The following is an 82,479-nucleotide window of genomic DNA, read 5'->3' on the forward strand; positions in this document are numbered from 1 at the left end:
CACTCCGGTGGCGTCCGCGGCGTTCGCGGGGTGCGCGGAGGCGGTGCCGGGGACGGCGTCGGAGGTGGTGCCGGCGCCGGCGCCGTCGGCCGGCCTGCCGGCGGTTCCTTCGGCGGGCGGCCGCGCCGGGGCAGCGGGGTCGGTGACGAGGGCATCCGCCCCGCCTCGGACAGGGCCCGGCGCAGCAGGAACTCGATCTGGGAGTTGGCGCTGCGCAACTCGTCCGAGGCCCAGCGCGCCAGCGCCTCGTACACCGCCGGGTCGAGGCGGAGCAGCACCTGCTTGCGCTCACGGCGGGCGGTCACTGGTAGAGCGTGCCCGTGTTGACGATCGGCTGGGCCGAGCGGTCACCGCACAGCACCACCATCAGGTTGGAGACCATGGCCGCCTTCCTCTCCGGGTCCAGCTCCACTATGTCGCGCTCCGCGATCCGGTCGAGCGCCAGCTCGACCATGCCGACCGCGCCCTCGACGATCTTCTGGCGCGCCGCCACCATCGCCCCGGCCTGCTGGCGCTGGAGCATCGCGGAGGCGATCTCCGGAGCGTACGCGAGGTGCGTGAACCGCGACTCGATGATGCGCACCCCCGCGGCGGCCACACGCGCGTGCAGCTCGACCGCCAGCTTCTCGGTGATCTCCTCGGCGTTGCCGCGCAGCGACAGGCCGTCCTCCTCGTGGGAGTCGTAGGGGTACTCGATGGCGATGTGCCGGACCGCCGCCTCCGTCTGCGTGGAGACGAACTGCTCGAAGTCGTCGACCTCGAACATGGCCTGCGCGGTGTCCTCGACCCGCCAGACGACGACCGCGGCCAGCTCGATGGGGTTGCCGTAGGCGTCGTTGACCTTCATGACGGCGGTCTCGTGGTTCCGCACGCGGGTCGAGATCGCCACCCGGGAGGTCAGGGGGTTCACCCAGCGCAGCCCGTCCTTGCGGACCGTCCCCCGGTAGCGGCCGAAGAGCTGGACGACCCGGGCCTCGCCGGGCGCGACCATGTTGAGCCCGCACATCGCGAACAGCGCCGCGAGGCCCACGAGCACGCCGAGCGCGACCAGCCCGGCCCGCGCGCCCGTCGACGCGTCCTCGGCGATCGAGGCGCCCGCGACGACCAGGCACACCCCCGCGGCCAGGCCCACCAGCCCGGCGAGGAGCGCGAGCCCGCCGCCGACGCTGTACGCCGCGAACTCCCGTATCCCTGGCTGCGCGACCTGCGCCGCCGCGCCCTGTCCGCCGCTCACGGCCCCGGTCGCGACGGCCGTCGTCCCGCCGGCCGGCCCGCCGGCCGCCCCGTCCGCCGTGCCGCTCGCGGTCCCGGACATCGGTGTGGTCATGGTTCCCCCCGGTTCTGTGCTCTCTCCGGTGAAGCAAAGTGATATCACTTTAGCGCCTGTCGCAACCTTGTCCACCCCTCGTGAGTCGGTTCCTTGGGGACGGGTGCTCATTGTCACGTCCGGAAAAGACAGATTCCGTTGGTCTATGTCGGTCGGTGCGGGTTAGCTTGCTGAGCTGATCCGGACGTAGGTGACCGAAAAGCGCGACGGACGAACATCGACAACGGGAGCGACGGAGCCATGGGCCGAGCGGAATCGCGTCGGACCCGGCAGCGCGGGGCGCGCCGGGACGAGAGAGGTGGCGGAGGCATACGCCGCTTCTTCACCTGGCGGAAGCTCCTGGGCACGTTGTTCGTGTTCTGCCTGCTCGCCATGGGCGGCTTCTACGCCGTCTACCTGCTCGTCCCCGTTCCCACCGCCAACGCCGAGGCGGAGCTCCAGAGCAACATCTACAAGTACTCCGACGGCACGATCCTCGCCCGCAGCGGCAAGGTCAACCGCTCCAACGTCGGCCTGGAGAAGATCCCCGACCCGGTCGAGAAGGCGTTCGTCGCCGCGGAGAACAAGACCTTCTACGAGGACTCCGGCGTCGACCTCAAGGGCACCGCCCGCGGCATGGTCAACACGGTGACCGGCCAGGGCAAGCAGGGCGGCTCGACCATCACCCAGCAGTACGTGAAGAACTACTACCTCGACCAGAGCCAGACCGTGACGCGCAAGCTCAAGGAACTGGTCATCTCGCTCAAGGTCGACCAGCGCAAGAGCAAGGACGAGATTCTCGAGGGCTACCTCAACACCAGCTACTACGGCCGCGGCGCCTACGGCATACAGGCCGCCGCGCAGGCGTACTACCGCGTCGACTCCGACAAGCTGACGGTCCCGCAGGGCGCCTACCTCGCCGCCCTGCTCCAGGCCCCCAGCCAGTACGACTGGACGTCCGCCTCGCCCGCCGCCCGCAAGCTCGTCCTGGAGCGCTGGAACTACGTCCTCGACAACATGGTCGAGGAGAACTGGCTGGACCCGGCCGCCCGCAAGTCGATGGTCTTCCCCGAGCCGCAGGCGCCCAAGGCCGCCCCCGGCATGGAGGGCCAGACCGGCTACCTGGTCGACGCCGCCAACCAGGAGCTGATGCGCCAGGGCGTCAAGGAGGAGGACATCCGCGCCGGCGGCTGGACGATCACCCTCACCGTCGACAAGAAGCGCCAGAAGGAGCTCGTCGAGGCGGTCGGCGAGCAGCTGGAGGACCGGCTCGACCGCAAGGGCGACGAGGTCGACGCGAACGTCCAGGCGGGCGCCACCTCCGTCGACCCGAAGACCGGCCACGTCGTCGCCCTGTACGGCGGCGTCGGCGCCACCGAGCACTGGCTGTCCAACGCCACCCGGCGCGACTACCAGCCCGCCTCCACCTTCAAGCCGCTGGTCTTCGCCTCCGCCCTGGAGAACTCCGCCAAGACGCAGGACGGCCGCCGGATAGGCGTCAACACGCGCTACGACGGCACGAGCAAGCGCCCCGTCAAGGGCGGGGACACCCCGTTCGCCCCCGAGAACCTGGGCGACGTCAGCTACGGCCCGGTCACCGTCCAGCGGGCCATGAACCTGTCGATCAACTCGGTCTTCGCCCAGATGATCGTCGACGTCGGCCCCGGCAAGGTGAAGAAGACCGCCCTCGACCTCGGCCTGAAGGACGGCGACGCCTTCGTCGAGTCGCCCTCGATGTCCCTCGGCACCATGGGCGCCTCCACCTGGGACATGGCCGGCGCGTACGCCACCCTCGACAACCACGGCAAGAAGGTCACGCCGACGATCGTCAAGGCCGCCGAGCACCAGGCCCGCACGGTGCGGCCGGCCGACCCGATCGGCGCGCAGGTCGTCAGCCGCGAGACCGCCGACACCGTCACCTCCGTGCTGACCGGCGTCGTCCGCGAGGGCTCCGGCCGAGCGGCGAGCAGCTACGCCTACCAGGCGGCCGGCAAGACCGGCACCTCCGAGAACAACAAGTCCGCGTGGTTCGCCGGGTACACGCCCGAACTGGCCACCGTGGTCGCCCTGTTCGGCGAGGACGAGAAGGGCGGCCAGGTCACGCTGACCGGCACGGCCAACTCCGGCCGCGCCAACGGCGGCGGCTTCCCCGCCCGCATCTGGGCCGACTACACCCTGGACGCCCTCGGCGGCTCCGGCGCCCGGTTCGACCTCGACGTCGTCGAGTACGGCGACGGGCAGCCGGAGGCCGGCACCGGAACGCCGTCCGCGAGCACCTCGCCGTCCCCGTCGCCCAGCGACACGCCGGACGACGAGCCGAGCTCCACGCCGTCCTCGTCGGCGCCGACCTCCCGCGCCCCGGTCACGTCCAGCCCGCCGGTCACGCCGCCGAGCCCGTCCACGGGCTCGCCGTCGCCCTCCCCGTCGACCAGCGCGTCGACGCCGGGCACCGACGGCGGGTCGGGCTTCGACCCCGAGACCGGGAGCAGCCCGCAGGACGGCGCCCGCATCCGGCCGTAGCACCGACGCGGCGCCGGCAGCCGCGGGCCGCACGGAGGCGGCCGGACCCCTGTCCAGGGGGCCGGCCGCCTCCGTCGTGCTCAGGAGCGCCCGCGCTCGGCGCTCACCCCGGTGTCGGCAGCTCGAACCACACCACCTTGCCCGTCGACAGGCGCGTGGCGCCCCAGCGGCGGGCCAGCCGGTTGACCAGGAACAGTCCCCGCCCGTTCTCGTCGGTGTCGCGCGCCCGGCGCTGCCGGGGCAGCTGCGGCGAGTCGTCGCCGACCTCGCAGCGCAGCACGTCGGTGCGCAGCAGCCGCAGGGTGACCGGCCGCGACGCGTACCGCACGGCGTTGGTCACCACCTCGCTGACCAGCAGCTCCACCGAGTCCGTCAGCTCCTCCAGACCCCAGCGGGCCAGCGCCCTGCGGGCCAGTCGGCGGGCCCTGCCCGGAGCTGCGTCCTCCGGCTCCAGGAACCAGTAGGCGACGTCGCTCGGCGTGATCCCGTCGAACCGGGCGGCGAGCAGCGCGATGTCGTCGTCCCGGTCGCCCGGCCCGAGCATGTCGAGCACGTCGTCGCAGAGGGCCTCCAGCGGCGGCGAGTGGTCCGGGCCCGTCAGCTGCGCGGTCGCCGCCAACCGCTCCCGCAGCTGCTCTATCCCGGTCCACACGTCCCGCAGCCGCGACTCGACCAGCCCGTCGGTGTACAGCAGCAGCGTCGCGCCCGCCGGGGCGTCCAGCTCGACGGCCTCGAAGTCGACGCCGCCCACCCCGATCGGCGCGCCCGGCGGGACGCGCAGCACCTCGGCCCGGCCGCCCAGGTGGAGCAGTATGGGCGGCGGGTGGCCGGCGTTGGCGATGGTGATGCGGTGCGCGACCGGGTCGTACACCGCGTACAGGCAGGTCGCCATGCGGTTCTCGCCCAGCCGCTGGGCCTGCTCGTCGAGGTGGTGCAGCACCTCCTGCGGCGGCAGGTCGAGCCCGGCGAGGGTCTGCGCCGTGGTCCGCAGCTGGCCCATGATCGCGGCGGAGGTCATGGAGTGGCCCATGACGTCGCCCACGACGAGGGCGACGCGGCTGCCGGGCAGCGGGATCGCGTCGTACCAGTCGCCGCCGACCCGGGCCGTCTCGGCGGCCGGGAGGTAGCGGGACGCCAGCCGCACGCCGGTCGGCTGCGGCAGGTTCTCCGGGAGCATGGTCCGCTGGAGCTCGTCCGCGATGTACGCCTCCCGGCCGTACAGCACCGCCTTGTCGATGCCGAGCGCCGTGTGCGTGGCCAGCTGCGCCGCCACGAGCAGGTCGTTCGCCTCGAAGGCCGCGCGGTCGGGGCGGCGCAGGAAGACGGCGGCGCCGATGACGCGCCGGCGGCCGCGCAGCGGCGCGAGGATCGCGCGGTGCCCGGACGGCAGGGAGCGGCCGTCGCCGACCAGCTCGGGCAGCGCGGACCGGGCCGCCGTGGAGTCGCCGAACACCGGCCTGACCCCGCGCAGCACCTCGGCGAGCGGTCCGCCGGGGCGGACCTCGCACAGCTCGGCGGCCGGGGTCTGCTCGGCGTCGGGCGCCACGACGGGGCCGGCCGGGAGCAGGCTCAGGTCGAGGGTGTCGTCACCGGTCAGCCGCAGCCGGTCGGCGCGGCGCAGCCGCAGGACGAAGGGGTCCACCGGCCGTTCGTCGCCCACGGGCAGCGGGTCGCGCAGGTAGACGAGGATCGCGTCGGCGAAGGTCGGCACGGTCGCCCGGCACAGCCCGAGCACGATCTCGTCCAGGTCGATGCCGCGGGCGATCCGCCGGGTCGCCGCGCCGACGAAGCGCAACCGGTCGCCCTCGCGCCGGGCGGTGCCGACCGGCTCCTGGGGCGCGCCGGCGCCGCCCTCCGGCCGGCCCGGGAGGGCGGTGTGCGCCGGGGTGCCGGCGCCGGGCACGCCCGAGGGGCGCGGCAGGGCGGCGGCGTCCGGCAGGTCGTGGGGGCCGCCGGCGCCGACCGGGCCGCCGCCGTGCGGGACCGTGCCCGCGGCGTCGGGTGTCCGGGCGTCGCCGGGGGCGGCCGCGGCGCGCTTGCCGGAGGGGGTCGCGGCCGCCTGCCGGGCAGCGGTGGCCGCCTCGCCCGACCGGGCCGCCGTCCGGGCCGCCTCCGCCTCCGCGCCGCCGTGCGAGGCCGGCGTGCGGCGGCCGGACTGCGGCGGTACCGGGGTGCCGCCCGGGTGGGGCCGCCCGTGCGCGGGCGCGGGGGAGGTGCCGCCCGGCTCGGGGGCCTCCTGCCGGGGCCGGGTGCGTTCCTGCGGCCGGGCAGCGAACGGCTGCCGGCCTTCGTGGGACGTGGGCTGCTCCGTCACGCGTGGGATTCCGTCCGTCCGGGCCGGTGAGGCGATGCACTCGCTCTGTCAGGCGCTATACCCGCTCTGGGGGCGGCGCCGACAAGGGGCGACGGATCCGTGCGCACCTCCGGCACGACTCCACCCCCTCGTAGGTGACTTACGGTCAGTTCGTATCCGGTACTCGGTGGTTGGCGCTGCGGGGCCGGGGTCGGCCGTCCGGCGGAGGACGATCCTACGGTTACTCCCCAGGGGCGCATCAAGGGTCTCATGGAGCCGTGCGCGCCGGGGTGCGATCCCAGTCGGCCGGGAGGGCGGGCACGCCCCACGCCGGGTCGGGCCGCCACTCCTCCCAGCCGTCCGCGAACGGGGAGCCCCAGGCCCGGATGGCCTCGACGGCCGCCGCGCCCGCCTCCCGTACGCGCCGGGCCTGCGCGGCGTCCATGAGGCCGGCGCGCTGGGCCTGGGCGAACTCGTCCTCGTCCCGCCACAGCCAGGTGCGGTCCGGGAAGACGGAGATGTCGAGGAAGTGGTCCTCCGAGTCGACGCCCCCCGACCACCGCACGAGCGGCGCCTCCAGGTTGACGTACCAGCTGCGGAAGGACCAGCCGTGGTCCCAGAACAGCCACACCGACCACGGGTCGCCCGGCCGGGCCAGCTTGAGGACGCCCGTCCCCACCCACCGCGCCCGCGTGGTGGTGCGCGGCGCGGTGTAGCGGGTGGCGAGCGGCTCGTCGTGGACGGCGGTGCCGTCGAGCAGCACGGGCTTGACGCACTCGGTGCCGGGCGCCATCCAGACGGCGAGCAGGTCCGGGGTGTCGCGGACGACGGTCACGGGACGGCAGATGTGGACGTGCCCGTCGCCGTTGTCGCGGTACCGCCACAGGATCCGGTCACCCGGCGCCCAGCGCGCACCACCGTCGTACGTTCCACCCGCTGCCCCCGGTACCGGGCCCGTCGTCTCCGCTGTCATGCGCAGATCTTAGGACCGTACGGGGGCCGCCGTCCGCGATCCACGTCACCGGCCGGCGGCGCCGGGGGCAACGGCACCGCAGGTCAGCGACGGTTTCGGCGGGACGGGGGCCCCGGACGGCGGACACGGCGGACCGGCGTGGACCCGGGTGCCCCGAGCGATGCTTTCCGGTCAGTGGCGCGTCACGGGCGGGTCATCCGCAGGACGTCCAGGGCCTCGTCGAGCTGTTCGAGCGTCAGGGCGCCGCGCTCCACGTACCCGCCCTCCAGGACGACCTCGCGGATCGTCTTCCGCTCGGCCAGCGACCGCTTGGCGACCTTCGCCGCCTCCTCGTAGCCGAGGTACTTGTTGAGCGGCGTCACCACGGACGGGGACGACTCGGCGTACTCGCGGGCGCGTTCGACGTCGGCGGTGACGCCGTCGACGGTCCGGTCGGCGAGCAGGCGGGAGGCGTTGGCGAGGAGCCGGATCGACTCCAGCAGGTTCCTCGCCATCACCGGCAGCATGACGTTGAGCTCGAAGTTGCCCGCGGCGCCGGCGGTCGCGACGGTGGCGTCGTTGCCGACGACCTGCGCGGCGACCATGAGGACCGCCTCGGGGACCACCGGGTTGACCTTCCCCGGCATGATGGACGACCCGGGCTGGAGGTCCGGCAGTCGGATCTCGGCCAGGCCGGTGCGGGGCCCCGACGCCATCCACCGCAGGTCGTTCGCGATCTTGGTGAGGGAGACGGCGATGGTGCGCAGCTGGCCCGACGTCTCGACCAGCCCGTCGCGCGCGCCCTGCGCCTCGAAGTGGTCGCGCGCCTCGGTCAGCGGCAGCCCCGTGTCCCGCGCCACCTCGGCGATGACGGCGGCGGAGAAGCCGGGCGGGGTGTTGATGCCCGTGCCGACCGCCGTGCCGCCCAGGGGCAGTTCCGCCAGGCGGGGGAGGGCCGCCCGCAGCCGCTCGACGCCGTAGCGCACCTGCGCCGCGTACCCGCCGAACTCCTGCCCGAGCGTGACGGGCGTGGCGTCCATCAGGTGCGTACGTCCGGACTTCACCACGTCCGCGAATTCGGCCGATTTCCGACCCAGCGCCTCGGCCAGGTGCTCCAGGGCGGGGATGAGGTCGCCGGTCACCGCGGCGGTCGCCGCGATGTGGATGGAGGAGGGGAAGACGTCGTTGGACGACTGGGAGGCGTTGACGTGGTCGTTGGGGTGCACCGACCGCCCCTCCCCGAGCCGCTCGCCCGCCAGGGTGGCCAGGACCTCGTTCATGTTCATGTTCGACGAGGTGCCGGAACCGGTCTGGAAGACGTCGACGGGGAAGTGCTCGTCCCAGCGTCCCTCCGCGACCTCCGCCGCGGCGGCCCGCACCGCCTCGGCGACCTCCGGGTCCAGGACGCCCAGTTCGGCGTTGACCTTCGCCGCGGCGGCCTTGATCCGGGCCAGCGCCGCGATGTGCGCCCGCTCCAGCCGCTGCCCCGAGACGGGGAAGTTCTCCACGGCCCGCTGCGTCTGGGCGCGCCACTTGGCGTGCGCGGGGACGCGCACCTCGCCCATCGAGTCGCGCTCGATCCGGTGGCCGCCGTCGGCGCCGCCCTGTTCCCTCGTACCGGTCATCGTCCCGTCCTCCCGCAAAAAGTGAGCGCCCGTCCGGCGCACGCTATTCCCAACTGCTGTACCGACCAGTAAAAACCGTGGGTAACCCCACATCCAGGAGGCGCAATGGCGCGCACCAGACGGAAACTCGGATGCACGGCCGCGGTCACGGTCGCCGCGCTCGCGGCCGCGCTGACCGGCCCCGCCGCCCAGGCGGCCGGGCCCACGGCCGCCCAGGACGCCGCGGCGCGGGCCGCCGCGGCCCCGGCCACCGCCGCACGGCCCGCCGCCCCGGTGCCCCTGCCGCCGGAGCTGGAGCGCGTCCGCGCGGCCGAGGCCACCGCCCTGTACGGCAGCCCCGCCGAACGGCCCCTCGCCGAACGCAAGACCGCCCTGATCTCGCTCGGCGACAGCGAGATCTCCGGCGAGGGCGTCGGCACGTACGAGCCCCCGACCAACGGCCCCGACAACTGGTGCCACCGCTCGCCCCAGGCCGCCGTCCACCGCACCGGCATCCCCGCCGACGTCACCTACAACGTCTCCTGTTCCGGCGCGTCCACCGGCAACATCCGCATCGGCGGCGCCAAGCAGTACGCCGACGAACTCGTCCAGAGCGACAACCTCGCCGTCAAGGCCCGCAACACCCGCCTCAAGATGGTGCTCCTGGTCGCCGGCGCCAACGACGACCTCCAGTTCGGCCCCGTGATGACCGACTGCGTCATCCGCTACCTCACCCTCCAGGGCCCCTGCGCGCCGAAGTACGCCCCCGGCTGGCAGGCCCGCGTCGACGCCCTCGTACCCAAGGTCGAGCAGACGATCCGCGACCTACGGACCGTCATGCGCGACGCCGGGTACGCCGACGGCGACTACAAGCTCGTCGTCATGGGTTACCCGAGCCCCATCGGCCCCGACTTCCCCGACAACCCCGACTTCCCCGGCAAGCTCGCCTGCGGCGGCCTCGGCTACGACTCCGACACCGTCTGGGGCCGCGACACCGCCGTCCCCGCCTTCGAACGCGGCATGCGGCGAGCGGCGGCCACCACCGGGGCCGTGTACCTCGACAACTCCCGGCTCTTCCACGGGCACGAGGTCTGCATGGACGACGCCTGGGCCCGCGGCCTCTACGTCGACCTGTCCAAGCCCGGACTGCCGGACGAGAACTCCGTGCGGCAGTCCTTCCACCCCAACGCCGCCGGCCACGCCGCCTTCGCCTCCTGCCTCACCCAGCTGTACGCCTCGGGCGCCCGCGAGGCCGGCTGCGCCGACCCGGCGTCCACCGGGAAGCCGGTCCTGCTGCCGGGGGCCTGGGACGACAAGTTCACCCCGCTCCGGGGCGAGGCCGCCGGCACCTGCGTGGACGTCACCGGGGCGGTCACCCGCAACGGCACCGCGGTCGGCGGCTGGGACTGCCACACCGGACGCAACCAGGACTGGTGGTACGACCCGGCGCGCGGGTCCATCCACACGGCCCTGACCCACGACCGCTGCCTGGACGTACCGGGCGCCGCGTACCAGCCGGGCAAGGCGCTCGTCCTGTGGAACTGCTCCGGCGCGACCAACCAGCGGTTCGTCCGCGACGGCGCGACCCTCCGCCCCACCGCCGCACCTTCCCTGTGCCTCACCCTCGCCGCCCCGAGGGACCCCCTGCGCCTCCAGCCCTGCGACGGCACCGCGAAGCAGCGCTTCGCGTAACCCGCTCCACCCGCACGGCCCCGCCCCGCCGAAGGCGACCGGGCCCGTACGGCCCCGTCCGTACGCCCCCCGTACCGGGGGCGTACGGACGGGCAAGGAGTGTCAGTCCTCCGGGGCCGGAACGACGAACCCCCGCGTGGGCCCGCCTCCCGTCCGCCGGGCAGCCGCCCCAGGGCCGGCCCGCCGGACCTTCGCGGCGAGCGCCGCCAGGGCTTGGGCGGTCGTTTCCCGCCGGACCGCGCGGTCGGCGTGGTCGTACACCCGCCACGGCCCCGACGGGCTGCCCGGCTCCTCCGGCGCCACCACGCCGGGGATGCCGTACTCCCGCAGGACGGCGTCGACGATCCGGGCCTCTTCCGCGTCCATCCCTCACCTCTCTGCCTCACGCTGCTCCTGCAACACGCGTCCGCCGCGCCCTCGGGCACGGGCTGGCGACGAGTGGCTGTACAACCGGACAGAGCACTGCTGCGTCACGCGCTCCGCCAGCCGACGACCCGGCGGAGCGCGCCGGACGGCGTTCGGGAAAACCTCGCGACAGCACCGCCCACGGCTGGCTCACTCGGCGGCCCCCTTCGTGTGGCATCGGGGGCACCGACACGGAGGGTAAGCGCTCGTCATCAGTGGCGCGAGCCGTTCGTCGTCATACGGGACGGCCAAGCGGCCGCGCTCCCGCACGACTTGGCCGGTCTTCCCGTCGACGTCATACACACGGATCGTCATGCGCACGGCACGCGTCCTTTCCGCCGCTGGGTACGGCTGTTGCATCAACGCGGCACCAGTGGACAACCTCGGACGGCGCTCCGGGCGGCGAGCGACCGGACGTTTGGGCGGACGTTTTCCCCCGCGCGGCGCCGAGTCACTACGGTGGGTGACACGAGACAGCCACACGGATGGCAGGCAAGGCGTGAGCAGACTGGCGCAGTTACGACGCGAGGCCGGATACACCCAAGAGTCGTTCGTCGAAGCCTTCGCCCGAGAGGCGGGGCGACTGGGTGTCGACGCGTCGGTCAGTGTGCGACAGGCCCGAAGATGGGAGAGCGAGGCGCCTCCACCGTTGCCCCACCCGAGTCAGCAGACCGTGTTGGAGGCGATGTTCGGTGTGCCCCTCGCAGAGCTGGGGCTCAAGGTCCCGCAACATCGCGTGACGGTCTCCGCGCCGATCAGCGACGCCGGAGAGGTGAAGCGAAGGACATTCGTCGCCGATGCCGGCGCACTCGCTGCGGGGGCACTGATCGCTGCTCGGTCGGGCCCTCGGATCGGTGCGGCCGATGTCACCCGGCTGCGCGCCAGGCTCGACGGCCTGTATCAGACGGACCACACCGCGGGCAGTGTGCCGGCGATGCACCAGGCGCGCCGGATCGAGGACGAGATCACAGGCACCCTCGGTGCTTCGTCGTACACCGCCCGCATCGGCAGGGAGCTGCAGACGATGCTGGCCGAGTTGCACGGCCACCGTGCCTGGTACGGCTACGACGGCGGGCGCACCGAGCAGGGCCGTGCCGCTTGCATGGAAGCCCTCGCAGCGGCGCAGCTCGTTGACGACCCGCTGCTCCAGGTCTCGGTGCTGGAGACGCTTGTGCTCCTCGCACTCAAGGCGGAGCGGGCTTGGGAGGCCGCGAGCGCGGTCGAGAACGCCCATCGGCTGGCGAACCGTGCGGGCGCTGGACACACCGTGCGCCTGCTGATCGCGCTGCGCGATGCCAACGTGGCGACCCACACCGGGGACCTTGCAGGGGCACGCCGTGCCCTGAGCCGGGCCGTCAGCCACCAGGGACGCGCGGACACCGACGCGGAAGTACCCGGCTGGGCGAGGTTCGTCGGGCCTTTCGAGGTCGACTACGCCACCGCCGACATGTACGTACGGGCCCATCAGCCCCGACGCGCCGTGCCGTTCCTGCGCGCCGCCGTGCGCGGCATCGGGGGCGACCTCGCCCGCAACAGTGCCTCGTACCGGGTGAAGCTCGCGGGTGTACTGCTCGACGCCGGGGAAGTCGATGAAGCATGCGCGGAGGTGAGCTCCGTACTGGAGGTGTGCGGAGCCATCTCCTCGCCACGGCTCGTGGGGAAGATCCGGTCCTTCGGGCGCGCCGTCGCAGCGGTGGACAGCATCGCAGCCCACGAGTGCGGCGAGCGCATCCGCCACACGATCCGAGGGGGAACCACATGACGACGCTGCGGGGAACCGTCACGGTCGAGTACCTGGACGGGGCGGCCGCCGAGCGAGCCGAAGACATGTTCAGGCTGGTCTACGCCGAGGCGTTCGCCGAGCCGCCCTACAACGAGAGCGAAGGGGACGTCTCGGTCGGCTTCCGCCGCTTTCGCTCACAGGCCCGCAAAGCCGCCTTCCGCGCCGCCCTGGCCCGCACCGAGGAAGGCGAACCGGTCGGGATCGCATACGGCTACCCGCTCAGTGCGAACACAGGATGGTGGGATCAGCTCGCCGAGCCGGTGCCCGACGACATGCGCCGCGAGGACGGACGTCGCACGTTCGGACTGATGGAGATCGCCGTACGGCGAGCGTGGCGCGGGCAGGGCATCGCGCGTCGGCTGCACGAGACCGTGCTCGACGGTGCCGGAGTGGAGCGCGTGCTGCTCAACGTCCACCCGGCGAGCACGGCGGCACAGGCGGCGTACCGAGCATGGGGCTACCGCAGGATCGGCGAGGCGCGGCCTTGGAAGGGCGCGGACGTCCATGACGTGATGCTGCTCGATCTGAAGTGAGCGCAACCGGCGGGGACGCCGCGACCGGCCGCGCCGGGTGTGCAGCCTCGGCCTCCGGTTCCCCTCCCCGGCGAACCCGGCGACCGCGTGCCTCGGGCACGGGGGCCTCCTCATGGCCGAGGTGGAGCAGTCGTGATCCGCGGTCGTCGGTGAAGAGGGGCAGCCCCCGGCCTCGGGCCGGGGGCTGCCGCGGTCGCGTCGGCCGTCAGCCGCCGTGGCGGACCGGGATGGACGTGAACGTCGGGGACGGGGCCGGGTCCTGGAAGAAGTCGTTGCCCTTGTCGTCCACCACGATGAACGCCGGGAAGTCCTCGACCTCGATCCTCCAGACCGCCTCCATGCCGAGCTCCTCGTACTCGACGACCTCGACCTTCTTGATGCAGTCCTGCGCCAGGCGCGCCGCCGGGCCGCCGATGGAGCCCAGGTAGAAGCCGCCGTGCGTGCCGCACGCGTCCGTGACCTGCTTCGAGCGGTTGCCCTTGGCCAGCATCACCTTGGAGCCGCCCGCCGCCTGGAACTGCTCCACGTACGAGTCCATGCGGCCGGCCGTCGTCGGGCCGAAGGAGCCGGAGGCGTACCCCTCGGGGGTCTTCGCCGGGCCGGCGTAGTACACCGGGTGGTCCTTCAGGTACTGCGGCATGTCCTCGCCCGCGTCCAGCCGCTCCTTGATCTTGGCGTGCGCGATGTCGCGCGCCACGACCAGCGGGCCGGTCAGCGACAGCCGGGTCTTGACCGGGTGCTTCGTCAGCTCGGCGAGGATGTCGTCCATGGGCTGGTTGAGGTCGATGCGCACCACGTCGCCGGCCTCGTCCAGCTGCTCGTCCGTCGTGTCGGGCAGGAAGCGCGCCGGGTCGGTCTCCAGCTGCTCCAGGAAGACGCCCTCGGCGGTGATCTTCGCGACGGCCTGGCGGTCCGCCGAGCACGAGACGGCGAGGGCGACGGGCAGCGAGGCGCCGTGCCGCGGCAGGCGCACCACGCGCACGTCGTGGCAGAAGTACTTGCCGCCGAACTGCGCGCCGATGCCGATCTTCTGCGTCAGTTCGAAGACCTTCTTCTCCAGCTCCTCGTCGCGGAAGCCGTGGCCCAGCTCGGAGCCCTCGGACGGCAGCGCGTCCAGGTAGTGCGCGGAGGCGTACTTCGCGGTCTTCAGCGCGAACTCGGCCGACGTGCCGCCGACGACGATCGCGAGGTGGTACGGCGGGCAGGCGGCCGTGCCGAGGGAGCGGATCTTCTCCTCCAGGAACTTCATCAGGGAGGTCTCGTTGAGGACCGCCTTGGTCTCCTGGTAGAGGAACGACTTGTTGGCGGAGCCGCCGCCCTTGGCCATGAAGAGGAACTTGTACGCGCCGCCGTCCGTCGCGTACAGCTCGATCTGCGCGGGGAGGTTCGACCCGGTGTTCTTCTCCTCCCACATGGTGAGGGGGGCCATCTGCGAGTACCGCAGGTTGAGGTTCTTGTACGCGTCGTGGATGCCGTGCGAGAGGGCCTTCTCGTCCTCGCCCTCGGTGAGCACGTTCTGGCCGCGCTTGCCCATGACGATCGCCGTGCCGGTGTCCTGGCACATGGGCAGCACGCCGGCGGCGGCGATGTTGGCGTTCTTCAGCAGGTCGAGCGCGACGAACTTGTCGTTGCCCGACGCCTCCGGGTCGTCGATGATCCGGCGCAGCTGCGCGAGGTGCGCGGGCCGCAGGTAGTGCTGGATGTCGTGGATGGCCTCCGCGGCCAGCTTCCGCAGCGCCTCCGGCTCCACCTTGAGGAACGTCCGCCCGCCGGCCTCGAAGGTGGAGACGCCCTCGGAGGTCACCAGGCGGTAGGGCGTGGTGTCCTCTCCCAGGGGGAGCAGATCGGAGTACGCAAACTCTGGCATGACGGCCATTCCTCACTCGGCAGACAGCGGCGCGGCCCCCATCGGCAACGCGTCCCCCAGCGTAAGACGCCGCGGCGCGCGGAGGTCTGTGAGGTAAGGCTCATCCCGCTCTGGTCGCGATCTATCGCGTTTCGCTAGGCTGGCTCGGTGGACCTCGAGAAGCAGCCCCAGAAGCGGCCCGAGCCGCACCCGCGCCCCGCGGCGCCCGCCCCGGTGACCGCCCCGGCGATGCGGGCCTCGGACGCCGACCGCGACCGGGTCGCCGACATCCTCGCGGAGGCGCTCGCCCAGGGGCGGCTGGACGCCGAGGAGCACGCCGAGCGGATCGACGCTACGTACCGGGCCAAGACGCTCGGCGAGCTGGAGCCGCTCGTCGGCGACCTCCCCGCCGCCCCCGGCGGGGCGAGCGCGCCGGACGCCGCGGCGGCCCGCGCCCTGTCCGACGCCTCCGGGCAGTACGGCGAGCCGGAGGACAGGCTCGTCGCGGTCTTCTCCAGCAACACCCGCCGCGGCCGCTGGCGCGTCGCCGCGCGCACCACCGCCTTCTCGGTCTTCGGCAACATCGAGATCGACCTCACCGAGGCGACCTTCAGCCAGCGCCTCACCACCGTCAACGCCGTGTCGATCTTCGGCAACGTCGAGGTGCGTGTCCCGGAGAACGTCTCCCTGCGCGGCAACGGCACGGGCGTCCTCGGCAACTTCGAGGTGGTCACGTCGGAGGCCGCCGACCCGGAGGCGCCGGTCGTGGTCGTCAACGGCTACGCGGTCCTCGGCAACGTGGAGGCCCGCCCCAAGCGCGGCAAGCTCATCGCCGACCTCCTCCACGCCAAGCTCCGCAAGCACCTGGGCCACTGACCACGCGCCGACGCCGGTCGCTCGCGGGTCGACCGGTCGCCGGCCACGTGCCGATGCCGGGCGCTCGCGGGTCGCCGGCCACTGACCGCGCGCCGGCCGGCGGCCGTGGAGCAGTCGCCCCCGCAGCCGGTCCCCGCCCGGGTCAAGGCGGCCCGCCGCACCCCCACCGTCGCTTTTCGGCCGTACCACGTCCCGCCCCCTGGAAGCGCACGCCACGCAGTGCATAGGCGTGCGCACAGCGGGTAGGGCTTGCTGCATCGTCTCTCTCGCCCGCGATAGCCGTCGTCAGGAGTAGACCGTGCTGCATCTGCCGCATCAGCCCCTCCAGGTCGCCGCCGTCCCGTCCCAGCGCGTTCCGGCGCGGGAGGACGAAGGCGGCCCCTGGCACACGGAGGCGGTGTGCCGCCGCGACGAGGCGGGACTGTTCTTCGCCCCCTCGAAGGAGCCGACGGCCGCCCGGCTGGCCCGCGAGGAGGCCGCGAAGCGGGTCTGCGCCCGCTGCCCCGTGATGGTCGAGTGCCGCGAGCACGCCCTGCTCCAGCCCGAGCCGTACGGCGTGTGGGGCGGTCTCACCGCCGCCGAGCGCCGCGTGGTGCTGGCGCGCCGCCGGCGCCGCGACGTGGAGCTGAAGAAGGCGGCGACGGCCGGCCAGCAGATCGCCGCCGCCGGCTGACCGCCCGCACGGCGGCACCGACGGCACGGACGGCACGGCCCTGAGGCACCGCGGGTGACGCGGCACGGCCCGCACGGGAAGGGGCGCTCCCACCGCACTGGGAGCGCCCCTCTTCGTACCCGCCGACAGGCCCGCCGCCGTGCCCGGTCCCGGGCCCGGGCGGGTTCCGACGGGCCGGGCCGGGCCGGACGCTCGGGACGGGCCGGGGCGCGGACGGCCCCGGGCCCGTCCGGCCGCTACTTGGCCCGGTCGAAGTCGATCTGGCTGTACGCGCGCAGCTTCGACAGCCGGTGCGTCGAGTCGATCTGCCGGATCGTGCCCGACTTCGACCGCATGACGAGCGACGACGTGGTGGCCGTCTCGGAGCGGTACCGCACTCCGCGCAGCAGCTCGCCGTCGGTGATGCCGGTCGCGACGAAGAAGACGTTGTCGCCGCGCACGAGGTCGTCGGTGGAGAGCACCCGGTCCAGGTCGTGGCCGGCGTCCAGGGCGCGGCCGCGCTCCTCGTCGTCCTTCGGCCACAGCTTGCCCTGGATGACGCCGCCCAGGCACTTGATGGCGCAGGCGCTGATGATGCCCTCGGGCGTACCGCCGATGCCCATCAGCATGTCCACGCCGGTGCCGTCGCGGACCGCCATGATGGAGCCGGCGACGTCGCCGTCCGAGATGAACTTGATCCGGGCGCCCGTCTCGCGGATCTCCTTGACGATCCCCTCGTGGCGGGGCCGGTCCAGGATGACGACGGTGACGTCCTCGGGGGTGGAGTTCTTCGCCTTGGCGACGCGGCGGATGTTCACGGAGGCCGGCGCGTCGATGTCCACGTAGTCGGCCGCCTCGGGGCCGGTGACCAGCTTGTCCATGTAGAAGACCGCGGACGGGTCGAACATGGCGCCCCGGTCGGCGGCGGCGAGCACGGCGATGGCGTTGGGCATGCCCTTGGCGGTCAGGGTCGTGCCGTCGATCGGGTCCACGGCGATGTCGCACTCGGCGCCGGTACCGTCACCGATGCGCTCGCCGTTGAACAGCATGGGCGCTTCGTCCTTCTCGCCCTCGCCGATGACGACGACGCCGTTCATCGACACGGTGCTGACGAGGGTGCGCATGGCCCGCACGGCCGCGCCGTCGGCGCCGTTCTTGTCACCGCGACCGACCCAGCGGCCCGCCGCCATGGCAGCCGCCTCGGTGACGCGGACCAGCTCCAGGGCGAGGTTGCGGTCGGGGGCCTCGGGGGAGACCACGAGTTCGGACGGCAGATGATGCTCGGTCATCGGAGCGCACCTTTCTGTACGGCGACGGCCGGTGGTGAAGAGGGTGCTGCGACTCTATCGGTACGTCGACAAATTGAGCAGAGGGGCCCACGTATGAGCACGACGCCCTGATGCGACCATAGGGGGCGTGGCAGGTATGCGAGGCAAGCAGACAGTGCGCGGGATGTTCCAGTCGATGGCGGTCATCTGCGCCGCCGCGGCGGTGATCTACCTCTTCGTCCCGCACGACGACGAGGCCGACCCGATCAAGCCCGTCGACTACGGCGTCGAGCTGGTGACGGCCCAGCGCGCCGCGCCCTACCCCGTGCTGGCCCCGAAGGGCCTGGGCGAGGAGTGGCGCCCGACGTCCGTGTCGTACAGCCGCCGGGACGACGACGCCTGGCACCTGGGCTACCTCACGCCGGAGCGCGAGTACGTCGCCGTCGAGCAGTCGACGGGCCCCGCCGTGCGGTACGTCGTCCAGGTCACCCACGACGCCCGGGACACCGGCAAGGTGCAGCGGATCGCCGGCCGGGCGTGGGAGCGCTGGGAGGGCGAGAAGTACGACGCCCTCGTCCTGCGCCAGGAGGGCGTCACGACGGTCGTCACCGGCACCGCGTCGTTCGAGCGCCTCGGCGAGATGGCCGCGGCCCTGAAGTCCGAGCAGGTCCGCGAGCCCGGGACCGGCGAGCAGCCCGGTACGGCCGGGAAGCCCGAGACCGCCGCGGACTCCGGTACCGCCGCGGAGGCGGGTACCGCCGGCAAGGGCTGAGCCCCGCCGTCCGCCCGGCGTCCGGCGGCCGCCGGGCCGCCGGACGGAGGCGCCCGGCGGCCACGTGCGTGCCGAACGGCGTCCGCGCCCGGCGTCAGCGGGCCGCGGCCATCGCCGCGCCGACGATGCCGGCGTTGTTCTGCAGCTGGGCGGGGACGATCTCCGCGCGCACGTCGTCGATCAGGGGCAGGAACTTCTCCGCCTTGCGGCTGACGCCGCCGCCGACGATGAACAGCTCGGGCGAGAAGAGCATCTCCAGGTGGGCGAGGTACTTGCGCACCCGGTGGGCCCACTCCTGCCAGCCGAGGTCCTTGTCCTCCTTGACCTTGGTGGAGGCCTGCTTCTCCGCTTCCTTGCCGTGCAGTTCCAGGTGGCCCAGCTCGGTGTTGGGCAGGAGGCGCCCGTCGGTGAAGACCGCGCTGCCGATGCCCGTGCCGAAGGTCAGCAGGATGACCGTCCCGCGGCGGCCCCGGCCCGCGCCGTGCGTCATCTCCGCGACGCCCGCCGCGTCCGCGTCGTTCAGCACCGTCACCGGCAGGCCGCCCAGCCGCCCGCCGATCAGCGCGGCGGCGTCCACACCGATCCACGCCTTGTCGACGTTGGCGGCCGTACGGATCGTCGAGCCCGTCACCACACCAGGGAAGGTCACGCCGATCGGCCCGGACCAGCCGAAGTGCGTGACGACCTCCGCGACGCAGTCGGCGACGTCGGACGGCGTCGATGGTTGCGGGGTGAGTACCTTGTGGCGGGGCTGCGCCAGGTCGCCGAGGCCCAGGTCCACGGGAGCGCCCTTGATCCCCGACCCGCCGATGTCCACTCCGAAGACGTTCATGGACTCCACGTTACGGGGCGGTGCGCGGCGTCACCGGCAGGACCTGGGACCCGGGACGGACCCGGCCGCGACCGGCGCCCGGCGGCGCCCGTACACGCGGACGGGCCCCCGCCCGGAGGCGGGGGCCCGTCCCGCCGACCGAATCAGAAGGCGCCGTTCAGCAGGTGCCAGTCGGTGGCCACCACGATGCCCGGCTCCACCGAGCCGGTCCCGCGGCCCTTGTACACGAGCTGGCAGCCCACGCCCCGGCACTCCTCGCTCACGAAGTCGCCCGTGGTGGTGGCGACGAGGTCGGCGAGGCCGTCCCCGCTGACGTCGCCCAGACCGAAGAGGCCGTCCATGGCGTTCCAGCCACCGGAACCGATCAGGACCCGGGCCCCGAGGGCGCCCGCGGACGCGCCCGGGTACAGCCACAGCTTCCCGGAGGACGCCTCGCGCGCGACCAGGTCGGCGCGGCCGTCGCCGTTCATGTCAGCCGCGCCGACGAGGGCGTTCATGGCGTTCCAGCCGCCGTTGCCGATGAGCTTGCGCGCGCCGAGGGTGCCGGTGGACGTGCCGGGGTACAGCCAGAACTTGCCGGTCGACTTCTCGACGGCCAGCAGGTCGGCGCGGCCGTCGCCGGAGAGGTCCCCGTACCCGACGAGCCGGCTCATGGCGTTCCAGCCGCCGCTGCCGATGAGCTTGCGCGCGCCGAGGGCGCCCGTGCCGGTGCCGGGGTACAGCCACAGCTTGCCCGTCGCCGTCTCGCGGGCGATCACGTCCTCGCGGCCGTCACCGCTGAAGTCGCCGTGCCGGACGAGGGCGTTGAAGACGTTCCAGCCGCTGCTGCCGACCAGCTTGCCCGTACCGTCGCCGGGCAGGAACCACAGACGGCCCGCCTTGTCGCGGACCAGGAAGTCGGCCCGGCGGTCGGCGTTCAGGTCGCCGTGGCCGGTGGCCTGGGGCGCGGTGGTGCCGTGCCACTGCGGGTAGGGCGGGGCGTGGCACTCACGGGAGGTGGGGACGAACCTCACCGAGCTGACGTTGCCCTGGGAGTGCCCCCACTCCGTGCCCCGGGCGTCCGGCTCCCAGGTGTCGACGAAGCCGGTCTCACCGTGGTTCGGGTCGTCGTGCAGGCACGCGAACCGGGACGTGCGGTTGACCACCGAGCGGAACGTGTTGTCCCAGGTCCCCAGTGTCGCCTTGTCCGTGTTCGTCTTGTACATCGTGCCGGTGCCGTTGTCGGTCTTCCAGGCACAGAAGTAACCGGCCGGGCAGTCGCTGATCGCCGCCTGCGCGGGCGCGGCGCCCGCGAGGAGCCCGAGCGAGGTGAGCCCCAGCGCCGTGGCCGCGGTGGCCAGGCGCCGGAGCAGAGACATGCGCATGTGTTCCCTCCCTGACACGGCGCGTGCGAGTGCGCGACGCGCCGCAGTGAGGAAGATATCGCGCCGTCGTGATCAAGCCACCCGCATATCGATCTCGCGACCGGCGCCCGGCGCCCGGCCGTGCGCCGGGCGCCGGTCGCCGGGCCATGGCGGGGCGGTCCGACCTCAGGACGGCCCGACCGCCGGGCGACCTGCCCCTAGCCCTCGTTCAGGGCCGCGGCCTCCGCGCGCAGGTCGCGGCGGAGCTCCTTCGGCAGCGAGAAGGTGATCGACTCCTCCGCCGCCTTCACGATCTCCACGTCCTCGAAGCCGCGCTGCGCCAGCCACTCCAGCACGCCCTCGACCAGCACCTCGGGCACCGAGGCGCCGGAGGTCACGCCGATCGTGGACACGCCCTCCAGCCACGCCTCCTCGATCTCGTCGGCGAAGTCGACCAGATGCGCCTCGCGCGCGCCGGCCAGCTTGGCGACCTCGACGAGGCGCACCGAGTTCGACGAGTTGCGCGAGCCCACGACGATGACGAGGTCGGCCTCGGCGCCCATCTGCTTCACGGCCAGCTGGCGGTTCTGCGTGGCGTAGCAGATGTCGTCGCTCGGCGGCGAGACCAGCAGCGGGAACTTCTCCTTCAGGGCGTCGACGGTCTCCATCGTCTCGTCGACCGACAGGGTGGTCTGGGAGAGCCACACCACCCTGGACGGGTCGCGGACCTCGACCTTCTCGACGTCCTTCGGGCCGTCGACCAGCTGGATGTGGTCGGGGGCCTCGCCGGAGGTGCCGATGACCTCCTCGTGGCCCTCGTGGCCGATGAGGAGGATGTCGTAGTCCTCCTGGGCGAAGCGCACGGCTTCCTTGTGCACCTTCGTCACCAGCGGGCAGGTCGCGTCGATGGTCGCGAGCTTCCGCTCGGCCGCCTCCTCGTGGACGGTCGGCGCGACGCCGTGCGCGGAGAACATCACGATCGAGCCCTCCGGCACCTCCTGCGTCCGGTCGACGAAGATCGCGCCCTTGCGCTCCAGGGTCTGCACGACGTACTTGTTGTGGACGATCTCGTGCCGGACGTAGATCGGGGCGCCGTACTGCTCCAGCGCCTTCTCCACGGCGATCACGGCGCGGTCCACGCCCGCGCAGTAGCCACGGGGAGCGGCGAGGAGGACCCGGCGGGCAGGAGGCGTAGGAGTCATGCCCCCATCGTAAGGGCGGGTGGATCAGCTCGGAGTTCCCCGCACGCCGCACGCCGCATACGACCCGAAGCCCGCACGCCGCGTACGACCCCAAGCCCGCCCGCCGCGTACGACCCGAAGCCCGCCCGCTCGCACACGGCGCACGCCTCGCCGCCCCGCGGGCCCGCCCGCCCAGGGACCGGCGTGTCGTCGGGGGTGGCGCGTACCCTCCCCGTATGCCACTGACTACGTCTGCCGAAGCCCCCCTGCCCGTCGGCGAGGTGTCGCGGCTCATCGGGCGGTGGATCGACCGGCTCGGCGCCATCTGGGTCGAGGGCCAGATCACCCAGCTGTCGCGGCGGCCGGGCGCGGGGGTGGTCTTCATGACGCTGCGCGACCCGTCGCACGACATCTCGGTGAGCGTGACGTGCTACCGCCAGACCTTCGACGCGGTGGCCGACCTGGTGGCCGAGGGCGCGCGGGTCGTCGTGCACGCCAAGCCGGAGTGGTACGCGCCGCGCGGCCAGCTCTCGCTGCGGGCCGCGGAGATACGGCCGGTCGGCATCGGCGAGCTGCTGGCCCGGCTGGAGCAGCTGAAGCGGTCGCTGGCGGCGGAGGGGCTCTTCGCCGCCGAGCGGAAGCGGCCGCTTCCGTTCCTGCCGCAGCTGGTGGGGCTCGTGTGCGGCCGGGCGTCGGCGGCCGAGCGGGACGTGCTGGAGGTGGCGCGGCGGCGCTGGCCGGCGGTCCGCTTCGAGGTGCGGAACGTCGCGGTCCAGGGCGTCCACGCGGTGCCGCAGGTGGTACGGGCGGTACGGGAGCTCGACGGGCTGCCGGAAGTGGACGTGATCGTCGTCGCGCGGGGCGGCGGCAGCGTCGAGGACCTCCTGCCGTTCTCCGACGAGCAACTCGTCCGGGCGGTGGCCGACTGCCGTACCCCGGTGGTCTCCGCGATCGGCCACGAACCGGACGCGCCGCTGCTCGACCTCGTCGCCGACCTGCGCGCGGCGACGCCGACGGACGCGGCGAAGAAGGTCGTCCCCGACGTGCGCGAGGAGCTGGAGCGGGTCCACGCGCTGCGGGAGCGGGCGCTGCGCTGCGTCCGCGGGACGCTGGAGCGCGAGGAGCGCGGGTTGGCGCACGCGCTGGCCCGGCCCGTGATGGAGCACCCGCAGCGGATGGTCGAGGAGCGGGAGGCGCAGGTCGAGGCGCTGCTCGCGCGCAGCCGGCGGGTGCTGGGGCACCTGCTGGACCGGGCCGACTCCGAGTTGTCCCACACCCGCGCGCGCGTGGTGGCCCTCTCGCCGGCCGCGACGCTGGAGCGCGGGTACGCGGTGCTCCAGCGGGCCGACGGCACGGTGGTGCGTTCGCCCGGGGACGTGGCGGGGGACGAGGAGCTGAGGGCCAGGGTGGCCGCCGGCGAGTTCGCGGTGCGACGCGTGGACGGCGGCGGTGCCGGGGAGCGACCGTAGGGTGGAGGGCATGGCAGCCAAGACGACGGACACCGCGACGACGAGCACGGCGACGACGGACACCGCGACCGCGGACACCGCGGCGACGGACACGACCGTGGCGGTGACGGAGACCGGCGCGGCGATCGGTTACGAGCAGGCACGAGACGAGCTGGTCGACGTGGTCCGCCGCCTGGAGGCCGGCGGTACGACGCTGGAGGAGTCGCTCGCCCTGTGGGAGCGGGGCGAGGAGCTGGCGAAGGTCTGCCGCCACTGGCTGGAGGGCGCCCGCGCGCGGCTCGACGCGTCGCTCGCCGAGGAGCGCGGGGGCGGGGCCGGGGCCGGCGCGTAGGGGCGTCCTGGTGCACCGGGGTGGTGAGGCGGGCCACTGCGCTCCCGCTTTAGTTGAAGCTTCACCTATTTTCTCGTACGGTGGACGTGTCGCGCTGACCGCGCGGCACCCCTGACCTCGTACGTCGGAAGGCACCGCCCCCATGTCCCTCGTCCTTGACCCCGCCGCCCAGGACCTGCTGTTCCGCGAGGCCCGCACCGCCAACACGTTCACCGACGAACCGGTGACCGAGGAGCAGGTCCAGGCGATCTACGACCTGGTCAAGTACGGCCCGACCGCCTTCAACCAGACGCCGCTGCGCATCGTCCTCGTCCGCTCCGCCGAGGCCCGCGAGCGCCTGGTCCCGCTGATGGCCGAGGGCAACCAGGCCAAGACCGCGACGGCGCCGCTCGTCGCGATCCTCGCCGCGGACAACGAGTTCCACGAGGAGCTGCCCCGGCTCTTCCCGGCGTTCCCGCAGGCCAAGGACGCCTTCTTCGCCGAGCGCGCCGCCCGCGAGTCGGCCGCCGGCATGAACGCCGCGCTCCAGGCCGCCTACTTCATCGTCGGCGTCCGCGCGGCCGGCCTCGCCGCCGGCCCGATGACCGGCTTCGACCACGCGGGCGTCCGCAAGGAGTTCCTGGACGACGACCACACCCCGCTGATGATCGTCAACATCGGCCGTCCGGGCCCCGACGCCTGGTACCCGCGCTCCCCGCGCCTGGACTACGCCGAGGTCGTCACCACCGTCTGACGCCCCGGCCCGCCCGCGCGCGTCCCACGCGCGGCCCACGGTCGACGGCCCCGCGGCACCATCCCCCCTGGTGCGGCGGGGCCGTCCCCATGCCGCAGGGCAGTCAGCCACCGCGCCCCGCCTCCGGCCCGACCGGCTCGGCCTGGCTCAGGCCGGGCCCAGCCCTACCGGACCCAGCTCAGCCCAGCCAAGCCCGGCCCATCCCTGGCCCGGCCGGCCAGGCTTCACCCTCTGCCTCACCGTCGCCCCACCTTCGTCCCGCCCCCCGCCCGCCCTCCGGCGCTCGCGGTCAGGGGCGGCGCTGCGCCGTCGTGGCCCGCGCCCGCGCCTCGGCCTGGGCCTGCGCCTGGGCGGCGGCCCGCTGCCGGCGGCCCATGAGCCGCACCTTCCGCACGGTGGTGATGACGCCGGCCACCAGCGTCCCCCCGTACAGCCAGCCGGCGTGCACGGCGAGCGCGGTGATCACGGCCATCGTGTGCCCGCCGATCCCGCCCTCGCCGCCGGCGATCGGCACGACCCCGACGGCGAAGGCGATCGGCACGCTGATCGGCGCCGTCACCAGGTCGGGTCCCCGTACCCACAGCGCCGTCGCGGCGCTGACCGGCAGGAACAGCAGCCCGTACACCAGCGGCGAAGCGTCGAAGAGCAACCAGTCCAGACAGCCGACCAGCAGCATCACGGCCGAGGCGAACAGGCCGGCGCCGATGCCGGTCAGGCGGGGGTTCGGCAGCCGTCGCAGGGCGAGCACCACGGGCGGCACGGTCCGCCGCCCACCCGGGCGCCCGCCCGCCCGCGCACCGGGGGGCGCCGCGGCGGGTGCCGCGGGCCGGGGCCTCGCCGGGTACGCGGCCGGGCCCTCCGCGATCACGCCCCGGGGCGCGGCGGGGGCCTGCGGCCGCGGTCGCCGAGGGCGCCGGGGGGGACTGCTCCTGTGCTGCTCCACGTCAACAAAGTAGGCCGGGGAGGGCGGCAAAACCGGTATGGGACACACCTTTGGAGTGACCTTGGCGTGAAGACCCCTCGTCGGGCGCCGCCCGCCCGCCCGTCGCCGCGGGGCCCGGCGCGCCCGTAAACTGGGGGGTCGGCCCACCATCCACACTTCTAGGGAAGTCGCCAACGTGTCGCTCACGATCGGAATCGTCGGCCTGCCGAATGTCGGCAAGTCGACCCTGTTCAACGCCCTGACCAAGAACGACGTGCTGGCGGCCAACTACCCGTTCGCCACGATCGAGCCCAACGTCGGCGTCGTCGGCGTCCCGGACGCCCGCCTGACGAGGCTGGCCGAGATCTTCTCGTCGCAGCGCACCCTCCCGGCGACGGTCGACTTCGTCGACATCGCCGGCATCGTGCGCGGTGCGAGCGAGGGCGAGGGCCTGGGCAACAAGTTCCTCGCGAACATCCGCGAGTCGGACGCGATCTGCCAGGTCATCCGCGCCTTCAAGGACGAGAATGTCGTCCACGTCGACGGCAAGGTCTCGCCGAAGGACGACATCGAGACGATCAACACCGAGCTGATCCTCGCCGACCTCCAGACCATCGAGAAGGTCCTTCCGCGCCTCCAGAAGGAGTCCCGGATCAAGAAGGACGTGGCGCCGAAGGTCGCGGCGGTCGAGGCCGCCAAGGAGATCCTGGAGCGCGGCGACACCCTCTTCTCGCAGGGCATCGTCCAGGGCGGCGAGAAGGCGGAGCTCCTCCACGACCTCCACCTGCTCACCACCAAGCCCTTCCTCTACGTCTTCAACGTGGACGAGGAGGAGCTGACGGACGAGGCGTTCAAGGACGACCAGCGCGCGCTGGTCGCCCCCGCCGAGGCGATCTTCCTCAACGCCAAGCTGGAGGCGGACCTCGCCGAGCTGGACGACGAGGACGCCATGGAGCTCCTCCAGTCCGTCGGCGCCGAGGAGCCCGGCCTCGCCACCCTGGCCCGCGTCGGCTTCAACACCCTGGGCCTCCAGACGTACCTGACGGCCGGCCCGAAGGAGGCCCGCGCCTGGACGATCAAGAAGGGCGCGACGGCCCCCGAGGCGGCCGGTGTGATCCACACCGACTTCCAGAAGGGCTTCATCAAGGCCGAGGTCATCTCCTACGACGACCTGGTCGCCACCGGCTCGGTAGCCGAGGCCCGCGCCGCCGGCAAGGCCCGCATGGAGGGCAAGGACTACGTGATGCAGGACGGCGACGTGGTGGAGTTCCGCTTCAACGTCTGAGCGGATGAAATAGCACCACGTCGTTGACGCGGTCAAACACGCAGCTCAGAAGGGGCCGGGCTCGCGGGAGCCCGGCCCCTTCATCGATCCCGTGCTGGATCGGTGCTGGGTTTACTGACCTGATGTCAGACTGCAGACTGCTCAGGTGTCGTAGACGGTGGAGCGATGCCCGACGTGCACGGCCCACACCACCAGCTCACCGTTGTCGATCGTGTAGATCACGCGGTAGTCGCCCACCCGTAGGCGGCGCCGGTCGGGCTGGGAGACGAGGGCCGTGGTGTTGAACCCCAGCGGGTCGCTCTCCAACTCGGTCAGCTTGGCCAGAATGCGGAGGGCCATGTCTCGCGGGACCTTCCGAAGCTCGGCCTGAGCCTCGGGTCGGAAGACGGTGCGGTACTCACTCACTGCGCGCCAGCGTCTCCCTCATGATGTCCTCGATCGGGACGCCGGGAGCCGGGTTGGCCATGCGCTCGTCGATGATTCGGTTGATCTCGCGCTCTTCCCACTCCTGGTATTTCCGGAGCACTTCGATGGACACCACGGCAGCCACCTGCTTGCCCCGGCGCGTGATCACCGTGGGCAGGTCGTCGCGGTCGGCCCGCTCCACGACCTCGGCCAGGTGTGCCCGGACATCGCGGATGGACTCTATGGGCAGCGGCTGTGTCATGCGCTCAAGAGTAACGAGTGTCGCATGTGTACACAACGGCTCATTGTCGCGCTCAGGGTGCTGGGTGAACCGCAACCGTGCTGGATCTGTGCTGGATGCGATCGTTGGCGGGCGCGTCACCGCAGGTGGGAGCGTCGTGATGGACATTCCGCTTCAGCGTGCCGGGTGGATGTAGCCGTAGTGGCCTCGAGCGTGGCCATGGCGCTCGTGGCGACACGGACGCCCCCTCCCGACGCCGCTTGGACCAGCGCCACGATGGTGCGGTCCTTGGCGGCAGGGCTTCGAGAGTCCTTGCTGTCGAGCAGGAGGGTGCCAGGCGTCAGGTGGCGGCCTCGCCGGCCTAGGGGGCCACGGGCGGCCCTCTTCGCTGATCCCGCACCGGACGAGTCCGGGGCCCGCCGGATGACGGCGGCGGTGCGGGGAGGGGAGTTTGTGGTGTCGGGTACTTGAGGGGTGAACCGGGTGATCGTTAGGATCTCCGCGCAGTCGGGGGATTTTCGGGGGGCACATCATGACGGCACGTGGACCGGCGGGCGGCTCCGCCGCTGTGGCCGTGGGTGGCGCGGCGCGTTCGCGTACCGCCGGGCGGTTCCCGTACCGGCCCTCCTGAGCTCCCCGGCCGCCTTCGCCGGGCGGTACGCCGCGGACCCGTCGCACCTTCCTCGGTGACCCGCGGGGACCCGCAGGCCGTCGGCCGTCGGCCGTCGACGTCGCCGGCGTCCGGCCCCGGCGCGTGGCCGCGCCTCGTCCGGCGCGCCGCCCGCATCCCGTACGAACCGCTCGCCGCACCGCAGAACCGTCCCCGCGCGACCGACCACGTCCTCGCGCGCCGGGCCCTTCCCGAAGGATGACGCATGCACGTACCCCGTCCGCGCACGGCACGGACCACCGGCCTCCTGGCCGCCGCCGCCGCGATGACCGTGGGACTCCTCCCCGCCACTCCCGCCGCGGCGGTGACCGGTCCGCAGGCCGCCGCCGGCTCGCACCCGTACGCGGTGCAGCTGACGCTCGGCGAGGAGCCGACGACCCGCGGCTGCACCGGCACGCTGGTCGACCGCTACTGGGTGCTGACCGCCGCGAGCTGCTTCGCCACCACGCCCGGCACGCCGGTCCCGGCCGGGAAGCCGGCCGTCAAGGCCACCGCGACGCTCGGCGACGGCAAGTCCGTCGCCCTCACCGAGCTCGCGCCGCGCGCCGACCGCGACGTCGTCCTCGCGCGCCTGGCCACGCCCGTCACCACCGTCCCGGTCGCCCCGCTCGCCACCGCGGCGCCCGCGGCCGGCACCGACCTGACGGCAGCCGGGTTCGGGCGTACCCGGACCGCGTGGGTGCCGGACCGGCTCCACACCGGCACCTTCACCGTCGACTCCGCCGACACCGCCACCCTGCGCATCACCGGCAAGGGCACCGACGCCATCTGCAAGGGCGACACCGGCGGCCCGCTGCTCGACGCGGCCGGCCGCGTCGTCGGCGTCAACTCCCAGTCCTGGCAGGGTGGTTGCTTCGGCGGCGACCCGGCCGAGACCCGCACCGGCGCCGTCTCCGCCCGCGTCGACGGCCTGGCGGAGTGGGTGCGGCAGCAGAGCCTGACCACCGCCTCGATCCGCAACGCGTTCAGCGACCGCTGCCTGTTCGTGTCGTGGCGCACCCCGGAGAACGGCGCCCAGGCCCGGCAGGCGGACTGCGAGCCGCAGTACGCCGACCAGGTGTGGAAGCTCCAGCCGGTCGCCGGCGGCGGCTACCAGATCCGCAACACCTTCACCGACCGCTGCCTCTTCGTGTCGTGGCGTACGCCGGAAAACGGCGCGCCGGTGCAGCAGTTCGACTGCGAGCCGAAGTACAGCGACCAGGTGTGGAAGCTGGAGCCCGTCACGAGCGGCGGCTACCAGATCCGCAACGCCTTCACCAACCGGTGCATGGTCGTCTCGTGGCGTACGCCGGAGAACGGCGCGCCGGTGCAGCAGTTCGACTGCGAGCCGAAGTACAGCGACCAGGTGTGGAAGCTCTGACACCGCCTGACGGCCGGCCCGAGCCGGTCTGATCCGTCGGCCGCAGAAGGCCGCCCACCCCGCGCGCGACGCGTGGGGAGGGCGGCCTTCCGCCGTTGTACGGGGCGGGGCGGGGGTGCGCGGGCTGGGCGGGGTCAGCGGGTGGTGGCGGCGAGGTGGGCGGCCAGTTGCTCGCGGGTGGTCGAGGGGTCCGCGACCAGGGCGGACAGGGCGTCGTCCGCCAGTGGCGCCGTCGCCACGGCCGGGCACCGCCGGCAGGCCGCGACGCCCGTCTGGTGCCACCACTTGCAGTGCGCGCGCAGGTGGCAGCGGGGGACGGGCGCGTCTTCCGCGGACGGCAGGGCGAGCATCCGGTCGGCCAGTCCGCAGGCGGTGCCGACCCGGTTGGCGCACTCACTCACGCAGTGGGACGCGAAGCGGAGCACGCGCGTGGGCGGTACGCCGTCGGGGAGGGCGGCCACCACCTCGGCGGCCGGGAGGGGTGCTGCCAGGTAGTCGACCCGGCCCTCCGGCCCGGACCGCACACCGAGGACGACCGCCTCGGGACGGTCGGGCGACCCGCTCGGGCACCAGTTGACCGGCCGTTGCGGGGCCTTGGCGGCCGGCGGGGTTTCGGGGGTCGGCGGGAGCGCCGCGGTCGGGGCCGGTGGTGGGTGCGGGGGGTGCGGGGTCGGCGGTGGTTGCGAGGCCGGTTGTGGGCGCGGGGCTTGCGGGGCCGGCGGCGGTTGCGAGGCCGGTTGTGGGCGCGGGGCTTGCGGGGCCGGCGGCGGTTGCGAGGCCGGTTGTGGGCGCGGGGCTTGCGGGGGGTGTCCGGCCGTCGGGGGCTGGGGTGGGGGCGGGGCCTCGCGGGGCGCCGGGGGCGCCGGGGCGTTGGTGAGCGTCGTGGCCTCCCGGGGTGGCGTGGGGCGTGGGGTCTGCGACGGGGCGTCCGCGGTCATCGGCGGCAGGGCTCCGTCAGCAGGGCTTCGTGCCGCTGTCGCCCTGCGGCGCCAGGTAGCCGACCACGTTCCCGTCGGTGGTCCCGCCGCCCGTCCCCGCCTCCAGCGCCACCGCCCGCAGGAGGCTGTCGGCGAGCTGCTGCGGGGTGGCGATGCGGCCGGCCGGCGGGGAGCCGGCCGCGGGGGCCGTCGCCGCGGCTCCCGTCGGGGCCGGTGCCGCCGAGGCCGTCGTCACCGACGCGGCCGCCAGACCGGTGGCGAGGGCGGCGGCCGCCGCCGCGGAGCGCAGCGTGGACTTCTTCATCCGTCAACTCCCTTGTCACTAAACGAACTCGGGCACGTACACCGTGCCCTGTGCGGTCCGCCGCGGCAAGATCCGTGCCGTCCCCGTCCTGGCACCGGACGCCACCGGACACCCCGCCCGGCGCGTACCGACGCCGTGTCCGCGCGCGGGCGGTTCGCCAGGTCAGGGGCGAAGCGGGTGATCGGGCTCCGCGTACCGGGCAGATGCCGGCCGCACCTTCCGCCCGTCCGGTCGGCGTGTCAGTTGTGTGGCACAGCTGTTAACGACGGTTCAGGACCCTTGTGGGTTTCCTGTGGATCGGCGAACCTTTCGCTGGCAGACCGGGACGGAACACGCCGCGGACATCGTGGCGCACGCCGTCGTGCATGCGCTCAGGGGTTGTCATGCACCTGCCGAAACATCCCCCACAGCAACGCACCACCAAATGAGGAGGACCCCTCACATGTCAGTGATGCGTACGTCGCGGCGAAGAATCGCCACGGCCAGTGCCACCGCCGTCGCCGCCCTCGCCCTGGGCTCCCTCGCATCCTTCCCGGCCGCCGCCGCCGGGTCGGCCGCCGAGGGCGTCATCCAGTACGCGGGCGCCCCCAACGCCGTCCAGGGCAGCTACATCGTGACCCTGGACGAGTCGGCCGCCGACTCGGACGCCTCGTCCGGCAAGGCGGTCGCGGCCCGCTACGGCGCGAAGATCAAGAAGACGTACACCGCGGCGCTCAACGGCTACGCGGTGGAGCTCTCCGAGGCCCAGGCGAAGAGGCTCGCCGCCGACCCGGCCGTCGCCTCCGTCGTCCAGGACCGCGTCTTCACCATCTCCGGCACGCAGCCCTCGCCGCCCTCCTGGGGCCTGGACCGGATCGACCAGCGCGCCCTGCCGCTGAACCGGAGCTACACCTACCCGGAGCCGGGCGGCGAGGGCGTCACCGCGTACGTCATCGACACCGGCGTCCGCATCAGCCACAGCGACTTCGGCGGCCGCGCGGCCAACGGCTACGACGCGATCGACAACGACAACGTCGCCCAGGACGGCCACGGCCACGGCACCCACGTCGCCGGCACGGTCGGCGGCTCCGCGTACGGCGTGGCCAAGAAGGCCAGGATCGTCGGCGTCCGCGTCCTCAACAACCAGGGGTCCGGCACGACCGCCCAGGTCGTCGCCGGCATCGACTGGGTGACCCGCAACGCCGTCAAGCCCGCCGTCGCCAACATGAGCCTCGGCGGCGGCGCGGACAGCGCGCTCGACACCGCCGTGCGCAACTCCATAGCCGCCGGCATCACCTACGCCGTCGCGGCCGGCAACGACAACAGCAACGCGTCGAACTACTCGCCGGCGCGCGTCGCCGAGGCCATCACGGTCGGCTCGACGACCAACTCCGACGCCCGCTCCAGCTTCTCCAACTACGGCAGCGTGGTGGACGTCTTCGCCCCCGGCTCGTCCATCACCTCGGCGTGGAACAGCGGCGACAGCGCCACCAACACCATCTCCGGCACGTCGATGGCGGCACCCCACGTCGCCGGCGCCGCCGCGCTTTACCTGGCCAACAACCGGTCCGCCACCCCGGCGCAGGTCTCCTCCGCCCTCGCCACCGCCGCCACCAGCGGAGTGGTCGGCAACCCGGGCACCGGCTCCCCGAACCGCCTGCTCTTCGTGGGCGCCGGCGGCGACGAGCCCCCGCCCACCGGCTCCCGCTTCGAGAACACCGGTGACTACGCCATCGCCGACAACGCCACCGTCGAGTCGCCGGTCACCGTCACGGGCGTCACGGGCAACGCCCCGTCCGCCCTCAAGGTCGAGGTCAACATCCAGCACACCTACATCGGCGACCTGCGCGTCCAGCTCGTCGCGCCAGACGGCACCGCCTACACGCTGAAGGACCACGGCACGGGCGGCAGCACCGACAACATCAACACCACGTACACCGTGGACGCCTCCTCCGAGGTCGCCAACGGCACGTGGAAGCTGCGCGTGAGCGACAACGCCCGGTACGACACCGGCAAGATCGACTCCTGGGCGCTGCAGTTCTGACGCCCGGACCCGCGTGAGGTGAGACGAGGGGCGGTCGCCGATCCGGTGGCCGTCCCTCCCGCACGCCCGGCGGCCGTCCCTCGCCGGACCCCCTCGGGCCACCCGGTACGCCGGGTTCCCTTCGGGCCGCCCGCGGCCACCCTGTACGTCGGGTTCCCTCCGGCCGCCCGCGGCCACCCGTACGCCGGGTCCCCTCCGGCCACCCTTCGGCCGCCCGCGGCCACCCTGTACGCCGGGCGCCCTCCGGCCCACCCACGCCGGGCGCCCTCCGGCCACCCGCCCACGCCGGGGACCGGCCGGTGCCGGGCGCCTCGGCGGGCCGACGGCCCGTCAGCCGCCGCGCCCACGAAGCCTGGTGGGGCGGAGCGCGCGGCGGGTGGTGGCGGAGTGCCGGGCAGGCGGATCGGCCGGTGCGCCGGGCGCGTTATGCGGGCCGCCGCCGACCGCGTACGATGCGCGCCGCTCATACGTTTGTTCGCCCTCCGCCCCGACAGGAGCATCCGACCCGTGTCATCGTCCCCCCAGGGCTGGCCCGCGCCCCAGCAGCCCTACCCGCCGGTGCCCCCGCCTCCCGGGGCGCCGCTCCCGTCGGCGAACACCAACGGCCTCGCCATCACCTCGCTCATCACCGGTGTCGTCTGCCTCGTGCCGCCGCTCGGCATGGTCCTCGGCGCCGTCGCGCTGCGGCAGATCAAGCGCAGGGGCGAGAGGGGCAAGGGCCTCGCCATAGCCGGCATCGTCCTCTCCCTCGTCAGCACGCTGCTGGTCGCCGCCGGCTTCGCCACCGGCGCCTTCCGCGACGCCCTGGACGGGGCCCGCAAGGTCAAGGAGGAGGTGGCGAGCTCCTCCTCCGCCTTCTCCCTGCGTACCGGCGACTGCTTCGACCAGCCAGGCGGCACGGCGACGGAGCAGGAGGTCGAGCGGGTCAAGAGCGTCGACTGCGCCAAGCCGCACGACGCCGAGGTGGCCGGCTCCTTCCGGCTCACCGGCAGCGCCTACCCGGGCGTCCCGGCGATCGAGAAGCTCGCCGAGGAGCGGTGCCTCACCATCGGTGAGAAGTACTCGCAGGACTCCTGGGCGGTGCCGGACAACGCGGTGACGTTCTACTACCACCCGACCGAGGAGAGTTGGCGGCAGGTGAAGGACCGCACGGTGACGTGCGCGTTCGCCGCCGAGAAGGGCAAGCTGACCGGGTCGCTGCGCGCGGACGGCACCACCCTCACCCCCGACCAGCTGACCTACCTGCAAGCCCTGAACGCGGTCGACGCGGCGCTGGCGAAGGAGCCCGAGGGCGACCCGGAGGCCGACCTCGACGGCAACACGGCGTGGGCGGGCGAGCTGGAGAAGACCCTCGGCGCCTCCGCCGCGCGGCTGAAGGGCCACACCTTCTCCGGCGCGGCCGCCCAGCCCGTCGCCGACGCGGTGAAGGAGCTGGAGAAGGCGCGCAAGCATTGGGCGAAGGCCGCGGACGCGGCGGACGCCGACACCTTCTGGGAGCACTACGAGCCCGGTTACGACGCCCTGCCGCTCGGCTTCGGCAAGGAGGCGCGCGCCGCGCTCGGGCTCTCCACCAAGGCGCCGGTCGAGCCGACCGACTGACGCCGGCGCCCGGGCCGCCGCACCTGTGCCCGGTCTCCGCCGAGGGGTGGGCGACGGCCGCGAGCCGTCGCCCGCCCCCTCGGCGCTTGTGCCCCGGACCACCCCCACACGGCCGTCATCACTTCGAGTGATTCTCTGGCCCATGCTTGCGGGGTGGAACTCTCGGTTGCGACTCTGTAGCTGTCTGTCAACCTGATGGGAGTGGCCCGTGACTTTCGGTGAGCAGCCGGCCTATCTGCGCGTTGCGAGCGATCTCCGCAAGAAGATCGTCAACGGCTCGCTGCCGCCGCACACGCGGCTCCCCTCGCAGGCACGCATCCGCGAGGAGTACGGGGTCTCCGACACGGTCGCCCTGGAGGCCCGCAAGGTCCTGATGGCCGAGGGGCTCGTGGAGGGCCGCTCCGGCTCGGGGACGTACGTGCGGGAGCGGCCGGTCCCGCGCCGCATCGCCCGCTCCGGCTACCGCCCGGCCGGCGGCGCGGTGAACCCCTTCCGCCAGGAGCAGGCCGCCGAGGGCGCCCGCGGTACGTGGGAGTCCGGCAGCGAGCAGGAGAAGGCGCCGCCGGAGATCGCGGCCCGGCTCGGCATCACCCCGGGCGACCCGGTGATGCGCACCCGGTACGTCTTCCGGGACGCGGGCGAGGCGATGATGCTCTCCACCTCCTGGGAGCCGCTCGCCATCACGGGCCGCACACCGGTGATGCTCCCCGAGGAGGGGCCGCTCGGCGGTTCGGGGGTCGTCGAGCGCATGGCCGCCATCGACGTCGTCGTGGACAACGTCGTGGAGGAGGTCGGCGCGCGCCCCGGCCTCGCCGAGGAGCTGCTGACGCTCGGCGGCGTCCCCGGGCACGTGGTGATCGTCGTGGAGCGCACGTACCACGCGTCGGGGCGGCCGGTGGAGACGGCGGACGTCGTCGTCCCGGCCGACCGCTACCGCGTCGCGTACCACCTGCCGGTGCGCTGATCCGGGGCGGGCGTCGCCGGTGCCGCCGCGCGGGGCCGGCGGGGCGGGAGGGGTGGTCGCCACCGCTGGGGCGGGGGTGGAAGTCCCGATTCGTGACGGTTCGTGGGGGCGCACCCGGCCGGGTGCGCCCTCCGCGTGTGCCCGCGCCCTGGCCGGATGCGTATCTCTTTGTGTAAAGGCGTATCCGGTCCGTGAAGGTCAGGCGTAAGCTCAGGCATATGCGGAGTGCGGTTTCAGCGGCATCCTTGGCGACAGGCGACCGGGCGGGGGGATCGGCATGATGCCCGACAGCGGTACGACTCTTCTCTGGCAGGTCATCCGGCAGGACGACAACGGCAACCACTACCGGGTCGGCAGGTACGCCACCCGGGACGAGGCGCAGAGGGTCGTCGACAGCCTCGACTCGCGCGGTCACCAGCCGCTCTACTGGGTCGAGCGCATCGGGGAGCCCGCGCGCTGACCGGCGCGGGGTGGATACGCTCCGGCGCATGAAGGATCGCGTGGACCGCGTGGTGGTCGCCGGGGCCGTGTACGACCAGGGGCGGCTGCTCGCCGCGCGCCGAAGTGCGCCTCCCGAGCTCGCCGGGCGCTGGGAACTGCCCGGAGGCAAGGTCGAGCCGGGCGAGAGCGCGCCCGAGGCCCTCGTGCGCGAGCTGCGCGAGGAACTGGGCGTCGAGGTGGAGCCGGGCGAGCGGATCCCGGGGGAGTGGCCGCTCAAGCCCGGTTACGTGCTGCGGGTGTGGACGGTACGGGTGTGCTCGGGCGAGCCGCGGCCGCTCCAGGACCACGACGAGCTGCGCTGGCTCTCCCGTCGCGATTGGGACAGTGTCGACTGGCTGGATCAGGACGTTCCCGCGGTGATCGAGGCCGTCCGCCGCCTCCCCGCCCCGGACGCCGCCGATCCGGCGCGCTGAGCCCCGCCGATCCGGGGCCGCGCTGAGCCCTCGGGGGTGGTGGCGGGCCGCGGCGGCGGGGTGCGGCGCACCGGCCCGCCCCGTGGCGGCGCCCGACCCGCGGGTACGGCTCGCCGGACCGCCTCGTCCGGCCGGCGCGCGTGCGGCGGTACCCGGTCGGTCCGTCAGGTGGCGGGACGCGCGGGCCTGGCGCCCGCGTTGCGCCGTCCGTGCCATATCCAGTCCGGTGTGGAGGTAAATAGCACCGGATTTCGGGTATGCCCCGATTGACCCCTCTCCATGGGGCGTCGCCTCCTCGGTCTGGGAAGTGATCGGCGTGATCGACACCCAAGGCGCACGTGCCGAGTGGACCTTCCCCGGGGAGCTCGACGCGGTCCGCGCGGCCCGGCACGCCGTCCGCGACACCCTCCGCGACTGGCAGATGGAGGTCACGATCGGCGACCTCGCCGTCCTCCTCGTGAGCGAGCTGGTGACCAATTCCCTGCGGTACGCCCATGGACCGATCGGCGTACGCCTCATCCGTCTCCCGTCGCACGACGCGTCCGTCCCGTCCCGTGCGGCCCTCCTCGTCGAGGTGTCCGACCCGCTCCCCGACCCCCCGCGCGCCCGCCCCGCCGGCCCCGATGACGAGGGCGGACGCGGGCTGCAACTCGTCGCTTGCTCCGCGGCCCGCTGGGGTACGAGGAAGGGAAGGTCGGGTAAGACGGTGTGGTTCGAGCTGTCCCTGCCGGGTTAGAAGAGGTAAGGGAGAACGATCACCGCAGGCTCGGCTCAAAACGAACGAGACCACCCTGTGATCGTGAACGGCGTGCCGACGGGGGCCGTAGTGCTGAATACTGCGGGAATGGCCGGTCCGGTGCGGTGAGCTGGAGGGGACGGTCGCGTGAGCGAGATACCTGGGACGGCGAACGGCGTCGTGTGGCAGAGCAACCCGCCTGGCTCGATCTACGACTACATCAGAGTCGCGTCGTTCTCCATCGGCCCCGACGGGCTCGTCGACCAGTGGAGCCTGCGGGCCGCCGAACTGTTCGGGGTCTCCGCGCGGGACGTCAGGGGCAAGGACCCCGTCGAGGCGTTCATCCCCGCCGAGCTGCGCTCACGCGGACACCGCAAGGTCGCCGAGATCCTGGACGGCAAGGAGTGGACGGGCCTGGTCCCCTTCCGCGTCCCCGGTGAACGCCACACCCGCGGCCTCGCCGAGGTCTACGTCATGCCGAGCGAGACCGAGCACGGCGAACGCGCCGCGCTCTGTATCGCCGTGGACGTACGCGCCCTGCGCCACATCGAGACCGACCTGGCCTCCTCGCAGGCGATATTCGGCCAATCTCCTTTCGGCTTCCTCCTGTTCGGCCCCGACCTCAGGGTCCAGCGGGCCAACCGGCGCTTCGCCACCGTCTTCGGCGGCAGCGCCGACGACCACCGCGGCCGGACCGTCCACGACTACCTGTCCCGCTCCGAGGCCGACCGGATGACCGCCGCGCTCCGCCGCGTCATGGAGACCGGCGAGTCCGTCACCGACCTGGAGTTCGTCGGGACCGTGCCCGGCTCCACCGACCGGCGCCACTGGTCGGTGAACCTCTACCGCGTGCACAGCGGCACCGGCCGCCCCATCGGCGTCGCCGGACTCGGCACCGACGTCACCCGCCGCCACAACGCCGCCCGCGAGGCCGCCAACGCCCGCCGCAACCTCGCCCTCCTCAACGAGGCCACCGCCCGCATCGGCACCTCCCTGGACCTGGAGACCACCGCCCGCGAACTCCTCGACGTCGCCGTCCCCGGCTTCTGCGACCTGGCCTCCGTCGACCTGTACCAGGGCCTCCTCAGCGGCGACGAGGCCCCGCCCGGGCGGGCCGGCGGGCGCACCGCGGAACTCCGCCGGGTCGCCTTCGCCAGCGCCGTCTCCGACGCGCCGCTCGTCACCCCGCCCCCCGCCGGCACCCCCTGCTGCGAGACCGGCCCGACCCTCGTCGGCGCCGTGCACCGCTACCCCTTCCACTCGCCCTGCGCCCAGGCGCTGCGCACCGGCCGCCCCGCCCTGGTCCCCGCCGACGACGGCGGACTCGTGCACTCCACGCTGGCCGTGCCGATGGTCGCCCATGACACGGTCGTCGGCCTCGTGCAGTTCTCCCGCACCAAGGGCAGCGAGCCGTTCGGCGAACGCGACCGGGCCCTCGCCGTCGAACTCGCCGCCCGCGCCGCCGTCTGCATCGACAACGCCCGCCTCTACCGCCGCGAACACGAGCGCGCCCTGATCCTCCAGCGCAGCCTGCTGCCCCCCGGCGCGCCCGAGGCCGCCGGGCTGGACATCGCCTGCCGCTACCTGCCGGGCAACGCCGCCACCGAGGTCGGCGGCGACTGGTTCGACGTGATCGACCTGCCCGGCCACCGCACCGCCCTCGTCGTCGGCGACGTCATGGGCCGCGGCCTGCGTGCCGCCGTCGCCATGGGCGAACTGCGCACCGCCGTGCGCACCCTGGCCCAGCTCGACCTGGAGCCGGCCGAGGTCCTCTCCCACCTCGACGAGATCACCCGCGGCCTCGGCGCCCCCATCGGCGCCCAGACCTCCCGCGCCGCCCACAAGCAGCGCGACCCCGAACTGTCCGAGGTGTACCTGGCGACCTGCGTCTACGCCGTGTACGACGCCGTCACGCGCCGCTGCACCTTCGCCAACGCCGGGCACCTCCCACCCGTCCTCGTCGGACCCGGCCGGGAGGCCGAACTGCTCGACGTACCGCCGGGGATGCCGCTCGGCGTCGGCGGGGAGCCCTTCGAGGAGGTCGAGGTGGAGCTCCCCGAGGACGCCCTGCTCGCCCTCTACACCGACGGGCTCGTCGAGTCGCGCGACCACCCGCTGGACGAGGGCCTGCAGGCGTTCCGGGAGGCGCTCACCGGACCCCGGCGGCCCCTGGAGGAGGCCTGCGACCACGTCCTCGGCACCCTCGACACCCGCCACGGCCAGGACGACATCGCCCTGCTGATGGCGCGCGTCCGCGGCCTGCCCGCCGAGTCCGTCGGCGACTGGCGGCTGCCGCGCGAACCGCGCTCCGTGGGCCGCGCCCGCGAACTGGCCCGCGCCCAGCTCACCGCGTGGGACCTGGAACCCCTCGTCGACACCGTCGAACTCCTCGTCAGCGAGCTCGTCACCAACGCCCTGCGCTACGGCGAGGGCGAGATCCGGCTGCGCCTGCTGCGCGACCGCACCCTCGTCTGCGAGGTGTGGGACGCGGGCCTCGTCCAGCCGCGGCGGCGCCGCGCCCGCGACACCGACGAGGGCGGCCGCGGCCTGCAGCTCGTCGGGCTGCTCAGCGCGGGCTGGGGTTCGCGGCGCACTCCGCGCGGCAAGACGGTCTGGTTCGAACTCGCCCTCCCGGACGGCGACGGCACGGCGGAGCCGACGGTCGACCAGCTGCTCAGCATGTTCTGACCACCGCGCGCCGCGCCCCCGCCCCGCCGTGCGGGGCCGGCGGTGGGGTCAGAAGCAGTCGTCGCCGCCCGCCCGGTCCCGTGTGCCTCCGCCACCGAAGCGGGCGGGGCATCCCCGGCCCCCGGGCCACCCGTCGCCGGGCCGCCCGCAGCCCGGTACGTCGTCGTCCGGCGCACCGCCGACCAGGATCCCGCCGAGCACCGCCCCGCTCACCCCGTCCACCCCGTCCGCGGGGTGCTCGGGGGCCTCGGAAGCTTCGGGGCGCCCCCGCGCGGCGCCGCGCAGCCGGACGTCCTGCTCGGCCAGTGCCTGCGCCTGCCGGGCCAGCGCGTCCGCCCGCTGCGCGTCCGCCAGCGCCTCCCGCGGGTCCGCCGCCGCGCCCGCCACGGCCAGGTGGTGCCGCGCCTCCGCGAGCCGCGTCCGCGCGACGCTCCCCACCACGCCCCGGTGCGCCGTCACGTACACCTCGGCCGCGCCCGCCGCCGACCGGGCGGCGAGCAGCGCCTGCTCCAGGAACGCCCGTGCCCGCCGTGTCCCGTCGTCGCGCCCCAGCGCCTCGTCCAGGGCGGCGCCGGCCTCCTCCAGCCGGCGCAGCGCGTCGACCGGGTCGTACCCGCCGGCGTCCACCGCCCGGCGCACGTCGCCGACCACCGACTCCAGCCGCGCCGCGCGGCCCCGCAGCCCGCCCGCCGACGCGGCGCCGCCGTGTGCCCCCTCCAGGAGCCGCCGGGCCTCCGCCAGGTCGGCGTCCGCCTCCGCGAGCGCGTCCGGCAGCCGCCCGGCCGCCCCGGCGATCTCCACCGCCCGCCGGTCCACGGCCTCGACCAGCTGATCCGCCTGGTCCAGGGCCCCCTCGGCGGCCCGTAGGAACACGACGGCCCGTCGCCCGCTCCCCGTCGCACCGCCACCAGGTGGAGGGCCGGGATCCGGGGTGGTGGCGCGGGCGTGGGTGCCCGCTCCACTGCCCGCACCCTCCCCGGCCGCCGTGCCGTCGCGGGTGCCGGCCGGCCCGGGGTCGGCGGTGACATCGGGCCCGGCCCCGGCCCCGGTGCCGGGGGTGCCGCCCCGTGCGGGGGCGCGGGTACTGCCCGGTCCCGGGTCGCCGCCACGGCCCGCCGGGGAGTGGTCGGTGCCGGCGGGGCCGGGGTCGCCGGTACCACCGGCCCCGGCCCCGGTGCCGTCCGCCGCCGGGGCCGGCGGGGACGCGGGGGCGGACGCGGTGAGGGCGGTGCGGGCGCCGGACAGGGCCGTCGCCGCGAACTCCAGTCTGACCCGGGCCACTTCGGGCGCCATCGCGACGGGCTCGGCGGCGGACCGCGCGTAACGGCCCCGCATGGCGGTCAGGGCGGCCTCCGCCGTGCTCAGCCGCCCGGTCAGCTCCCGGTGCGCCGTCTCCGCCGCGGCCAAGGCGGCCGGGGCCGTGCCCTCCAGGTCCCGCAGCGCGTCGAAGGCCGGGGCCTCCTCGTCCAGGCGCCGCCCCGCGTCCGCACAGCGGGCCACGACCTCCTCCAGCACCGCCCGCCGGGCCGCCCCGTCCTCCGGGTGCCCGTCGTCCAGCCGCTGGCGCAGCCGGAACGCCGCCGCCACCTCGCCCTCCGCGTACGCCAGCGCCTCGGCGGCCGACTTCACCGCCGCCTCGCCGTGCGCGGCCCGCGCCCAGGCCAGCTCCTCCCGGCTGGTGCGCACCGCGTCGTCCGCCGCGACGAGGGCGCGCCGGGCCCGCTCGTCCAGTTCCGCCTCGCGCGGCAGGGCCGGGCCGCCGTGCGGCGTCGTGCGCGTCCTCACCCGGCGGCGCCGGGTGACATAGGCGTACCCGGCCATCGACAGCGCCGTCGCGAGCAGCGCCACCGGGACCACCAGGTCGATGCCGGGCGCCCCGCCCTCCGGCGCCGGAGCGCCCAGGGGGGCGGTCGCCGCCGGCGCGGGCGGCCGGGCGCGCGCGTCCGGGGCGGCGGGGCCGGCCAGCCAGCACACCGCCGCCGTCACCCCGGCGATCAGGGCCACGAGGGCCCGGGTGGTACCGCGCGTCACACCGGCGAGGTTAGGCCGTTCCCCGGCATCCCGCGACCGCGCGTACCGGCCCACCCCCGGAAACCGTTCGGACCCCCGCCGCGGCGGGGCGCGTTGGGCCGCACGGGTGGGGTTGGCGGGCCGCACCGCCGTGTCGCCGGGACACCGGACGCCCCGTCCCTTTCAGTGGACGGGCAATAGGTGTGATCATCTCCAAAGTTCAGAAACCGGACGAAGAGGTACTAGCCATGGCCCAGGTCGGCGCCCGCGCACTCCGGTCCGTCGCGCTCCTCACCAGCGGGGTGCTCGCCGTCTCCGTACTCGCCGGCTGCAGCTCCGACGAGGAGGCGAGCAGCGCCCGCGCCGTGCCCGCGGACATCGCCGCGGCGTCCCGTGCGCAGGTCGAGGACGGCGGCACCCTGCGGTGGGCGATCGACGCGCTGCCCACCACGCTCAACGCTTTCCAGGCCGACGCGGACGCGACCACCGCGCGCATCACCGGCGCCGTCCTCCCCGCGCTCTTCACCCTCGACGAACGCGGCCGGCCGCAGGTCAACGGCGACTACCTGGAGTCCGCGGAGGTCGTCGAGCAGAAACCGAAGCAGGTCGTCCGCTACAAGCTCCGCCAGCAGGCCGTCTGGAGCGACGGACGCGAGATCGGCGCCCCCGACTTCGTCGCCCAGTGGCGGGCCCTGAGCGGCCGCAACACCGCGTACTGGACCGCGCGCAACGCCGGTTACGAGCGGATCGAGAAGATCGAGCGGGGCGCCTCCGACCTGGAGGTCCGGGTCACCTTCGCCAAGCCGTACGCGGACTGGAAGGCGCTCTTCACCCCGCTGTACCCCAAGGAGGTCATGGGGTCGCCGGACACCTTCAACGACGGTGCGCGCACCCGGCTCGCCAAGTCGGCGGGCCCGTTCCGGCTGAAGACCGTCGACGCCAAGGCCGGCACGGTGACCCTCGTCCGCGACGCCCGCTGGTGGGGCGAGCCGGCCAAGCTCGACAGCCTGGTCCTGCGGGTCGTCCCGCGCGACCGGCGCGCCGAGGCGCTCATCGCGAAGACCGTCGACCTCGCCGCCGTCGACCCGGCCGTCGCCCAGCGCGTCACGAAGGCGGGCAAGCCGAGCAAGGCCGACAAGACGGGCAAGGCGGCGCCGGGCGGTGCCCCCGCCACCGGCGCGGCGACTCCTCCCGCGCAGGGCGCCCCCGCTCAGGCCCCCGCCGCGCAGGCCGCCCTGTCCGCCGAGCAGAGCGCCCTGCGCGGTTACGTCGTCCGCCGCACGCTGGAACCCGCCTACACCCAGCTCGCCCTGAACGGCGCCTCCGGGCCGCTCGCCGACGAGCGGGTGCGCCGCGCCATCGCCCGCGCCGTCGACCGCCAGGAGCTGGCGAAGGCCGTGCTCGCCCCGCTGGGCCTGCCCGCCGATCCGGTCGGCTCCCACCTCGCGCTCGCCGGCCAGGACGCGTACGCCGACAGCAGCGGCGCGCTGGGCAGCCAGGACACCGAGGAAGCGCTCGCCCTGCTCGCGGACGCCGGCTGGACGAAGGCGGGCGCGCGCCGTACCGCCGCCCCGAAGGCCGGTACGAAGGCGGGCGCCGAGGCGTCCGCCGCGCCCTCCGGGGCCGCCTCGCCGGCGGCGGCGTCCCACGCGTCGCCCACGGCCGCGTCCAGGGCGGTCGGCGCGGCGGCCAGGGCCGCGGACGTGCCCTCCGACGAGGGCCTGTACATCGTCGGCGACGACAAGGCCGACCCCGAGGGACGGCCGGGCACTCACGTGCTCGCCCCCGCCCCCGCCGCCGCCGTCCACAGCAGCCTTGTCCTCGCCCAGGCCCGCGCGCTCACCGGCGCCCTCACGGAGACCGACTCCGACACCGGGGCCGCCGGGAAGAGCCCCGCCGCCGGGAAGAGCGCCGCGGCCAAGGCGACCCCGAGCGCCGGGAAGAGCGCCGACGCCAAGGAGACCGCCGACGCCAAGGAGGCCGCCGGCGCCGGGAAGGCCCCCGCGGTCGACGCCCCCGGCCCCCAGCGCCCCGAGGCGCAGGGCGGCGCCCCCGGCGCGTACGCCCCCGTCGGCACCGCCGCCCCCGCGAAGAACCCCGCGGACCCGGCGAGGCCCGCCGCCGGCCCGCTCGGCAAGGACGGCCGGCCGCTGACCCTGCGCTTCGTCCTGCCCTCCGGACCCGGCTCCGAGGTGCTGCGCACGGTCGGCGAGCGGATCTCCCGGATGCTGGACCGCATCGGCGTCCGCACCGAGATCAGCAAGGTCCCCGACGAGAACTTCTTCAAGGACCACATCGCCTCCGGCGACTACGACCTGGCCCTCTACTCGTGGCCCGGCACGGCCTTCCCCGCCACCGACGGGCGGCCCATCTTCGCCAAGCCGGAACCGGCCACCGACGGCTCGCTGCTGGTGGAGCAGAACTACACGCGCGTCGGCACGGACCACATCGACCAGCTCTTCGACCAGGCCGCCGCCGAACTCGACGAGAAGGCCGCCCGCGACCTGGTCCGCCGGGCCGACGCCCGCATCTGGGCCGCCGCCGGCTCGATCCCGCTCTTCCAGCGACCCGAGCTGGTGGCGGTGCGCAAGGACGTGGTGAACGCGGGCGCCTTCGGCTTCGCGACCCCCCGCTACGAGAACGTCGGGTTCGCCGCCCGCAAGGCCGGGTGAACCCCCGGCGAACAAGAGCGCCGAAGCCCCCCGATCCGTTGCCCGCCGGCCCCGCCGGCGGGCACGATCATGCCCGGGAGGCCGAGTGTGCGGCAGCCCCGTACCATGGACACAGCCGTGGCGCGTCCGCCCGGCGGGCGTACGAGGAACAAAGAGACGCCGCACCCACGATCCGAGAGAAGCGCAAGCCACTCATGCCCACGCGCCACGACATCCGTAACGTAGCCATCGTCGCCCACGTCGACCACGGCAAGACGACCATCGTCGACGCCATGCTCAAGCAGGCCGGCGCCTTCGCCGCGCACCAGCTGGACTCCGTCGACGACCGCATGATGGACTCGAACGACCTGGAGCGTGAGAAGGGCATCACGATCCTGGCCAAGAACACCGCCGTGAAGTACCACCCCAAGGACGGCGGGGCCCCGATCACCATCAACATCATCGACACCCCTGGCCACGCCGACTTCGGCGGCGAGGTCGAGCGCGGCCTGTCGATGGTGGACGGCGTGGTGCTGCTGGTGGACGCCTCCGAGGGCCCGCTCCCGCAGACCCGCTTCGTGCTCCGCAAGGCGCTCCAGCGCCGGATGCCGGTCATCCTGTGCATCAACAAGACGGACCGCCCCGACTCCCGGATCGACGAGGTCGTCAACGAGACGTACGACCTCTTCCTCGACCTGGACGCCGACGAGGACCAGATCGAGTTCCCGATCGTCTACGCCTGCGGCCGGGACGGCGTCGCCTCGCTGACCAAGCCGGAGGACGGCACGGTCCCCGCGGACTCCACCAACCTGGAGCCGTTCTTCACCACCATCCTGGAGCACATCCCGGCCCCGACGTTCGACGAGGAGGCCCCGCTCCAGGCGCACGTCACCAACCTGGACGCCGACAACTTCCTCGGCCGCATCGCGCTGCTCCGCGTCGAGCAGGGCGAGCTGCGCAAGGGCCAGACGGTCGCGTGGATCAAGCGTGACGGCACCGTCTCGAACGTCCGCATCAGCGAGCTGATGATGACCGAGGCGCTCACCCGCAAGCCGGCCGAGGTCGCGGGCCCCGGCGACATCTGCGCCGTCGCGGGCATCCCCGACATCATGATCGGCGAGACGCTGGCCGACCCGGAGAACCCGATCGCGCTGCCGCTGATCACGGTCGACGAGCCGGCCATCTCCATGGTCATCGGTACGAACACCTCCCCGCTGGTCGGCCGCGGCGCCACCGGCAAGGGCGCGGACAACAAGGCGGCCGTCAAGGACCGCAAGGTCACCGCCCGCCAGGTGAAGGACCGCCTCGACCGCGAACTCGTCGGCAACGTCTCGCTGCGCGTCCTCGACACCGAGCGCCCCGACGCGTGGGAGGTGCAGGGCCGCGGCGAGCTGGCGCTGGCCATCCTCGTCGAGCAGATGCGCCGCGAGGGCTTCGAGCTGACCATCGGCAAGCCGCAGGTGGTCACCAAGGAGATCGACGGCAAGGTCCACGAGCCGGTCGAGCGCATGACGGTCGACGTGCCCGAGGAGCACATGGGCGCCGTCACGCAGCTCATGGGCGTCCGCAAGGGCCGCATGGACAACATGTCCAACCACGGCTCCGGCTGGGTCCGCATGGAGTTCGTCGTGCCCTCCCGCGGCCTCATCGGCTTCCGTACCGAGTTCCTGACCCAGACGCGCGGCACGGGCATCGCCCACTCCATCCACGAGGGCCACGAGCCGTGGTTCGGCACGCTGACGACCCGCAACAACGGCTCGCTCGTCGCCGACCGCTCCGGCGCCGTCACCGCCTTCGCGATGACCAACCTCCAGGAGCGCGGCGTCCTCTTCGTGGAGCCGGGCACCGAGGTGTACGAAGGCATGATCGTCGGTGAGAACTCCCGCTCCGACGACATGGACGTCAACATCACCAAGGAGAAGAAGCTCACGAACATGCGGTCGTCCTCGGCCGACTCGTTCGAGGCGATCGTCCCGCCGCGGAAGCTCTCGCTGGAGCAGTCCCTGGAGTTCTGCCGCGACGACGAGTGCGTCGAGGTCACCCCGGAGGCGGTCCGCATCCGCAAGGTGAACCTGGACGGCCGCGAGCGCGCCCGCGCGGCCTCCCGCGCCAAGCACGGCTGACGCCGACGCACACAGGAGCACCACGGTCCGCGCGCACGGCGCGGGCCCACCGACGGCCGCCGGGTCCCGACCCGGCGGCCGTCGGCCGTTCCCGGGGGCTTCCGGGGCCGCCCTCCGCGCCGTCCGGCCGGCCTCCGCGACCGGCGCCGCACGGTACGTCCGACGGGTTCACGTCAACGTGTTTTCGATCGCGAAGCGTCCGGTTATCGATCGTCGCTCTCCGGAACCTGTGTTAACAGTCCGTTTCGCACGTGTCTGTCTGTGCTCAGTTTGTCTGGATTTCGGTCAGCGGCACTTGGGCGATGTTGTCAAAACGAGACCCTTTAAGTGTGGTTTACAGCCCGGACGTACTTAATAGTTGGCTCCACTGAGCTCGGGTCGATGGGTCACGCGCTGTGGGGAGCGCCGACTCACGAGCACACGTGGTACAGCACTTCGCCGTCAGGGGTGTCGGCGGAGTGCCCCGTACCCAACCATGCAGTGATACGTGGACTCATGAGGAGGAACCCATGCGCGGTGCCACGAGCGCCAGTGGGGTCGGGTCGTCGCAGCTGGCTCCAACGGCCGGTCACCCGTGTACGTCAACCGGTCGGGCCGCTTGCAGCGGTCGGCGATTCTGAGACCCGGTCAACCGCTCGGCTCGCGCTCCTCCGGGGGGTAATCCACCCCTGCCGACCTTCCCTTCCGGCCTCTCGCCACGGGTCCCACCCGTCCGGCGGGCGGTGCTGCCGCCTTACCCCTTCACGGGTGCCCGGCATGCCCGAAAGGCCCAGGTGGGAACGTCGGGCAGCGGATCCGACCGACCGGGTGCACACCACCCGGCCGTCGCCGCACGCGCAGGACCGCGGGTCATCCGACACCCGTGAAATGGACACACCATGACCAGTCCAATTGAGATCGAGGGCCGCGAAGCCTCCGTCACCTTGGACAAAGACACCACGGCCAAGACCGAAGCCGCGGAGGAGACGAAGCAGGGCCACCAGGGCCGCTCGCCCGGCCAGTTGATGTGGATGCGCTTCAAGCGCGACCGCGTCGGCGTCATCTCCGCCTTCGTGGTGCTCTTCTACTTCGTCATCGGCGCCCTCGCGCCCGTCATCTCCGCGCTGTACGGCAAGGACCCGTACACCCTGTACCCCTCGGTGCCGGGTTACGAGAACATCCTTGACGACTTCAGCATGCCGTACGGCACCTTCGGCGGCGTCTCCGGCGAGTTCTGGTTCGGTGTCGAGCCCAAGTTGGGCCGTGACGTGTTCACCATGCTCATCTACGGCATCCGCACGTCGCTGTACATGGCTGTCGTCCTCACGGTGCTGTCCGTGGCCACCGGTGTCGTCATCGGCATGGTGAGCGGCTTCTTCGGCGGCAAGACGGACTACTGGCTGGGCCGCACCACGGACTTCTTCCTCGCCTTCCCGAGCCAGCTCTTCTTCATCGCCTTCATGCCCGTCGTGACCGCGATGTTCGTCTCCCCGACGGACGAGACGCCCACGTACCTGCGGGCCGTCGCCATCCTCCTCGTGATGTGGTTCCTCGGTTGGATGGGCATGGCGCGTCTGGTGCGCAGTTCCGTACTCTCCTTGCGGGAACGGGAGTTCGTGGAGGCCGCGCTCGTCTCCGGCGCCTCGCGCTGGCGGATCGTGCGCAAGGAGATCCTGCCCAACATCGTGACGCCGATCCTGGTGCAGGGCACCTACATGCTGCCCAGCGCCATCCTCAGCATCGCGTTCCTCTCGTACGTCGGTGTCGGCTTCGTAGAGCCGACACCGGACTGGGGCCGCATGTTCGCCATCGGCTCCGAGATCTACGAGCAGGACCCGGCGTTCATGATCTTCCCGGGCGTCGCCCTGGTGATCTTCGTCCTCGCCTTCAACCTGCTCGGCGACTCCGTACGCGACGCGTTCGACCCCAAGACCGGACGGTGACGTCCACGTGCGGGGGAGCTGCCGCCCCCGCACCGGGCAACCGGACGGCAGGCAGCACTTTTCTGGACAACGACTCACAGGTAGGTGCACGAGCATCATGAAGTCAATCCGATCGCGTTCCGCGCGCGCCATAGTCGTCGCCATGGCGGCCGGCTCCCTCGTGCTGACCGGCTGCAGCAGCAACAACGGCGGTGGCGCTCCGAAGGAGAAGGCCCCCGACGCCAGCCACGCCGCCGCGCAGTCGAAGCCCGTCGCCTACGGCGACGCCGCTGCCTCCGCCGGTCCCGCCAAGGAGGTCGCCGGTGCGAAGTCCGGCGGCTTCATCGAGGTCTACCAGCAGTCCGACCTCACCCACATGGACCCGGGCCAGATCTACGTCTCCGACGCCGGCCAGTTCGCGAACCTCGTGTTCCGCAAGCTGACGAACTACCAGGAGGACGCCAAGGGCAACCTGACCGTCGTCGGTGACATCGCCACCGACTCCGGCCAGACCACCGACGGCGGCAAGACCTGGAAGTTCACACTCAAGGACGGCATCAAGGACGAGGACGGCAACGTCATCACCTCGGCCGACGTCCGCCACTCCATCGAGCGCCTCTACTCGAAGGTCATCTTCGACGGCCCGTCGTTCGTCCAGACCTGGCTCTCGGGTGACGACTACCGCAAGGCGCTGCCGGACGGCCCGTACACGGGCAAGCACCTGCCGGACACCGTCCTGGAGACCCCGGACGCGAAGACGGTCATCTTCAAGTTCGACCAGCCCCGCCCGGACCTGCCGCAGGCCCTGGCCATGGCCGGCTACGCCATCGTGCCCGCGAAGCAGGACACGAAGGAGAAGTACGACAAGGCCCCGAAGGCGCTCGGTCCGTACAAGATCGCCGAGTACAAGGCGGGCAAGTCCCTGAAGCTGGTCCGCAACACGCACTGGGACCCGAAGACGGACGCGGTCCGCCACCAGTACCCGGACGGCTACAACTTCACCAACACCATCGACGTGGCGAGCCAGACCAAGCGTCTGATCGCCGACCAGGGTGAGGCGAAGAACGCCATCCAGTTCACCGACTCGGTCGAGACCACCCTCGTCCGCGACGTCGTGACCAAGCCCGAGGTCAACAAGCGCACCATCAAGGGCTACCAGCCCTACGTCTGGCAGCTGACGTTCAACCTGGACAAGCTGAAGGACAAGAAGGTCCGCGACGCGATCACGTACGCGATCCCGAACGAGCGGATGATCCAGGCCGACGGCGGCAAGTACGGCGGTGAGGTCGCCGGCGGTCTGTTCGCCCCGACCCTGCCGGGCCACGACCCGAACTACGACCCCTTCGGCAAGAAGACCAAGCCGAACGGCGACCCGGAGAAGGCCAAGCAGCTGCTGAAGGAGGCCGGCGTCAAGCCCGGCACCAAGCTGACCTACGCCTACGCGAACACCCCGCGCGGCCAGGCCCAGTCCCAGATCATCAAGGACACGCTCAACTCCATCGGCTTCAACGTCCAGGCCAAGGAGATCGAGCGGAAGAGCTTCTACGAGCAGATCGGCAAGGTCAAGAACCCGTACGACCTGTACATGACCGGCTGGGGCCAGGACTGGTCCTCCCCGTCCACGGTCGTCACCCCGGTCTACGACGGCACCCTCATCGCTGACGGCGCCTCGAACTACTCGCACATCAACGACCCCAAGGTCAACGCCCTCATCAAGGAAGCGCTGAAGCTGCAGCCCGAGCAGGCCGCCGCCAAGTGGGAAGAGGCCCACAAGCGCATCGTCGAGGAGATCAACCCGGCTGCCCCGGTCTACTACTCGAAGCAGCTGCAGCTCTTCGGCTCGAACGTCGGCGGCGCCCGCTACAGCACCAACTCCAGCTACATCAACATCAACGACCTGTTCGTGAAGCAGCCGTAGTCCCGGACATCGGCTGACCCGTGGGGGCGCGCGCCAGGCGGAGCGCGCCCCCACGGGCCCTGAACCCCTCACTGCCCCGCCGCTTCCGAAGAGAGCAGCCGCCCGCCATGCTTCAGTTCCTCATCCGCAGGTTGACCGGCGCCGTCGTCATCATGTTCCTGATCGGCGCGTTCACGTTCTTCCTGTTCTACGCCATTCCCCAGGACTTCGCCGCCCTCTCCTGCGGCAAGAACTGCTCGCCGGAGAACCTGGCCGTCATCCGGGAGAACCTCGGACTCGACAAGCCCATCACCACCCAGTTCTGGACCTTCATGGTCGGGATCGTGGCCGGTCGTGACTTCGCCGTCGGCCACTGCGCCGCCCCGTGCCTGGGAGTGTCCTTCAGCTCCGGCAACTTCGTGTGGGACTCCATCGTCGACCGGTTCCCGCTCACGCTCTCCCTCACCATCGGCGGCCTGATCATCTTCCTGGTGCTGGGGCTCGGCTCGGGCATGCTCGCCGCCTGGAAGCGCGGCACGAAGGTCGACAAGCTCGTCTCGGGCGCCTCGATGGTGCTCAGCTCCTTCCAGATCTACTTCCTCGGCGCCCTCGTCCTCGGTGTCCTCGTCTACCAGACGGGCTGGATGGCGAACCCGAGCTACACGCCGTTCTTCGAGGACCCGCTCGCCTGGGCCACCGGTCTGCTCATCCCCTGGGCGGTCATGGCGACGATCTTCACCGCGCAGTACACCCGTATGGCGCGCTCGACCATGATCGAGCAGCTCCAGGAGGAGCACGTCCGCACGGCGAAGGCCAAGGGCATGCCGCAGAAGTACGTCTTCTTCCGGTACGCCTGGCGCGGATCCCTGACGCCCATCGTCACCATCATCGGCATGGACCTCAGCGCGCTGCTCTCCGGCGCCGTCGTCACCGAGTTCACCTTCGACCTTGCCGGCATCGGCCGTCTCGCGGTGGAGTCGTCGACCAGCAACGACCTGCCGCTGACGATGGGCGTGATGCTGTTCGGCGCCTTCTTCATCCTGCTGCTGAACATCATCGTGGACATCGCCTACGCCTACATCGACCCGCGCGTGCGCCTCGCCTAGGAGAACGACCGTGACCACACTGACCAAGACCGAAGACACGCCGGCCCCGACCGGGCCGGGGGGCTTCCTCTCGGTCCGCGACCTGCGCGTGGCCTTCTCCACCGAGGACGGCGTCGTCCGGGCCGTCGACGGGCTCTCCTTCGACATCGAGCGCGGCAAGACGCTGGGCATCGTGGGCGAGTCGGGCTCCGGCAAGTCCGTGACCAACCTGACCGTGCTCGGTCTGCACAACCGCAAGTCGACCGACATCCAGGGCGAGATCATCCTGGACGGCCAGGAGCTGACCACCGCCTCCGAGAAGGAGCTGGAGAAGATCCGCGGCAACAAGGCCGCCATGATCTTCCAGGACCCGCTGACGGCGCTCTCCCCGTACTACACGGTGGGCCGGCAGCTCTCCGAGCCGTTCATGAAGCACCGCGGCGCCTCCAAGAAGGAGGCGAAGGACCGCGCGATCGAGATGCTGACGAAGGTCGGCATCCCGCAGCCGCGGACCCGCTTCGACGACTACCCGCACCAGTTCTCCGGCGGCATGCGCCAGCGCGCCATGATCGCCATGTCGCTGATGTGCGACCCCGAGCTGCTCATCGCCGACGAGCCGACCACCGCGCTCGACGTCACCGTGCAGGCCCAGATCCTGGACCTGCTGCGCGACCTCCAGCAGGAGTTCGGCTCGGCGATCATCTTCATCACCCACGACCTCGGCGTCATCGCCAACATGGCCGACGACCTGCTGGTCATGTACGCGGGCCGGGCCGTGGAGCGCGGCAGCGTCCGCGAGGTGCTGCGCGAGCCGAAGCACCCCTACACGTGGGGCCTGCTCAGCTCGATGCCGCGCCTCGGCGGTGACACCAGCGAGCCGCTCGTGCCGATCCCCGGCACCCCGCCGAGCCTGCTGAACCCGCCCAACGGCTGCCGCTTCCACCCGCGGTGCCGGTTCAAGAGCGAGGTCCCCGGCGACCGCTGCTCGACCGAGCGGCCCCTGCTGGCGGACGGCCGCGCCGCGGCCTGCCACCTCACGGCGGACCAGAAGCAGTCCATCTTCATCGACCAGATCAAGCCCCGGCTGGGCTAGGAGTCGCAGAGACATGAGCGAGAACGTCACTCTGCCGCAGCAGGGAACACCGCAGCAGGGAGAACCGCTGCTGAAGGTCGAAGGGCTGACCAAGCACTTCCCCATCTACGGCGGCTTCCCCTTCAAGCGCCAGGTCGGCGCCGTCAAGGCGGTCGACGGGGTGGACCTCACCGTCCACCAGGGCGAGGCGCTGGGCCTGGTCGGCGAGTCCGGCTGCGGCAAGTCGACCACCGGCCGGCTGATCACCCGTCTGCTGGAGCCCACCGGCGGAAAGATCGAGTACGCGGGCGTCGACATCACCCACGCCAAGCGCAAGCAGCTGGCGCCGATCCGGTCCGAGATCCAGATGATCTTCCAGGACCCGTACTCGTCGCTGAACCCGCGCCAGACCGTCGGCTCGATCATCAAGAGCCCGATGGAGGTCAACGGGATCAACCCGCCCGGGGGCCGCGAGAAGCGCGTCCGCGAGCTGCTCGAGACGGTCGGCCTGAACCCGGAGCACTACAACCGCTTCCCGCACGAGTTCTCCGGCGGCCAGCGCCAGCGCATCGGCGTCGCCCGCGCCCTGGCGCTGGAGCCGAAGCTGATCGTCGCGGACGAGCCGGTCTCGGCCCTGGACGTGTCGATCCAGGCGCAGGTCGTCAACCTGCTGCAGAAGGTCCAGGAAGAGATGGGCATCGCCTTCCTCTTCATCGCCCACGACCTGGCGGTCGTCCGGCACTTCTCGCAGCGCGTCGCGGTGATGTACCTGGGCAAGGTCGTGGAGGTCGCCGACCGCGACTCCCTGTACAACAGGCCCCGCCACCCGTACACGCACGCGCTGCTGTCGGCCGTGCCGGAGGCGACCGTCGACGAGCCGCAGCGCGAGCGCATCCGCCTCGAAGGTGACGTTCCGTCGCCGATCAACCCGCCGTCCGGCTGCCGCTTCCGCACCCGCTGCTGGAAGGCGCAGGAGAAGTGCGCCACGGACGACCCGCCGCTCGTCCGGATCGCCGGCAACGCCGAGGGGCACCTCACCGCGTGCCACTTCCCGGAGGAGCCCACGATCAGGTCGGACAAGGAGGTCGTCCTGGACCCGGCGCTGGCGGCGCTGGAGTCCGACGCCAAGTAGGACGTCCGCGTACCGAGGCCCCCCGCCGCACGGCGGGGGGCCTCCGGCGTACCCGGGCCGCGGGCGCGGACCCCGAGGGCATCGAGGCGGGGGCCTCCGGCGCACCCGGACCCGCACCCGGACGAGCGGCGGCGGACCCCGTGCCGAGGAGCCCGCCCCGGCGTCCGCCCCGGCACCCCGTTGGGTGCCGTGCGCGTGCACGGCCCGCCACCCTGGGGCGATAGTGGGCTAAGCCCGGCAGACCGGCCCAAAGCCCCCAGGAGGCACCCATGCGCGGAGCCAGCCAGCCCACGAAGTGGGTCGCCTGCGCCGTCGCCGTCGTGCTCGCCGTGTCCGCGACCGCGTGCGGCGGGGGCGGGGGCGGGGGTGGCGACGGCATCCTCAGCTCATCGTGGGGCGACCCCCAGAACCCCCTGGAGCCCGCCAACACCAACGAGGTCCAGGGCGGCAAGGTCCTCGACATGCTCTTCCGCGGGCTCAAGCGGTACGACCCGGAGACCGGCGAGGCCAAGGACATGGTCGCCGAGAAGATCGAGACGCCCGACTCGCAGAACTTCACCGTCACCCTGAAGGACGGGTGGACCTTCAGCAACGGCGAGAAGGTCACCGCGAAGTCGTTCGTCGACGCCTGGAACTACGCCGCCCACCTCGACAGCAAGCAGAACAACGCCCCCTTCTTCGCCGACATCGTCGGGTACGAGGAGGTCCACCCCGAGGCCGGCAGCCCGAAGTCGAAGACGATGCGCGGGCTCGTCGTCAAGGACGAGCGCACCTTCACCGTGGCGCTGACGGACAAGTTCTCCACCTGGCCCGAGACCCTCGGCTACCAGGCGTTCATGCCGCTGCCGCAGGCGTTCTTCGCCGACCGTGCCGCGTGGCTGGACAAGCCCGTGGGCAACGGCCCGTACACCGTCGAGGCGTACACCAAGGGCAGCGAGATGCGGCTGCGCCGCTGGGACGGGTACCAGGGCCCGGACAAGGCGCGAAACGCCGGTGTCGACCTGCGGGTCTACACCGACAACAACACCGCCTACCAGGACCTGATCTCCGGCAACCTCGACCTGGTCGACGACGTGCCCGCGCAGCAGCTGAAGAACGTCCAGGGCGACCTCGGCGACCGGTACATCAACCAGCCCGCGCTGATCGTCCAGACGCTGTTCTTCCCCTTCTACCGGCCCGAGTGGAACAAGCCCGGCATGGAGAAGGTCCGCGTCGGGCTCTCCAAGGCGATCAACCGCGAGCAGATCACCCGGCAGATCTTCCAGAACACCCGCACCCCGGCCAAGGACTGGACCTCCCCGGCCCTCGGCGAGCAGGGCGGCTACTCCGACCTCTGCGGTGACGCCTGCGTGTTCGACGCCGCCGAGGCGAAGCGGCTCATCGAGGAGGGCGGCGGCCTGCCCGGCGGCAAGGTCACGCTCACCTCGAACGTGGACACCGGCTCGCACCGGCAGTGGATGGACGCCGTCTGCAACAGCGTCAACAACGTCCTCGGCCGCGGCCCGGTCTGCACCGTCAACCCCGTCGGCACCTTCGCCGACTTCCGCAACCAGGTCTCCAACGCCCGCGTCACCGGCCCGTTCCGCTCCGGCTGGCAGGCCGACTACCCGCTCATCCAGAACTTCCTGGAGCCCCTGTACTACACCGGCGCCTCCTCCAACTACGGCAAGTGGAGCAACCAGCGCTTCGACGCCCTCGTCGACCGGGCCAACGCCGAGGCCGACGAGGCCGCCGCCGTGAAGCTCTTCCAGGACGCCGAGCGCGTCCTCGCCGAGCAGATGCCGGCCATCCCCCTCTGGTACCAGAACGGCAGCGCGGGCTACTCCGAGCGGCTCTCCGACGTGAAGCTCAACCAGTTCAGCGTCCCCGTGTACGACGCGATCAAGGTCGGCTGAGCCGCCCGCAACCCGCCACCCCCGAGGAGGGCTCATGGGGCGTTACCTGGTCCGGCGGCTGCTCCAGATGGTCCCCGTGTTCATCGGGACCACCCTGCTGATCTTCCTCATGGTGTACGCGCTCGGGGACCCCGTCGCGGCGCTCTTCGGCGACAAGGCGCCCGACCCGGCCACCGCCGCCCGCATCCGCGCCGACCTCCACCTCGACGAGCCGCTCTGGAAGCAGTACCTCCTCTACATGGGGGCGATCTTCCAGGGCGACTTCGGCACCGCCTTCAACGGGCAGCGGGTCACCGAGCTGATGGCGAGCGCCTTCCCCGTCACCCTGCGCCTGACCCTCGTCGCCGTCGTCATCGAGATCGTCGTGGGCATCACCCTCGGCGTGGTCAGCGGTCTCAAGCGCGGCCGCCCCCTCGACACCGGGCTGCTCGTCCTCACCCTCGTGGTGATCTCGGTCCCCACCTTCGTCTCCGGCTACCTCCTGCAGTTCCTCCTCGGCGTCAAATGGGGATGGATCAGCCCGTCCGTCTCCTCGGAGGCCCGCTTCGACGAACTGATCCTCCCCGGCGTGGTCCTCGCGCTCGTCTCCCTCGCCTACGTCACCCGGCTCAGCCGCACCTCCATCGCCGAGAACACCCGCGCCGACTACGTGCGCACCGCCGTCGCCAAGGGACTGCCGCGCCGCCGGGTCGTCACCCACCACCTGCTGCGCAACTCCCTCATCCCCGTCGTGACCTTCATCGGCGCCGACGTGGGCGCCCTGATGGGCGGCGCGATCGTCACGGAGCGGATCTTCAACATCCACGGCGTGGGCTACCAGCTCTACCAGGGCATCCTGCGCAACAACTCACCCACCGTCGTCGGCTTCGTGACGATCCTCGTCATCGTCTTCCTGGTGGCGAACCTGCTCGTCGACCTGCTCTACGCGGTCCTGGACCCGAGGATCCGCTATGCCTGAGCCCGAGCCGCAGGAGCCCCATGCCCCCCGCGACCCCCAAGACCCCCGGGACCCCAACGGCATCGGAGAGCCCGGCGGCCCCCACAGTCCCTACGAGCCCTACGACAACCCCCGCGAGGCCGTCGCCCCCACCGGCGCCGGCGCCGCGATGGACCTCGCCATGAGCGAGGCCGAGACGCTCGACCGGCGGGAGACCGAGCCGACCGGCGAGGAGGGCGCCCCGCCCGGCCCGGGCGGCAGGCCGCGCAGCCTGTGGAGCGACGCCTGGCACCAGCTGCGCCGCAACCCCGTCTTCGTCGTCTCCGCGCTGCTCATCCTCTTCCTGCTGCTCGTCGCGGTCTGGCCGCAGCTGCTCACCGACACCGACCCGCTCCGCTGCGACCTGGACCGCTCCCAGGAGGGCTCCGCGCCCGGCCACCCCTTCGGCTTCGACACCCAGGGCTGCGACGTGTACGCCCGCACCGTGCACGGGGCCCGCGCCTCGATCACCGTCGGCGTCGCCGCCACCTTCGGCGCCGCCCTCCTCGGCAGCCTCCTCGGCGGGCTCGCCGGGTTCTTCGGCGGCTGGGCCGACGCCTTGCTCTCCCGTACCGCGGACGTCTTCTTCGGCATCCCCGTCGTCCTCGGCGGCCTGGTCTTCCTCTCCGTGGTCACCAGCACCACGGTGTGGCCGGTCGTCGGCTTCATCGTGCTGCTCGGCTGGCCCCAGATCGCCCGCATCGCCCGCGGCTCCGTGATCACCGCCAAGCAGCACGACTACGTCCAGGCCGCCCGCTCCCTGGGCGCCGGCAGCGGCCGGCTGATGCTGCGCCACGTGGCCCCCAACGCCGTGGCCCCCGTCATCGTCGTCGCGACCATCGCGCTGGGCACGTACATCGCCCTGGAGGCCACCCTGTCGTTCCTCGGCGTCGGCCTGCGCCCGCCCACGGTCTCCTGGGGGATCGACATCTCCAACGCCGCCCCGCAGATCCGCAACGCCCCGCACATGCTGCTGTGGCCCGCCGGCGCGCTGAGCGTCACGGTGCTCGCCTTCATCATGCTCGGCGACGCGGTCCGCGACGCCCTCGACCCCAAGCTGCGCTGAGGAGCCGCCGCCATGCTGCTCGAAGTCCGCGACCTGCACGTCGAGTTCCGCACCCGCGAGGGCGTCGCCAAGGCCGTCAACGGCGTCAGCTACGCCGTCGACGAGGGGGAGACCCTCGCCGTGCTCGGCGAGTCGGGGTCCGGCAAGTCCGTCACCGCCCAGGCGGTCATGGGCATCCTCGACATGCCGCCCGGCCGCATCACCGGCGGGCGGATCCTCTTCCAGGGGCGCGACCTGCTGACCCTCAAGGAGGACGAGCGGCGCAAGGTCCGCGGCGCCCGGATGGCGATGGTCTTCCAGGACGCGCTGTCCGCCCTCAACCCCGTCCTCACCGTCGGCGACCAGCTCGCCGAGATGTTCACCGTCCACCGCGGCACGTCGAAGAAGGACGCCCGCGCCAAGGCCGTCGAACTGATGGACCGCGTGCGCATCCCCGCCGCGCTCGAACGCGTCGACCAGTACCCGCACCAGTTCAGCGGCGGCATGCGCCAACGCATCATGATCGCCATGGCGATGGCCCTCGAACCGGCCCTCATCATCGCCGACGAGCCCACCACCGCCCTCGACGTCACCGTCCAGGCCCAGGTGATGGAGCTGCTCGCGGAGCTCAGGCGGGAGATGCGGATGGGCCTCATCCTCATCACCCACGACCTCGGCGTCGTCGCCGACGTCGCCGACCGCATCGCCGTCATGTACGCCGGCCGGATCGTCGAGACCGCTCCCGTGCACGACCTGTACCGGGCCCCCGCCCACCCCTACACCCGGGGCCTGCTGGACTCCATCCCGCGCCTGGACCAGAAGGGGCGGGAGCTGTACGCGATCCGGGGCCTGCCGCCGAGCCTCACCGCCATCCCCTCCGGCTGCCCCTTCCACCCCCGCTGCCCCCGGGCCCGCGACGTCTGCCGCACCAACGTCCCCCCGCTGTACGAGGTCTCCGCCGACCGCCGCAGCGCCTGCCACTTCTGGCGCGAGACCCTCCACGACGAGCCCGCCGGCAAGGAGCCCGCCGATGCCCCCCGCTGAGCCGGTCCTGGAGGTCCGCGACCTCGTCAAGCACTACCCCCTCACCCGGGGCGTCGTGTTCCGCAAGCAGGTCGGCGCCGTCAAGGCGGTCGACGGCGTCTCCTTCGAGGTGCGCCAGGGCGAGACCCTCGGCATCGTCGGCGAGTCCGGGTGCGGGAAGTCGACCGTGGCCCGGATGCTCGTCAACCTGGAACGCCCCACCTCGGGCGCCATCCGCTACCGGGGCGAGGACATCACGCGCCTGTCGGGCCGCGCCCTGAAGGCGGTGCGCCGCGACATCCAGATGGTCTTCCAGGACCCGTACACCTCCCTCAACCCGCGGATGACGGTCGGGGACATCGTCGGCGAGCCCTACGAGATCCACCCCGAGGCCGCCCCGAAGGGCGACCGGCGGCGCCGGGTGCAGGAGCTGCTGGAGGTCGTGGGCCTCAGCCCCGAGCACATCAACCGCTACCCGCACCAGTTCTCCGGCGGGCAGCGCCAGCGCATCGGCATCGCCCGCGGCCTGGCCCTGCGGCCCCGGGTCATCGTCGCCGACGAGCCGGTCTCCGCCCTCGACGTCTCCGTCCAGGCGCAGGTCGTCAACCTGCTGGAACGCCTCCAGGACGAGTTCGGGCTCAGCTACGTCTTCATCGCGCACGACCTGTCGATCGTGCGGCACATCTCCGACCGGGTCGGCGTCATGTACCTGGGCCGCATCGTGGAGACGGGGACGGACACCGAGATCTACGACCACCCCACCCACCCGTATACGCAGGCGCTGCTCTCCGCCGTCCCCGTGCCCGACCCGCGGGCGCGTGAGCGCCGCGAGCGGATCCTGCTCAGCGGCGACGTGCCGTCCCCCGCCGACCCGCCCTCCGGGTGCCGGTTCCGCACCCGCTGCTGGAAGGCGCGCGAGCGGTGCGCCCTGGAGGTGCCGCTGCTGGCCGTGCCGGCCGCCTTCCGGGACGTGGCCACCCCGGCGCGGCACGACTCGGCGTGCCACTTCGCCGAGGAGATGCACGTCGTACCGGGCGACACGGCGTCCCGCGTCGGGCAGGCGGCGCCGCCGCCGGAGCCCTCACCCGGCCCGCCGGAGCCCCCACCCGGCGAGCCCGGTCCACCCGGCCCCGGGGCGGACGGACCGGGGCCCGCGTAACCGGCGGGACACGGCGCCGACCCCGTAGCGATATACGGACACGCCACCCTGGTCGACGTACGGCCGTGCGGGTGCCGTGGACCGGCCGGGGCGCGCCTCGCCGCCCCGGCCGGTCGCACCCGCCCCGCGTCACGCCGCCGCGTCACGCCGCCGGGGCTCACGCGGGAGGCAGCGCCCGGCGCAGGAAGTCCCGTTGCAGGAGCAGCAGGTTCTCCGCGACCTGCTCCTGCGGCGCCATGTGGGTCACACCCGTCAGCGGCACCACCTCATGGGGGCGGCCCGCCGCCAGCAGGGCCGAGGAGAGCCGCAGCGTATGGGCGACGACCACGTTGTCGTCCGCCGTCCCATGGATGATCATCATGGGGCGGGCGGGTTCCCGCGCCTCCACCAGCCCGTCGTCCCACACCAGCGAGTTCGCCCGGTAGACCTCCGGCACGTCCCCGGGCGTCCCGCCGAGGTACCGCTCGGTGTAGTGGGTGTCGTAGAGGCGGTGGTCGGTCACCGGGGCGCCCACCACGGCGGCGTGGAAGACGTCGGGGCGCCGCAGCACCGCGAGCCCCGCCAGGTACCCGCCGTAGGACCAGCCCCGGATCGCCACCCGCCCGAGGTCCAGCGGGTACCGGCCGGCGAGCCCCCGCAGGGCGGCGACCTGGTCGTCCAGCGCCACCGTGTGCCGCCCGGCGACGGCCTTCTCCCAGTCGGGCGAGCGCCCCGGCGTGCCCCGCCCGTCCGCGACGACCACCGCGAACCCCTGGTCGGCGAACCACTGGGAGGTCAGGTGCCGGTCGTGCGCCGCCACCACCCGCTGCCCGTGCGGACCGCCGTAGGGGTCCATCAGCACCGGCAGCGGGCCGTCGCCCTCCCGGTACCCGTGCGGCAGCAGCACCGCGCAGGGCACGCGGTCCGGTCCCGACTCGGTGAGCGCGAGCCGCGGCGACAGCACGGGCGTCTCGGCGTACGAGGCGACCTCCGCGACCGGCACGCCGTCCCGCAGCACCCGCACCCGGGTCCCCGGCCGGTCGGGCAGCGCCGAGGCGAGGACCGTCACCGGGCCGCCGCGCACCGCGCCGTGGACGCCCGGCCCCCGCGAGACCCGCTCGGCGCCCCGGGAGCCCACCCGGTACACATGGATCGCGCCAATTTCCGGATCCTCCGCGAGGGCCCCCGCCGAGGCCGAGACCAGTACGTCCCCGTCCCCCACGTCCAGCACCGCCCGTACGTGCAACCGCCCGTCCGTCAGGGGGCGCTCGCCGACCACGAGGACGCGCGCCCCACCCTCGTCCGCGACCCGCACGAGCCGCCCGTCCGGTGTCCGGGACGGAACGCCGGAGACAAGTTCCAGCCAACGGCCGTCCTCCTCCCGGTGGACGGCGCGGGTCGCCCCGGTCCCGGTGTCGACCTCCAGGTACTCCTGCGTGCGCTGGTCACGGGTCTGGACGAGCAGCAGCGGGGCGCCGGCGGACGACCAGTGCACCCGGGCCAGGTACGGGAACCGGTCCCGGTCCCACACGACCTCCGTCCGCGCGCCGTCCGCCACCCCGAGCAGGAACAGGCGCACATCGGCGTTGTCGGTCCCCGCCGCCGGGTAGGCCACGCGCGCCGGCTCGCGCTCCGGGTGCGCGGGGTCGGAGATCCACCACCGCTGCACGGCGGCGTCGTCCACCCGCGCCACGAGAAGCCGGTCGGAGCGGGGCGACCACCAGAACCCCCGCGAGCGGTCCATCGACTCGGCCGCCACGTGCTCGGCCGTCCCGTACGCCACGTGCTCGCCCTCCGGTTCGGCGAGCGCCCGGTCCGCCCCGTCGGCGCCCTCCACCGGGACCACCCGCAGCGCCCCGTCCGACACGTACGCCACGAGCCGCCCGTCCGGCGACGGCCGCGGGTCGAGCACCGGCCCGCGGGCGGGCAGCGGGCGCGTCGTCCCGGCCCGCAGCTCGGCGACGTACAGCCGCCCCGACAGGGCGAACGCCGCCAACTCGACCGCCGCGTCGACCGCGTAGCCGACCACGCCCCGCGCCACCTCCCGGCTGCGCTCCCGGCGCGTGCGCTCCTGCGCCGACAGCCGCTCACCGGCCCCGCCGAGCAACTCCCGCGGATCGGCGGCGACCCGCTCGCGGACCTCCCCGCCGGCCAGGTCCAGGACGCACAGCCGGTGCTCCGGCTCCGCCCCCGACGGTGAACGCAGGAAGACCACCCGGGAACCGTCGGGTGACACGGTGAACGACCGTGGCGCTCCCAGGGTGTAGCGCCGGGTGCGTGCGTACTGGCGGGGGAACGGGCTCTGCTGCCGCGAGGTCATGTGACCGAAACTAGCGGCTGTGCGCCCCCCAATGCTGCCGTGCACCGATCGATGCGTGCGAACGGAAAGTTATGATCCGTAGCGCAAGGTGGGTAGAACCTCCTGGCACATGCGCGCGTCCCGTTCCGACCGACACGTATGGAGGTGAACCGCCGTGGCACTCTCGATTTCGGCGGTGGTGCTGCTGGCGATCGTCGTCTTCCTGCTCATCCGGAAATCGGGTCTGAAGGCCGGGCACGCGGTCGTGTGCATGCTGCTCGGCTTCTACCTGGCGAGTTCCTCCATCGCCCCCACCGTCAGCCAGCTGACCACCAGCGTCGCCGGCATGATCGGGAACCTCAAGTTCTAGCGAGCGCACGTCCCCGGGGACCCGCGCCGGACCTCGTAGGGTGTCCGTATGACGGATCTCCCCGCCCGTCGTCTGCTCCTGGTGCACGCGCACCCCGACGACGAGTCGATCAACAACGGCGCCACCATGGCCAAGTACGCGGCCGAGGGCGCCCAGGTCACGCTCGTGACCTGCACACAGGGCGAGGAGGGCGAGGTCATCCCGGCCGACCTCGCCCACCTCGCACCCGACCGCGACGACCGCCTCGGGCCGCACCGCGTCGGTGAACTCGCCGCCGCGATGAGGGAGCTGGGCGTCCGCGACCACCGCTTCCTCGGCGGCCCCGGGCGCTTCCGCGACTCCGGGATGATGGGCGTCCCGCAGAACCACCGCGAGGGCGCCTTCCACGCGACCCCCGTCGACGAGGCGGCCGCCCACCTGGTCGACGTCGTACGGGAGGTCCGCCCGCAGGTCCTGGTGACCTACGACCCCGACGGCGGGTACGGCCACCCCGACCACATCCAGGCCCACCGCGTCGCCGTCCGCGCCGTGGAGCTGGCCGCCGACCCCGCGTACCGCCCCGGCTCCGGCGCCCCGCACGCCGTCGCGAAGGTCTACTGGAACCGCGTGCCGCGCTCGGTCGCCGAGGAGGGCTTCGCCGCCCTGCGCGCCGCGACGGGCGTGGCGTTCCCCGGCACGGCGGACATCGGCGACGTCCCGGGCGTGGTCGACGACGCGCTGGTCACCACGGAGATCGACGGCACCGCGTACGCGGACCGGAAGGTCGCCGCCATGTGCGCCCACGCCACACAGATCAGTGTGCAGGACAGGTTCTTCGCCCTCTCCAACCATCTGGGGCAGCCCGTCTTCGTGCGCGAGTACTACCAGTTGGCGCACGGCACGTCCGGCGCGCCGGCCGGGGAGCGCGAGACCGACCTCTTCGCGGGGGTGGACGCGTGAGCACCGCGGTCAAAGTCGCCCTCCACGCCCTGCTGGTCGTCCTCGGCGTCCTCGTCGGGCTGGCCGGGGCGCTCGTCCAGGGCGCCTGGCTCCCCGGCGGGCTGCTGCTCGCCCTGCTGGCCACCGCCGCCCTCTTCTACGGCGGCCTGCGGGCGGTCGGCGGGCAGGCGGGCGTCATGACGTCCGGCCTCGGCTGGCTCGCGGCCGTCGTGGCGGTCGGTTTCGGCCGGGGCGAGGGCGACAAGGTCTTCTGGGGCGGCATCGCCGACCTCGCGTACGTCCTCGGCGGCATGCTGCTGGCTGTGATGTGCGCCACCCTGTCCGCGGTTCCCCAACGGCACCACGGCGCACGGACACTTGACAGGTGACCTGCCCGAACTTGGGCGGTATTGCCCGGCGGTGTTCCCCTGGTCACGGGTGGTCCCGTGACCGCGGCCAGTATGGTGGTGCGCGCCGCCGGGCGCCCGTGGGTCTGAGAGCGGGCGGCGGAGCCAACCGGGAGAGCCTGCTTTGAGCCGTGAAACTGACACCTCGTCCTCCGGGCCCCAGGGGCGTGGCGGAGCCGCCTACCCCTCGGGGACACCGCCGTACGGGTCGCCCCAGTACCAGGAGGCGTCCGGGGCCGGCGCGCCCGCGCAGCCCGAGGAGAAGAAGACCGAGACGACGCTGACGACCCGCATCCGGATCAACATCCCCGGTTCGCGGCCCATCCCGCCGGTCGTCGTCCGCAAGCCCGTCGCCGCGGAGGACCAGGAGGCGCCCGAGGACGAGTCCGGGCCGCAGCCGGAGAGCCCCGCGGAGCGCACGGCGGCCACGCCCCGCCCCGAGGCGGCGGAGCGCGAGCCGTCCGCGCCGCAGGACGCGCCCGCCAGCGACTGGTTCGCCCCGCGCAAGCCCCCGGCCACCGGGCCGCAGACCGCGCAGGCCCCGGAAGCGCCTCGGCCGCCCGCCGCGGCCGGCCCCGCCCGCGACGGAGGCACGGGCACCCCCGCCCACGGCACGCCCGCCTTCGGCACGCCCGCCCACGGCACCCCGACGGCCGCCGCCGGCACGCCCGGCAGCGGGGCCGGGGCCAACGGCTCGGGGTACGCCGCCACCGTCGGCGCCCCGCCGCGCCAGGGCGGCCCCGCGCCGCGCGACCCCTCCCGGAACGGGGCGCCGGGCGGTGCCGGGCACTCTGGCGGGCCCTCCCTGCCGTACTTCTCCGACGGACCCGAGCCCCCCGCGGGCCCGACGTCGGGCCCGGCGCTGGGCACCGTCGAGGTGCCGCCCGCCGCCGGCGGCCTGGCGGGCGGGTTCTCCGACGACACCGCGATCCTCACCCCGCAGCAGCCGCACGCGGGCCCGCCGCCCGCGCAGGTCTCCGGCGCGACCCTCACCAGCGGCATCCCCGTGGCCCCGCAGGACCACGGCGAGGCGCCGTCGCCGTTCCCGATGTCGGGCCCCGCCCGCGCGGCGGACGCCCCCGGCGGCCAGGACGCGTTCGACGCGTACCCGCCCGCCCTCGACGAGCCCGCGCCGCAGGCGCCCGCGCCGACCCCGCCGCCCGCCACGCGCGCGGCTCCCGCGCCGAAGAAGAAGGGCCGCTCCAAGCTGGTCCTCCTCGGCGTCGCCGCGGTCACCCTGGCCGGCGTCGCCTACGGCGCGGGGCTCCTCCTCAACCAGGCCGACGTGCCGAAGGGCACCACGGTCCTCGGCGTCGACATCGGCGGCTCGACGAAGGAGGAGGCCGTCCGCAAGCTCGACGCCGTCCTCGGGGAGCGCGCCACGACGCCGCTGAAGCTCGAAGTGGGCGGCACGGACCGGTCCCTCGCCCCGGACAAGGCCGGCCTGTCCCTCGACAGCCAGGCGACCGTCCGGGCCGCCGCGGGCAGCGACTACAACCCGGTGTCGGTGATCGGTTCGCTCTTCGGCGCCGAGCGCGTCGCGCAGCCGGTCATCCCCGTGGACGAGGAGAAGCTCGGCGTCGCCCTGAGCGACCTGGCCGGCGGCTCCGGCTCGGTCACCGAGGGCACCGTCCGGTTCGAGCCGGGCAAGGTCGTCCCCGTCCCCGGCAAGGCCGGCACGGCCCTGGACGTCCAGCGGTCCATGCTCTTCGTCAAGGACGCGTACCGGGCGCAGGTCGAGACGGGCAAGCCGAACGTCGTCGAACTGCCCGTCGCCACCCGCGAACCGACGATCAAGCAGGAGGAGATCGACCGGGCCGTGGCGGAGTTCGCCGAGCCCGCCATGTCCGACTTGGTCACCATCCGGGCGGGCGGCCGGGAGATCCAGTTCGGCCCGCAGCGGTCGCTGCCGCAGATCCTGTCCATGAAGCCGGTCGACGGGAAGCTCGTCCCGTACTACGACAAGGAGGCCATCAACCGCCTCCTGGACGGCGTCTTCGACGGCGTGATGATCACCAAGGGGGACGGCAGGAAGCACCAGCTGTCCGCCGACGACGTGGCCAGTGCCTTGCAGAAGGCGCTCATGGGCAAGGACCGCGCGGAGCGCACGGTCACCATCGAGCTCGACCCGCAGGGCTGACCCCGGCCCGCGGGCCGGTCCTCGACCGGCAGGGCTGATCCTCGGCCCGCGGGGTGGCCCCCGGCCCGCGGGCCGACGCGGCGCCCGGGACGTCCGGGCGCCGCCGTCAGTTGAGCCGCGCCCGGGCGGCCCGCGCGTGCGCCCGCAGGGTGGCGGCGGTGGTCGGCTCCACCGCGTCGACCACCTCCGCGTACGCCTCGATCTCCGCCGCGCCGGCCGCGAACTCGCCCCGCCGCACCAGCAGCTGCGCCCGCTCGTAGCGCAGCCGCGCCGGGTGGGAGGGGAGCAGCAGCGCCAGCTCCACCGCCCACAGGGCCACGTCGGAGCGCTCCGGGCGGCCCGCGGCCCAGGCGCGGATGTTGTTCAGGACCCGCAGCACGACGTCGAGCGGGTCCGCGGGCGCCAGTATCGACGGCCGCAGCGGCTCACCGGTGGCGCCGGCCACGAGCAGCTCCACCTCCCCGCCGGTCAGCGGCCGCCCCCCGGCGAAGGGGTCGGCGAGCACCTGCTCCTCCGGGTCGCCGAAGCCGACGACGAAGTGGCCGGGCAGCGCCACCCCGTACACGTGGGCGCCGGCGCGCCGGGCGACCTCCGCCCACACCACCGACAGCAGGATCGGCAGGCCCCGGCGGCGCCGCAGCACGTGGTGGAGGAGCGAGGACTCCAGGTGCCGGTAGTCCGCCGGGGTGCCGTGGAAGCCGTACCGGGTGCCGAGCAGCGCCGCCAGGGCCGCCGCCCAGGCGTGCGGCGACTTCGGCCCGTACGGCAGGAGCCCGGCGAGCCGGTCCAGTTCGATCTCGGCGGCGTCCAGTTCGGCCTGCCCCAGCTCCGGTTCCGCCTCGGCGCCGATCAGCAGGCAGAGCGCGGCCAGGTCGGGCCGCTCCTCGCGCGCCTCCCGCGCGAACCGCGCCCGCCACCGGTCCGGCGCCGGCCCGTCGTCCGCGCCGCTCACCCGCCGGTCCCCGGGCGGACGTGGTGGTAGCGGTGGTGGACGGCGAAGCCCAGACGGTCGTAGAGGGCGCGGGCGGCGGCGTTGTCCTCCTCCACCTGGAGCCAGGCCGCCGAGGCGCCCTCGGCCAGGGCGCGGGCGGCGAGCGCCGCCATGACGGCGGTGGCCAGGCCGCCGCGCCGCCGCGCCGGGTCGACCTCGACGGCGGAGAAGCCCGCCCACCGGCCGTCCACCACGCACCGCCCGATCGCGGCCGGGACACCCTCCTCGCCGGCGACGGACGCGAACCACACCGACGGGCCGCCGGACAGCACCCGCAGCACGTGCCCGCCCGGCTCGCCCACCCGCTGGTAACGGCGCAGCCAGGCCGCGTCCGGGGTCCGGGCCAGGGCCACCCGGGTGGTGCCGGCGGGCAGGTCCGCGACGGGCGCCAGCCCCGCGACCCGCACCTCGGCCGTCACCTCCCGCCGCCAGCCCCGCTCCTCCAGGGCGGCGCACAGCGTCTCCTGGGTGCCCTCGGCCCCCGTTGCGGCCTGGACGTACGGGGTCAGCCCGCGCGCGCCGTACCAGGCCGCGACACGCGCGAGGGCGTCGTCGAGCGGCACGCCGGGGTCGCCGAGGGGGAGCACCGAGTTGGCCCGGCGGGTGAACCCGCGCGCGGCGCGCAGCGTCCACTCTCCGAGTGGTTCGGCCTCCTCCGGCGGCCAGGACCGGGCCTGGACGCGCGCGAGCTCGGCGAAGCCCGCCGCGGGGCCCCTCCTGCGGGCGGGCGCCGCGGGCACGACCTTGCCCGCCACCAGGGACGATTCCGCGATCCGGACACTTTCACCGGTCCGTCGTGTGATCAGCAACACACCGTCGTTCCAGGATGTGAGAACCCCGACGGTGTCGGTGAACGTCTCCGGTCCTGACGCGGGGTCGCCCAGGCGGCGGACAGACACCCGTTTACCCACGTCAGATGGTGTGATCTGGACTTCAAGGCGTCCGCCCGCAGTGAACTCCACAGCTCTGTCCGCCCCTCCTGTTCGGATCGTCTCCAAGAACGGAGATACTAGGTGCGGGCATCGACGACGCCGCGCTCCCGCGCAGAGCCAGCCCTACCAAGGAGGAACGACAGCGTGACCTACGTCATCGCGCAGCCTTGTGTCGACGTCAAGGACAAGGCGTGCATCGAGGAGTGCCCCGTCGACTGCATCTACGAGGGCAAGCGGTCCTTGTACATCCACCCGGACGAATGCGTCGACTGCGGGGCCTGTGAGCCGGTCTGCCCGGTCGAGGCGATCTTCTACGAGGACGACACCCCGGAGGAGTGGAAGGACTACTACAAGGCGAACGTCGAGTTCTTCGACGAGCTCGGCTCGCCCGGTGGTGCCTCGAAGCTCGGCCTGATCGAGCGGGACCACCCCTTCATCGCCGCCCTGCCGCCGCAGAACGGCTGATCGCTCCACTCACCGCCCGGTCCCGTACGGTCCTTCCGCTGTACGGGGCCGCGGCGTTTGTGCGCGCCGCCCGCCCGGGGGAGCCCCTCGCACGCATGTGGCCCGCACCTCCTCCGCACGCCGCCCGCACGAGAAAGTGAGCACCGTGTCCGCAGTCTCCTCCCGGCTCCCCGTCTTCCCGTGGGACAAGCTGGAGCCGTACAAGAAGACGGCCGCGGCCCATCCCGACGGCATCGTCGACCTGTCCGTCGGCACCCCCGTGGACCCCGTGCCCGAGCTGGTGCGGCGGGCGCTGGCGGAGGCCGCGGACTCGCCCGGCTACCCGACGGTCTGGGGCACGGCCGCGCTGCGCGACGCCCTCGCCGGCTGGTGCGAGCGGCGGCTCGGCGCGCGCGGCGTCGCGCACACCGAGGTGCTGCCGGTCGTCGGCTCCAAGGAGCTGGTGGCCTGGCTGCCGACGCAGCTGGGCCTCGGACCGGGCGACCGGGTCGCCTACCCGCGGCTCGCCTACCCGACGTACGAGGTCGGCGCGCGCCTGGCGGGGGCGACCCCGGTCGTCTACGACGACCCGACGGAGCTCGACCCGAACGGGCTGAGGCTGCTGTGGCTCAACTCGCCGTCCAACCCCACGGGCCGGGTCCTCGGCAAGGACGAGCTGACCCGGATCGTCGCCTGGGCGCGCGAGCACGGCGTCCTGCTGCTGAGCGACGAGTGCTACCTGGAGCTCGGCTGGGAGGCCGACCCGGTCTCCGTCCTGCACGAGGACGTCTGCGGCGGTTCGTACGAGGGGATCGTCGCCGTCCACTCCCTGTCCAAGCGGTCCAACCTCGCCGGGTACCGCGCCGCGTTCGTCGCCGGTGACGCGGCCGTCCTCGGCGAGCTGCTCGCCATCCGCAAGCACGGCGGCATGATGGTGCCCGCCCCGGTGCAGGCGGCGACGGTCGCGGCGCTCGGCGACGACGCGCACGTGCGCGAGCAGCGGGCGCGGTACGCGGAGCGCCGGGCGGCGCTGCGGTCGGCGCTGGTCTCCCACGGCTTCCGCATCGAGCACAGCGAGGCGAGCCTCTACCTGTGGGCCACCCGTGACGAGCCGTGCTGGGACACCGTCGGGCGGCTGGCGGAGCTCGGCGTCCTGGTGGCGCCCGGCGACTTCTACGGCGTGGCGGGGGAGCGGTTCGTGCGCGTCGCGCTCACGGCGACGGACGAGCGGGTCGCGGCGGCCGTCAAGCGCCTCGGCTGACGCCCGGAAGCCCCCGTACCCGCGGGGGCTTGCGGCCGGACGCGCGCGAGGGCCCGGGGAGCGGCTGCTCCCCGGGCCCTCGCGTGTGGCGGGCCGGCGCGGCTCGGCGCGGCGGTCACCGGGCCGGTCGGCCGGGCGGGTGGATCAGCCGAGCGGGGCGCCGGCCGGCAGGCCGCCCAGGAGGCCGCCGCCGAGCTCGCCGGTGGGCAGGCCGCCCTTGGTGGCGCCGCCCGCGGCGTCCGTGGCGGTACCCGCGGTGTCGCCCGCGACGTCGCGGACGCCCCGCGTCACGTCCTTGCCGGCCTCCCGGGCGAGCGGCGCGGCCGCGCGGGTGGTCTTCCCGACGGCCTTGCCGGCGGTCGGGACGGCGTCGGCGCCCGCGTCGCCCGCCACGTCCGTGGCGCCCTGCGCGGTGGACTCGACCGTGTCGGCGACCGTGGCCGTGTCGAGGGCGGAGACGCCGCCGGCGAGGTCGGTGTTCTTCGGGAGGTCCACGGCGCTCGCGGAGCCGGCCGCACCGACCACGGAGGCCGCTCCCGCTGCGGTGAGCAGCGCGGCACTGGCGATCCGGCGGGTCAGGGGGAGGGACATGATGCTCCTTCGACGGGGGAAGAGTCGTGTCGGCGGTGATGCCGGTCCGACGATCGGACGCTGTGACAACCGCCCGGGGCCGGGGGGAGGTTGCGGTGGCCGGAGGTAAAGAGTTGGTAACGCGCCCGGTGGGCCGCCCCCTTCGGGCGCGGCCGGGCGCCCGGCGCGCGGGGCGCGTGCAGAACCGTCAATCCACGCCCCTTCCCGGGGGAACGCCCCGGAGGCACCCGTCTGCGGCAGCCCCCGCCCGAGCCGTGCGCGCCGTGCGCGCCCCCGCGTCACGTGGCCCCCACGGGTGACACACCGCACGGCTGACCGAAGGGCGGGAGCGGGACCTGTGATTACGTTGTGATCAGGCGCGATTACAATGCGCAGCCGACCTGCGGCCGCGGGCTCTCGCCGCACCACGGGGCTCACCGGACCAGCCGCGCTCACCGGACCGGCCGGGCTCAGCACACCGGCCGGGCTCAGCACACCGGCCGGGCTCAGCGCGCGAGCCGGACGAGGACCTCGCCCCTGTGCGGGGGCTCACCCGGCGGGGCCGCGCGCCAACCCCGGTCCGCGTCCCGCGCGCTCCACACCCGGCCCGCGTACGCCACCTCCGCGACGCCCAGCTGCTCCGCCCGGGCCACCGCCCACTGCGCCAGCTCCCAGCCGCGCCGCGCACCCCCGCCGGCCGCGTCCGCGCTGTCCTCCGGTCCGACGGCGTCCGCGCCCGCCGGCACGGGGAGCGCCACGGTGTGCGCGTCACCGCTCGGCGCCGCGCCGCCCGCGCCCGCGCCGCCCGCGCCCGCGCCGGGCGTCCCCGGGGTGCCGCCGCCCTTGCCGTCGGCGCTGTCGCCGGACGCCCCGCCGAGCACGCCGGCGCCGAAGGCCCGTACCAGCTCGCCGCGCACCCGCGCCGGGTCACCGGTCCTCGGGCCCCGCGCCGGGGCGCAGTTCAGCGACGCCGGCGAGCGGCCGGTCAGCGCCGCCGCCAGCAGCGAGGCGTCCGGCTCGTGCTTGGCGTACGCCTGGGGGAAGCCGCTGCGCTGGACGCGCTGCGCGGCGACCGTCAGGGGGAGCCGGGAGTACCCCGGCACCTCCGCGAGCCGGTCGTAGAAGATCCCCGCCGAGTACACCGGGTCCATGATCTGGTCGGCCGTGCCCCACCCCTGCGAGGGCCGCTGCTGGAACAGGCCCAGCGAATCGCGGTCCCCGTAGTCGATGTTGCGCAGCGCCGACTCCTGGAGCGCGGTCGCCAGGGCGATCGTCACCGCCCGCTCGGGCATGCCGCGGGTGGTGCCCACGGCGGAGATCGTCGCGGCGTTCGCCGCCTGCTCCGGACTCAGGCTGTACGTGTGGCTGCCGGTGCCGACCGTGCACCCCGGGGAGCCGTCGCCGCCCGTCCCGCCCCGCAGCGCCACGTACCCCGCGACGGCCAGCAGGACGGCGAACGACGCCGCGACCCGGGCACGACGGCCACCGCGGCGGGCGGGCGGGGGAGGGGCGGCGGAATCGGACACGCAGCCAACCGTACTAGGGAGCGGGATAGGGTCGGTCACATGCCCGACTCCACGCCTGAGGCGTCCTCGCACCCCGCTCTGGACCTCACCCTGGACGGCGCCGCGCTGACCGCCGCCCTGGTCGACTTCCCCTCCGTCAGCGGCACGGAGAAACCCCTCGCGGACGCGATCGAGGAGGCGCTGCGGACCCTCCCGCACCTCACCGTCGACCGGTACGGGAACAACGTCGTCGCCCGCACCTTCCTCGGCCGGGCCGAACGCGTCGTCCTCGCCGGCCACATCGACACCGTGCCGATCGCCGACAACGTCCCCTCCCGGCTCGACGCGGACGGCGTCCTGTGGGGCTGCGGCACCTCCGACATGAAGTCGGGCGTGGCCGTCCAGCTCCGCATCGCGGCGACCGTCCCGGCACCCAACCGCGACCTGACGTTCGTCTTCTACGACAACGAGGAGGTCGCCGCGCACCTCAACGGCCTCGGGCACGTGGCGGCGGCCCACCCGGAGTGGCTGGAGGGCGACTTCGCCGTCCTGCTGGAGCCGTCCGACGCCCAGGTCGAGGGCGGCTGCCAGGGCACCCTGCGCGTCCACCTGAGGCTGACGGGCGAGCGCGCCCACTCGGCCCGCTCCTGGATGGGCTCCAACGCCGTCCACGCCGCCGCCCCCGTCCTGGCCCGCCTCGCCGCCTACGAGCCGCGCCGACCGGTCATCGACGGGCTGGAGTACCACGAGGGGCTCAACGCCGTCGGCATCTCCGGCGGCGTCGCCACCAACGTCATCCCCGACGAGTGCACCGTCGTCGTCAACTTCCGCTACGCGCCGGACCGCACCGCGGCCGAGGCCGAGGAGCACGTGCGGGAGGTCTTCGCCGACTGCGGCGTCGCCGAGTTCGTCGTCGACGACCACAGCGGCGGCGCCCTCCCCGGCCTGTCCCACCCGGCGGCCGCGGCGTTCATGGCGGCGGTCGGCGGCAGCGCCAAGCCCAAGTTCGGCTGGACCGACGTGGCCCGTTTCAGCGCACTCGGCGTGCCCGCGGTCAACTACGGCCCCGGGGACCCGATCTACGCGCACAAGCGGGACGAGCACGTCGCGGTCGACCGGATCGCCCACTGCGAGCGCCGGCTGTACGACTGGCTCACCGCCTGACCACCGCGAACCCGACCACCGTAATTTCGCCGTTCGTCACCCTCCCCGCCCTACGCTGACCCCAGCAAGCGATGTTCAGCGGAGGGAGCAGATCATGGGGAACCCCGAGGCCGAGGGTGTGCGTGCCGAGCAGCGGCTTGGGCCGGTGCTCCGCCGCAGGGACCAGGTCCAGCCCGGGACCGCCGATCAGCGGCTCCTGGACACGGCGGGCGAGTCGGACTGGGTCCACACCGACCCCTGGCGGGTCATGCGGATCCAGTCCGAGTTCGTCGAGGGCTTCGGCGCGCTGGCCGAACTGCCCAGCGCCATCAGCGTCTTCGGCTCGGCGCGCACCCCGGCCGGCACCCCGGAGTACGAGGCCGGCGAACGGCTCGGCAAGGCGCTCGTCGAGGCCGGCTTCGCGGTCATCACGGGCGGCGGCCCCGGCGCGATGGAAGCGGCCAACAAGGGCGCCCGGGAGGCGAACGGCATCTCGGTCGGCCTGGGCATCGAGCTGCCCTTCGAACAGGGCCTCAACCCGCACGTCGACATCGGCGTGAACTTCCGCTACTTCTTCGTGCGGAAGACGATGTTCGTGAAGTACGCCCAGGGCTTCGTCGTCCTCCCCGGCGGCCTCGGCACGCTCGACGAGCTCTTCGAGGCGCTCACCCTGGTCCAGACCCGGAAGGTCACCCGGTTCCCGATCGTCCTCTTCGGCAGCGCGTACTGGTCGGGCCTGGTGGACTGGCTGCGCGACACGGTCATCGCGCAGGGCAAGGCCGCCGAGCGCGACCTGCTGCTCTTCCACCTGACCGACGACGTGGACGAGGCGGTGGCCCTGGTCAGCAAGGAGGCCGGCCGCTGAGACGGCCGGGCAGGGCCGGGAGGCGCGCGCGGCGCGCCTCCCGGCCCGGTACGCCGGGGCCGGGGCCCGTCGGGCCCGCCCGGCGCCGTGCGCGGGGGCCGTCAGGCCAGGCCGCGCCGGGCCACGGCGGGCTCGCGGTGCCCCGCGATGGACGCCACCATGTCCAGCACCTGCCGCGTCTCGGCGACCTCGTGCACCCGGTACACCTGTGCGCCGAGCCACGCCGAGACCGCCGTCGTCGCCAGCGTGCCGATCAGCCGCTCCTTCACCGGCCGGTCCAGGGTCTCCCCGACGAAGTCCTTGTTGGAGAGCGAGACCAGCACCGGCCACCCCGTCGCGACCATCTCGCCGAGCCGGCGCGTGGCCTCCAGCGAGTGCCGGGTGTTCTTGCCGAAGTCGTGCCCCGGGTCGATCAGCACCGACTCGCGCGGGACGCCCAGCGCCACGGCGCGCTCGGCCAGCCCCACCGTCACCCGCAGGACGTCCGCCATGACGTCGTCGTAGGTGACCCGGTGCGGTCGGGTCCGCGGCTGCGCCCCGCCCGCGTGGGTGCACACCAGCCCCGCCCCGTACCGCGCGGCGACCCCCGCGAGCTTGGGGTCGACGCCGCCCCACGCGTCGTTCAGCAGGTCCGCGCCCGCCTCGCACACCGCCTCGCCCACCTCGTGGCGCCAGGTGTCGACGCTGATCACCACGTCGGGGTGGCGCCGCCGGACCTCCGCCACGAAGCCGACCGTGCGCCGCGCCTCCTCCTCGGCGTCGACCTCCTCGCCGGGGCCCGCCTTCACCCCGCCGACGTCGACGATCGCGGCGCCCTCGGCGACCGCCTGCTCGACCCGGGCGAGCGCCGGCTCGTCGCGGAAGGTGGCGCCCTGGTCGTAGAACGAGTCGGGGGTCCGGTTCACGATGGCCATGACCACCGGCTCGTGCGCGTCGAATTCGCGTCGTCCCAGGCGCAGCATCCCGTAAGTCCTCCTCGCATGACGTCCCTGCGACCCTAACCGCAGCGACCGCGTGGCACGATCGGCACCGGACGTTCTACGCTCCATGTTTTCCGGCCCCGGGAGAGGCGCACTGTGTTCTGGTTCTTGGCTGTAGCGATGGTCGTCGTCGTGGCCGCGGTGACCCTCGCGGTGGTCGGCGGCGCGGAGAACGAGGTGCTGCCCGAGGCGCCGCCCGAGCACCTGGTGGACCCGCTCCCGGCGACCCGGCCCGTCAGCCGCGCGGACATCGAGGCGCTGCGCCTGCCGATGGCGGCCCGCGGGTACCGCATGCTCGACGTCGACGAGGTCCTCGACCGGCTGGCCGCCGAACTCGCCGAGCGCGACGCGCGGATCGCCGAGCTGGAGTCCGCGCTCGCCGGCGCCCAGGCCACCGCCGGCGGGCGGACGGACCTCCTCGACGAGCCCTCGCCGCGCGGCGAGGGCGCGGAGGAGGAGCGGTGACCGGCACCGTACCGGGACCGGACGGGGCGCCGCGCTGCCCGTGGGGTGTGTCGACGCCCGACTACCTCCGGTACCACGACGAGGAGTGGGGCCGCCCGGTCCACGGCGACGACGCGCTGTTCGAGCGGCTCTGCCTGGAGGCGTTCCAGTCGGGCCTGTCCTGGCTGACCATCCTGCGCCGCCGGGAGGGGTTCCGGCGGGCGTTCGCCGGCTTCGCCGTCGAGGCGGTCGCCGCGTTCACGGACGCCGACCGGGAACGGCTCCTCGCCGACGAGGGGATCATCCGCAACCGCGCCAAGGTCGACGCGACCCTGGCCAACGCGCGCGTGCTCGCCGGCTGGGCCCCGGGGGAACTGGACGCGCTGGTCTGGTCCCACGCTCCGGACCCCGCCGCCCGGCCGGTGCCGCGCACCCTGGCGGACGTCCCGGCGGTCACGCCCGAGTCGACCGCGCTCGCCAAGTCCCTGAAGGCGCGGGGGCTGCGGTTCGTCGGCCCGACCACGGCGTACGCCCTGATGCAGGCGTGCGGCCTCGTCGACGACCACCTGGCCGACTGCGCCGCCCGTACCCCCACCACCCCCACCACCCGCGCCGCCGGCCCGCCGGCTCCCGCCCAGCCGGGGGACGCTCCTCCGCGGGCCGTCCGGGCGGGGGAGACGCGCCCCGACGGGGTCCGCTAGCGGCCCACGTACCGCGGGCTGCGCTTGGCGAGGAAGGCGTCCACCGCGATCCGGTGGTCCTCGGAGGCGCCGGCCCGGGTCTGCAGCTCGTCCTCCTTCTCCAGGGTCTCCGCGAGGGTGTGGCCGGCCCCGTACGCCAGGGACGCCTTGATCGCCGCGTACGCGACCGTCGGCCCCTCGGCGAGCGCGCGGGCCGCCGCCAGCGCCTGCGCGGCCAGCTCGGCGGCCGGCACCAGCCGGCTGACCAGGCCCAGGTCGTACGCCTCCTGCGCGGAGAGGGTGCGCGGGAAGAGCATCAGGTCGGCGGCGCGGCCCGGCCCGACCAGCCGCGGCAGCGTCCACGACATGCCCGAGTCGGCGGTGAGCGCCACCCCGGCGAACGAGGTGTTGAAGGTCGCCGTGTCCGCGACGACCCGGTGGTCCGCTGCCAGCGCGAAGCCGAGGCCCGCGCCCGCCGCCACACCGTTCACCCCGGCCACCACGGGCTTGGGCATGCCGGTGATGGCCCGCACGATGGGGTTGTAGTGCTCGCGGACCGTGCGCATGGCGTCGCCCCCGGCCAGCGACTCGACGTGCTCCTTGAGGTCCTGCCCCACGCAGAACGCCCGCCCCGTGGCGGTCAGCAGCACCGCCCGCACGGCCGGGTCCGCGCCCGCCGCCTCCAGCGCGTCCCGCAGCGCGACCTTCGCCTCGGTGTTCATCGCGTTCATCGCGTCCGGCCGGTTGATGGTGACGGTCGCGAGCCCGTCGCTCACCTCGTACAGCACGGTGTCGGCCATGGCAGGTCCCCTTTGCGGCTCGGACGGCGTTGTCACGCCCAGCATGGCGGAGATCATCGGGCTCCGACATGTGACCTGCGTCAAACAGTGGCACTCCGGGCCAGGGCCGTCGGGGGCGAAGTATCGCAGGCGGATCCCCGATATGAGGGGTTTTGCGCGAGCGCGTTGCCCAAGCGATGCGGCCCGATGTTGGTCATCGGGTGTCACCATGCGGGATAATGACCTGGAAGCAATGTGTTCGACGCCGGTACGTGCCCTTCCATGGGGTCCGCGCGGCTGATCGATGAGCTGGTTCTAGGAAGGGGAACGAGCATGGCGGCCATGAAGCCGCGGACGGGTGACGGCCCGCTCGAGGTGACCAAGGAGGGGCGGGGCATCGTCATGCGCGTTCCGCTCGAAGGCGGCGGTCGGCTTGTCGTCGAGCTGACCCCGGATGAGGCCGTGGCCCTCGGCGAGGAGCTGAAGAAGGTCACGAGCTGAGGCCCACGCCCCACGTCCTTCCCGATCGCCCCGGCCGGTGCACGCCACCGCGCCGGGGCGATCGTGCGTCCACCGGCCGCCCGCCGGGGCGCGCGGGGGTCCCGCCGCGCTGCGCGGTGCGCCTGGGCTTGAGGGGGGCGGTGCACCGGACGGGACCGGGGCCGGGCGGTCAGCCGCGGCGCACGGCGCAGAGCAGGCCGTCGCCGACGGGCAGCAGCGAGGGCAGCAGCTCCTCGCTCTCCCGGACCGTGCGCAGCAGCTCCCGCAGCGACAGCACCTCGGCGGGCTGGAGGCCCGAGTCGACGGTGCGGCCGTCCGCGAAGACGCCCTCGAAGCAGACCAGCCCTCCGGGGCGCAGCAGCCGCAACGATTCAGCGAGGTACAGCAGGTACTCGGTGCGGTCGCCGTCGCAGAAGACGAGGTCGTACCCGCCGTCCGCCAGCCGGGGCAGCACGTCCAGGGCCCGGCCCGGGATGAACCGCGCCCGGTTGCCGGCGAAGCCCGCCGCGCGGAACGCCTGCCGCGCGAACTGCTGGCGCTCCGGCTCCGGGTCCACGGTGGTCAGCACCCCGTCCGGCCGCATGCCGAGCAGCAGGTAGATCCCCGAGACGCCGGTCCCCGTGCCGATCTCGGCGACGGCCTTGGCGTCCGCCGTGGCGGCGAGCAGCCGCAGCGCGGCTCCGGTGCCGGGGGACACCGACGGCAGCCCTGCCTCCCGGGCCCGGTCGCGGGCCCAGCGCAGCGGTTCGTCCTCGGCGGCGAAGGCGTCGGCGAAGGCCCAGCTCGTCTGCCGGTTGGCGGTAATGACCCTCTCCTGTTCCCGTAGTTGGCAACGGTGACTGTAGCCGCTCGTGGTCGGGAACCCGCAGATGGGACCAGGCGTTGGGAAGGGGTGGGGACGGCCGGCAGGACCAAGGGCCGAAGTCGGCCCCAAATGTTCGTAAAGATTCTTATCCGGAGCTAACGGGCGAGGTGGCTATGGTAGGGGCTCCACTGGACACCACCAGAGCCGACAGGGGAGGTGCGGCTGCGCCTGTGGATCGGGGAGGGGTGCTGCGGTTGCGGCGCCTTCTCAGGTCGGCGGGTGAGCCGAGATCCGTGACCGACACCGCTGACAGCACCCGCGCCGCCACCGAGACCGCAGCCACGACGGCGACCTTCGCACCGGATGCGGAATCGCAGGCGTGGGCTCCGCCCAGCTGGGAGGAGATCGTCAGCACGCACAGCGGCCGCGTGTACCGCCTCGCCTACCGCCTGACCGGAAACCAGCACGACGCCGAGGACCTCACCCAGGAGGTCTTCGTCCGTGTCTTCCGGTCCCTGTCGACGTACACCCCCGGCACGTTCGAGGGCTGGCTGCACCGCATCACCACCAACCTCTTCCTCGACATGGTGCGGCGAAAGCAGCGCATCCGCTTCGACGCCCTCGGCGACGACGCGGCGGAGCGCCTGCCCAGCCGCGAACCCTCCCCCCAGCAGGTCTTCCACGACACGCACTTCGACGCCGACGTCCAGCAGGCGCTGGACACGCTCGCGCCGGAGTTCCGCGCCGCCGTGGTGCTCTGCGACATCGAGGGCCTGTCGTACGAGGAGATCGCCGCGACGCTCGGCGTGAAGCTCGGCACCGTCCGCAGCCGCATCCACCGCGGCCGGTCGCACCTGCGCAAGGCCCTCAAGCACCGGTCCCCGGAAGCGCGGGCCGAGCAGCGCGTCGTCACCGATCGGCGCGCTTTCGTCGCCGTGGGCGGGGAGGGCGGAGCCGCGTGAGTGGCACACGTCCGACCCCGGCGGAACACCACCTGGGGGACCGTCTCGCCGCGCTGATCGACGGGGAGCTGGGCCACGACGCCCGCGAGCGCGTCCTCGCGCACCTCGCGACCTGCGCCAAGTGCCGCGCCGAGGCCGACGCGCAGCGCCGGGTGAAGAGCCTCTTCGCCGAGTCCGCGCCGCCGCCCCCGCCGGCGGGCCTGCTCGCCCGGCTCCAGGGCCTGCCCGGGGGCGCGGACGGCGGCTCGCCGTTCGGCGGCCCCCTCGACGGCGGCCCGCTGCGAGGCGGCCGCTTCGGCGGCGACCCGCGCCGGCCGCTGCCCGCCGACGAGCCCGGCCCCTCCGGTCCGGGGCTGTACGCGGTGCGGCCGGGCGGCTTCGGGTACGTCCCCGCCGACGACCACGCCCCCGCCCCGGCCCGTTCGGGCTTCCGCATCCACGAGGTCGGCCGGCCGGAGGCCGAGCGCCCCGCGTGGCGCGGCCGGAGGTTCGCCTTCGCCGCCGCCAGCGCGGTGTCGTTCGCGGCGATCGCCCTCGGCGGCGCCGTCCCGGCGGTGACCGCCGTCGACGCGCGCGGCGAGGGCTCCGGGAACAGCGTGAAGCCGCTGCGCTCCTCCTCCGCCGGCCAGCCGACCGCGACGGGCGAGAACAACCGCCGCCGCGCCGGTGCCGGCGCGGGCGCCGGGCGCTCGGCGGACCGTCCCGGCACGGCCCTGCTGCCGGGCGGGCAGATCCACGCCCGGCATCCGGCGGCGCCGCCGTTCCTCCACACGGCGACCCCGCTGTTCGCGACGAACGGCGTGTTCCCCATAGGCGTGACGGGCCCCGCCCACTCGCCCGCCCCCAAACGCCTGGCGCCGCCGGTGCCGTGAGGGGGGCGCCCCGGGGGACCTGGTTGAATCCTTGGTCCGGGGCGCCCGAGGGGCGCTGACTCGTGAGTAGCGGGGAGAGCATGGACGACGGGACGCCGACGCAGCCGAAACCGAAGTGGTGGAGCCGCCCCACCGCCCCCGCCGCGCCCGCACCGGACCCTTCCCCGGCGCCGGACCCTTCCCCGGTACCGGCCCCCTCCCCGGTACCGGCCCCCTCCCCGGTGCCGGGGCCCGCCGCGCCCGAGGGCGAGCCGCCCGGTGCCCGGGCGGCCGCGACACGCGTGTCCCTGAAGAAGGCACCCGGAGGCGAGGCGTCCCCCGGCACGGGACCCGGGCCCGCGCCCGCCGACACGGCCGGCCCCGCCGCCCCGCGGGACGAGCCCGGCGCTGCCCACGACACGCAGGGCCCCGCCGCCCCGCGGGACGAGCCCGGCGCCGCCCACGACACGCACGGCCCCGCCCCGGCCCGGCCCGCCGCCGACCCCGCCCCCGCGCCGTCCGGGCCCCTGCACGCCCCGGACGAGTACCGGACGCCGCCCTACGGCGAGCCCGGCCCATGGGCCCCCGCGCCGCCCGTACAGCGCCCCCTGCCCGCCGCGCCCGCCGCGCCCCCCGCGCCCGCCCACGCCCCGACGCCCGCCCACGGCACCCCGCCGGCCGCGCAGTGGGCCCAGTACGACCCGTGGAGCAGCCCCGCCGGGCCGCCCCAGCCCCTGGCCGTCCCTCCCGCCGGAAGCCGACCCCCGGGGAGCCGAGGGCCGGGACGCGGCCTCGCGCTCGTGGGCGCGCTGATCTTCGCGCTGCTCACCGGCGTCATCGGCGGCGCCGTCGGCGCGTACGTCGAGCGCAACGGCGGACTCACCACCGTCGAGCTGCCCCAGGCCGGCGCCGCCCCCGCCGACCGCGCCCCGGGCAGCGTCGCGGGGATCGCCGCCCGCGCCCTGCCGAGCGTGGTCACCCTCCACGTCAGCGGCGGCGGCGAGCAGGGCACCGGCACGGGCTTCGTCCTCGACCGGCGCGGCCACATCCTCACCAACCACCACGTCGTGGACTCCGCCGACGGCGCCGGCCGGATCACCGTCACCTTCAGCGGCGGCGAGACCGCCCGCGCCACCCTCGTCGGCGGGGACAGCGGCTACGACCTCGCGGTCGTCCGCGTCACCGGAGTGTCGAACCTCGCGCCGCTGCCGCTCGGCAACTCCGACGGCGTCCGCGTCGGCGACCCCGTCGTGGCCATCGGCGCCCCCTTCGACCTCCAGAACACGGTCACGTCCGGCATCATCAGCGCCAAGGGGCGGCCCATCACGGCGGGCGGCGAGAAGGGCGACGGCAGCGACGTCAGCTACGTCGACGCCCTCCAGACCGACGCCCCCATAAACCCCGGCAACTCCGGCGGGCCGCTGCTCGACGCCCAGGCCCGCGTCATCGGGGTCAACAGCGCCATCCGCGCCGCCGACAGCGGCTCCGGCCTCGGGGGTGGCCAGTCCGGCTCGATCGGCCTCGGCTTCGCCATCCCGATCAACCAGGGCCGGCGCGTCGCCGAGGAGCTGATCAACACCGGCAAGGCCACGCACCCCGTCATCGGTGTCAGCCTCGACATGAAGTTCACCGGCGACGGCGCCCGCGTCGCCGACAAGGCACAGGACGGCACGGCCTCCGTCACCGCGGGCGGCCCCGCCGCCGCCGCGGGCGTACGGCCCGGCGACGTCATCACCGAGGTCGACGGCGCGCGGGTGCACAGCGGCGAGGAGCTCATCGTCAAGATCCGCGCCCACCGCCCCGGCGACGAACTCCGCCTGACCCTGGAACGAGACGGGCGGGAACAGGAGAAAACGCTCACGCTCGGCTCATCGGCCGACAACTGAACGGCTGAACGGCTGAACGCCCGGAGGGCAGTCCCACCCCACCCGCCGAGCGGGTACCTTGGAGCAGCGGAGACCCGAGGAGGAGCAACAAGGTGTTCAGTGACATAGGCGCACTCGAGGTGGTGGCGCTGGTGATCCTCGCTGTGCTCATCTGGGGTCCCGACAAGCTGCCCCAGGTCATCCAGGACGTCAGCCGTTTCATCCGCAGGATCCGGGACTTCTCCGAGAACGCCAAGCAGGACATCCGCAGCGAACTCGGCCCGGAGTTCAAGGACTTCGAGTTCGAGGACCTCAACCCGAAGACGTTCCTCCGCAAGCAGCTCGCGGAGAACGGCGACCTCCGGGAGATCCGCGAGCTGCGCAGCAGCTTCGACCTCCGCAAGGAGATCGACGAGGTCGCGGACGCCGTCAAGGGCTCCGCCGCGGCGCCCGCGGTCGGCCCCGTCGGCGGGGCCGCCACGTCCGACCTGCTGAAGAAGCGCGAGACGCCGGACACGGCCGAACGGCCCCCCTTCGACGCCGACGCCACCTGAGTCACCTGAGTACCGGCCTTCCGGAACAGGCCCAGGCGGATGGATATCCTCTCCATCTGTCCGAACGGATCGAGGAGGCGGCCGGGCAGATGGAGACGACGAGCCGGGTGGGTACGCAGGCACAGCCGACGCCCAGCACCACATCCACGCCCGAGGGGGTGCCGGCCGCCCGTCGCACGGTGGACGGGTACCTGCGGGCCCCCTTCCCCTGGTACGGGCTGGACGAGGCGTTCACCGGCCCCCGCTGGCTGATGCAGGTCGGCACGGCGGCGGACGGCACCGTCCAGCACGGTTCCACGGGCCACGGCGACGAGCCGACGACGAGGCCCGAGGTCGCCGGCCCCGAGCGGGGCCGCTTCGCGGTGGTGGTCACCGTGGCCGCCCACCCCGTGCGGCGCAGCGGTGACGGCACCGGCGTCCTGGACGCCACCACGGCGTCCTCCGCGGCCTGGCTGGCCGGCTCCGGGCTCCTCGCGTACACCTGGCCCGCCCAGCTCGACCACGCGCTGCGCAGCGAGTGGCTCGACCAGCAGACGGAGACGGCGTTCGAGCTCGCCGACGACCTCGACGGGCCCGCGTGGACGACGCTCTCGCTGCCCGTCGACGGCGTGCCGCGGCCCTTCCACTACCGGGAGTCCGAGTTCGGCTGGGTCCTGGCGGGCTCGACGGCCGGCGGCGTCCACCTCGGCGCGTACGGGCGCGGCATGAGCGCCTACGGGCTCGGGTTCTCCGTCGTCGCCGACATCTCCGCCTACGCCTGACGCCGCGCCGCGGCGGCACGCCGTACACCGGACGCGGCACGGGGGAGGGGCGCCGCTCGACACG

The 82,479-nt window shown here is 73.6% G+C and carries 71 protein-coding genes and 1 pseudogene; 47 read left to right on the top strand and 25 right to left on the bottom strand.

The features are described 5' to 3' along the window. Positions 1–104: 104 nt before the first annotated feature. Both LPA54_RS25265 and LPA54_RS25270 read right to left on the bottom strand, forming a co-directional pair. A pseudogene (locus tag LPA54_RS25265) lies at positions 105–305 on the bottom strand (hypothetical protein); the annotation flags it as partial. Further along, the gene (locus LPA54_RS25270) at positions 302–1,327 is read right to left on the bottom strand and encodes an SPFH domain-containing protein (protein WP_228981763.1); all 1,026 of its coding nucleotides are present in this window, start codon (positions 1,325–1,327) and stop codon (positions 302–304) included. The gene LPA54_RS25270 and the pseudogene LPA54_RS25265, both read right to left, overlap by 4 nt. A gap of 240 nt (positions 1,328–1,567) precedes the next feature. Between LPA54_RS25270 and LPA54_RS25275 the strand changes: the two genes are divergently transcribed. Further along, complete coding sequence (locus LPA54_RS25275; RefSeq protein ID WP_228981766.1) at positions 1,568–3,826, top strand: transglycosylase domain-containing protein; 2,259 nt, start codon at positions 1,568–1,570, stop codon at positions 3,824–3,826. 103 nt (positions 3,827–3,929) lie between these two features. Here LPA54_RS25275 and LPA54_RS25280 read toward each other — a convergent pair whose 3' ends face one another. The 3 genes from LPA54_RS25280 to LPA54_RS25290 form a co-directional block, all read right to left on the bottom strand. Continuing rightward, positions 3,930–6,140, bottom strand: a complete 2,211-nt coding sequence (locus LPA54_RS25280; RefSeq protein WP_228981767.1) for a SpoIIE family protein phosphatase — start codon at positions 6,138–6,140, stop codon at positions 3,930–3,932. 247 nt (positions 6,141–6,387) lie between these two features. After that, complete coding sequence (locus LPA54_RS25285) at positions 6,388–7,092, bottom strand: DUF402 domain-containing protein (RefSeq protein ID WP_228981768.1); 705 nt, start codon at positions 7,090–7,092, stop codon at positions 6,388–6,390. A gap of 182 nt (positions 7,093–7,274) precedes the next feature. Then, positions 7,275–8,696 (bottom strand): aspartate ammonia-lyase, encoded by a 1,422-nt coding sequence (locus LPA54_RS25290; RefSeq protein ID WP_228981769.1) that lies wholly within the window; start codon positions 8,694–8,696, stop codon positions 7,275–7,277. A 105-nt stretch (positions 8,697–8,801) separates the two neighbouring features. Between LPA54_RS25290 and LPA54_RS25295 the strand changes: the two genes are divergently transcribed. Continuing rightward, entirely contained in the window at positions 8,802–10,367 is a 1,566-nt protein-coding gene (locus LPA54_RS25295) for a ricin-type beta-trefoil lectin domain protein (protein WP_228981770.1), read from the top strand. Positions 10,368–10,469: 102 nt separating this feature from the next. On the opposite strand, the gene LPA54_RS25300 is transcribed toward LPA54_RS25295, so the two are convergent. Continuing rightward, on the bottom strand, positions 10,470–10,733 hold the full coding sequence (locus LPA54_RS25300; protein WP_228981772.1) for a hypothetical protein: 264 nt from the start codon (positions 10,731–10,733) through the stop codon (positions 10,470–10,472). Between the two features lie 538 nt (positions 10,734–11,271). Here LPA54_RS25300 and LPA54_RS25305 point away from each other — a divergent pair. Together LPA54_RS25305 and LPA54_RS25310 are read left to right on the top strand one after the other, a co-directional pair. Beyond that, positions 11,272–12,534, top strand: a complete 1,263-nt coding sequence (locus LPA54_RS25305; protein WP_228981774.1) for a hypothetical protein — start codon at positions 11,272–11,274, stop codon at positions 12,532–12,534. Then, entirely contained in the window at positions 12,531–13,088 is a 558-nt protein-coding gene (locus tag LPA54_RS25310) for a GNAT family N-acetyltransferase (protein WP_228981777.1), read from the top strand. The genes LPA54_RS25305 and LPA54_RS25310 overlap by 4 nt, the downstream gene beginning before the upstream one ends. Positions 13,089–13,293: 205 nt before the next feature. Here LPA54_RS25310 and LPA54_RS25315 read toward each other — a convergent pair whose 3' ends face one another. After that, positions 13,294–14,964, bottom strand: a complete 1,671-nt coding sequence (locus LPA54_RS25315) for a fumarate hydratase (protein ID WP_306806539.1) — start codon at positions 14,962–14,964, stop codon at positions 13,294–13,296. Positions 14,965–15,102: 138 nt separating this feature from the next. On the opposite strand from LPA54_RS25315, the gene LPA54_RS25320 reads away from it, so the two are divergent. Together LPA54_RS25320 and LPA54_RS25325 are read left to right on the top strand one after the other, a co-directional pair. After that, complete coding sequence (locus tag LPA54_RS25320; RefSeq protein WP_228981781.1) at positions 15,103–15,810, top strand: DUF1707 domain-containing protein; 708 nt, start codon at positions 15,103–15,105, stop codon at positions 15,808–15,810. A gap of 298 nt (positions 15,811–16,108) precedes the next feature. Next, positions 16,109–16,483 carry a WhiB family transcriptional regulator gene (locus tag LPA54_RS25325; protein ID WP_228981784.1) on the top strand — a complete coding sequence of 125 codons (375 nt, stop codon included), beginning with the start codon at positions 16,109–16,111 and terminating at the stop codon, positions 16,481–16,483. A gap of 236 nt (positions 16,484–16,719) precedes the next feature. Here the strand turns inward: LPA54_RS25325 and glpX are convergent, their stop codons facing one another. Next, on the bottom strand, positions 16,720–17,751 hold the full coding sequence (gene glpX / locus LPA54_RS25330; RefSeq protein ID WP_228981787.1) for a class II fructose-bisphosphatase: 1,032 nt from the start codon (positions 17,749–17,751) through the stop codon (positions 16,720–16,722). Positions 17,752–17,887: 136 nt separating this feature from the next. Between glpX and LPA54_RS25335 the strand changes: the two genes are divergently transcribed. Further along, positions 17,888–18,502 (top strand): DUF4245 domain-containing protein, encoded by a 615-nt coding sequence (locus LPA54_RS25335; protein WP_267487610.1) that lies wholly within the window; start codon positions 17,888–17,890, stop codon positions 18,500–18,502. Between the two features lie 94 nt (positions 18,503–18,596). Here the strand turns inward: LPA54_RS25335 and ppgK are convergent, their stop codons facing one another. The 3 genes from ppgK to LPA54_RS25350 all read right to left on the bottom strand — a co-directional run bounded on the left by ppgK (position 18,597) and on the right by LPA54_RS25350 (position 21,879). Further along, positions 18,597–19,334 carry a polyphosphate--glucose phosphotransferase gene (gene ppgK / locus LPA54_RS25340; protein ID WP_228981789.1) on the bottom strand — a complete coding sequence of 246 codons (738 nt, stop codon included), beginning with the start codon at positions 19,332–19,334 and terminating at the stop codon, positions 18,597–18,599. Positions 19,335–19,477: 143 nt separating this feature from the next. Beyond that, entirely contained in the window at positions 19,478–20,698 is a 1,221-nt protein-coding gene (locus LPA54_RS25345) for an FG-GAP-like repeat-containing protein (RefSeq protein WP_228981791.1), read from the bottom strand. Positions 20,699–20,895: 197 nt separating this feature from the next. Further along, positions 20,896–21,879 (bottom strand): 4-hydroxy-3-methylbut-2-enyl diphosphate reductase, encoded by a 984-nt coding sequence (locus LPA54_RS25350; RefSeq protein ID WP_228981793.1) that lies wholly within the window; start codon positions 21,877–21,879, stop codon positions 20,896–20,898. 215 nt (positions 21,880–22,094) lie between these two features. Here LPA54_RS25350 and xseA point away from each other — a divergent pair, with 215 nt between their 5' ends. The 3 genes from xseA (at position 22,095) to LPA54_RS25365 (ending at position 24,391) form a co-directional block, all read left to right on the top strand. Next, on the top strand, positions 22,095–23,327 hold the full coding sequence (gene xseA, locus LPA54_RS25355; RefSeq protein ID WP_228981796.1) for an exodeoxyribonuclease VII large subunit: 1,233 nt from the start codon (positions 22,095–22,097) through the stop codon (positions 23,325–23,327). Positions 23,328–23,337: 10 nt separating this feature from the next. Further along, complete coding sequence (locus LPA54_RS25360) at positions 23,338–23,658, top strand: exodeoxyribonuclease VII small subunit (RefSeq protein WP_228981800.1); 321 nt, start codon at positions 23,338–23,340, stop codon at positions 23,656–23,658. Between the two features lie 142 nt (positions 23,659–23,800). Further along, entirely contained in the window at positions 23,801–24,391 is a 591-nt protein-coding gene (locus tag LPA54_RS25365; protein WP_228981801.1) for a malonic semialdehyde reductase, read from the top strand. 289 nt (positions 24,392–24,680) lie between these two features. On the opposite strand, the gene LPA54_RS25370 is transcribed toward LPA54_RS25365, so the two are convergent. Then, entirely contained in the window at positions 24,681–25,151 is a 471-nt protein-coding gene (locus LPA54_RS25370; protein ID WP_308112896.1) for a DUF6542 domain-containing protein, read from the bottom strand. Between the two features lie 358 nt (positions 25,152–25,509). Between LPA54_RS25370 and ychF the strand changes: the two genes are divergently transcribed. Continuing rightward, entirely contained in the window at positions 25,510–26,598 is a 1,089-nt protein-coding gene (gene ychF / locus LPA54_RS25375) for a redox-regulated ATPase YchF (RefSeq protein ID WP_228981805.1), read from the top strand. Between the two features lie 141 nt (positions 26,599–26,739). Here the strand turns inward: ychF and LPA54_RS25380 are convergent, their stop codons facing one another. Both LPA54_RS25380 and LPA54_RS25385 read right to left on the bottom strand, forming a co-directional pair. Then, the gene (locus tag LPA54_RS25380) at positions 26,740–27,003 is read right to left on the bottom strand and encodes a type II toxin-antitoxin system RelE/ParE family toxin (protein ID WP_228981807.1); all 264 of its coding nucleotides are present in this window, start codon (positions 27,001–27,003) and stop codon (positions 26,740–26,742) included. Then, the gene (locus LPA54_RS25385; RefSeq protein ID WP_228981809.1) at positions 26,996–27,265 is read right to left on the bottom strand and encodes a type II toxin-antitoxin system Phd/YefM family antitoxin; all 270 of its coding nucleotides are present in this window, start codon (positions 27,263–27,265) and stop codon (positions 26,996–26,998) included. The genes LPA54_RS25380 and LPA54_RS25385 overlap by 8 nt, the downstream gene beginning before the upstream one ends. Before the next feature lie 854 nt (positions 27,266–28,119). On the opposite strand from LPA54_RS25385, the gene LPA54_RS25390 reads away from it, so the two are divergent. After that, positions 28,120–29,274 carry a trypsin-like serine protease gene (locus LPA54_RS25390; protein ID WP_228981811.1) on the top strand — a complete coding sequence of 385 codons (1,155 nt, stop codon included), beginning with the start codon at positions 28,120–28,122 and terminating at the stop codon, positions 29,272–29,274. 134 nt (positions 29,275–29,408) lie between these two features. Here the strand turns inward: LPA54_RS25390 and LPA54_RS25395 are convergent, their stop codons facing one another. Next, positions 29,409–29,798 carry a hypothetical protein gene (locus LPA54_RS25395; RefSeq protein WP_228981813.1) on the bottom strand — a complete coding sequence of 130 codons (390 nt, stop codon included), beginning with the start codon at positions 29,796–29,798 and terminating at the stop codon, positions 29,409–29,411. 430 nt (positions 29,799–30,228) lie between these two features. Further along, a complete protein-coding gene (locus LPA54_RS25400; RefSeq protein ID WP_228981815.1) occupies positions 30,229–30,516 on the bottom strand; it encodes a hypothetical protein in 288 nt (95 codons plus the stop codon). A gap of 442 nt (positions 30,517–30,958) precedes the next feature. On the opposite strand from LPA54_RS25400, the gene LPA54_RS25405 reads away from it, so the two are divergent. From LPA54_RS25405 to LPA54_RS25435, 7 genes are all read left to right on the top strand, one after another. Continuing rightward, complete coding sequence (locus tag LPA54_RS25405; protein WP_228981816.1) at positions 30,959–32,539, top strand: S8 family peptidase; 1,581 nt, start codon at positions 30,959–30,961, stop codon at positions 32,537–32,539. Between the two features lie 507 nt (positions 32,540–33,046). Continuing rightward, complete coding sequence (locus LPA54_RS25410; protein WP_228981818.1) at positions 33,047–34,138, top strand: DUF4190 domain-containing protein; 1,092 nt, start codon at positions 33,047–33,049, stop codon at positions 34,136–34,138. A gap of 208 nt (positions 34,139–34,346) precedes the next feature. Continuing rightward, on the top strand, positions 34,347–35,102 hold the full coding sequence (locus tag LPA54_RS25415; protein WP_228981820.1) for a GntR family transcriptional regulator: 756 nt from the start codon (positions 34,347–34,349) through the stop codon (positions 35,100–35,102). A 280-nt stretch (positions 35,103–35,382) separates the two neighbouring features. After that, positions 35,383–35,562 carry an SPOR domain-containing protein gene (locus LPA54_RS25420; protein WP_228981876.1) on the top strand — a complete coding sequence of 60 codons (180 nt, stop codon included), beginning with the start codon at positions 35,383–35,385 and terminating at the stop codon, positions 35,560–35,562. Between the two features lie 28 nt (positions 35,563–35,590). Further along, positions 35,591–36,016, top strand: coding sequence for a (deoxy)nucleoside triphosphate pyrophosphohydrolase (locus LPA54_RS25425; protein WP_228981823.1), 426 nt, complete (start codon positions 35,591–35,593; stop codon positions 36,014–36,016). A 307-nt stretch (positions 36,017–36,323) separates the two neighbouring features. Further along, positions 36,324–36,752 (top strand): ATP-binding protein, encoded by a 429-nt coding sequence (locus tag LPA54_RS25430; RefSeq protein WP_228981825.1) that lies wholly within the window; start codon positions 36,324–36,326, stop codon positions 36,750–36,752. Between the two features lie 147 nt (positions 36,753–36,899). Continuing rightward, complete coding sequence (locus tag LPA54_RS25435) at positions 36,900–39,440, top strand: SpoIIE family protein phosphatase (protein WP_228981827.1); 2,541 nt, start codon at positions 36,900–36,902, stop codon at positions 39,438–39,440. Between the two features lie 48 nt (positions 39,441–39,488). Here the strand turns inward: LPA54_RS25435 and LPA54_RS25440 are convergent, their stop codons facing one another. Then, the gene (locus LPA54_RS25440; RefSeq protein ID WP_228981828.1) at positions 39,489–41,471 is read right to left on the bottom strand and encodes a hypothetical protein; all 1,983 of its coding nucleotides are present in this window, start codon (positions 41,469–41,471) and stop codon (positions 39,489–39,491) included. Between the two features lie 227 nt (positions 41,472–41,698). On the opposite strand from LPA54_RS25440, the gene LPA54_RS25445 reads away from it, so the two are divergent. From LPA54_RS25445 to LPA54_RS25500, 12 genes are all read left to right on the top strand, one after another. Then, the gene (locus tag LPA54_RS25445) at positions 41,699–44,122 is read left to right on the top strand and encodes an ABC transporter family substrate-binding protein (protein WP_228981831.1); all 2,424 of its coding nucleotides are present in this window, start codon (positions 41,699–41,701) and stop codon (positions 44,120–44,122) included. A gap of 194 nt (positions 44,123–44,316) precedes the next feature. Beyond that, entirely contained in the window at positions 44,317–46,224 is a 1,908-nt protein-coding gene (gene typA / locus LPA54_RS25450) for a translational GTPase TypA (protein ID WP_228981833.1), read from the top strand. Between the two features lie 878 nt (positions 46,225–47,102). Further along, entirely contained in the window at positions 47,103–48,146 is a 1,044-nt protein-coding gene (locus LPA54_RS25455; RefSeq protein WP_228981835.1) for an ABC transporter permease, read from the top strand. Positions 48,147–48,243: 97 nt separating this feature from the next. Then, complete coding sequence (locus LPA54_RS25460) at positions 48,244–50,043, top strand: ABC transporter substrate-binding protein (protein ID WP_228981837.1); 1,800 nt, start codon at positions 48,244–48,246, stop codon at positions 50,041–50,043. Between the two features lie 107 nt (positions 50,044–50,150). Then, entirely contained in the window at positions 50,151–51,128 is a 978-nt protein-coding gene (locus LPA54_RS25465) for an ABC transporter permease (RefSeq protein ID WP_228981841.1), read from the top strand. Between the two features lie 10 nt (positions 51,129–51,138). Then, a complete protein-coding gene (locus LPA54_RS25470) occupies positions 51,139–52,200 on the top strand; it encodes an ABC transporter ATP-binding protein (protein WP_228981843.1) in 1,062 nt (353 codons plus the stop codon). A 13-nt stretch (positions 52,201–52,213) separates the two neighbouring features. Next, positions 52,214–53,311 (top strand): ABC transporter ATP-binding protein, encoded by a 1,098-nt coding sequence (locus LPA54_RS25475; protein ID WP_228981845.1) that lies wholly within the window; start codon positions 52,214–52,216, stop codon positions 53,309–53,311. Between the two features lie 269 nt (positions 53,312–53,580). Then, positions 53,581–55,206: an ABC transporter substrate-binding protein gene (locus LPA54_RS25480; RefSeq protein ID WP_228981846.1), complete on the top strand. Its 1,626-nt coding sequence runs from the start codon at positions 53,581–53,583 to the stop codon at positions 55,204–55,206. A 34-nt stretch (positions 55,207–55,240) separates the two neighbouring features. Beyond that, positions 55,241–56,164 carry an ABC transporter permease gene (locus LPA54_RS25485; protein WP_228981848.1) on the top strand — a complete coding sequence of 308 codons (924 nt, stop codon included), beginning with the start codon at positions 55,241–55,243 and terminating at the stop codon, positions 56,162–56,164. Between the two features lie 148 nt (positions 56,165–56,312). Then, entirely contained in the window at positions 56,313–57,248 is a 936-nt protein-coding gene (locus tag LPA54_RS25490) for an ABC transporter permease (RefSeq protein ID WP_228981878.1), read from the top strand. Positions 57,249–57,260: 12 nt separating this feature from the next. Continuing rightward, positions 57,261–58,271 carry an ABC transporter ATP-binding protein gene (locus LPA54_RS25495; RefSeq protein WP_228981849.1) on the top strand — a complete coding sequence of 337 codons (1,011 nt, stop codon included), beginning with the start codon at positions 57,261–57,263 and terminating at the stop codon, positions 58,269–58,271. Further along, positions 58,258–59,409: an ABC transporter ATP-binding protein gene (locus tag LPA54_RS25500; RefSeq protein ID WP_228981851.1), complete on the top strand. Its 1,152-nt coding sequence runs from the start codon at positions 58,258–58,260 to the stop codon at positions 59,407–59,409. Before LPA54_RS25495 ends, LPA54_RS25500 begins: the two co-directional genes overlap by 14 nt. Before the next feature lie 157 nt (positions 59,410–59,566). Here the strand turns inward: LPA54_RS25500 and LPA54_RS25505 are convergent, their stop codons facing one another. Further along, positions 59,567–61,708: a prolyl oligopeptidase family serine peptidase gene (locus LPA54_RS25505; protein WP_228981853.1), complete on the bottom strand. Its 2,142-nt coding sequence runs from the start codon at positions 61,706–61,708 to the stop codon at positions 59,567–59,569. A gap of 154 nt (positions 61,709–61,862) precedes the next feature. Between LPA54_RS25505 and LPA54_RS25510 the strand changes: the two genes are divergently transcribed. The 4 genes from LPA54_RS25510 to LPA54_RS25525 all read left to right on the top strand — a co-directional run bounded on the left by LPA54_RS25510 (position 61,863) and on the right by LPA54_RS25525 (position 65,522). Then, a complete protein-coding gene (locus LPA54_RS25510) occupies positions 61,863–62,057 on the top strand; it encodes a hypothetical protein (protein ID WP_058940607.1) in 195 nt (64 codons plus the stop codon). Positions 62,058–62,105: 48 nt separating this feature from the next. Beyond that, a complete protein-coding gene (gene mshB / locus LPA54_RS25515) occupies positions 62,106–62,996 on the top strand; it encodes an N-acetyl-1-D-myo-inositol-2-amino-2-deoxy-alpha-D-glucopyranoside deacetylase (protein WP_228981854.1) in 891 nt (296 codons plus the stop codon). Next, a complete protein-coding gene (locus LPA54_RS25520; RefSeq protein ID WP_228981856.1) occupies positions 62,993–63,364 on the top strand; it encodes a DUF6113 family protein in 372 nt (123 codons plus the stop codon). Before mshB ends, LPA54_RS25520 begins: the two co-directional genes overlap by 4 nt. 142 nt (positions 63,365–63,506) lie before the next feature. After that, the gene (locus LPA54_RS25525) at positions 63,507–65,522 is read left to right on the top strand and encodes a hypothetical protein (RefSeq protein ID WP_228981858.1); all 2,016 of its coding nucleotides are present in this window, start codon (positions 63,507–63,509) and stop codon (positions 65,520–65,522) included. A 106-nt stretch (positions 65,523–65,628) separates the two neighbouring features. Here LPA54_RS25525 and LPA54_RS25530 read toward each other — a convergent pair whose 3' ends face one another. Further along, positions 65,629–66,474 carry a transglutaminase-like domain-containing protein gene (locus LPA54_RS25530; RefSeq protein ID WP_228981860.1) on the bottom strand — a complete coding sequence of 282 codons (846 nt, stop codon included), beginning with the start codon at positions 66,472–66,474 and terminating at the stop codon, positions 65,629–65,631. Next, entirely contained in the window at positions 66,471–67,475 is a 1,005-nt protein-coding gene (locus tag LPA54_RS25535) for a GNAT family N-acetyltransferase (protein ID WP_228981861.1), read from the bottom strand. The genes LPA54_RS25530 and LPA54_RS25535 overlap by 4 nt, the downstream gene beginning before the upstream one ends. Positions 67,476–67,589: 114 nt before the next feature. On the opposite strand from LPA54_RS25535, the gene fdxA reads away from it, so the two are divergent. Continuing rightward, on the top strand, positions 67,590–67,910 hold the full coding sequence (gene fdxA / locus LPA54_RS25540; protein ID WP_058940613.1) for a ferredoxin: 321 nt from the start codon (positions 67,590–67,592) through the stop codon (positions 67,908–67,910). Between the two features lie 145 nt (positions 67,911–68,055). Beyond that, positions 68,056–69,150 carry a bifunctional succinyldiaminopimelate transaminase/glutamate-prephenate aminotransferase gene (locus LPA54_RS25545; RefSeq protein ID WP_228981864.1) on the top strand — a complete coding sequence of 365 codons (1,095 nt, stop codon included), beginning with the start codon at positions 68,056–68,058 and terminating at the stop codon, positions 69,148–69,150. A gap of 144 nt (positions 69,151–69,294) precedes the next feature. Here LPA54_RS25545 and LPA54_RS25550 read toward each other — a convergent pair whose 3' ends face one another. Next, on the bottom strand, positions 69,295–69,741 hold the full coding sequence (locus LPA54_RS25550; protein WP_228981865.1) for an ATP-binding protein: 447 nt from the start codon (positions 69,739–69,741) through the stop codon (positions 69,295–69,297). A 485-nt stretch (positions 69,742–70,226) separates the two neighbouring features. After that, positions 70,227–71,246 carry a hypothetical protein gene (locus LPA54_RS25555; RefSeq protein WP_228981866.1) on the bottom strand — a complete coding sequence of 340 codons (1,020 nt, stop codon included), beginning with the start codon at positions 71,244–71,246 and terminating at the stop codon, positions 70,227–70,229. A 39-nt stretch (positions 71,247–71,285) separates the two neighbouring features. Here LPA54_RS25555 and dapE point away from each other — a divergent pair, with 39 nt between their 5' ends. After that, positions 71,286–72,389, top strand: a complete 1,104-nt coding sequence (dapE, locus tag LPA54_RS25560) for a succinyl-diaminopimelate desuccinylase (RefSeq protein WP_228981867.1) — start codon at positions 71,286–71,288, stop codon at positions 72,387–72,389. Positions 72,390–72,483: 94 nt separating this feature from the next. Then, on the top strand, positions 72,484–73,233 hold the full coding sequence (locus tag LPA54_RS25565) for a TIGR00730 family Rossman fold protein (protein WP_228981868.1): 750 nt from the start codon (positions 72,484–72,486) through the stop codon (positions 73,231–73,233). A gap of 101 nt (positions 73,234–73,334) precedes the next feature. Here LPA54_RS25565 and folP read toward each other — a convergent pair whose 3' ends face one another. After that, the gene (folP, locus tag LPA54_RS25570) at positions 73,335–74,195 is read right to left on the bottom strand and encodes a dihydropteroate synthase (protein ID WP_228981869.1); all 861 of its coding nucleotides are present in this window, start codon (positions 74,193–74,195) and stop codon (positions 73,335–73,337) included. A gap of 138 nt (positions 74,196–74,333) precedes the next feature. On the opposite strand from folP, the gene LPA54_RS25575 reads away from it, so the two are divergent. Both LPA54_RS25575 and LPA54_RS25580 read left to right on the top strand, forming a co-directional pair. Continuing rightward, positions 74,334–74,678, top strand: a complete 345-nt coding sequence (locus LPA54_RS25575; RefSeq protein WP_228981880.1) for a DivIVA domain-containing protein — start codon at positions 74,334–74,336, stop codon at positions 74,676–74,678. Further along, positions 74,675–75,358: a DNA-3-methyladenine glycosylase I gene (locus LPA54_RS25580; protein WP_308112897.1), complete on the top strand. Its 684-nt coding sequence runs from the start codon at positions 74,675–74,677 to the stop codon at positions 75,356–75,358. Before LPA54_RS25575 ends, LPA54_RS25580 begins: the two co-directional genes overlap by 4 nt. Here the strand turns inward: LPA54_RS25580 and LPA54_RS25585 are convergent. After that, a complete protein-coding gene (locus tag LPA54_RS25585) occupies positions 75,355–76,137 on the bottom strand; it encodes an enoyl-CoA hydratase/isomerase family protein (RefSeq protein ID WP_228981870.1) in 783 nt (260 codons plus the stop codon). The two genes, LPA54_RS25580 and LPA54_RS25585, sit on opposite strands and share 4 nt — an antisense overlap. 312 nt (positions 76,138–76,449) lie before the next feature. Here LPA54_RS25585 and LPA54_RS25590 point away from each other — a divergent pair, with 312 nt between their 5' ends. Continuing rightward, positions 76,450–76,617 (top strand): DUF3117 domain-containing protein, encoded by a 168-nt coding sequence (locus LPA54_RS25590; protein WP_010474836.1) that lies wholly within the window; start codon positions 76,450–76,452, stop codon positions 76,615–76,617. Between the two features lie 169 nt (positions 76,618–76,786). Here LPA54_RS25590 and LPA54_RS25595 read toward each other — a convergent pair whose 3' ends face one another. Then, positions 76,787–77,488 (bottom strand): O-methyltransferase, encoded by a 702-nt coding sequence (locus tag LPA54_RS25595; RefSeq protein WP_308112898.1) that lies wholly within the window; start codon positions 77,486–77,488, stop codon positions 76,787–76,789. A 107-nt stretch (positions 77,489–77,595) separates the two neighbouring features. Between LPA54_RS25595 and sigE the strand changes: the two genes are divergently transcribed. The 5 genes from sigE to LPA54_RS25620 all read left to right on the top strand — a co-directional run bounded on the left by sigE (position 77,596) and on the right by LPA54_RS25620 (position 82,415). Beyond that, positions 77,596–78,384 (top strand): RNA polymerase sigma factor SigE, encoded by a 789-nt coding sequence (gene sigE / locus LPA54_RS25600; RefSeq protein ID WP_228981871.1) that lies wholly within the window; start codon positions 77,596–77,598, stop codon positions 78,382–78,384. Next, positions 78,381–79,256 carry an anti-sigma factor gene (locus LPA54_RS25605; RefSeq protein WP_228981872.1) on the top strand — a complete coding sequence of 292 codons (876 nt, stop codon included), beginning with the start codon at positions 78,381–78,383 and terminating at the stop codon, positions 79,254–79,256. The genes sigE and LPA54_RS25605 overlap by 4 nt, the downstream gene beginning before the upstream one ends. A gap of 80 nt (positions 79,257–79,336) precedes the next feature. Further along, positions 79,337–81,121, top strand: a complete 1,785-nt coding sequence (locus LPA54_RS25610; protein ID WP_228981885.1) for a trypsin-like peptidase domain-containing protein — start codon at positions 79,337–79,339, stop codon at positions 81,119–81,121. A gap of 92 nt (positions 81,122–81,213) precedes the next feature. Further along, entirely contained in the window at positions 81,214–81,654 is a 441-nt protein-coding gene (locus tag LPA54_RS25615; protein WP_228981873.1) for a sec-independent translocase, read from the top strand. An 89-nt stretch (positions 81,655–81,743) separates the two neighbouring features. Then, a complete protein-coding gene (locus LPA54_RS25620; protein ID WP_228981874.1) occupies positions 81,744–82,415 on the top strand; it encodes a hypothetical protein in 672 nt (223 codons plus the stop codon). Positions 82,416–82,479 lie beyond the last annotated feature (64 nt).

Origin of the sequence: Streptomyces sp. DH12 (genome assembly GCF_020873895.1) — a bacterium.
Taxonomy (GTDB): Bacteria; Actinomycetota; Actinomycetes; order Streptomycetales; family Streptomycetaceae; genus Streptomyces.

Bases quoted from the DNA above. Each gene is read 5' to 3' on its own strand.
- LPA54_RS25270 (WP_228981763.1), bottom strand. From the start codon at position 1,327: ATGACCACACCGATGTCCGGGACCGCGAGCGGCACGGCGGACGGGGCG.
- LPA54_RS25275 (WP_228981766.1), top strand. From the start codon at position 1,568: ATGGGCCGAGCGGAATCGCGTCGGACCCGGCAGCGCGGGGCGCGCCGG.
- LPA54_RS25285 (WP_228981768.1), bottom strand. From the start codon at position 7,092: ATGACAGCGGAGACGACGGGCCCGGTACCGGGGGCAGCGGGTGGAACG.
- LPA54_RS25290 (WP_228981769.1), bottom strand. From the start codon at position 8,696: ATGACCGGTACGAGGGAACAGGGCGGCGCCGACGGCGGCCACCGGATC.
- LPA54_RS25295 (WP_228981770.1), top strand. From the start codon at position 8,802: ATGGCGCGCACCAGACGGAAACTCGGATGCACGGCCGCGGTCACGGTC.
- LPA54_RS25300 (WP_228981772.1), bottom strand. From the start codon at position 10,733: ATGGACGCGGAAGAGGCCCGGATCGTCGACGCCGTCCTGCGGGAGTAC.
- LPA54_RS25310 (WP_228981777.1), top strand. From the start codon at position 12,531: ATGACGACGCTGCGGGGAACCGTCACGGTCGAGTACCTGGACGGGGCG.
- LPA54_RS25315 (WP_306806539.1), bottom strand. From the start codon at position 14,964: ATGGCCGTCATGCCAGAGTTTGCGTACTCCGATCTGCTCCCCCTGGGA.
- glpX (WP_228981787.1), bottom strand. From the start codon at position 17,751: ATGACCGAGCATCATCTGCCGTCCGAACTCGTGGTCTCCCCCGAGGCC.
- LPA54_RS25335 (WP_267487610.1), top strand. From the start codon at position 17,888: ATGCGAGGCAAGCAGACAGTGCGCGGGATGTTCCAGTCGATGGCGGTC.
- ppgK (WP_228981789.1), bottom strand. From the start codon at position 19,334: ATGAACGTCTTCGGAGTGGACATCGGCGGGTCGGGGATCAAGGGCGCT.
- LPA54_RS25345 (WP_228981791.1), bottom strand. From the start codon at position 20,698: ATGCGCATGTCTCTGCTCCGGCGCCTGGCCACCGCGGCCACGGCGCTG.
- LPA54_RS25350 (WP_228981793.1), bottom strand. From the start codon at position 21,879: ATGACTCCTACGCCTCCTGCCCGCCGGGTCCTCCTCGCCGCTCCCCGT.
- xseA (WP_228981796.1), top strand. From the start codon at position 22,095: ATGCCACTGACTACGTCTGCCGAAGCCCCCCTGCCCGTCGGCGAGGTG.
- LPA54_RS25360 (WP_228981800.1), top strand. From the start codon at position 23,338: ATGGCAGCCAAGACGACGGACACCGCGACGACGAGCACGGCGACGACG.
- LPA54_RS25365 (WP_228981801.1), top strand. From the start codon at position 23,801: ATGTCCCTCGTCCTTGACCCCGCCGCCCAGGACCTGCTGTTCCGCGAG.
- LPA54_RS25385 (WP_228981809.1), bottom strand. From the start codon at position 27,265: ATGACACAGCCGCTGCCCATAGAGTCCATCCGCGATGTCCGGGCACAC.
- LPA54_RS25390 (WP_228981811.1), top strand. From the start codon at position 28,120: ATGCACGTACCCCGTCCGCGCACGGCACGGACCACCGGCCTCCTGGCC.
- LPA54_RS25400 (WP_228981815.1), bottom strand. From the start codon at position 30,516: ATGAAGAAGTCCACGCTGCGCTCCGCGGCGGCGGCCGCCGCCCTCGCC.
- LPA54_RS25405 (WP_228981816.1), top strand. From the start codon at position 30,959: ATGTCAGTGATGCGTACGTCGCGGCGAAGAATCGCCACGGCCAGTGCC.
- LPA54_RS25420 (WP_228981876.1), top strand. From the start codon at position 35,383: ATGCCCGACAGCGGTACGACTCTTCTCTGGCAGGTCATCCGGCAGGAC.
- LPA54_RS25425 (WP_228981823.1), top strand. From the start codon at position 35,591: ATGAAGGATCGCGTGGACCGCGTGGTGGTCGCCGGGGCCGTGTACGAC.
- LPA54_RS25445 (WP_228981831.1), top strand. From the start codon at position 41,699: ATGGCCCAGGTCGGCGCCCGCGCACTCCGGTCCGTCGCGCTCCTCACC.
- typA (WP_228981833.1), top strand. From the start codon at position 44,317: ATGCCCACGCGCCACGACATCCGTAACGTAGCCATCGTCGCCCACGTC.
- LPA54_RS25455 (WP_228981835.1), top strand. From the start codon at position 47,103: ATGACCAGTCCAATTGAGATCGAGGGCCGCGAAGCCTCCGTCACCTTG.
- LPA54_RS25460 (WP_228981837.1), top strand. From the start codon at position 48,244: ATGAAGTCAATCCGATCGCGTTCCGCGCGCGCCATAGTCGTCGCCATG.
- LPA54_RS25465 (WP_228981841.1), top strand. From the start codon at position 50,151: ATGCTTCAGTTCCTCATCCGCAGGTTGACCGGCGCCGTCGTCATCATG.
- LPA54_RS25475 (WP_228981845.1), top strand. From the start codon at position 52,214: ATGAGCGAGAACGTCACTCTGCCGCAGCAGGGAACACCGCAGCAGGGA.
- LPA54_RS25480 (WP_228981846.1), top strand. From the start codon at position 53,581: ATGCGCGGAGCCAGCCAGCCCACGAAGTGGGTCGCCTGCGCCGTCGCC.
- LPA54_RS25485 (WP_228981848.1), top strand. From the start codon at position 55,241: ATGGGGCGTTACCTGGTCCGGCGGCTGCTCCAGATGGTCCCCGTGTTC.
- LPA54_RS25490 (WP_228981878.1), top strand. From the start codon at position 56,313: ATGGACCTCGCCATGAGCGAGGCCGAGACGCTCGACCGGCGGGAGACC.
- LPA54_RS25495 (WP_228981849.1), top strand. From the start codon at position 57,261: ATGCTGCTCGAAGTCCGCGACCTGCACGTCGAGTTCCGCACCCGCGAG.
- LPA54_RS25500 (WP_228981851.1), top strand. From the start codon at position 58,258: ATGCCCCCCGCTGAGCCGGTCCTGGAGGTCCGCGACCTCGTCAAGCAC.
- LPA54_RS25505 (WP_228981853.1), bottom strand. From the start codon at position 61,708: ATGACCTCGCGGCAGCAGAGCCCGTTCCCCCGCCAGTACGCACGCACC.
- mshB (WP_228981854.1), top strand. From the start codon at position 62,106: ATGACGGATCTCCCCGCCCGTCGTCTGCTCCTGGTGCACGCGCACCCC.
- LPA54_RS25550 (WP_228981865.1), bottom strand. From the start codon at position 69,741: ATGTCCCTCCCCCTGACCCGCCGGATCGCCAGTGCCGCGCTGCTCACC.
- dapE (WP_228981867.1), top strand. From the start codon at position 71,286: ATGCCCGACTCCACGCCTGAGGCGTCCTCGCACCCCGCTCTGGACCTC.
- LPA54_RS25565 (WP_228981868.1), top strand. From the start codon at position 72,484: ATGGGGAACCCCGAGGCCGAGGGTGTGCGTGCCGAGCAGCGGCTTGGG.
- folP (WP_228981869.1), bottom strand. From the start codon at position 74,195: ATGCTGCGCCTGGGACGACGCGAATTCGACGCGCACGAGCCGGTGGTC.
- LPA54_RS25575 (WP_228981880.1), top strand. From the start codon at position 74,334: ATGGTCGTCGTCGTGGCCGCGGTGACCCTCGCGGTGGTCGGCGGCGCG.
- LPA54_RS25585 (WP_228981870.1), bottom strand. From the start codon at position 76,137: ATGGCCGACACCGTGCTGTACGAGGTGAGCGACGGGCTCGCGACCGTC.
- LPA54_RS25590 (WP_010474836.1), top strand. From the start codon at position 76,450: ATGGCGGCCATGAAGCCGCGGACGGGTGACGGCCCGCTCGAGGTGACC.
- sigE (WP_228981871.1), top strand. From the start codon at position 77,596: ATGGTAGGGGCTCCACTGGACACCACCAGAGCCGACAGGGGAGGTGCG.
- LPA54_RS25610 (WP_228981885.1), top strand. From the start codon at position 79,337: ATGGACGACGGGACGCCGACGCAGCCGAAACCGAAGTGGTGGAGCCGC.
- LPA54_RS25620 (WP_228981874.1), top strand. From the start codon at position 81,744: ATGGAGACGACGAGCCGGGTGGGTACGCAGGCACAGCCGACGCCCAGC.